The sequence below is a fragment of the Paenibacillus sp. SEL1 genome (assembly GCF_054602535.1).
In genome coordinates this window covers 3240344-3355686 of record NZ_CM137723.1, presented here as the reverse complement: position 1 = coordinate 3355686, position 115343 = coordinate 3240344, and the positions used below count along the sequence as shown (strand labels likewise).

At 47.2% G+C, this 115343-nt stretch carries 107 protein-coding genes, 1 pseudogene and 2 riboswitches (2 of these 110 running past the window's edge); of the genes and pseudogenes, 24 read left to right on the top strand and 84 right to left on the bottom strand.

Annotation, left to right across the window (positions count from 1 at the left end):
* From ACYCSE_RS15230 to ACYCSE_RS15160, 15 genes are all read right to left on the bottom strand, one after another.
* Window positions 1-44, bottom strand: the beginning of a protein-coding gene (locus tag ACYCSE_RS15230; protein ID WP_459698620.1) for an ABC transporter permease. 739 nt of this gene lie to the left of the window's left edge; only the first 44 of its 783 coding nucleotides appear in the window; the start codon lies at window positions 42-44; the stop codon falls past the left edge of the window.
* The gene (locus tag ACYCSE_RS15225; RefSeq protein ID WP_250259088.1) at window positions 37-957 is read right to left on the bottom strand and encodes an ABC transporter ATP-binding protein; all 921 of its coding nucleotides are present in this window, start codon (window positions 955-957) and stop codon (window positions 37-39) included. Before ACYCSE_RS15225 ends, ACYCSE_RS15230 begins: the two co-directional genes overlap by 8 nt.
* A gap of 109 nt (window positions 958-1066) precedes the next feature.
* Window positions 1067-1558: a hypothetical protein gene (locus tag ACYCSE_RS15220; protein WP_061830260.1), complete on the bottom strand. Its 492-nt coding sequence runs from the start codon at window positions 1556-1558 to the stop codon at window positions 1067-1069.
* Between the two features lie 132 nt (window positions 1559-1690).
* A complete protein-coding gene (locus ACYCSE_RS15215; RefSeq protein WP_459698618.1) occupies window positions 1691-2668 on the bottom strand; it encodes an LCP family glycopolymer transferase in 978 nt (325 codons plus the stop codon).
* A 14-nt stretch (window positions 2669-2682) separates the two neighbouring features.
* The gene (locus ACYCSE_RS15210; RefSeq protein ID WP_069292087.1) at window positions 2683-4023 is read right to left on the bottom strand and encodes a UDP-glucose dehydrogenase family protein; all 1341 of its coding nucleotides are present in this window, start codon (window positions 4021-4023) and stop codon (window positions 2683-2685) included.
* Window positions 4024-4073: 50 nt separating this feature from the next.
* Entirely contained in the window at window positions 4074-4883 is an 810-nt protein-coding gene (locus tag ACYCSE_RS15205; protein ID WP_028543099.1) for a WecB/TagA/CpsF family glycosyltransferase, read from the bottom strand.
* The gene (locus ACYCSE_RS15200; protein WP_459698616.1) at window positions 4861-6102 is read right to left on the bottom strand and encodes a glycosyltransferase family 4 protein; all 1242 of its coding nucleotides are present in this window, start codon (window positions 6100-6102) and stop codon (window positions 4861-4863) included. The genes ACYCSE_RS15205 and ACYCSE_RS15200 overlap by 23 nt, the downstream gene beginning before the upstream one ends.
* Window positions 6099-7331, bottom strand: a complete 1233-nt coding sequence (locus ACYCSE_RS15195) for a glycosyltransferase family 4 protein (protein ID WP_446674565.1) — start codon at window positions 7329-7331, stop codon at window positions 6099-6101. The genes ACYCSE_RS15200 and ACYCSE_RS15195 overlap by 4 nt, the downstream gene beginning before the upstream one ends.
* A gap of 750 nt (window positions 7332-8081) precedes the next feature.
* Window positions 8082-9344 (bottom strand): hypothetical protein, encoded by a 1263-nt coding sequence (locus ACYCSE_RS15190; RefSeq protein ID WP_061830266.1) that lies wholly within the window; start codon window positions 9342-9344, stop codon window positions 8082-8084.
* A complete protein-coding gene (locus ACYCSE_RS15185; protein WP_414126339.1) occupies window positions 9331-10674 on the bottom strand; it encodes a flippase in 1344 nt (447 codons plus the stop codon). Before ACYCSE_RS15185 ends, ACYCSE_RS15190 begins: the two co-directional genes overlap by 14 nt.
* 122 nt (window positions 10675-10796) lie before the next feature.
* Window positions 10797-11786, bottom strand: a complete 990-nt coding sequence (gmd, locus tag ACYCSE_RS15180) for a GDP-mannose 4,6-dehydratase (RefSeq protein ID WP_013309172.1) — start codon at window positions 11784-11786, stop codon at window positions 10797-10799.
* Window positions 11787-11808: 22 nt separating this feature from the next.
* Window positions 11809-12747 (bottom strand): GDP-L-fucose synthase, encoded by a 939-nt coding sequence (fcl, locus tag ACYCSE_RS15175; RefSeq protein WP_459698613.1) that lies wholly within the window; start codon window positions 12745-12747, stop codon window positions 11809-11811.
* Between the two features lie 36 nt (window positions 12748-12783).
* Window positions 12784-13482 carry a sugar transferase gene (locus ACYCSE_RS15170; protein WP_039269544.1) on the bottom strand — a complete coding sequence of 233 codons (699 nt, stop codon included), beginning with the start codon at window positions 13480-13482 and terminating at the stop codon, window positions 12784-12786.
* Window positions 13483-13567: 85 nt separating this feature from the next.
* Entirely contained in the window at window positions 13568-14254 is a 687-nt protein-coding gene (locus ACYCSE_RS15165; RefSeq protein WP_061830270.1) for a CpsD/CapB family tyrosine-protein kinase, read from the bottom strand.
* Complete coding sequence (locus ACYCSE_RS15160) at window positions 14235-14984, bottom strand: YveK family protein (RefSeq protein WP_039269541.1); 750 nt, start codon at window positions 14982-14984, stop codon at window positions 14235-14237. Before ACYCSE_RS15160 ends, ACYCSE_RS15165 begins: the two co-directional genes overlap by 20 nt.
* Before the next feature lie 327 nt (window positions 14985-15311).
* Here ACYCSE_RS15160 and ACYCSE_RS15155 point away from each other — a divergent pair, with 327 nt between their 5' ends.
* Entirely contained in the window at window positions 15312-15680 is a 369-nt protein-coding gene (locus ACYCSE_RS15155; RefSeq protein ID WP_250267670.1) for a helix-turn-helix domain-containing protein, read from the top strand.
* A gap of 53 nt (window positions 15681-15733) precedes the next feature.
* Here ACYCSE_RS15155 and ACYCSE_RS15150 read toward each other — a convergent pair whose 3' ends face one another.
* The 25 genes from ACYCSE_RS15150 to thpR form a co-directional block, all read right to left on the bottom strand.
* Window positions 15734-15916, bottom strand: a complete 183-nt coding sequence (locus tag ACYCSE_RS15150) for a hypothetical protein (RefSeq protein WP_322159462.1) — start codon at window positions 15914-15916, stop codon at window positions 15734-15736.
* Between the two features lie 312 nt (window positions 15917-16228).
* On the bottom strand, window positions 16229-18526 hold the full coding sequence (locus ACYCSE_RS15145) for a hypothetical protein (RefSeq protein WP_459698609.1): 2298 nt from the start codon (window positions 18524-18526) through the stop codon (window positions 16229-16231).
* A gap of 48 nt (window positions 18527-18574) precedes the next feature.
* Window positions 18575-20149, bottom strand: coding sequence for a glycosyl hydrolase (locus ACYCSE_RS15140; protein ID WP_459698607.1), 1575 nt, complete (start codon window positions 20147-20149; stop codon window positions 18575-18577).
* A gap of 13 nt (window positions 20150-20162) precedes the next feature.
* Window positions 20163-20243: riboswitch (cyclic di-GMP riboswitch) on the bottom strand.
* Between the two features lie 156 nt (window positions 20244-20399).
* Entirely contained in the window at window positions 20400-21776 is a 1377-nt protein-coding gene (locus ACYCSE_RS15135) for a sugar phosphate nucleotidyltransferase (RefSeq protein WP_013309163.1), read from the bottom strand.
* A gap of 262 nt (window positions 21777-22038) precedes the next feature.
* On the bottom strand, window positions 22039-22176 hold the full coding sequence (locus tag ACYCSE_RS15130; protein WP_250267664.1) for a hypothetical protein: 138 nt from the start codon (window positions 22174-22176) through the stop codon (window positions 22039-22041).
* Window positions 22177-22440: 264 nt separating this feature from the next.
* Entirely contained in the window at window positions 22441-23769 is a 1329-nt protein-coding gene (locus tag ACYCSE_RS15125) for a UDP-glucose dehydrogenase family protein (protein ID WP_061830275.1), read from the bottom strand.
* 5 nt (window positions 23770-23774) lie between these two features.
* Window positions 23775-24875 carry a glycosyltransferase gene (locus tag ACYCSE_RS15120; protein WP_023987424.1) on the bottom strand — a complete coding sequence of 367 codons (1101 nt, stop codon included), beginning with the start codon at window positions 24873-24875 and terminating at the stop codon, window positions 23775-23777.
* 28 nt (window positions 24876-24903) lie between these two features.
* Window positions 24904-26052 carry a glycosyltransferase family 4 protein gene (locus tag ACYCSE_RS15115; protein WP_165176467.1) on the bottom strand — a complete coding sequence of 383 codons (1149 nt, stop codon included), beginning with the start codon at window positions 26050-26052 and terminating at the stop codon, window positions 24904-24906.
* On the bottom strand, window positions 26049-27236 hold the full coding sequence (locus ACYCSE_RS15110; protein WP_069291327.1) for a glycosyltransferase family 4 protein: 1188 nt from the start codon (window positions 27234-27236) through the stop codon (window positions 26049-26051). The genes ACYCSE_RS15115 and ACYCSE_RS15110 overlap by 4 nt, the downstream gene beginning before the upstream one ends.
* The gene (locus ACYCSE_RS15105) at window positions 27223-28062 is read right to left on the bottom strand and encodes a glycosyltransferase family 2 protein (protein WP_023987421.1); all 840 of its coding nucleotides are present in this window, start codon (window positions 28060-28062) and stop codon (window positions 27223-27225) included. Before ACYCSE_RS15105 ends, ACYCSE_RS15110 begins: the two co-directional genes overlap by 14 nt.
* Before the next feature lie 22 nt (window positions 28063-28084).
* Window positions 28085-29464 (bottom strand): lipopolysaccharide biosynthesis protein, encoded by a 1380-nt coding sequence (locus tag ACYCSE_RS15100; RefSeq protein WP_165176469.1) that lies wholly within the window; start codon window positions 29462-29464, stop codon window positions 28085-28087.
* 5 nt (window positions 29465-29469) lie between these two features.
* Window positions 29470-30912 carry an O-antigen ligase family protein gene (locus tag ACYCSE_RS15095; RefSeq protein WP_061830308.1) on the bottom strand — a complete coding sequence of 481 codons (1443 nt, stop codon included), beginning with the start codon at window positions 30910-30912 and terminating at the stop codon, window positions 29470-29472.
* 5 nt (window positions 30913-30917) lie between these two features.
* The gene (locus ACYCSE_RS15090) at window positions 30918-31688 is read right to left on the bottom strand and encodes a WecB/TagA/CpsF family glycosyltransferase (RefSeq protein WP_028543109.1); all 771 of its coding nucleotides are present in this window, start codon (window positions 31686-31688) and stop codon (window positions 30918-30920) included.
* A 4-nt stretch (window positions 31689-31692) separates the two neighbouring features.
* Window positions 31693-33030 carry an O-antigen ligase family protein gene (locus ACYCSE_RS15085; protein WP_254350963.1) on the bottom strand — a complete coding sequence of 446 codons (1338 nt, stop codon included), beginning with the start codon at window positions 33028-33030 and terminating at the stop codon, window positions 31693-31695.
* 10 nt (window positions 33031-33040) lie between these two features.
* On the bottom strand, window positions 33041-33976 hold the full coding sequence (locus ACYCSE_RS15080) for a glycosyltransferase (RefSeq protein WP_459698601.1): 936 nt from the start codon (window positions 33974-33976) through the stop codon (window positions 33041-33043).
* Window positions 33976-34674 carry a sugar transferase gene (locus tag ACYCSE_RS15075; RefSeq protein WP_013309152.1) on the bottom strand — a complete coding sequence of 233 codons (699 nt, stop codon included), beginning with the start codon at window positions 34672-34674 and terminating at the stop codon, window positions 33976-33978. The genes ACYCSE_RS15080 and ACYCSE_RS15075 overlap by 1 nt, the downstream gene beginning before the upstream one ends.
* A gap of 16 nt (window positions 34675-34690) precedes the next feature.
* Window positions 34691-35584 carry a UTP--glucose-1-phosphate uridylyltransferase GalU gene (galU, locus tag ACYCSE_RS15070; protein WP_013309151.1) on the bottom strand — a complete coding sequence of 298 codons (894 nt, stop codon included), beginning with the start codon at window positions 35582-35584 and terminating at the stop codon, window positions 34691-34693.
* Between the two features lie 39 nt (window positions 35585-35623).
* Window positions 35624-36262: a CpsD/CapB family tyrosine-protein kinase gene (locus tag ACYCSE_RS15065; RefSeq protein ID WP_235307594.1), complete on the bottom strand. Its 639-nt coding sequence runs from the start codon at window positions 36260-36262 to the stop codon at window positions 35624-35626.
* A complete protein-coding gene (locus ACYCSE_RS15060; RefSeq protein WP_165144642.1) occupies window positions 36246-36989 on the bottom strand; it encodes a YveK family protein in 744 nt (247 codons plus the stop codon). Before ACYCSE_RS15060 ends, ACYCSE_RS15065 begins: the two co-directional genes overlap by 17 nt.
* 273 nt (window positions 36990-37262) lie before the next feature.
* Window positions 37263-37901, bottom strand: coding sequence for a response regulator (locus ACYCSE_RS15055; protein WP_069291324.1), 639 nt, complete (start codon window positions 37899-37901; stop codon window positions 37263-37265).
* Between the two features lie 116 nt (window positions 37902-38017).
* A complete protein-coding gene (locus tag ACYCSE_RS15050; RefSeq protein WP_061830283.1) occupies window positions 38018-39655 on the bottom strand; it encodes a sensor histidine kinase in 1638 nt (545 codons plus the stop codon).
* 325 nt (window positions 39656-39980) lie between these two features.
* Window positions 39981-44579: a glutamate synthase large subunit gene (gltB, locus tag ACYCSE_RS15045; protein ID WP_459698597.1), complete on the bottom strand. Its 4599-nt coding sequence runs from the start codon at window positions 44577-44579 to the stop codon at window positions 39981-39983.
* 463 nt (window positions 44580-45042) lie between these two features.
* Window positions 45043-45726 carry a metal-dependent hydrolase gene (locus ACYCSE_RS15040; RefSeq protein WP_029516186.1) on the bottom strand — a complete coding sequence of 228 codons (684 nt, stop codon included), beginning with the start codon at window positions 45724-45726 and terminating at the stop codon, window positions 45043-45045.
* A gap of 135 nt (window positions 45727-45861) precedes the next feature.
* Window positions 45862-46674, bottom strand: a complete 813-nt coding sequence (locus ACYCSE_RS15035) for a cell wall hydrolase (RefSeq protein ID WP_061830285.1) — start codon at window positions 46672-46674, stop codon at window positions 45862-45864.
* A 111-nt stretch (window positions 46675-46785) separates the two neighbouring features.
* Window positions 46786-47352: an RNA 2',3'-cyclic phosphodiesterase gene (gene thpR, locus ACYCSE_RS15030; protein ID WP_459698594.1), complete on the bottom strand. Its 567-nt coding sequence runs from the start codon at window positions 47350-47352 to the stop codon at window positions 46786-46788.
* Window positions 47353-47579: 227 nt separating this feature from the next.
* On the opposite strand from thpR, the gene ACYCSE_RS15025 reads away from it, so the two are divergent.
* On the top strand, window positions 47580-48536 hold the full coding sequence (locus tag ACYCSE_RS15025; protein WP_459698592.1) for a D-2-hydroxyacid dehydrogenase: 957 nt from the start codon (window positions 47580-47582) through the stop codon (window positions 48534-48536).
* Between the two features lie 4 nt (window positions 48537-48540).
* On the opposite strand, the gene ACYCSE_RS15020 is transcribed toward ACYCSE_RS15025, so the two are convergent.
* From ACYCSE_RS15020 to ACYCSE_RS14905, 24 genes are all read right to left on the bottom strand, one after another.
* Window positions 48541-49527, bottom strand: coding sequence for a TRM11 family SAM-dependent methyltransferase (locus ACYCSE_RS15020; RefSeq protein WP_459698590.1), 987 nt, complete (start codon window positions 49525-49527; stop codon window positions 48541-48543).
* Window positions 49528-49540: 13 nt separating this feature from the next.
* Complete coding sequence (locus ACYCSE_RS15015) at window positions 49541-50485, bottom strand: MsnO8 family LLM class oxidoreductase (RefSeq protein ID WP_254350992.1); 945 nt, start codon at window positions 50483-50485, stop codon at window positions 49541-49543.
* A gap of 69 nt (window positions 50486-50554) precedes the next feature.
* Window positions 50555-51970 carry a deoxyguanosinetriphosphate triphosphohydrolase family protein gene (locus tag ACYCSE_RS15010; protein ID WP_160790201.1) on the bottom strand — a complete coding sequence of 472 codons (1416 nt, stop codon included), beginning with the start codon at window positions 51968-51970 and terminating at the stop codon, window positions 50555-50557.
* Window positions 51971-52200: 230 nt separating this feature from the next.
* Window positions 52201-53112, bottom strand: a complete 912-nt coding sequence (gene nikC / locus ACYCSE_RS15005) for a nickel transporter permease (RefSeq protein WP_459698587.1) — start codon at window positions 53110-53112, stop codon at window positions 52201-52203.
* Between the two features lie 35 nt (window positions 53113-53147).
* A complete protein-coding gene (locus tag ACYCSE_RS15000; protein ID WP_459698585.1) occupies window positions 53148-54152 on the bottom strand; it encodes an ABC transporter permease in 1005 nt (334 codons plus the stop codon).
* Window positions 54153-54181: 29 nt separating this feature from the next.
* Window positions 54182-55837, bottom strand: coding sequence for an ABC transporter substrate-binding protein (locus ACYCSE_RS14995; RefSeq protein WP_459698583.1), 1656 nt, complete (start codon window positions 55835-55837; stop codon window positions 54182-54184).
* 842 nt (window positions 55838-56679) lie between these two features.
* Complete coding sequence (locus ACYCSE_RS14990) at window positions 56680-57645, bottom strand: glycoside hydrolase family 25 protein (protein WP_459698581.1); 966 nt, start codon at window positions 57643-57645, stop codon at window positions 56680-56682.
* 156 nt (window positions 57646-57801) lie between these two features.
* A complete protein-coding gene (locus ACYCSE_RS14985) occupies window positions 57802-58248 on the bottom strand; it encodes a phage holin family protein (RefSeq protein WP_023987387.1) in 447 nt (148 codons plus the stop codon).
* 78 nt (window positions 58249-58326) lie between these two features.
* Window positions 58327-58599 carry a hypothetical protein gene (locus tag ACYCSE_RS14980; protein ID WP_459698579.1) on the bottom strand — a complete coding sequence of 91 codons (273 nt, stop codon included), beginning with the start codon at window positions 58597-58599 and terminating at the stop codon, window positions 58327-58329.
* A gap of 50 nt (window positions 58600-58649) precedes the next feature.
* Window positions 58650-59261 (bottom strand): hypothetical protein, encoded by a 612-nt coding sequence (locus ACYCSE_RS14975; RefSeq protein WP_459698577.1) that lies wholly within the window; start codon window positions 59259-59261, stop codon window positions 58650-58652.
* 12 nt (window positions 59262-59273) lie between these two features.
* Window positions 59274-61844 (bottom strand): hypothetical protein, encoded by a 2571-nt coding sequence (locus ACYCSE_RS14970; RefSeq protein WP_459698575.1) that lies wholly within the window; start codon window positions 61842-61844, stop codon window positions 59274-59276.
* Window position 61845: 1 nt separating this feature from the next.
* Window positions 61846-62520 (bottom strand): YmfQ family protein, encoded by a 675-nt coding sequence (locus tag ACYCSE_RS14965; protein WP_459698573.1) that lies wholly within the window; start codon window positions 62518-62520, stop codon window positions 61846-61848.
* Window positions 62513-63664: a baseplate J/gp47 family protein gene (locus tag ACYCSE_RS14960; RefSeq protein ID WP_459698571.1), complete on the bottom strand. Its 1152-nt coding sequence runs from the start codon at window positions 63662-63664 to the stop codon at window positions 62513-62515. The genes ACYCSE_RS14965 and ACYCSE_RS14960 overlap by 8 nt, the downstream gene beginning before the upstream one ends.
* Window positions 63664-64128: a DUF2634 domain-containing protein gene (locus tag ACYCSE_RS14955; RefSeq protein WP_459698569.1), complete on the bottom strand. Its 465-nt coding sequence runs from the start codon at window positions 64126-64128 to the stop codon at window positions 63664-63666. Before ACYCSE_RS14955 ends, ACYCSE_RS14960 begins: the two co-directional genes overlap by 1 nt.
* Window positions 64121-64528: a hypothetical protein gene (locus ACYCSE_RS14950; protein WP_459698567.1), complete on the bottom strand. Its 408-nt coding sequence runs from the start codon at window positions 64526-64528 to the stop codon at window positions 64121-64123. Before ACYCSE_RS14950 ends, ACYCSE_RS14955 begins: the two co-directional genes overlap by 8 nt.
* Window positions 64521-65501, bottom strand: coding sequence for an XkdQ/YqbQ family protein (locus ACYCSE_RS14945; RefSeq protein ID WP_459698565.1), 981 nt, complete (start codon window positions 65499-65501; stop codon window positions 64521-64523). The genes ACYCSE_RS14950 and ACYCSE_RS14945 overlap by 8 nt, the downstream gene beginning before the upstream one ends.
* Window positions 65498-66136, bottom strand: a complete 639-nt coding sequence (locus ACYCSE_RS14940; protein ID WP_459702529.1) for a LysM peptidoglycan-binding domain-containing protein — start codon at window positions 66134-66136, stop codon at window positions 65498-65500. Before ACYCSE_RS14940 ends, ACYCSE_RS14945 begins: the two co-directional genes overlap by 4 nt.
* Window positions 66137-66176: 40 nt before the next feature.
* Window positions 66177-68081 carry a hypothetical protein gene (locus ACYCSE_RS14935; RefSeq protein WP_459698563.1) on the bottom strand — a complete coding sequence of 635 codons (1905 nt, stop codon included), beginning with the start codon at window positions 68079-68081 and terminating at the stop codon, window positions 66177-66179.
* Window positions 68082-68262: 181 nt separating this feature from the next.
* Complete coding sequence (locus tag ACYCSE_RS14930) at window positions 68263-68697, bottom strand: phage tail assembly chaperone (protein WP_025678604.1); 435 nt, start codon at window positions 68695-68697, stop codon at window positions 68263-68265.
* Between the two features lie 69 nt (window positions 68698-68766).
* Window positions 68767-69174: a phage tail tube protein gene (locus ACYCSE_RS14925; RefSeq protein ID WP_190298777.1), complete on the bottom strand. Its 408-nt coding sequence runs from the start codon at window positions 69172-69174 to the stop codon at window positions 68767-68769.
* A 121-nt stretch (window positions 69175-69295) separates the two neighbouring features.
* The gene (locus tag ACYCSE_RS14920; protein WP_459698560.1) at window positions 69296-70762 is read right to left on the bottom strand and encodes a phage tail sheath family protein; all 1467 of its coding nucleotides are present in this window, start codon (window positions 70760-70762) and stop codon (window positions 69296-69298) included.
* Window positions 70763-70764: 2 nt separating this feature from the next.
* Window positions 70765-70983 carry a hypothetical protein gene (locus ACYCSE_RS14915; RefSeq protein WP_348621780.1) on the bottom strand — a complete coding sequence of 73 codons (219 nt, stop codon included), beginning with the start codon at window positions 70981-70983 and terminating at the stop codon, window positions 70765-70767.
* A gap of 10 nt (window positions 70984-70993) precedes the next feature.
* Window positions 70994-71962, bottom strand: coding sequence for a hypothetical protein (locus tag ACYCSE_RS14910; protein WP_459698558.1), 969 nt, complete (start codon window positions 71960-71962; stop codon window positions 70994-70996).
* Between the two features lie 362 nt (window positions 71963-72324).
* Entirely contained in the window at window positions 72325-72801 is a 477-nt protein-coding gene (locus tag ACYCSE_RS14905) for an ArpU family phage packaging/lysis transcriptional regulator (protein WP_013309118.1), read from the bottom strand.
* A 332-nt stretch (window positions 72802-73133) separates the two neighbouring features.
* Here ACYCSE_RS14905 and ACYCSE_RS14900 point away from each other — a divergent pair, with 332 nt between their 5' ends.
* From ACYCSE_RS14900 to ACYCSE_RS14885, 4 genes are all read left to right on the top strand, one after another.
* The gene (locus tag ACYCSE_RS14900; RefSeq protein ID WP_061831172.1) at window positions 73134-73607 is read left to right on the top strand and encodes a helix-turn-helix domain-containing protein; all 474 of its coding nucleotides are present in this window, start codon (window positions 73134-73136) and stop codon (window positions 73605-73607) included.
* An 11-nt stretch (window positions 73608-73618) separates the two neighbouring features.
* Entirely contained in the window at window positions 73619-74044 is a 426-nt protein-coding gene (locus tag ACYCSE_RS14895; protein WP_459698555.1) for an ImmA/IrrE family metallo-endopeptidase, read from the top strand.
* Window positions 74045-74238: 194 nt separating this feature from the next.
* Window positions 74239-76140 carry a 5'-nucleotidase C-terminal domain-containing protein gene (locus tag ACYCSE_RS14890; protein ID WP_459698553.1) on the top strand — a complete coding sequence of 634 codons (1902 nt, stop codon included), beginning with the start codon at window positions 74239-74241 and terminating at the stop codon, window positions 76138-76140.
* A gap of 243 nt (window positions 76141-76383) precedes the next feature.
* Window positions 76384-77055, top strand: coding sequence for a 3'-5' exonuclease (locus ACYCSE_RS14885; protein ID WP_061831175.1), 672 nt, complete (start codon window positions 76384-76386; stop codon window positions 77053-77055).
* Window positions 77056-77095: 40 nt separating this feature from the next.
* On the opposite strand, the gene ACYCSE_RS14880 is transcribed toward ACYCSE_RS14885, so the two are convergent.
* The 3 genes from ACYCSE_RS14880 to ACYCSE_RS14870 form a co-directional block, all read right to left on the bottom strand.
* A complete protein-coding gene (locus ACYCSE_RS14880; RefSeq protein WP_061831176.1) occupies window positions 77096-78079 on the bottom strand; it encodes a helix-turn-helix transcriptional regulator in 984 nt (327 codons plus the stop codon).
* A gap of 71 nt (window positions 78080-78150) precedes the next feature.
* Window positions 78151-78918, bottom strand: coding sequence for a hypothetical protein (locus ACYCSE_RS14875; RefSeq protein WP_459698550.1), 768 nt, complete (start codon window positions 78916-78918; stop codon window positions 78151-78153).
* A gap of 223 nt (window positions 78919-79141) precedes the next feature.
* A complete protein-coding gene (locus ACYCSE_RS14870) occupies window positions 79142-79297 on the bottom strand; it encodes a hypothetical protein (RefSeq protein ID WP_459698548.1) in 156 nt (51 codons plus the stop codon).
* Between the two features lie 313 nt (window positions 79298-79610).
* On the opposite strand from ACYCSE_RS14870, the gene ACYCSE_RS14865 reads away from it, so the two are divergent.
* From ACYCSE_RS14865 to queF, 6 genes are all read left to right on the top strand, one after another.
* Entirely contained in the window at window positions 79611-80051 is a 441-nt protein-coding gene (locus ACYCSE_RS14865) for a hypothetical protein (protein ID WP_023987365.1), read from the top strand.
* Between the two features lie 25 nt (window positions 80052-80076).
* Window positions 80077-80781, top strand: coding sequence for an AIM24 family protein (locus ACYCSE_RS14860; protein ID WP_013309110.1), 705 nt, complete (start codon window positions 80077-80079; stop codon window positions 80779-80781).
* 79 nt (window positions 80782-80860) lie between these two features.
* Window positions 80861-80904: riboswitch (PreQ1 riboswitch) on the top strand.
* 134 nt (window positions 80905-81038) lie between these two features.
* Window positions 81039-81722 (top strand): 7-cyano-7-deazaguanine synthase QueC, encoded by a 684-nt coding sequence (gene queC, locus ACYCSE_RS14855; RefSeq protein WP_254326568.1) that lies wholly within the window; start codon window positions 81039-81041, stop codon window positions 81720-81722.
* Entirely contained in the window at window positions 81715-82206 is a 492-nt protein-coding gene (queD, locus tag ACYCSE_RS14850; protein WP_348621770.1) for a 6-carboxytetrahydropterin synthase QueD, read from the top strand. Before queC ends, queD begins: the two co-directional genes overlap by 8 nt.
* Window positions 82199-83062: a 7-carboxy-7-deazaguanine synthase QueE gene (gene queE / locus ACYCSE_RS14845; RefSeq protein ID WP_459698545.1), complete on the top strand. Its 864-nt coding sequence runs from the start codon at window positions 82199-82201 to the stop codon at window positions 83060-83062. The genes queD and queE overlap by 8 nt, the downstream gene beginning before the upstream one ends.
* A gap of 409 nt (window positions 83063-83471) precedes the next feature.
* Window positions 83472-83969 carry a preQ(1) synthase gene (queF, locus tag ACYCSE_RS14840; RefSeq protein WP_013309106.1) on the top strand — a complete coding sequence of 166 codons (498 nt, stop codon included), beginning with the start codon at window positions 83472-83474 and terminating at the stop codon, window positions 83967-83969.
* Between the two features lie 102 nt (window positions 83970-84071).
* On the opposite strand, the gene ACYCSE_RS14835 is transcribed toward queF, so the two are convergent.
* Window positions 84072-85841: an acid phosphatase gene (locus tag ACYCSE_RS14835; RefSeq protein ID WP_459702528.1), complete on the bottom strand. Its 1770-nt coding sequence runs from the start codon at window positions 85839-85841 to the stop codon at window positions 84072-84074.
* A 210-nt stretch (window positions 85842-86051) separates the two neighbouring features.
* Entirely contained in the window at window positions 86052-88043 is a 1992-nt protein-coding gene (locus ACYCSE_RS14830) for a stalk domain-containing protein (protein ID WP_459698542.1), read from the bottom strand.
* Between the two features lie 357 nt (window positions 88044-88400).
* Between ACYCSE_RS14830 and ACYCSE_RS14825 the strand changes: the two genes are divergently transcribed.
* The gene (locus tag ACYCSE_RS14825; RefSeq protein WP_459698540.1) at window positions 88401-89669 is read left to right on the top strand and encodes an MFS transporter; all 1269 of its coding nucleotides are present in this window, start codon (window positions 88401-88403) and stop codon (window positions 89667-89669) included.
* Window positions 89670-89719: 50 nt separating this feature from the next.
* Here the strand turns inward: ACYCSE_RS14825 and ACYCSE_RS14820 are convergent, their stop codons facing one another.
* Window positions 89720-90646 (bottom strand): EcsC family protein, encoded by a 927-nt coding sequence (locus ACYCSE_RS14820; RefSeq protein ID WP_069291293.1) that lies wholly within the window; start codon window positions 90644-90646, stop codon window positions 89720-89722.
* A gap of 133 nt (window positions 90647-90779) precedes the next feature.
* Between ACYCSE_RS14820 and ACYCSE_RS14815 the strand changes: the two genes are divergently transcribed.
* Window positions 90780-91256 (top strand): GNAT family N-acetyltransferase, encoded by a 477-nt coding sequence (locus ACYCSE_RS14815; RefSeq protein WP_081330734.1) that lies wholly within the window; start codon window positions 90780-90782, stop codon window positions 91254-91256.
* 65 nt (window positions 91257-91321) lie between these two features.
* On the opposite strand, the gene ACYCSE_RS14810 is transcribed toward ACYCSE_RS14815, so the two are convergent.
* Window positions 91322-91747, bottom strand: a complete 426-nt coding sequence (locus ACYCSE_RS14810) for an Lrp/AsnC family transcriptional regulator (RefSeq protein WP_025720601.1) — start codon at window positions 91745-91747, stop codon at window positions 91322-91324.
* Window positions 91748-91905: 158 nt separating this feature from the next.
* On the opposite strand from ACYCSE_RS14810, the gene ACYCSE_RS14805 reads away from it, so the two are divergent.
* Window positions 91906-92658 (top strand): MBL fold metallo-hydrolase, encoded by a 753-nt coding sequence (locus ACYCSE_RS14805; protein WP_459698537.1) that lies wholly within the window; start codon window positions 91906-91908, stop codon window positions 92656-92658.
* A gap of 76 nt (window positions 92659-92734) precedes the next feature.
* Window positions 92735-93634: an SDR family oxidoreductase gene (locus ACYCSE_RS14800; RefSeq protein ID WP_250267626.1), complete on the top strand. Its 900-nt coding sequence runs from the start codon at window positions 92735-92737 to the stop codon at window positions 93632-93634.
* Between the two features lie 97 nt (window positions 93635-93731).
* On the opposite strand, the gene mmsB is transcribed toward ACYCSE_RS14800, so the two are convergent.
* The 5 genes from mmsB to ACYCSE_RS14775 form a co-directional block, all read right to left on the bottom strand.
* Complete coding sequence (gene mmsB, locus ACYCSE_RS14795) at window positions 93732-94895, bottom strand: multiple monosaccharide ABC transporter permease (protein WP_023987351.1); 1164 nt, start codon at window positions 94893-94895, stop codon at window positions 93732-93734.
* A complete protein-coding gene (gene mmsA, locus ACYCSE_RS14790; RefSeq protein ID WP_250259152.1) occupies window positions 94879-96429 on the bottom strand; it encodes a multiple monosaccharide ABC transporter ATP-binding protein in 1551 nt (516 codons plus the stop codon). Before mmsA ends, mmsB begins: the two co-directional genes overlap by 17 nt.
* A gap of 32 nt (window positions 96430-96461) precedes the next feature.
* A complete protein-coding gene (chvE, locus tag ACYCSE_RS14785; protein WP_053324803.1) occupies window positions 96462-97547 on the bottom strand; it encodes a multiple monosaccharide ABC transporter substrate-binding protein in 1086 nt (361 codons plus the stop codon).
* A 366-nt stretch (window positions 97548-97913) separates the two neighbouring features.
* The gene (locus tag ACYCSE_RS14780; RefSeq protein WP_459698534.1) at window positions 97914-98246 is read right to left on the bottom strand and encodes a nucleoside triphosphate pyrophosphohydrolase; all 333 of its coding nucleotides are present in this window, start codon (window positions 98244-98246) and stop codon (window positions 97914-97916) included.
* A gap of 77 nt (window positions 98247-98323) precedes the next feature.
* A complete protein-coding gene (locus ACYCSE_RS14775) occupies window positions 98324-98866 on the bottom strand; it encodes a hypothetical protein (protein ID WP_459698532.1) in 543 nt (180 codons plus the stop codon).
* Between the two features lie 453 nt (window positions 98867-99319).
* Here ACYCSE_RS14775 and ACYCSE_RS14770 point away from each other — a divergent pair, with 453 nt between their 5' ends.
* The gene (locus tag ACYCSE_RS14770; RefSeq protein WP_023987345.1) at window positions 99320-99667 is read left to right on the top strand and encodes a helix-turn-helix domain-containing protein; all 348 of its coding nucleotides are present in this window, start codon (window positions 99320-99322) and stop codon (window positions 99665-99667) included.
* 44 nt (window positions 99668-99711) lie between these two features.
* Here the strand turns inward: ACYCSE_RS14770 and hcp are convergent, their stop codons facing one another.
* The 4 genes from hcp to ACYCSE_RS14750 all read right to left on the bottom strand — a co-directional run bounded on the left by hcp (window position 99712) and on the right by ACYCSE_RS14750 (window position 105444).
* A complete protein-coding gene (gene hcp / locus ACYCSE_RS14765; RefSeq protein WP_061831199.1) occupies window positions 99712-101004 on the bottom strand; it encodes a hydroxylamine reductase in 1293 nt (430 codons plus the stop codon).
* Window positions 101005-101149: 145 nt separating this feature from the next.
* Window positions 101150-102451: a response regulator gene (locus tag ACYCSE_RS14760; protein WP_459698529.1), complete on the bottom strand. Its 1302-nt coding sequence runs from the start codon at window positions 102449-102451 to the stop codon at window positions 101150-101152.
* The gene (locus tag ACYCSE_RS14755; RefSeq protein WP_459698527.1) at window positions 102402-104402 is read right to left on the bottom strand and encodes a cache domain-containing sensor histidine kinase; all 2001 of its coding nucleotides are present in this window, start codon (window positions 104400-104402) and stop codon (window positions 102402-102404) included. Before ACYCSE_RS14755 ends, ACYCSE_RS14760 begins: the two co-directional genes overlap by 50 nt.
* A 34-nt stretch (window positions 104403-104436) precedes the next feature.
* On the bottom strand, window positions 104437-105444 hold the full coding sequence (locus ACYCSE_RS14750; RefSeq protein WP_068938491.1) for a substrate-binding domain-containing protein: 1008 nt from the start codon (window positions 105442-105444) through the stop codon (window positions 104437-104439).
* A 218-nt stretch (window positions 105445-105662) separates the two neighbouring features.
* Between ACYCSE_RS14750 and ACYCSE_RS14745 the strand changes: the two genes are divergently transcribed.
* On the top strand, window positions 105663-106889 hold the full coding sequence (locus tag ACYCSE_RS14745; protein WP_459698524.1) for an acyltransferase: 1227 nt from the start codon (window positions 105663-105665) through the stop codon (window positions 106887-106889).
* Between the two features lie 263 nt (window positions 106890-107152).
* On the opposite strand, the gene ACYCSE_RS14740 is transcribed toward ACYCSE_RS14745, so the two are convergent.
* The gene (locus tag ACYCSE_RS14740; protein WP_025723187.1) at window positions 107153-107338 is read right to left on the bottom strand and encodes an aspartyl-phosphate phosphatase Spo0E family protein; all 186 of its coding nucleotides are present in this window, start codon (window positions 107336-107338) and stop codon (window positions 107153-107155) included.
* Between the two features lie 225 nt (window positions 107339-107563).
* Window positions 107564-108961 carry a helix-turn-helix domain-containing protein gene (locus tag ACYCSE_RS14735; protein WP_459698522.1) on the bottom strand — a complete coding sequence of 466 codons (1398 nt, stop codon included), beginning with the start codon at window positions 108959-108961 and terminating at the stop codon, window positions 107564-107566.
* Between the two features lie 198 nt (window positions 108962-109159).
* Here ACYCSE_RS14735 and ACYCSE_RS14730 point away from each other — a divergent pair.
* From ACYCSE_RS14730 to ACYCSE_RS14720, 3 genes and pseudogenes are all read left to right on the top strand, one after another.
* Window positions 109160-109561, top strand: a pseudogene (locus ACYCSE_RS14730) (AbrB/MazE/SpoVT family DNA-binding domain-containing protein).
* Window positions 109562-109823: 262 nt separating this feature from the next.
* Window positions 109824-110282 carry a MarR family winged helix-turn-helix transcriptional regulator gene (locus tag ACYCSE_RS14725; RefSeq protein ID WP_322159423.1) on the top strand — a complete coding sequence of 153 codons (459 nt, stop codon included), beginning with the start codon at window positions 109824-109826 and terminating at the stop codon, window positions 110280-110282.
* 126 nt (window positions 110283-110408) lie between these two features.
* Window positions 110409-111287 carry a 4Fe-4S binding protein gene (locus tag ACYCSE_RS14720; protein ID WP_459702527.1) on the top strand — a complete coding sequence of 293 codons (879 nt, stop codon included), beginning with the start codon at window positions 110409-110411 and terminating at the stop codon, window positions 111285-111287.
* A 56-nt stretch (window positions 111288-111343) separates the two neighbouring features.
* Here ACYCSE_RS14720 and ACYCSE_RS14715 read toward each other — a convergent pair whose 3' ends face one another.
* On the bottom strand, window positions 111344-111856 hold the full coding sequence (locus tag ACYCSE_RS14715) for a hypothetical protein (RefSeq protein WP_459698520.1): 513 nt from the start codon (window positions 111854-111856) through the stop codon (window positions 111344-111346).
* 352 nt (window positions 111857-112208) lie between these two features.
* On the opposite strand from ACYCSE_RS14715, the gene ACYCSE_RS14710 reads away from it, so the two are divergent.
* The 3 genes from ACYCSE_RS14710 (at window position 112209) to ACYCSE_RS14700 (ending at window position 114707) form a co-directional block, all read left to right on the top strand.
* Window positions 112209-113282 (top strand): polysaccharide deacetylase family protein, encoded by a 1074-nt coding sequence (locus ACYCSE_RS14710; RefSeq protein WP_459698518.1) that lies wholly within the window; start codon window positions 112209-112211, stop codon window positions 113280-113282.
* Between the two features lie 177 nt (window positions 113283-113459).
* Window positions 113460-114395 carry a hypothetical protein gene (locus tag ACYCSE_RS14705; RefSeq protein ID WP_459702526.1) on the top strand — a complete coding sequence of 312 codons (936 nt, stop codon included), beginning with the start codon at window positions 113460-113462 and terminating at the stop codon, window positions 114393-114395.
* A gap of 75 nt (window positions 114396-114470) precedes the next feature.
* On the top strand, window positions 114471-114707 hold the full coding sequence (locus ACYCSE_RS14700) for an NHLP leader peptide family RiPP precursor (RefSeq protein WP_013309068.1): 237 nt from the start codon (window positions 114471-114473) through the stop codon (window positions 114705-114707).
* A 99-nt stretch (window positions 114708-114806) separates the two neighbouring features.
* On the opposite strand, the gene ACYCSE_RS14695 is transcribed toward ACYCSE_RS14700, so the two are convergent.
* Window positions 114807-115343 carry the end of an ATP-binding protein gene (locus tag ACYCSE_RS14695; protein WP_440723183.1) on the bottom strand. The gene runs 1353 nt beyond the window's last position, so only the last 537 of its 1890 coding nucleotides appear in the window; its start codon lies off the right edge, out of view — the gene reads right to left on this strand; the stop codon is at window positions 114807-114809.

Below are 115343 nucleotides of genomic sequence, written 5' to 3'. Positions count from 1 at the left end.
ATTTTCAGATTTTCGTTATGTACCAGCTTGAAGAAATCAGCCAATGAACCCGCCTCCCGTCACTTCCAAAAATTGATCTTCCAGCGTACGGGCAACCGGGCGAATCGCATATACTTTAACTCCGTTTGCAGCCAGCAGGCTGTTCATCTCTGCGATCTGTTCCCGCTCCAAGTGAAGCAGCAGTTGATTGCCTTCGACGCGCCCTGCTCCAGCAAGCGCATAAGCTTGCTCGGCATCATTTACCTCAAAAGCAATTTCTGCCGTCTGCACTTCCTCCCCTGTATTCTTCAGCTGCTTGATATCAACCAGCCGTCCGCTCTGAATAATGGCTACACGGTCGCACATCAGCTCCATCTCAGACAACAAATGGCTTGATACGAACACGGTAATTCCTTCCGTACGGGTCAATTGACGCAAATAATCCCGCAGTTCTCGAATACCCTGCGGGTCCAAGCCATTGGTCGGCTCGTCCAGCACGAGCAGCTTCGGTCGATGCAAAATTGCCTGAGCTACCCCAAGTCGCTGCCGCATCCCGAGCGAGTAGGTTTTTACTTTGTCATGAATTCGGTTTCCGAGTCCCACCAAACGAATCGCTTCATCCACGCGCTCTTGGGTCACCCCAGGAGACATTCGCGCAAAATGCTGCAAATTTTGATAGCCTGTCAAAAACTTGTACATCTCCGGGTTCTCAACAATTGCGCCGACATGGGAAACGGCCTTTTCAAAATCGGTATTAATGCTGTCTCCACAAATATGAATATCGCCCTTGCTGATCGAAATCAGGCCAACCATCATACGGATGGTAGTCGTTTTTCCCGCACCATTGGGTCCGAGGAAACCAAATACCTGTCCCGCCGGAACCTCCAGCGTCAGATCATCCACGATCGCTTTTGAGGAAATGATTTTACTCACACCCTCCATACGTATGACGGGAACCTGTCCTGTCGCTTGCTGCATACTATGAAACTCCTTCCATCCGGAGTGAAGCTGTTATCCATTTTACTTTACATTTCCGGTTTTGGAAGTATTGTACCATATTTAACCTTTTAGAAACACCACGCAGCCTCTATTCCTTGTCCTTGTATATCCAAAGCACCCGCCATTTCTCATCTTCCTGTGTCACATAACAAGGCTGTACGATATCAAAATTACCGAATCGGGTCTTGTAATGCTGAGTGACCGTAATACGGTAAACCTTCCCTAACTCCTCTCCATTCGGATCGGTACGAATGTCATATTCAGCCTGCGGCTCCCCCAGTTCAAACGTGAACGTATCCGTCCCCATATCCTGCATAAAAACGTGCGCACGCTGCTGTACATACGTAGATTTCTCGAATTTCTTTTTCATTTGCGAATGAAAAAACTCCCATGATCCTCCGAAATTTCCCGATTGCTCCATAGTGTAGAACTCGTTCAGTGCTTCTACCGCTTGATCGCCCTCGCCTGTAGACATCACCCCACGCAGACCCAACCACAGCAGCCATAACAATCCACATATGATGGCAAAATATAATAGCTTACGGACGAACGCCGAAGCCGCTCTCCTTCTAAACAGCACACACTGCCCCTCCCTCTGTTCGACTATACCGAATTCTCTACAGATGTATGTGGGACAAGCCTTGTTTAGAAGTCTTTAGAAGAAAATTACGGGTGACCTCCCAAATAGGGCACCCGTCTACATAAAGCTTACCTAAGGCGATATGGCCGTGGTAAGCATGTGCTTCTCCAGCACTCCATGGAGACGCTGGCGTTCCTGCTCCTCCACAATGTAATAATATACACCGTTGATTTTACGCCCCTGTCCCTTCAGTTCAACGGTATCCATCTGCTTGAGGGACGGACCGATCCGGGTCAGGAAAGTGGTCATATCGTCAAAGGTAATGTCTGTGCGAATCTGCTCCCCCGCTGCCTCCAGTATCGGCTTTACCCTCAACAGCCCTTCCTTGCTGATGGACTGGGCCAGAATTTGCTTGAGGAGCTCCCGCTGGCGGGCATTTCTTCCGAGATCCCCACGTGGATCATCGAATCGCATACGAGCGTAGGCCAACGCCTCAGCCCCGTTCAAGTTCAAATTACCCTGCGCAAAATGATAGCCCTCATATTGAAAATCAAGTGGATTATGAACCTCCACTCCCCCCATAAGGTCCACCATTTTCGCAAATCCTTCCATGTTCATCTGCACATAGTAATCTATCGGATGGTTCAAAAAGTGCTCAACCGTACGAATCGACATATCCACGCCCCCAAAAGCAAAAGCATGATTGATTTTGTCCTCACGTCCCCTGCCGATCAGCTCTGTTCGCGTATCACGCGGAATGTTGAACATCAACATAGAGCCTTCGGCAGGGTTAACAGACAAGACGATCATCGTATCCGATCGTCCCGGATCGTGAGGCCGCCGATCTACGCCCAGCACCAGCACGGTGAACGGCTTGAACTGGGAGATGGCTGCCGGATTGGGTGTACTTGATCCAATGTCTGTACCTACAGATCGCCCTGCTCCGCCCGTTGCAAAGGTAGAAACCGCCCCAGGCTGCACGATGCTGCGCGGATGATACATCGCATTCGCCGCTGTTTTAAAGGAATGATACACATAAGCGGTGTAGGCAGTAGCCCCTACGAGCAATAACGCCGCAGCCCCCAATGTCACCTTCAGCCATCGTTTCATACGCAGCCTCCCCTTTACGGATTCACTACAGACTGATGACGATCTACATCCAGATTGTTCATCTGTGGCCTGCCGACAGAATAGTATGCAAAGGCGGATTGTCTGATTTGCTCCTCGCTGTACACATTGCGTCCGTCAATCATAATTGGATACTTCATAAGCTCATTCAGTTCACCCAACCCGATATCACCAAATTCTTCCCATTCCGTCAATAGACACAGTGCGTCACATCCCTCTGCCGCTTCTCGTGCGCTATCTGCCCACGTTACTTCCGAGCTGTCCAGCAGTTTGCGGAAGTTAGCCGTCGCGATCGGGTCATATGCACGAATTTGCGCCCCTGCCTCCAGCAGCGACTGCATGATATCCAGCGCCGGGGCATCTCTTACGTCATCTGTATTCGGTTTAAAGGCCAGTCCCCATATACCAATTGTAGCTCCCTCCAGATCACCCAGCGCCTCTTTCAGTTTACGAATCACGTTAAAACGTTGCCCCTGATTCACTTCCACCACAGATTTCAGCAGCTTGAATTCATAGTCCACGTTACCTGCAATTTGGATCAGAGCTTGTGTATCCTTGGGAAAACAGGAACCCCCATAGCCGATACCAGCAGACAAAAAGGAGGAACCGATCCGCTGATCCAGTCCCATACCGTGTGCCACGCGTGTAACGTCTGCGCCCACCTTTTCGCAAATATTTGCAATCTCATTAATAAACGAAATTTTGGTCGCCAAAAAAGCATTCGACGCGTACTTGATCATCTCCGCCGAACGGATATCCGTGGTTACGATATTTGTCGTCAGCGGCTCGTGCAGAGTAGTCAGCACAGCGGACACATGCGGATCGGAAGCTCCGATGATGATTCGATCTGGCTGTAGGGTGTCTATGACTGCTGAGCCTTCGCGTAAAAATTCAGGAACCGAAGCCACACCAAACGGATAATTTGTGCGGCTCGCAATCCAATTTTGAATACGTTCGTTCGTTCCGACAGGCACCGTGCTTTTGGTGACAATTACTTTGTAGCCATTCATGGCGTCTGCCACCTCGCAGGCGGCTTCTTCAATATAGGACAGGTTCGCTTCTCCGCCTGGCAGTGAAGGCGTGCCGACCGCCAAAATAACAATTTCGGCTGCCTCCACCGAAGCAGCCGTATCTGTTGTAAAGCTTAGTCGGCCTTGTTCTACATTATCTTTAATAAGAGCCTTTAATCCCGGTTCATAAATCGGCACCCCACCTGCACGCAGCTGATGAATTTTGTCCTCATTCTGATCTACGCAGACGACGGTATTCCCAAGTGCGGCAAAACAGACCCCCGACACTAGCCCGACATACCCTGCACCAATTACACATAACTTCAAAGCAACTCCCCCTTTTACATGCTGTCTTATTGCATCCGCTTTTACCGACTTCACTTCTCTATATCTCTTCCTGCAAGCCGATTATGATAAAGCGTAAGCCGTTTGTTTTGCCGATAAGATTTTAGAAAACGGTATACATACATCGGATTGTTATAGGCATACCTCTTCCATAATCGCTTCGGTTCGCAGATCAGACGATACAGCCACTCCAGCCCCAGCTTTTGTATCGCTAGTGGCGGTCTACGAACCTTTCCAGTGATATAGTCAAAGGCCGCCCCTACTCCAATCATCACGCCATGAATGCGGTCTTTGTTTCGATGCATCCATATTTCCTGCTTCGGGCAGCCTAAGCTGACGAATATGATATGCGCGCCGGACGCATTGATTTCATCAATGATCCGCTCCTCCTCATCTGGGTGAAGCTCACGAAATGGTGGTGAAAAGCTGCCCGCGATGCGGATTCCAGGGTAATCCTGTTCTACTCTTTCTTTTAAGCTATCCAGCGTATCCGGCGTACTGCCGTAAAAATATATACTTACCTTCGTCTGTGGCGCACGTTCGCACAACTTGAGCATCAGACTGGGACCATCTACCCGATCCTGACGCTCAAATCCGTACAGCTTAAGCGCCCATACCAACGGCATACCATCGGGAGTACACAAATCGGCTTGAGTGAGCGCTTCGTGGAACTCGGAATGATTCCCGGCTGTGACAATGGAATGCGTGTTGCAAATACAAACATAGCCGTCCTTTCGTTCGACTGCCCATTGTTCCAGCATGTGTACCGTCTCCTGAAACGTAAGTGCTGCAATATCTGCATCCGCAATCCTTCCGACTCTATATTGGGGCAGCTGCTTCATAATCACGCTCCTCCATCGCCTCGCTATATATCGCCATCAGCTGCTTCACATTCACTTCTTCCGTATAGCGTGCAGCGTAGTTTTCCAACACCTTCTGTCTCATAGCTGCATAGTTTTCATAAGCTACTGCACAGCGAATCACAGTCTTTATATTTTCCAAATCATCATGTTGAAAATGGAAACCCGTCACCCCGTCCTCCACGACTTCCTCCAGTGCACCCAGCCGGCTGCATAATACCGGAGTTCCAACAGAAAAAGACTCTACAATAGTCATGGGAAATCCTTCATACCAAATGGAAGGCACCATGACATACATGGCCCGGCTCATGCAATCCAGTACCGTGTCTCCATCCTGCTTACCGAGAAACCGAACATCTTCCTGCGGATAAGCAGCGGTCAATTCAGCCTTTTCCGGACCATCCCCAATGATGACCAGTCTCAATCCCCCCCGATCTTCCAACTGTGACCAAGCTTGCAGCAGATTGCGAACCCCTTTTTCAGCTGAAATCCGCCCCACGAACAATAAATAACGATCATTCGGGTCATACTGGGTTTTCACTGTTTTATGATGGACAAAATTTGGCTTTACCGCGATACGATCCAGTGGAATACCGCTTTCGGCAAATTTGTCCCGTGCAAATTCTGTCAGCGCAATATAGCGACTTACCTTGTGCTGCCATGTGCCGATCAGATCGTTGAACTTAATCATCGCCGCTACCGGAATCGTCTGAAGCTGTGAACCTCGATAGCATCCATGACGGATGGAATGCAGCAGCGTGCCGTGCAGACATTTTTCACAAACCTTATTCCCTCGCATAAAGGTTGCCGCCGGACAAATCAGCCTGTAATTATGCAGTGTCTGGACAACCGGAATCCCCAGCCGTTCACAAGCATGATAGACCGAAGGGGATATAACCGGGAAAAAATTATGCACATGTACCACATCTGGCTTCACCTGTAAAAGCAGCTTCTTGATTCTTTTGAATTCCGGCAGGGACCATGCCGCCTCTACCGCCAGCTTTGCCATGTTCGCTAGCCCTCTGCTTTGAATGCTGTCGTTGTGCACATAGTAATGCTCTGTCTCTATTCCTCTGGAACGCAGCATAGCTGATTCTTGCTCGACAACCTTGTCTTCTCCCCCGCTTTGCTGATAAAAATTATGGATGATCAGCACCTTGCTCACAGGAGGGCTCATCTGTCTGCTGACCTGTTGGCTCACGTGGTTGCCCCTCTTTCCTGCGTTGATTGCATAGCGTGGTTCGAGCTCGTAGGTTTGATCCCTTGATGACTTACTATTTCATCCGCAATGCGATCCCACGACATACGCTCGACCGTAAGAAAGGCCTTCTCCGCCATACTTCGTCTCAGCTCAGCATTATCCAGCAAATCGCCTATTCGACCAGACCATTCCTCTTCTGAAAAGCTTCTCAGCATCACTCCGCTCACTCCGTCCTCAAGCAAGGTAACCGAGCCCCCGTTTACCGAAGAGATAATCGGGACGCGAAACAGCATGCTTTCCAGCAGCACCATACCAAAAATATCGTATTGGGTCGGAAACAGCATCACATCCGCCGCTCCGTAAACCTGCCACAGATGACGTTGCTCCACTCTTGAAAAATGTATAATACTGTCCGTTATTCCCAGTTCATGAGCATATGTCCAATAGCGGTCTGTGTCCGTCTTCCGTCCATCCCCGACCATTAACAAAAGGCAGCTAGGATGCTTTTGGAGTACCCTTTTGAACGTAGTCAGCATAAAACGTATATTTCTCCGTTCCTCCAGTACACCAACATACAGTAGCACCGGACGATCTCCGATTCGACGCAGCTCATTCGCGACCTCACGGTTTTCCTCACGTTCTCCGCTTATGTCTTCACTGTTGTTACTGGTGTCACTATCGAATGCTCTCTCTACTTTACTGCGATCCAGTCCGACCCCAATCGTAACCACGTTGTCAAAACCTTTATTCTCCAAATAGCGCTTGGCAAGATCGGATTTGACATAGGTACGGCGTAGAGATTTTGCTACCTTCGGAAGCAGCATAATATCGTACAGTTTGCGGATCAGCGCGTGCGTGTTATCTCGGTATGGGCCGTGATACAACGCCAGCTTATCAGGACATTTGCGAGAAAGCAGATAGGTCATGATCTGGTTGTATTCTGTAGTAATGACCAGACCATAGGCATCCAGAAAAGAATCTTTGAGAACATCTCTGTAGATGCTGTTGCTTAAGAACTTAAACCCGTGGAGCCAGATAATACGCAAGGTGCATCCTTCGTGACGGTAGACCTGTTCCAGATGGGTTTCTTTACGATCGTTGTAGTAAACAATATCGCAATCATAGCCTTTTCGAACGAGTGCTTTGCCCAAACCGACTTCCTGTAAATTGTATGAGTCCCCGTTCACTTTGCTGGCAAAATTGCGGAGATACAATATTTTTTGAATCATCATCAGGGCTCCTGCCATTTCATATTGGGTGAGTTATGGAGCATGGAGGGTTCAGAGAACGCTGCGCGTTCCATTTGATCTTCCGATCGCTGTTGCAGTGGGATTCCTGGATATATAAAACATTCCGAGGTAAGAATCCCACTGCAAAGGCGAACGCTAGCGCTTCTTCAGATTCAAATGGACGGCTCCGCTACTGACCGCCGGGTCCATAAAGTCACCCCATTTCAAAAAAGGAATGCTGGGCATGAAGTGCCCCCCGCTGCGCGGATACGCGAGCACGGATGCATGCAGAGCGTTGACTTCGTCAAACGCTTGTGAACTTGGCACGGTTATGGCACGCTCACAAGCAAGCATGCCTATACTACCGCTAGGCTGACCACAAGATCTTAACGATGACTAGATTGTCGCCTGCTAAAAGATTGCTATCCACCAAACGCTGTCACCTTGACAGAGAACTGTGCTGAGTGTGCCCTATACGGGCATGCATGCCCGGCGTTCGCGGCGATAGGGCGAAGCTATCGCCAGGCGGCTCTTACCTTCCCCACTCTAGGGGCTGGGGGAAATTATTTTTGGCGGCGGTGGGTAGCGGAGGGTAAGGATTTGAATCTGGAGAAGCGTCAGCGTTCGCCTTTGACGTGGGATTCCGCCCTCTGTAGGGCTTTATTCAAACAAAGGAATCCCACGTCAACAGCGATCGGAAGATCAAACCCGTCCCGAAGCGGCCTTCCATCCACAATAGTTGCTCCAGGATCAAACCCGCCCCGAAGCGGCCTTTCCCCTCCAACTTGAATGTTCACGCTGCCTTTCCTCCGTCATCTGCATATTAAAATGATCTGCCCCTTTGAGCTGGGCAGCTGCCATATCTGCCACTAGAGTCACACTCGATTCCATCGGCACAAAGCGGTATTTGTAGGCTGTAAGCCGATGATCCGTTTCGTGAAATAAAATATCCTGAGCGTAATTCCCCCATCGGTCCTTGGGCATCAAATCAATGGTCATGCTGGCATGCGCAGAGGGCAGTAGCATATTAGAGCCGTGGATACCGATTACTAATTGGCTGGCTGCGTATACCTCGCAGACCCGCAGCTCACTTTCTCGGTCGAAGCGTGTGACACGCTCATCAGAAATCCATGCCGGGAAGCTCCCGGTACGCCCAAGTCCAGCAACTGTAAAACGATGATCTGGGAAGCTTTCTTTTAGCCTACGGAACAGCCGTATGATTTTACTGCGTTGATGATAAATTAGCGGTTTTAGCCCACGTTTGAGCTGCGGAAATTTCTGTACCGCTCTTGCGATATGATGGCTGCCGCTCCACAAGCGATCTTCCCTCCATACGAAGGTAATGCGCGGCTCCGACTCACGCCCCTCGTCATAGCGGGAGACACCTGTAAACTGCTCAATATCAAACTGATTGGGATGTGAATATGCCGGGCTGACATACACCTCATCAAAACGCATCAGTTCCTCAATCATCCGATGATGTAGTACAGGATAAAAGTTACGTGCCCTGCTGAATGGCACATCAACCGTCCAAATTTCAGACACATATGCTGGCACCATCCACTCCAGCGACTTTTGCACAATGACGATAATTCCCAGGTCCGGGGATTGCTCGTATTCGCGTTGCACATTGAGCAGCTTGAGCAACGCATGACCATACAAATAATCCATAGTGTTGACGATGATTACACGTGTAGAAGCTTTCATTTTATGCACGGTCATGCCGACTGCTAAGTCATAGGAAGGATTCATCAACGATTGCCGCAAAGGCTCTCCGAGCCATTTTCTCGACTTCGCATCACCGGTCAAAATATAGTCAGGCATTTCTACACGATAAGGTGAATACGTGGCATGACCGACCCTCATGTCCTCGAGATATTCGCGTCCGCACCCCTCACACGCAGTACTGACACATACATGGATTCCCTGCCACAGCACCTCTCCACCACGTACCTTACCTCCACAATGCGGGCACTGTTCCTCATGCCGAACAAACGGTTTAATGGGTATCATGATTGTTCTCTCCAACTTTCGGTACTGTAATTTGAACACGCCAAAAGGTCAGGATGGACTTCATCATCCAACCCAAATTAGATTTAACTTCCTTAAACAGCAAATCTAATAGAAATACAGATATCGTAAAGGACAAGATCGTCGCCACTAACGACCCTCGGACACCAAGCAAAGGGATTAGCGCGTAATTGAAAGCGATATTCGTAACCGCCCCTACCACCGAGGTCAGCAGCGTGTATCTAAACAAATTTTCATTGGTAATAAACAAGCTTTTAGCAACACTGAAGTTAGTGAAAAACAGACGAATCGCAAACAGAGACAACAGCGAACCTGCTTCGGTAAATTCTCTCCCATACAGCACAACCACTACCCATTGGGATAGAAAAAATAAAGGTACCGAGGTCACAAGAAAGCATATAAACATCAGCCGATACACCTTGGACAATGTCTGTCTGTATTCGTCACTTCCTTTCTGCTTGGAACGCGTCACCACCGGAGCATAAGCCGTCGTCAGAACGACCGGAATGAAGCCCAGCACTTCGATGAGTCGGAGTGCAACGGAGTATTGCCCGACCGCAGCGTTCCCCAGCAGTTCACCGATAATGACTTGATCGATCCGTGCCTGTACATATACAGCAGAGGATGACAATATAAGCGGCCAGCTGTGATTCATGATTCGCCGAGCTGTGGTTAAGCGGAACGTCCATCGGTTCACACGTCGTCCTTCCTTATGGAAGAAATACAGCAGCAGCAGGCTTCCCAACAGAAACTCTCCATGAGCACACAACGCCACCAACCATATCGGAACACCGGACAACAAAAGAATGATTTTGAGGGTGGAGCCGAGAACAAAAGCGGTATTCTTGGCAACGACCGTGTATTTGGACAGCATCTGCGCACGAAACCAGTAGTCGATGATATCAAACAATTGAAATATCGAGGCCGTAGCCAGGATCAGATTGATCAACCGCACTGAACTATCTTCCGGTCTGAGCAGTGAAATGAAGGAATAGGACAGTACAATGGCTATCAGAGTACCTACCAATTTCAGCAGAACCGCCGTCCCCAATAGCTCATGCTCATCCTTAGGGTCTTTGACAAGATCGCGTACTAATATAGAATCAAAGCCAAGGGTCGTGAAAATCAGAAACATGCCGAAAAAGGATTCCGCATAATTCCACTTTCCCAGTTCCTCTGGTCCCAACACTCTCGCCATGATGATGCTGACTGCCAGGCCAAACACCATGCGAATCATTTTGTCACCGAACAGCCAGGATGTATTCACTAGCAAACTTCTGCGCGGTTTGGCGCGTTTTTTGACTAATGTCATAGGTTTTACTCCATCTTAAAAAATGACCTTGCGCACAGCCTTATAACCTGCTGTTCTGTCAATGCAGCTGCAATCATGTACAGCGAAGAGCCCCCCGCTCAGGCGGGTGGCCTCTCCATCTCTTACACGACGACAGAAGCTTCAACTGCAGCCTGCCTTTTTACCCGCTCCAAGTCTGTATCTACCATCATATGAATGAGCTGCTCGAAGCCTACTTCCAATCGCCAGCCCAGCTTTTCTTTCGCCTTGGCACAATCGCCGAGCAATAAATCCACCTCTGCCGGACGGACAAATTGAGGATCGATCACGACGTAATCCTCATAATTTAAACCTACATGGGAAAAGGCAATTTGCAGCAGTTCACGTACAGAATGCATTTCTCCCGTGGAAATGACGTAATCATCCGGTTGATCCTGCTGAAGCATCAGCCACATCGCCTTTACATAATCGCCTGCAAAACCCCAGTCTCGCAGTGAATCCAAATTTCCCATGCGCAGCTCCTGCTGCAACCCTAGCTTGATACGAGCTACCGCATCCGACACCTTACGCGTTACAAATTCCAGTCCTCGGCGTGGCGATTCGTGATTGAACAGAATGCCAGAGCAAGCAAACATATCAAAGCTTTCGCGATAGTTCACTGTAATCCAATGGCCGTACACTTTGGCTACACCGTAGGGACTACGTGGGTAAAACGGAGTCGTTTCTGTCTGGGGTGTCTCCAGCACCTTACCGAACATCTCGCTGCTTGACGCCTGATAAAAGCGCGCTTCCGGTTTGGCAATTCGAACCGCCTCCAGCATATTGGTGACAGATAGCGCTGTAATCTGCCCTGTAGCCAACGGCTGCGGCCACGAGGCCGCTACAAAGGATTGAGCAGCCAAGTTGTAGACCTCATCTGGGTCGGACTGACGGACGGCTTCGATCAATGAAGCCAGATCGGTCATATCACCGGAAAGCCAATGGATGTCATTCTGGATATGCGCTACATTTTCAAAGTTCGGTGTGCTGGTTCGTCTGCGCACCCCGTACACCTCATAATCCTTGGACAGCAGCAACTCAGCCAGATAGGACCCGTCTTGTCCGGTAATCCCTGTGATCAGCGCTTTTTTCATTCCAATTCCCCCACCGTTTTTTTTATTGTTCAACCAGATCCAGGCCTTGAAATGCCTGATACACAGACTTTAATCCCTCTTCTAGTGAAATACGCGCCGACCAGCCCAGCCCGGAAATTCGGGATACATCTACCAACTTACGCGGCGTTCCATCAGGAGCGGAGGTGTTAAAGGTAATTTCTCCCTCATAGCCGACTACATTCTTCACTCGTTCAGCCAGCTCACGAATGGAGATATCCTCACCTACGCCGATATTTACAATTTCATTTCCTTCATAATTGTTCATCAGGAACAGACAGGCTTCAGCCAGATCATCAGAATGAAGAAATTCTCGGCGCGGCGTACCAGAGCCCCATACTTCTACAGTCGGAGATTGATTCAGCTTGGCTTCATGAAACTTGCGGATGAGCGCAGGTAGCACATGAGAGGTCTGGAGATCAAAATTGTCGCCCGGACCGTATAAATTCGTCGGCATCACAGAAATAAACCGAGTTCCATACTGACGGTTGTAGGACTGACACATTTTAATCCCGGCAATTTTAGCAATCGCATAGGCCTCATTAGTAGGCTCCAGTTCACCCGTAAGCAGATATTCTTCTCGCAACGGCTGCGGAGCAAATTTAGGATAGATACAGGTAGAGCCGAGGAATAACAGCTTGCCTACATTCGCCCGGTATGCCGCATCAATCACATTCGTTTGTATAAGCAGATTGTCACGGATAAAATCAGCCGGATATTCGTTATTCGCCAAAATCCCACCAACCTTGGCCGCTGCCAGAAATACATAATCCACAGGCTCTGTTTCAAAAAAATGATCTACGGCCTCTTTATTGCGTAGATCCAGTTCACGGCTTGTGCGAGTAATAATATGACGGTAACCCGCATTCTGAAGCGCTCGGACAATAGCGGAACCCACCAGTCCGTTATGCCCTGCTACATATATGTTGGAATGAAGATCCATACTTATCCCCTACCTTCTTCGTGAAAATGAAAGACTTTAATACGCATCCTTGGAGCCTAGCAGCACACGAAATGTTTTCAGCATAATGATCATATCTGTGCGGAAACTGCGTCTGGATATGTACTCCAAATCCAGTTCTACCATCTGGTTAAAGCTTAGATGATTACGACCGCTGATCTGCCATAGACCAGTGCAGCCTGGTGTAACCGTCAGACGCAGCTTATCCCTCACTGTGTAATTATGGACTTCTCTTGGCAACGGGGGTCTGGGTCCTACCAGACTCATCTGCCCACGCAGTACATTGAACAGTTGTGGCAGCTCGTCGATGCTCGTTCTGCGAAGAAAGCGACCCACACGGGTAATTCGGGGATCGTCCCGCATTTTGAACATCGCACCCTCAATTTCATTTTCCACCAGCAGTGCAGACAATCTGGCTTCGGCATCAGACACCATGGAACGAAATTTGATCATGCGAAACGGACGCTCATTTTTCCCAATACGTACTTGATAAAATAATGCACTGCCTTTTGGGTCCTCCAGCTTAATCAGCAAAATGACAAGCAGAAATACCGGGCATAGCACGATGATTCCAATGAAAGACAATATAATATCCATGCTTCGCTTCACGAACGGGTATACGTTCCATCCTTGCCGCCGTTCAAGCCCATGAGCGACCGAATATACATCCACTGACGCGCCCAGCACTTCGGCCTCGTTCGAGCGGGAAGAAGACACGTCTCATCACCTCGCTCCTTATTGATAATTATCATTTATACATTGTTAAAAGAATTTTATATACTCTCATTTTCCTCCTTTTTATTCATGTCAGATTGCGTTCCTCCATACCTCTCTCGGCGCGGGTATTCGAACGCTTCACATTATTAAGTACGACACCCAGAATGCGCGCCTTTACTCTTTCCAAATTCGCTTTTGCTTTCTTGACGACATCCTTTTTGACCTTCCCTGCCTGCACCACCAGAATGACTCCGTCACACATAGCGCTTATAATTAAGCCATCCGGAAAGGACAGCAACGGCGGCGTATCCATTAAGATCACGTCATAATGTTCTTTTAGCTCAACCAGCAGAGCATTCATTCTGCGGGAACTGAGCATCTCGGACGGATTGGGCGGGTTCGGCCCGGCTGTAATTGCATGCAGATGGTCAATCCCGGTTTCCTGAACCACATCCTGCCATGCCTGTTGATTGGCAAGCACCCGTGTCAGCCCTGTATGATTACGCAAACCAAACATATGGTGCAAAGAGGAACGACGCAGATCCATGTCCATAATCAGCACCTTTTTCCCCTCTTGCGCATAGGTTACAGCCAAATTGCTAATCGTGACCGTTCTGCCTTCACCCGCCTGAGCGGACGCCACCATCATAACCTCAATCGGCTCGTCTATAGAAGAAAACTGGATGTTAGTGCGAAGCATGCGGTACTCCTCCGAAACGGAAGACTGAGCATGTAGGGATGTAACGAGCTGATTATTGATTAATCGCGGCATATTGCCCTTCACCTACCTGTTTAGGAGTTGTAGTCGAGCTGTCAGAGCGTTTATCTTCTTTTTTCATTTTCGTAATCAGGGATAAGGTAGGCAGACCGAGTTCTTTTTCAATATCCTCTTCATTCTTAAATGTATCATCCAGTACCTCCAGCAAAAATGCCAAACCGATTCCCAACAATAAAGAGGTGACAAAAGCAATAAATATCTGTATAGCGGGATTACTGTTCACGGGAACTGCTGGATCATTCAGACTGGCTTCGCTTAGGATAGTGACATTGTCCATTTTCATGATAGAGGGAATTTGCCGTTTGAATACTTTGGCTACCGCATTGACGGTTTTCACAGCCTTCGTATACGATAAATCGCGGATTGTTACATCCATGACCTGTGAATCACCTGCGGTGTTCACTCTTAATTTTTGCGCCAAAGCTGACGGAGTGACCTTAAGGTCGGGGAAGCTGGCGACCACCTGATCCATAATCGCCGAGGAGATCATAATTTGCTTATAGGAGTTCGTTAAGGCTATATTCGTTTGAACTACACTGTAATCGACGACACCTGCACGATCCGGTCGTGGCGTCTGGTTGATAATGAGCTTTGCGGTAGCTTCATAAATCTGCGGGGTAAAATATACATTTTTTATGCCCACTACAGTACATACCAGCAGTACGATGCTACCAATCAACCACATTCTTTTACGGATCAAACGGATGTACTCTTTCAACTGCACAAGACCAGTCCTCCCTGATTGACTTGTTTTCGATGCAATAACGCTTGTACTGATCCTCTGCATAACGGGGAAAAGAACGATGCATGACCCTCTAATCTATAGTAAAATGTTGTATAATAGCGCATAGAAGGTCTAGCCAGCGAATAAGCACAAAATGCTCAATAATCGGTGGCCTCTTAGGGTATATAAACGAAGACATAAGTGAAAACTATGAAATAAAGATACGTTATGTAACTTACATAACTAATTTATGATACAAAACGTATCTTGTCAAGCGTAAAATTGCTTTTTTACCTTTCTTAACCTTGCCTTCAGGAGGAAAAACAGATGAATTATGGCACCCGCATCGCTGAATTACGAGAACATAAGGGATTAAAACAAGAGGAACTAGCGCAATCCCTCGGAATTACGCGGGCAGCTCTTTCTCACTATGAAAAAAATAGGCGCAAGCCAGATTTTGAGATCCTGACCAAGCTCGCTGATATTTTCGGGGTAACGATTGACTACTTGGTGGGACGTACGAGCCATCCGGCGGCAATACTGGATTCAGAAGTGAGGGAATTTGTGGACCAGCTTGAACTGTCCGACGAGGATATTCTGCAACGTTTCAACCTGACCATTGACGGACGTACCTTGTCCGAGGAAGAAGCCAAACGTTTTATTGCATTTGTCCGAATGGAACGAATGATGGAATAAAGAAAGCTTCCGATTGCTTCACGTCTCGCTCAAGTAAGACCAGCCGTTGGATTTTACACGCGCTTGTCCTTCCGGTATGTGGTTCCCTCAGCGTCGTTTTCTAGCCATTCTGGCATCGTGAACCCACATTGGAGCAAAATGTCCCGGATGTCCAAGTCGATAGCGGCTTTGTCTACTTTCCGTGCGTTGTTTTGAAAAAGAGGGTTGTTCACCCCTAATTCTGTCTCCTTGTTCATTCAGCACTAACCTCGCTTTATTATTCTTGGTCACCGGAAAGAGATTTCCTACAAAACCATGTATGTATAGTCATGAACAAAACTATTATATATGAATACATACCTGCAATGTTGTCGTCTTATGACGAGAATATAAAAGGATTTTCTTATTTTTTTCTTCATTATACGTAAAGTATTGGCAAATCAGAACGATTTTCCAACAAAAAAGAACCTGTCAGGTCCTATTTTCTCCTGATAGGTTCTTTTTTGTTTTATTTCGAAATGATGTTAGGTATTCGTTAACTCAGGTCCTATATACATTCCGATCTGTTATTAAGCGACCTCGGCTGCCTGGGAAACCTGAGTGCCTCCGGTCGCCCGGACTTTGTAGACATAGTGGCCTCCAGCTTTTACTGTGCGGTCTGTATACGTGTTTCCCGCTACTTGCGAGGCAATCACCTGATAGGCCCCGTCGGTCCCGTCAGCACGCAGCACATCATAGGAAGATACGCCTTCTGCCTGAAGCCAATTAATCTTTACCGCCCCATCCTGAACAGAGGCAGCCTTCACCCCTGTTGGGGCTGAAGCTGCGGTCTGATCTGTACTTTTTAATTCCAAAATATATTGTACCGCTTCACCAGGACCCAGCTTTTCTTCAAAATCAAGGGCAGGAGAAGCCTTGAGCCCTGATATGGAACGCTGTGCCTGACTGTAAGTAGAACCTGCTCCAAAACGTTCACCCGTGTACAAACCGGCTTTCGGCATCGTTACCCGTACACGAACGGTCTGCGGGGTAGCTTCGAAATTCACTAGATTCACCAGCAATTTGTCTGAAGTAGCGCCGCTACCTGCCAGCGGTTTAAGCTTGGACGTATCCACTGCACGAACATACACCATCTTATCCTTGGTATCCTCTGGATTCAGCACTGTATAAGTCAGAGGTTTTCCATGGGTGGCATAGGCTAAGCTCAAGCGTCTCATGATCTTAACGCGGGTGTCCTGTCCTTGCCCGAACGGATAAATTTCTGTGTTGGCCGGGTTATGACTTTGCAGATCGAAGCCTGTTTTAAACAGCGTATAATCCTTATAAAAAGCAGCGTGCTGGATAAACATATCGGCAAACCCGATTTGCGAACGCATAATCCGGTCGAATGCGGCCGCTTGTGGCTGACTAGCCCCGTAATCGGGATTGTCCCGATGTGTATCGTTGGTACCGAACTCCGTGTTCAGCATCTTCTTCGCCAGTCCATTGCTGGAACCGCCGAAGGTTTTCAAATTTTGGACGAAGCTGCCGCCGCCCTCTTCATTATACGATTCACCATAGGCGTGTCCATTGGTCAGGTCGGTAACTTCCTCCAGCTGTTTACGCTGCTCTGGGTCCCGTTCCCATCCATCTGGGTCACCGCATTTTTGCGTACCACTGGTTTGATTTTTGCACGCCTTGGTAGAGTACGTTGGCCAGTAGGCCCAGCCCGGTGCTACGGTTTTGAGATGCGGTGCCAATTGCTTGCCTTCTGTATTCAACCACTTGGCCACAGCCAGGTTTACCGCCTTGGAGCGATTAAATAATCCAGGTTCGTTATCTACTTCATAATATTGAAGATAAGAACCGTATTTTTTTACATAATCGCGCAACTTTTGCTTGGCCGTCTCTGGCAGAGAACCATCTTTTTGCAGCTTAATATCACCTGTATATAAATACAAAGCAGACGATTGCATATTATACTGCTTTAACGTTTGATAGTAATCATCCACGTCTGTACATGCCTTGCCCACATTACTGGCACAGGTGACCCTCATGACGTTGCCACTATAAGCAATGCCCAGCCACTTGAGAACGTATGGTAAATGCTTAACTGCACCCTGATCATAATAAAATTCTTTATTGTTCACATTTGTTCCGGTCAGTATATATTTACCGTGTACCGGTTCGGCCGCAGGTGAAGCTAACGTCTCCAAGCTCAAGTCATCCCAAGTCCACCACACATTTTTATCTTCCGCAGAGGAGCAGTATAGGCAGCGCGCTGTCTTTAGCTTGAGTACGTTAACACCGCTTTGCAATTGCTCTTTGGGTATATATAACTCGTAGTTGTTTTTGAAATTATAAGCACTCCCAGTACCGGATACCCCGGCAATCTGAATAATACCGGACAGCTGATGATTTGAAAATACAGCCATTTGCGGGACTGCTTTGCCCGCATCCAAAATCCGAACACGGAATATCATACCATTGGGAGGTATCTGATTCAGCTTATACTGAAGTGTCAGTTCAGGGTTCGTGGACGCATTCAAACCGGGAGGAATATCTCCACTGCTGAGCAATACCGGAACTGTTGTACTCTCTTCTGCTACCGACAACGCTGACAGTGCTCCTTTAGCAGACGATTGGGTAGTGGCAGCTGCTGTAGAAATATCGATATTATCCCTACCGACCACACCTTTGAATTCCGCTGAAGAGTCATCCCTCTGACCCAGCTTCCATACTGGACTGGCAGCCGCTACTTTATCCGTCTGCAATTCTGCGCTTCTTGAAGGCGTGTATATAAACCAAGCAATCATCGCTATAGCTACGACCGCTAGTAGTCCAGATAAAACGACTGTATACCTATGGGATAACCATTTTTTTATCATATGATCCACCCTCTCTCCTCATATTTTTGGACCGGGAAAGAGTATCAATCAAGGAAGAAACAAAGCGTTTCCGGGAATCACCGCTTTCGCTTCATGCTGACTTTCCCACATTAGACGTGCCATCGCGTCGCCCATTTCATCATAGTATTCTACTTTTAAATCTACCATTTTGCCTGCTTCCAAAGTAATACTGCCTTTACGCTCCGTCCAGCTTTGTTTGAACCAGCTGTCAATCACCAACTTGCCGTCTACCCATACACGAATACCATCATCGGATATCGTTGTGAACGTATAGGTCTCGCTATATTGTGGTTTGATTTTACCCGTCCAGCGAACCGAGAACTGATCGGCATTCACCTTTGGATCAGCTGCATTGGCGCGCCAGTTGTAGTCCAGCTTGCTATCTGTACGGATCAAAGCAGGACTTCCATTCAAATTCATATTGTTAAAATATTCGCCCTGAAGCCCGTTCACATATACCACATCAGGAACGGAAGGAGGGGTCGGAGCCGGGATAGGCTCACTTTGTCCCTCGTCCGGTAAGGTCGGTACATCTGTCCCAGGTTGTTCGATTGCTGCCAGCCCATTCTTCACATCATCCCGTGTCAAACTCTTCGAATCATTCATATAATCCTGTATTTGATTTGTTGTGTTATTCTCGGTCAGCATCTTGCCCCAAGTCATGGAATATACCCATTTAGGCTGAGCCTGCAACACCTCAGAACTAGGCATCTCACCATGCTCCCCAATGGCAATCGGCTTATTCCGTGCCAATCCAAGCAAGCCTTCGTAATGACTTTGCTTAAAATCATTGTTGTAAATGTCTACTGCCAAAATGTCCACTTTGTCATCCCCCGGGTATTTCGGGGTATACGGAACAGTATACGAATTGGGCGCATTCGGACTCCATACCCACAGCAGATTGTTCAATTGATGTGTGTTTGTAAAACGGTCATACATGATATTCCATAGCTGATTGAAATTAGTTTTGTTTCCCCACCAGAACCAGTCACCATTCATTTCGTGGTAAGGTCTCCACAAAACCGGAACCCCTGCATCACGAAGCTGCTTTAACGAAACAGCGACCTTATCCAGATCGGCAATGAGGAGGTTATACTGCGTAGTACCTGGGGTCACGTATTTGTTGAACTCTGTCTGACTTACTTTCGCCTGTACATTGGCCCAAGTCAGTGGCCTACCCGGTAGCGCTTCATGAAAAGTCATCGTCACAATACCACCGGATCTGCTCCAACGGATAGCACTATCGACGACATTTTTACGTTGTGCTGCTTCCGTAGCGTCAGATTGACCAGAGATAGCTCCCATCTCATAGCCGTGTACACCAACATATGCCTGACTGATTTTTTGGACCTTGTTACTTAATTCATCCGGACTTTCCAAATAATCATGCTGACCGGTGACTATTTTTTCCCCTGAGATGTTGAGTAAATAATTGTATAGTTCACGGGCCTGAATAGAAGCGTCCGAATTAACAGGTTGTAATGAAGCAGCATTCGCCACAGACAGAGAATCACCAAAACCGACGGGCAACAATGAAAAAAGCATAACAACGGGGAGTACATGACGTATCAGTCGATACAGAGGAATAAAATTGAATCTCACTTTCGCTCTTCCTTTCGGTAGCCAGGCTGCCATCCTTGTAGAAGGCCCTTTAGCTTTGCGTACCTGCCTTTCGACAGGGCTGCGTTTATCGTTGGAAGGAGTTTGGATTCCTTCTTACCCTAAGTATCGACTTTCTTTTACCAAAATTTAATAGGTCATGTTCATGAATTTACAGGTTTTCGCCCAATTTCGACAGTTTGAGCTATGAATTTTCATGAATTCGTCTTTTTTTTCGTTTTTACGAAAACAATTATGAGATAAATTGGTGACGGGAAATTTCATTCCAATCCATACAAAAGCGGACAATATCCTCTTCAACCAATTCAGAACCAGTCTGCACCTCAATAAAATCCACATCGGTCACAGCCAAAATGCTATGCTTCGTTCCTTCAGGAATGCGAACTACATCACCAGCTTTTACTTTGTGCAGCTTCTCATTCAAAATAATTTCCGCTTCACCGCTAATAATGGTCCAAATTTCACTCCGTTTGAAATGAAGCTGATAGCTGATATTTTTGCCTTTCCGTACGCGGATTCGTTTGGTCAATACCTCGTTACCCTCGTCATACTTGACATAATCCACAACCCGATACTGCCCCCAACGACGTTCTTCATACATTGGACGCTGATCATGAGCCTTGAGCACTTCCTTAATGCGAGGACTTTCAGCCTTATTGGTCACAAGAATACCATCCGGGCTAGCGGCTACAATCAGATCATTCGTTCCAATGATCGCCACAGGAATGTCTAACTCGTTAATAAGACTCGTATTGACGCAATCCTCCGTTACTACACCTCTGCCCACTTGTTGATTAGACATTTCTTCTGTGAGCGTATTCCAGGTGCCCAGATCCTTCCAAAAACCATCATACGGAAGAACTACGATATCCTTTTCCTTCTCGACTACTTCATAGTCAAAGCTGATTTTTTCCAGAGATGCGTATTGCTTTTGCATTTCTTCATAATTCAGCGGCAAACCCTTGGATGCCAAGATATCCAGCAAATAACTTAATTTGAATGCAAAAACCCCGCAGTTCCATAGAGCATTGCGTTCAATCAGACGCTCCGCCTGCTCCCGGTCGGGTTTCTCTTGAAAATGGCTCACTTCGCGGTAGCCAGTGCTACCTTGGGTGGCATCGTTTTTCGGAATAATGTAACCATATTTCTCTGAAGGATAGGAAGGGACAACCCCGATTAAAGCAAGCTTGCCTTCACTCTCCTGGAGTGTATGTTCCAGCTGGGCTACGGAAGCGAAGAAAGCATCCTCAACATAAGGATCTACAGGCAAAATAGCTATAATTTCATCAGGGGAAACACCAGCAATGGAATATAGATAAGTCGCTGTCAGCGCAATCGCAGGAAAGGTGTCTCTGCGTTCCGGCTCAACAATGATGCGCGTATTCGGCCCGACCTGACTCTGGATCATTTCGACCTGTGCTCTCCCTGTCGCAATAAACGAGGATTCTGATAATCCGTTGTCTCCCAATTGTCTCCATACCCGCTGTACCATGGATTCCGAAATCCCCTCTGGGCTCTCCAGTACCTTCAAAAATTGTTTGGAACGGGAATCGTTGGACAAAGGCCATAATCTTTTACCGGAACCACCAGACAAAAGTACGAGCTTCATAACTCTCCACTTCCTCTCTATATTGGTTGGATGATCGGATGGGGCAAAGTTGAGTAGCCCGCTACGGGCTGGATTTGATCTTACGATCGCTGTTGCCGTGGGATTCTTTGGATTGTGTAAGACATTTATATGTAAGAATCCCAAGTCAAAGGCGACCGCTCCGCTTCTCCAGATTCAAATCCATTCCTGCGCTACTCAAAAATGCATCATGCCGATCATACCGTTTATTGCAAAAGGCACGACCGGACATTATTAAGTCCGGTCAGCCTGTAAAAATCTCACGCTTTCGGTGCTTGCACGCTGTGCTTGCAAGCTTCAAGTAATCGAGGTTTCGTAACGCCTTGCCCAGATTGCCTTCGGCAACCGCAATGGCGTACTTGATCGGAAGGAGCGGCTTCAACCGCGCCGCTCCCTCCGATACGCCCTTCCTACTCCCCCCATAAGGTGGGAGTTTAAAAACTGTGACTCCACGGCGAAAAGCAGCGGAACGGGCAGAATTGTTCTGAAGAAGCGTCAGCGTTTGCCTTTATCCCCGGATTTTAACCTTTGAATGTTTTATATAATCCAGAAAATCCGGGGGTAACAGCAATCGGAAGAACAATCTGCACGCGCAGCGCCTTCAGCGCCTCCAACACCGCCACAGTCACTTTTTAATCTGTCACTTTTAAACTTCCACTTTATCCCGATTCCACCCACTCATCCGCGGACGACCCACGGAGTAGTATTCCAGCCCGGAGCCTTGGATCTGTTCCTCAGCGAATACGTTACGACCGTCAATGAGAACCGGCTTGCGCAAAATGGAGGCCAGTTGTACGAGATCGACTTTTTTGAACTCTTCCCAATCGGTCAACAGGCACACAGCGTCGCTACCTTCAGCGGCTTGCTGTGGGGATGAGCACCACATAATATTCGGGTGATCCACGCGCTCCTTGAATTTATCCATCGCAATGGGATCATACAGTTTGACAATAGCGCCTGCCTGAATGAGCGTTTCTACGATTTCCAGTGCTGGAGCTTCGCGGATGTCATCTGTATTTGGCTTGAAGGCGAGGCCCCAAATGCCAATGGACACACCGTTCAGTTGACCCAGCGATTCGCGCAGCTTGGATACAATCATAAAGCGCTGGTCGGTATTCACCTCGACCACCGATTTCAATAACTTAAATTCATAGTCTACATTACCTGCAATTTGGATAAGCGCATTTGTGTCTTTTGGAAAGCAAGAGCCACCATACCCAATCCCTGCTTGTAGGAAAGAGGAGCCAATCCGTTTGTCCATCCCCATACCGTCAGCCACACAGGTTACATCGGCGCCAACCTTTTCGCAAATATTAGCGATTTCGTTAATGAACGAAATTTTAGTTGCCAGAAACGCATTGGACGCGTATTTGATCATTTCAGCACTACGGATATCCGTCACATAGATTTTATCCGTGAACACCTGATGCAGAGTGACCATGGTTTCACGCAATCCTGTATTGTCCAAACCAATAATGATGCGATCCGGATAAAGCGTATCATTGATGGCTGAGCCTTCTCTCAGGAACTCCGGCGCGGAGACGATATCGAAAGACAAACTCGTGTGACGAGCCAACACGTCCTTAATCTTTTCGTTCGTTCCGACAGGTACAGTACTCTTGGTCATAATAATCTTATACCCGTTCATGGCTTTCCCAACATCAGCGGCCGCCTGTTCAATGTATGACAAATTCGCCTCGCCGTTAGCCAGAGAAGGTGTACCTACCGCCAAAATTACGATATCCGAGCGGCGTACCGCATCGGCCAAATCCGAGGTGAACTCCAACCGGCCCGCTTCCAGATTCAACGCGATCAATTCCTCAATACCCGGTTCATAAATCGGAGATTCTGCCCGGTTCAACATGTCGATTTTGTGCTGCTCCAGATCGACACAAATCACCTCATTACCTTTTTGCGCAAAACATACACCCGAGACGAGTCCAACGTATCCAGTACCGATTACAGCCAGCTTCATTCCGTTCATCCTCCTTTTAGAAAGTTCACATAGGCTTGTTCTACATACTTTTTTAATTGATCCTTGAAGTTTTCTTCATCAAATTTGCGGGCATGGGTAATGATATCGTCCACATTCCACGCATGTTGCTCAACCTTTTCGACGGCCTCCAGCACATCCTCTACTTGATGCTTGCGGAAAAATACGCCGTTCACATGAGGAACAATCGTATCCAGCGCTCCCCCACCCTGAAAAGCGATGACAGGCCGTCCGGCCGCATTCGCCTCCAAAGGCGTAATACCGAAGTCCTCTTCACCCGGAAAAACGAGTGCTCGGCATTCTGCCATCAGCTTGTTAACCTCTTCATCCTCAAGCCTGCCGAGGAACTCAATGTTCGGGGCAGCCATACCTTCGAGTCGTTTACGGTCCGGTCCTTCACCCACAATGCGCAGCTTGAGACCGTTACGTTTGAATGCTTCGATCGCGAGATCGATGCGCTTGTAGGACACCAATCGGGATACGATCAGGTAATAGTCACCGATGTTTGTAGCGCGTTTAAAACGGGATGTATTAATAGGTGGGAAAATCACATCCGAATCCCTTTGGTAATAGTGCAAAATTCTTCGTTTAACAACCGAAGAGTTGGCGACAAACTGGTCTACGTTGCGAGAAGTTTTGGCATCCCATGTTTTCAACCGGTTCATGTACAGCTTGAGCATGTTTTTGAGCAGGTTGGATTTGGACTGCCGGGCCATATATGTATCGTAATCCCAGGCAAACCGCATCGGTGTGTGACAATAACAAATGTGAAACGTATGTTTGGGTACCTGGATGCTTTTCATAAATGCACTGCTGGAGCTTAAAACAATGTCGAAATCCCTAAAATCAAAATCACGGATAGCAATGGGATACAGCGGCAGCACTCCTTTGAAGTTGTCCTTCACTCCTGGGACTTTTTGTAGCCAAGTGGCTCTAATATCCGCATCCTTCAAGTTACGCGACAGGCGGTCGTCGCTGAACACCGTTGTGAAGATAGGAGCCTCCGGATACATATCGTGGAATACCTCTACTACCCTTTCCGCTCCGCCCATTTGGATTAAGTAATCGTGTGCTATCGCTATTTTCATCTGAATCATCCTTTAACGCGAATGTCGGTCAGACTCCTGCCAACAAACCCTTATAGTAATGAACTATATCCTTAACTGTGTTCTCGATGACAAAATGCTTCTTGACCCGTTCCATCCCTCTCTCACCCATCTGCTGACGTTCTTGTGGATGCTCCAACATCCAGCGGATGGCTGCTTCCAGCTTAGCCGGATCACCCGGTTCAATAAGCAGCCCGGTTTCATGGGGTACCACCGTTTCCTTGGGTCCACCCTCATTGGAAGCAATCACGGGGAGACCCGCAGCCATGCCTTCAATAATGACCTGACCGAATGGTTCTGGTGTAATAGAGGTATGAATCAGCAAATCACAACGCTGCATCAGGCCTTGAATGTCATCGACGTGTCCCAGCAGATTGACGTTAGCCAACCCGTATTCGCGCATCGTGGACTCTAATCGTTGCTTGTATTCCTCTTCTCCGAACAATGCATCTCCAGCCAGCCAGAATTTCACGCGCTGATCCGGTAAAAAGGAGCGTGCTGCTTCCAGTAAAATATGCTGTCCCTTCCATTCCGCCAATCTGCCGACCAATACGACGTTAAACGAGTCATCACCACGTACATGGGCAGCCGTGTCACGTGCTGTAATTGCTTTGGCAAAAGCGGAATAAACGACAAGCGTCTTTTTGTCCGGGGGTAACTCCAACGCACTCAGCGTGGACTTGGAATTAGCAATCACTCCGTTGGGCAAAAAGCGGGACATCAGCCGAATCCCTTTGGCCACAATCGGCTTCAGATACGGCGGACCGATGTGGTCACGGATATGCCAGATCAAGGGCAGCTTCGCCGATTTGGCGGCTACTGTACCATACAGTGCAGACTTGAGCGAGTTCGTGTGAACGCACACGACCTTTTCCTCACGCAGCAAGGGCGCAAGTTTTCTACCGTAAGCCAGCAAACGAAAAGCTGCTGCAGGCGCACCTAGATTCACGGCATTCCGTCCCCGATTGCGAATCGAATCGTCCAATGGAACGATGCGCACATCAATATCACGCTGCCGAAGCCGATCTGCCAAATCGCCCTCCTCTGCCAAAATAACGAGCGGGTCGATATGTTCCCCGATATTCGTCAGTATGTTGTACAAAGCGACTTCGCCGCCGCTCCATCTTGCCGTATGGTCAATATAAGCTACTCTCATCATTTCGCCGCCGCCTTTCTATCAAGGACCTGTCGGAACACCTCTTCCACCTGCTCCGCTACATGTCCCCATGTATATCTGCTCAGGACATGGTCCCGGCATTCCCTTGCATTCGGTAGAAGTTCACGATGATCCAGCACACGCAGCAACCCTTCAGCAATGGCTTCACTATCCGTTCCCTTGAACAAAAGCTCGGGACGGAATCCTCTTAAAATCTCCTTGTTGCCACCCACAGGAGTCGCCAGCACCGGCAGTCCCGAGGCCATCGCCTCTACTGTGATCAGACCGAAACCTTCCAGTGCCTGTGTGGGTACAACGAACAAATTCGATGCTTGGTGGTACAGTGGAAGCTCCTCATCCGACACATAACCGAGCAGCCTTACATGGTTATGAAGATTGTATTCCGCCACCTTGGAAGCCAATTCCTCCATCAAGGGGCCCTTTCCTCCAATCAGCAACACATGATCAGGATGACGCTCGGTTACTCGTCGCCATGCTTCCAGTAGCTGTAGTAGTCCCATTCGATTAACAAGACGACGAACGGTTAGCACAATCGTCGCATTTTGCGGCAAATTCAGGCGCTTCCGCACCGCTTCTTGATCCTCTGCCGGGTGGAACCTTTCTACATTCGCCGCACCAGGAATAATATGAATTTTGCTGAGTGGAACTTTATAGTGCTCATGCAAAATATCCCGAAAAGTTTCGCTGAGCACTATAAATTTATCCGCCAGTCCGTAGGCCTTCATCTCAATGGATTTGGCCAACGTCGTTTTTAGCAAATGCTTGATGCCCTGTCCTTCAATCTTCATTTCCTCCGTCCACGGTCCGTGAAAGGTGGTAACTACCGGGATTCCTCTTTTTTTCGCCTCCAGCGCCGGTCCGACACCATAGGGAGCAAAATGGGAATACAGTACATCCGTCGGTTGCTTGTCGAACAGCTCTGCTGCATATTTTTGCATTAGCTCTCGACGCTTCCACATGGATTGCTGCTTGCTGCCAATCGAATGAATCCGAATACGGTCGGGCGCCTGCGGCTGCTCGTCACTACAGATTAGAGCATCCAGCGTATTGCGCTCTAACGTAAGCTGCTCACAGATGGATTTGAAATATGTGTTGAGGCCTCCTGGCTGCAAGGACGGCCAGCTCAGCCCCGTTGCCGCAATACGAAATCCGTTATTGTACGACATAGCTGGTTTCTCCTTTCTGCTCGGTATGTCCGTCATCCACGATTTCTATCTTTTTTCTCCGCTTGGTTAGCTCATAATGCTTGAAGCAGACGAGAAACTCATACATCACCCAGAATACTGCTACGGCAAAACCCGCCAATCCCTTGCGGTATAAGCCTTGGACAAAATACTTCTGCACAAAGCGGGCAGGAGGCCGCCACAACAGTCTGGTAATCCGAAAGGATCTTCCTTTGTTAAATGCCGTCTCTGCTTCCAGATCTGTATATTTGTTAAAACGGGTCATATGATCACTGATGCTGCGGAAGCCGTAGTGCCATAACACGCCCTCCAGATTGACAATCTGGGAAGAGGCTACATCCGGCATTTCATGAACAAGACTATTCGTAATGCCATAAATACGCCGATTGTACAAACGAACCAGGTATTCGCCTTTGTTCATCCATTTGCCGAGAAAATCTCCAATCCGGAATACGGAATATGCTTTGGCCGGATCGTGGAGCGTTTCCTTTACTTTCAACAAGTCTCCAAGCAACTCTGCATCCACTACTTCGTCCGTATCAATCAGGAATATCCAATCAAATTCCGCTTTTTCAACACCAAACATGCGCTGCTTGGCATAACCGGGCCACGGGTTAGAAAACACCCGACAGCCCAAGGATTCAGCTACCTGAATCGTATTGTCCTTGCTCCCTCCGTCAATGACGACGATATCGTCCGCAAAGGGCTTGCAGGATTTAATGGCGGCTGTGATTCGAGTGCCATCATCCTGAGCGATAATAACTACGGATATCCGGTTGTCCGCGGGAACGCTAGACATGTGGTTCATTAGCGGGTGCCTCCTTCTTTATCTAACCGTTAACTGGCTTTTTCCGGATGTAGTGCGACATCGTTGATCGGAGCCATTGAAAATCTTGTTTGGAAATAAGCAGTCTTGGAATCTTCATTTTTAGAACGAATTTAACATTACATAAAATGAAAATGAACCGTAGAATCCCCGAAGACAGCATTGCTATCCCTGCACCCGTCAATCCATATCTCGGCACGAGTATGGACAGCAATGGAATGACGAGCGACAATCCGACACCCTGTAGAATGGTAACCAGTTTGGGCTTACCCAACGCCATAAATTGTTGTGCCAGCACCATGGTCCCTCCACTGATAGCAACCTCAAGCACCAAGAACCGGAATACCGTGAGTGCTTGTTTAAACTCTTGACCATATAACAATGTAAATACGAACGGAGCAATCAGCATCAGCATCACCGCAGCCAGAAAGGTTGCCGTTGATGTCACTCGAAATGCCCGAAATGTTATGGCCACCGCCTCTTCCTTATTCAGACCGGAGGCTTTGGGAAACAGCACGACAATGATCGAGGTAGAAAATACATTCACCATCCTGGCCAAGCTGACCGCTACTGCATATAAACCGAGATCAGCGGGTCTGAGCAGACCCGCAATCAAAATCTGATCAATATAAGTGGAAACCTGCCCCATGAGATCATTTCCGTATGAACCCATACCGTAGGTAAAGAGATTTTTAAATTGCGTCCAGCTGTTCTTTACCTTTGGTTTGTACAGCCGAATCATTCGTATCGTGACACCGATATAAATCGGCAAGCCTGGCAGTAAATAGGCCAATGCCGAGGTGTACGGATTCATATTTCCGGTTAAGATCAGAATCGCCAGACCCAGCAGTGTACTCAGCGGTACCAGATACCGAAATAAATTGTACTGCTTATATTCCGAGCGAACTTGAAGCAATGCATTATTGATCTGTGAAATCGCTATGAGCGGACACATCATCATGGAGCACTGCGCGAAAAGTATGACCGATGAAGAAAAAGAGCGCAGCCAATAAGGAATTAGAAATACTCCGACGAGTGTCGCCAAGCCCCCGAACATGGTAGCCAGCAGCAAGGCCAGACCATACAGCTTGCCCGTTTCCTCCGGTTTCCTTTTCGCATTGTAAATCAATGCAGACGGGACACCGAAGCTCATGCAGAAGGCGAGAAATTGGGACCAGTTCACCATCGCTGTCTGTTCCCCGCGTCCAGTAGGACCCAGGAATCGTGCCGTTAGCACACCAGTCAGCATATTCACGACGAGAATCAGCATACTGAATATCATCGTTTTTACTGCTGCAGAGCTGTTATCCTTGCTTTTGGCAAACCGAATCACTGTGGACCATAGTGTCCGGACAGGTGCGGATAATGCTTGTAAGTTTTGCACAGCCTTTACCTTCTTTCCGCGATGACATCTTTTGCCCATAGTCCTATTCCGATCATCATCCAGATCAGATAGCCGCGCATACCGGGGAAACCATTATCTGATATGAGACTGGCTACAGCTCCGGCCCACGTAGCCAACGCCAGTCTGATATAAGGCTGACTGGCATCTCGTTCGGCAATACGGGCGAGAAGGCGCTTAATGATAACGAACAGACCACCGAAGAAAAAGAATGCCCCGAAAATACCGAAGGTGAGGAAAATGGCGATATATCCATTATCCATAATCCCAAGTTCGCCGAGATCGCCGCCGTTATCAAGCTTGGTTCCGATTCCTACACTCCCGATCCCCTGCCCGACCGGATTGCCAGCAATCGCCGGAAGCATCGTATGCAGTAAATCCAAACGTTCATTGTACGAATGATCCTGCTGAATATCCGTCAGCGTCTGCATGCGAGCCACCAAACCTTCTGCCCCTGGAAGTTTTGGAACAATGATGTAGAGAAGAAGGCCAACTATAGCTAGTTGAAACAAGGTTTTCCACTTTCCCTTGGAAGATGAACTGAGAATGTAAGCCAGCAACATGACGAAGGCAATTAGCCAGGCTGAACGTACCAGCGTGATTAAGAGACAAACGACCGTCAGCAGGATTCCGATCCACCCCAAAGTGCCACGCCAACGTTTTTCCATTAGCATGGGTACAAGTGCCATCGCCAGGAAAATAGCGCAGGGACCGGGCGAGTTCATGGAAGAAAATACTCTGATTTGAAGTGGTTCTGGAACACCAATGGAATTCATTTCTACATGATTCATCCAAAATGCATCCCACGGAGGCACCGTCAAGTACTGGATAATGCCGTAAATTGCCACAAGAACAGCAATGTTGGCATATGAATACAGCAGTCGGTCCAGCTCCTTCGCCTTCATGGGCTTAATCGCAAGATAAGGCAACAGGATCAAAGGAACCACATAATTGGCTAAATCATAAGCAAAAACAATACCATTTTTGAATAACCCGACCACACTTCCGTAGGCCAATTCTATGCCGAAAAATACAGCAATTCGGGTCAAGGGTTTTTCCGCCTGATGAATGCCTCGCAACACAGGAATAATCAACATACTGCTTACCAGCAGCGGTGCCACGCTCAACAAGGAAACCGAGTGATACGTTCCCTCCATCCAATCCGCAATGCGGCGGATTTCCGGGCCTACTGCCCACACTGCCAGTGTGTAAGGAATCAGTAGCCGCGATTGCAGGATCGCCAGCAGGAAGGCCGGAAAAACGAGCGCCAGCAATATGGCTCCCTGCTGGCTCATGGTGGGATTCATCTTGGCGCTGACAAATCCGATGGCGAGTGGCAGCATACAAGCCAGCAATCCCATGCCGATCATGCTGATTCCACGCCGATTTCCTAGCCAAACGGAAATCTGCTGATCTGCCAACCGACTCATGTTTCTCACCCCTGACCTCCCTTCATCCGCTTCCGCTTGAACATCTCCTTAAACAGCAGAACGAGAAATTGGGAATCTTCAATCAAATATCTTTTCCACAATCGTTTAGGCTCCTGAGACAACCTCCAGAACCATTCAAATCCCGTCTTCTGCATCAGCTCCGGTGCTCTTTTCACATTTCCAGACAGGAAATCAAAGGTCGCTCCCACCCCAATCGAAATCGGAGCACGGTAAGTCTCATAATATCTGTAGATCCATTTTTCCTGCTTAGGTGCGCCTACACCTACAAAAACGATGTCCGGGCGTGCCTCTTGAAGCAGTTGGATAATGTGCCTATTCTCCTCCTCGTTTTTCTCAAAGCCATAAGAAGGAGAGTAACAGCCCACCACATTCATGTTCGGATAAGATTCCTGGAGATTGAGCATAGCCTTCTCAGGAATACCGTCAGCTGCACCGAGAAAAAATAAACGATAGCCTCGATCCTCAAAAGCCTCTCCCAGCCGAGTGAACAAATCTGACCCGGACACCTTTTGTTTGAGGGGTTTTTTCAGTAACTTGGACGCCCATATGATAGGCATCCCATCGGCCACTACAGCTCCGGCATCCGAATACACCTTGCGGAATTCATCATCCTTGCGAAGCTTGATCACATGATCGACATTACAGGTCAAAATGTAGGAATGACGCTGATGTTCAATAGAAGTATCTATAAATTCGAGTAGATCATTAAAATCGTAATTATCAAAGTTGACATCGAACATGTTCACTCTGCTCATCGTATCACTTCTCTTTGCGAAAATCGGTTTGAGTAGATGTCTGGTATAACGCGTTCAAATACCAGCAAAATGGAATAATCATCTGAACCGTTGACAACGTATTATCTGAAAACGAGTAGATCAGAAAGCCTGCAATTAAGCTTGCAAAATAAGGTTTGATAGACTTGGCAAGCGATTGGTAAATGAGAGCGAACACGATCAGCAATGAAAGTATTAATAGCCCGCAACCGATATATCCCGTGTCAAAATAAAAGCGTATATACTCGTTATGCGGTACAACAAAGCCATTGAATAATGTCCCGTCGTTCGCGACCGTTACCGCGCCAAGACCTCTCCCTGACCAAGGGTAATCATGTACTCTGTTCAAAAAATATTCCCATGCCTCCGAGCGTCCCGACAGGTCAATGCCTGTATCGGTCTCCCGTTCGAAGGAGCGTTTTTTTAAATTGTTCCATTGCAGGGCCACCGCCCCCAGAGCAACCAAAAACGATCCGGCCAGCGGTAGCAAATAATTGACTTTCCCCTTGAGGTACTGACGGGCAATATCAAACAGATACACAGCAAACATTAATAACAATGCCAGAATCGGTCCACGTGTACCGGTGGCGATCAGAATCAGAAAGTTCAGTGCCAACACAGTGTAATAAAAAGCGGCTTGCTTGGGTTTACGCTTGACCTCAATTAGAGAGACAGCAATTCCGAGAAAGGAGAGCATTGCCAGATGCGGCGGTATATTCGCTCCTTGTACTCTGACTGCGCCCGTAAATTCTACATCCGTAAACGAATGCAGCCCTAGAACCTGCAAACCCAGTCCAATGACCACACTAATAATGGGCAACAAACTGATCAGTCGGATATGCTTTTCTGCCACATCCTTTTTCCACTGGATCAGTAAAAAAAAGAAAGGGAGTGATAAACCGACGAACGCCTTGACGGCAATCGAGGTCGTTAACAAAGGCAGCCATGCTGAAAATCCAAATGTGATCCCCAGCATGATCACCAATGCCCAGACCGGATAGCTGAACTTGAGACGTATGCCATACACGAGCATGCACGGCACCAGCAGAGCCAAAATGCCCAATTTGTACAATGACAAAATCTCAATACCGAACACGCCACCCTGATACAGAGAATCGACTGAGACTGCTGTACTTAGCAAAACAGCGTAGCTGATGCGCTCTGGATGATGAATGGAAACAGCCAGCAAGAGCAGTAAACATACCGCCGCAATACTGACCACCGGCTGATAGGTAGCCGCAATTCCTACAGCAAGAGCGCCCAGTAGAAAAATAAAAACATGCTGTATGGTGTTTATTCTAGTAGTCCAAGGATAGTTACTCATGTTCCATCTTTCACCCCGCAGCTGACTCGCTTTTCCGGTTGCGCAGTGTATCCAGCGTCCCACGGATACTTTCAAGCCTGCACCGGTTCAACAGCTTCCTGCCCTCACTACGCGCCAGCAGGGAATCCACAGTGATGTATAACACTTTGGCTGCCGTCTTCGCCATCAGCATCGCGTTGCCGCGCAGACCTACGGCCTGAGCAGCGTTAGACATGCCCTGACAATAGTAGCGGTTCATGATCCATTCTTTCGTTAACCGTGAAGCCGGCACAAAATGTTCCACAGACATGTGTGGATGATACATAATCGTTCCACCATTTTTACGGATTTGCTCGAATACCCACGATTCTTCACCGGATAGAAGGATGTCTCCCTTTCTGCCTAGATGAAGCGGGAACATAACGGCGGCAAAAGCCGTTTTGCGCATCGCCATATTCGCTCCAAATGGATTCAGTCCCGACGGATATTCACGAACGGCTTTGCCCAGATCAATAATCGTGTAAGGCAGTTCAAGCTGGCCTGTCAGCCAACCCGGTCGTTCCGTCTCAAACATAGGGTCAATTTTCCCACCCATAGCCGTCAGCTCAGGATTGTTCCCAAATGCTGACATAATCGTTTGCAACCATGTAACACACGGAATTGCATCATCATCGAGAAAAGCAATGACTTCCGCTCTTGATAACGTAATGCCTGCATTACGAGCAGCAGACAGTCCTTGTTCGCGCTCATAATGATATCGGAGATGGATATTCTGACCATGGGCGACAGTGAACCTTTTGATCGTCGCTGCTGTATGATCAGTGGATCGGTTATCGACCACAATGATCTCAGCCAGCGCAAGGTCTTCCAGTTCCAGCAGGGACATTAACGTTTTCTCCAGCAGGTCCGCCCGGTTATAGGTGCAAATAACGACGGACACTGCGGGACATCGCTTGAATGCATCCATCAGTAAGCATCCTTGGAGAACAGCATTTTAACGCCTGTTTTCATGATGATTTTCAAATCGAGCCACGTATTGCGAACATGAATATACTTCAAATCCATTTGCACCATTTCTTCGAAGCCTACACTGTTACGTGCGCTCACCTGCCAGTAACCCGTACATCCCGGTGTTACAATCAGGCGTTGCTTATCATAATCGGAATATTGCTCGACCTCGCTGGGCAACGGCGGACGCGGACCGACTAAGGTCATGTCGCCGACCAACACGTTCCACAGCTGCGGAATCTCATCAATACTCGTCTTGCGCAGAAAACTGCCAATTTTCGTGATCCGAGGATCGTTTTTAATTTTGAACATGGCGCCGCTCACTTCATTCAGCTCCATCAAGTCCTTTTTCAGTTCCTCAGCATTGGACACCATTGAACGGAATTTATACATATCGAATAACTTCTCATTCTTGCCCACCCGAGTTTGCTTGAAAAACACGCTTCCCTTTGGGTCTTCGAGCTTAATCAAAACGCCTACCACTACAAAAAGCGGAAGCAAGACGATCAAGCCCACGAACGACAGCAGCATATCAAGGAGGCGTTTTGTGACCAGGTAGGACGTTTTATCCTGAATTTGTGTATTTCCGTATGGCATGTAAAACGCTTTACCTGACATGACAGCCTCGCCGTCCTCCGGTAAATTTTCCATGCTCATGCTGACGTACCCCCTCTCAACCTGCCGTGGTTGCTTTCTCGGTCTTTTTCAACCATTCATTCATGGCCTCCATAACCGGATACTTCAAATCATCGCTGGCAAGTGCAAATTCAAGTGTGGTTAGAATATATCCAAGACGTTCACCTACGTCATAACGTGTGCCTTCAAAATCATAGGCGTACACACGCTCACTCTGATTCAGCTTTTGGATCGCATCCGTCAACTGAATTTCGCCGCCAGCTCCTTTTTCTTGAAGATCAAGATATTTGAAAATTTTCGGCGAGAACACGTAGCGCCCCATAATAGCCAAATCGGATGGCGCTGTGCCTGGAGCCGGTTTTTCTATAAAATTATTCACTCGGTACAAGCGTCCGTCCTGCTGATCCGGTTCAATGATGCCGTACCGGTTCGTAAATTCCTGCGGTACCCGCTGCACACCGATAACCGAATTTTGAGTTTCCTCATACTGATCCATCAGCTGGCGCAGGCAAGGCTTTTGACCTGTTACGATATCATCGCCCAGCAGCACACCAAACGGCTCGTCCCCGATAAAGCGTCTTGCGCACCATACCGCGTGTCCAAGACCTTTGGGTTCTTTTTGGCGAATGTAGTGAATTTCCACTCCCGAAGAACGCTGTACTTCCTCCAGAAGCTTCAGCTTACCGTCCTCGAGCAGTTTGGATTCCAGCTCAAATGCGTTGTCAAAGTGGTCCTCAATGGCACGTTTGCCTTTACCCGTAACGATAATAATGTCCTCAATACCAGAAGCAATCGCTTCTTCCACGATATATTGAATCGTAGGCTTATTGATAATCGGAAGCATTTCCTTAGGCATCGCTTTTGTGGCAGGGAGGAAGCGCGTACCTAACCCTGCTGCTGGAATAATGGCCTTTTTCACTCTTTTCGTCATCGCACTCATTCTCCTTGCTTCATCGAATTTTGGTGTTGCTTACTTCACCTGATTCATCACAATTCCAACCAGCGTCGCACTGGCCTGCTCCATGAGTTGCTTTGTTTTACGTAGATCTTCCCGTTTGGTACGACCATGTCTAGCGACGAGAATCACACCATCCGTTAAGCCTGCAATCAGGCGAGCATCCGTATAATTCAGCGCCGGAGCCGAATCGAGTAAAATGATGTCATATTCACGTTTGAGCTCTTCCAATAGCTCAGCCATACGTTCGCTACCGAGCAGATCTGCTGCGTTGTACAGGGTGTCTCCACCGGGAACAACCGATAGCTCCAGGCCACCATGCCTAACGATAGACTTGGAAGAAGTCCCACCGCGCAAATAAGCCGATAGACCTCCGGTATTCTCCATTCCGAATATCTCGTGCAGCGCTGGTTTGTGCAGATTGCAATCCACCAGAGCCACCTTCTTGCCTTCTTGTGCAAAGGAAACTCCGATGTTGGCGAGCAGTGTTGTTTTACCCGCCCCGCTTTCCGGCGAGGTCAACAATAGAACCGTGCCACGGTCCTTTTGCCCAATCACCTGCTGCCGGATGTATGTACGGAGGGATCGAAATGATTCCGAGATATACGATGATGGATTACTTTCTGTAATCAACATGTCATTCAATCGCAGCATATTTACGCTCCCCTACCCGTTCTTTGGAATTTCCGGCTGCTCCATCGACGTCCTTCTTGCGAATGACTGGAATCGATGCAATTACCGGAATACCGATGTCCGCGTCCGCTTCTTTCTCCGAGCGCAGCGTACCGTTAATGCTTTCCAGGAACACAATCGTGCCCAATGCAATCATCAGCGATACGAGAAAACTAATCGCAATATTCATGAGCGGGTTCCCATTAATCGGGTCAGGATTGGCCTGAGGGTCCGCTTCATTTAAAATTTTCACATTATTCAATTCCATCAATCCCGGAACTGTCTGTACGAATTTCTGGGTTACCGCGTTTACAACCGCTGCGGCCTGTGGATAGCTCCCTGCCTCAAACGTCAAACCGATAACCTGACTTTTATCCGAGGATTTAATCTGCAGTTTCTCTGCCAACTTCTGCTGCGTCAAACCGAACTCGGGATGAGTCGCTACAACAGCGTCCATAATTTTAGGTGAAGTGAGAATTTGCTTGTAGCTTTCCACCAAATTAAGACTTGTGTTGACGTCGTTCAGATTGTTGCTCCCCTGCTTGGCGGAAATATGATTAACCAGCAGTTGGCTTGAAGCGGAGTAGACTGGCTTCACGACATTGTCGCTCACAAAGTATGTTGTTACACATGAGAGAATGACAAAAATCGCAATCAGCCACAATCTTCTTTTAATCAGGACTAGATAATCCAAAATGGTTTTCTCCACAAAAATCCTCCCTCCTATACAATTTCTCTTCATATTTAAGTATGACTTTATTGTAACAATTGGCTCTGTGAACGACATGGAACCGAATGGCACTTTCTCCCTCACTACAGGGGGAGGGAAATGTATACTTTCGGATACGGCATGGTATACTTTTGTACCATGCATTGTCGATTATGGAAAAAGAAATCGAAAAAAGCCTCAAAATCACAAAGCTTGGTGATTTTGAGGCTTTTCTTTCCACTCGCACATGTAAGTGCAGCGTAGCTTATAGAGTCAGCGCATCATTGTTGGCTCGTACTTCGCCAGACCGATGGCATTGGCATACAATGCTGCCTGCGTACGATCCGCTAGCCGCAGCTTGGCCAAGATCTGACTGACATGCTTTTTGACTGTGAACTCACTGATAAATAACCGGGATGCAATTTCACGATTGCAAGCTCCTTGTCCCAGCTCGACCAGCACTTCCTTTTCCTTTGGCGTCAGGTCGTCGGTCAGATTGCCCGCATCTTCACGCAGCTTGTTTTCGAGAATAGCCGGATCATAATATTTGCGTCCTTTGTTGACAAGATGAATCGCGTAAATTAGTTCCTCAGGCAATGCTTCCTTAAGCACATAACCGTCCACGGAAGCTTCCTCTGCTTTTAGAAAATCTTCACGTGTTGCGGAAGAAGTCAGCAAAATAAATTTGCTTCTGAAACCGCGTCCGCGCGCTATCTTGATAATATCCAGCCCCGATTCATCAGCTAGTTTCAAATCCAGCAGCACCAGATCCGGATCCGTTTCCTCTATCACCACAAGTGCTTCCTGTTGATTCTGGGCCTCTCCCGCAAACTGAACATTGGGCTGCATGGATATAACCGCAGCGAGTCCTTTCCGTACTAAAGGATGATCATCGACAATGACAATTTTCATGATTCGGCCTCCTGTCTACAGTTCAGGATTTGCATAATCCCTATGTATCCGATTGTTACCGCAGATTTTGTATTGCAGAATGTTCACACATTTTATTCGAGGATTTTGCAAAATCCTCATTCATAAGCATTTACCGGAATGGACAATCGGATCTGTGTACCCTCTCCGATTCGACTTGAAATATCAAATTCGCCTCCCATCGATTGAGCTAAATATTCCATATTCATCATGCCCAGGCCCCCGCCTGCACTGACCGCCTCACCTCCTGCTACCATTCTCGCCGTCTCAAACCCTACTCCGTCGTCATGAATAGACAGTCTAATCACTTGGGGCGTCAATTTTAACTTCACATCAATTCGCTTGGCCAATCCATGACGGATTGCGTTCCCCGCCGCTTCGGAAATGATGCGGAATAAAGCCTTTTGGTACAAATACGGAAGTGAATAATGATCACCATGAATGTCAAAATCAATTTGTACATGGTTCAGCTTGGAGAGTGTATGCAGATGACTTTTCACCGTCCCTAACCAAGTTGAGCCTCCGCTTTTTTTCGAACTTAAACTATGAATCGCCCCTTTCAGCTCTCTAACCGCTTGGTTGGCTGATTGCTGAATTAGATCAATTTGCTCCTCCACCTGCTCTTTTGGCTGATGACACCAGGTTTGCCGGAGAGAATGCGTTGCGTACACAATACCAAAAAGACTTTGAGAAACATTGTCATGCATTTCATTTGCAATCCGGTTCTGCTCATTCGTCACAATCAGCTGATTTTCAATACGCTCCAGCTCATAGCGCTCCAAGAACACAGCGCTCAGCTCAGCCAAGAATATCAGTTGTTGCACGAGCCAGCGTCTTCCTGTCAGACTTTGATCCGGGCCCAGCTTGAGGCCAATCGTCGCTACAAAACGGGTCGTCATCGGTACGGTAATCATGAGGAAATCGCCCCATTCTGGCAGATGTCTGAAAAATGGTTCACGCTCTTCCCTGAATTCCTCCCGATAATTGCCCAGCTCCTCGAATAGCTGCTCCTCCTCCTCTACCGTCCAGCCTGTCTGGCTGCTTTCCGGTGCATCCTCCTCCTGACTATCCAGCCAGAAAAATGCACGGCTCTGCTTGGTTAGCTTGACCGTATAGTCCGAGATGACCTGACCGAGATTTAAAGCCTCATTGTGGCTGGTCGTCTCCATGATGTGGTAAATCGACTTGATATGATCCATCGTCTCATTGGCTTGTTCTTTAGCCACCTTCAGTTCGTCCTTCATGACGCCGATAACCTGCATTGCCATCGTAGTTGCGATCAGTACCAGAAACAAATTGATGTTCTGCAATATAAGATCCCACAAAAAATATTGACCTGGTGTAAAAAAGATATAACAAAATGTAAGCACCAAGCCGATATAAGAAAGGAGGAGTGTCCAACTGTATCTCATAGACAGATGAGCACAAGCCACCAGCATGGGGGTAATCACATACCATTTGAACGGGCTATCCATCCCTCCGGTTGGGAATAACAACAAAATGATCCCTGCTGTTTCAAGCGCAATGCTGCATTTCAATACCATATCATGAAGTCTGTACTTGCGGTAAATCCAAGTAAATGCTGTAACGGATAAAAATAGAAAACCAATCAGTAATAGCTTCTGCCACACGATTAATCTAGATGATTCGAACAGAAAAACAAGTGACGTTAAAGATAGTGATACATAACGGTATAAAAAAATCATTTGGTCTTCTGCTGACTTCCTCAACTTCATCCTGTCACCCTATTCTGTGTTTTGAAGGGACGATGGGCATATTAGGTTGTTTGTGTTTGTGTACTCTAAAAAAATCATAACCAATCCAAAAATAAATAACAAGACATAAACTCTTACGTAAACGGTTACATTCCAAAAAATTTGGTACTTTTTATAACATATTTACCGTTTCAGGAAAACATTTTGGGGGTAATGTCAGAATTTATGACGTTTGTCAAGGAAATAAATCACATTTTTGTAACCTAAAAAAGACTTGCTGGTACCACCGTGATTATAACAGCGGTATTCAGCGAGTCCTTTTTTAGTAAGTTTGGTAGTCTACATTTTAGCCCCCAGCACGCGCCAATTCACGCATATTGGCTTCAAATGCTGCCAACAGAGCTTCATCTCCGCTCAAACCAGTTGCCTCTTCTTTTTGGATCTGTTCAACCATACGCTTGTAATCCTTTGGAATCACTCGTACAAACTGCTGAATCGCAGTCTGCCAATCATCCAAAATACGTTGTCCCGCTTCACTACCCGTGTAAGTGACATGGCGTTGAATCAAGCCGCGCAAATCCGCTGCTTCTGCAGGATCTTCCACACCTTCCAGCAACACCATTTCCAGATTACAACGGCTCAGGAACGTCCCCTCAGGGTCATAGACATAGGCAATACCTCCGGACATTCCGGCTCCAAAATTCCGTCCGGTTCCACCCAATACAGCTACACGTCCGCCCGTCATATATTCGCAACCATGATCACCAACGCCCTCAACTACAATACGTGCGCCGGAGTTCCGAACGGCAAAGCGCTCGCCTGCGATTCCGCTAATGTAAGCTTCACCGCTGGTCGCTCCATACAAGGCTGTATTTCCGATAATAATGTTTTCTTCTGCCTTAAAGGTCGCTTTGTGAGACTTTTTCACAATAATCTTACCGCCAGATAACCCTTTACCGACATAGTCATTGCTATCGCCTTCCACGCTCAGCGTGATGCCTTTCGGAATAAATGCCCCGAAGCTCTGACCTGCCGATCCAATAAAGTTAAAGCGAATCGTATCCTCAGGCAGACCCGCCGCTCCATACTTACGGGTAACCTCGCTGCCCAGAATCGTTCCTACCGCCCGATTCACGTTTGTAATAGGTAAGGTGCCCTCAACAGGCGTTCCGTTCTCCAGCGCTTCCGCAGCCATCGGTACGAGCTGTTGCATGTCGAGTGTTTCTTCCAGACCGTGATTTTGGCGTTGTACGCGGTAACGTACACTACCTTCTTCCAACTCAGGAACATGCAACAGCAAGCTCAGGTCTACGCCCTTCTTCTTCCAGTGCGAATCGGCGTTCACGGTATCCAGACAATCCGTACGTCCAATCATTTCCTGAATCGTACGGAAGCCCAATTCCGCCATAATTTCACGGACATCTTCTGCGATGAAACGCATAAAATTCACCACATGGGCAGGATCGCCCATATAATTTTTGCGTAGCTCTGGATTCTGCGTAGCCACACCAACCGGACATGTATCCATTTGGCATACCCGCATCATAATACAGCCCAACGCTACGAGCGGCGCTGTAGAGAAGCCGTATTCTTCCGCGCCCAACAGGGCAGCTACTACCAAATCGCGGCCAGACAGCATCTTGCCGTCTGTCTCCAATACCACGCGGTCGCGCAGGTTGTTTAGCATCAGCGTCTGATGCGTCTCCGCCAGACCCAGCTCCCAAGGCATACCCGCATGCCGGATGGAGCCTTGCGGGGAAGCGCCTGTACCACCGTCGTAACCGCTGACCAGAATAATGTCAGCACGGCCTTTTGCTACCCCTGTAGCAATCGTGCCTACGCCTACTTCTGACACCAGTTTCACGTTAATGTCAGCACGCGGATTGGCGTTTTTGAGATCATAGATGAGCTCTGCCAAATCCTCGATAGAATAAATATCGTGATGCGGCGGTGGTGAAATCAAACCTACTCCTGGCGTAGAACCACGTACCTCAGCGACCCAAGGGTATACCTTCCGTCCTGGCAGTTGTCCACCTTCGCCCGGCTTAGCGCCTTGCGCCATTTTGATCTGAATTTCGTCAGCATTCACCAAGTAATTCGATGTTACACCGAATCGGCCCGACGCTACCTGCTTAATCGAACTGCGGCGAGAATCGCCATTGGCATCCGGTATGAAACGTGCAGGGTTCTCCCCACCTTCACCCGTATTGCTCTTGCCACCGATCCGATTCATCGCAATCGCCATATCTTCATGCGCTTCCTGACTGATCGAGCCAAAGGACATGGCTCCTGTCTTGAAGCGACGCATAATGGATGCAGCGGATTCCACTTCATCCAGCGGCACAGGCTCACCAGCAGGCTTCAATTGAAGCATGGAGCGAATCGTCAAATACTGTTCAGATTCACCCTGTACCAGCTTGGCGTACTTCTTGTAAAGCTCGTAGTCTCCCGAGCGTACCGACTGCTGGAGCAAATGCACCGTTTGCGGATTAAACAAATGTTCTTCCCCATCGTTACGCCATTGATAGTCGCCGCCCGAATCCAGCACTTTGTCGTTGCCGTCCTTGTCAGTGAAAGCACGGTTATGATGAACCAGCGCTTCCGTAGTCACTTCCTCCAGACCAATACCGCCAATGCGGGAAGGTGTCCAGGTGAAATAACGGTCAACAAAATCCTGCTTCAGACCTACAGCCTCAAAAATTTGTGCTCCACGATACGACTGAATCGTGGAAATACCCATTTTGGACAATATTTTAACGACACCCTTCGTTGCCGCTTTAATATAATTTTTAACTGCCTTTTCGTGCGAGATGCCGCGCAACAAGCCCTGCTGAATCATGACATCCAGCGTTTCAAAAGCCAGATACGGATTAACCGCGCTCACACCGTAGCCAAGCAGCACCGCATAATGGTGAATATCCCTTGGCTCCCCGGACTCCAGCAAAATACTCACACGTGTGCGTGTACCCTGCTTAATCAGATGGTGATGCAGGCTGGAAACAGCTAGCAACGCCGGAATGGCCGCATTTTCCGCATCCACTCCACGGTCGGACAAAATCAGGATGTTATGACCTTTGTCAATGACACGGTCAGCCGCCTCAAACAATCCTTCCAGCGCCTTGCGTAAGCCCTCAGCGCCTTCCTTCGCTTCAAAGAAGATCGGAATTGTCATCGATTTGAAGCCAGGACGGTGTACGTGGCGAATTTTAGCAAACTCCTCATTCGACAACACTGGCGAATCCAAACGAATCTGACGACAGCTTTCCGGTTCTGGATGCAGTAAATTGCGCTCTGGTCCAATCGTAGTTGCGGTTGACGTTACAATCTCTTCACGAATGGCGTCAATCGGCGGGTTCGTGACTTGAGCAAACATTTGTTTAAAGTAATTGTACAAACGTTGCGGACGATCAGACAGCACCGCCAATGGTGCATCGTACCCCATTGAACCAATCGGTTCTGCACCTGTAAGTGCCATCGGCTCCAGAATTTTGCGCAGTTCTTCAAACGTATATCCAAACGCGAGCTGAAGCTGATTTACATTTTCATGTTTAGGCTCCGGCTGTTCTAGTGCTTCCGGCAGCTCATCCAAATCAACCAAGTGCTCATCCAGCCATTGCTGATAAGGTTCCTCGGAAGCAATACGTTCCTTTAACTCTTCGTCAGAAACGATACGGCCTTCTTGAGTATCAACCAGCAGCATACGACCCGGACGGAGACGATCCTTATAGAGCACATTTTCAGGAGCAATATCCAATACGCCCGCCTCTGAAGACAGTGCGATCAGATCGTCCTTGGTCACATAGTAACGTGCAGGACGCAGACCGTTGCGGTCGAGAATCGCCCCGATTTGGATACCATCTGTAAACGCCATCGCAGCAGGTCCGTCCCACGGCTCCATCATGGTGCTGTGATATTCATAAAATGCTCGTTTCTTCGGGTCCATGGTTTCATGCTTGTTCCAAGGTTCCGGCACCATCATCATGGCTACATGAGGAAGGGAACGTCCGCTCAGATACAGAAACTCCAGTGTATTATCAAACATGGCTGTATCTGAGCCATCTGGGTTAATGACTGGTTTTACCTTCTTGATATCTCCGCCAAACGCTTCGCTTTCAAACTGCGCCTGGCGAGCATGCATCCAGTTCACGTTGCCGCGCATAGTATTAATTTCGCCGTTGTGAATCATAAAACGATAAGGATGCGCACGGTCCCAGCTCGGGAACGTATTCGTGCTAAAACGGGAATGGACCAGCGCGATCGCCGATGTTACCCGCTCATCCTGCAAATCCAGATAAAATTTGCCTACCTGCTCGGTTGTGAGCATTCCTTTGTATACAACCTTGCGACATGACAAACTTGGAATATAGAACGACTCACGGTTCTCATCCTCTTGGTTATAGCGAATAGCAAGCTCTGCACGTTTGCGAATGACATACAGTTTCCGTTCGAAGTCCAGCTCTTCCTTCAAATCGCTACTGCGACCGATGAATACCTGACGCACGCCTGGTTTAGCTGCTTTTGCCGATTTACCCAGCATTTCGTCATAAGTTGGAACATCGCGAAAACCCAAACAATTTTGACCTTCGTCCACGATGATATCTCTTAGCTTCTGCTCATGCACTTCACGAACTTTTGGATCATTGGATACAAAAAGCATACCCACGCCATAATGTCCGGCCTTTGGCAATTTAAAGCCCAATCGCTCCGCTTCCTCTTGAAAAAACAGATGAGGGACCTGAATCATAATCCCTGCTCCGTCACCGGAGTTTGGTTCACTTCCCTGACCGCCCCGATGCTCCATATTCACGAGCATGGTCAAAGCCTGACTTACAATATCGTGCGATGGTTTTCCCTTGATGTGGGCAACAAAGCCCATGCCGCAGGCGTCTTTTTCGAATTGGGGATCATATAGTCCCTGTTTGGGTGGTAAACCTGTCTGTCTCATGGAACGCAACCTTTCTGTTATAAAGTCATGCTGGCCTGAAATACAGGCGGCCGAATAGAAGACAGTGGCGACAAGAGGTAACTCAAAGAACAACTACGAGGAATGGGGGACAAAACATGTGACGTATTCAAGGCGGTACGGTCCGCCGAATGCGTATGTTTTTCAATAATTATGCAATGGCTTGACTTGAAAAATACGTCGATTCCACTGATGAATCTAATTAGTTCTATCATTTTATCATTGACCTATCATGTTAGCAATTCAAAGTTTTTATGATTGTGATAATAAATCTTTTACATTACAGCTTCAACGTATCAATGCAAAAATATCTCATTTTTATGTATAAATATTCACTTTTGAAAAACAGCCTTTCCTATTCCTCTAAGGAACAGAAAAGGCTGACAAAGGAGATTTGATGAGTTTATAGACCATCAAGTATATTCCCGTAAATTAGATATCCGTATTAAAATTCGAGACTTTCGCCGGGCTTCAATGCTTTCCCTTCAATGCCTTCTTTGTGCAGACGATCACAGAAGCCGTCTCCGTCCTGCTCAATACCCGGGAACGTATTGTAATGCACCGGTATTACGCGGCTTGCACGCAGCCACTTTGCTGCCAGCAGTGCATCCTCCGGTCCCATCGTATAACCATCTCCGATGGGCAATACCGCAGCATCGATGGAGTTAGTTTCGCCAATGAGACGCATATCGCCAAACAGGCCAGTATCCCCTGCATGGAAAAAGGTTTGGCCTCCCATGGTCAATAAGATCCCCGCCGGCTCTCCCATGTAAATGGTTTGCCCGTCCACTGTCAAAGATGAGCTGTGGAATGCAAGCGTGAATTTCACATGGAAACCGTCAAAGTGGTGACCTCCACCCAGATTCATACCGTGAGCTTTGGCCCCCAAGGACGAACAATATTCGGCCAGTTCCGCGACCGCGATTACTGGACAATCATTGCGCTTGGCAATTTCAACAGCATCTCCAAAATGATCGGCATGACCGTGTGTCAACAACACGGCATCCACCTGAATATCCTCGGCCTGTACGGTTGCTTTAGGATTTCCCGTCAAAAAAGGATCAATAATAATCCGTTTCCCCTCTGCCTCTACCAGTACAACTGAATGTCCATAATATGTGATTTTCATATCATCTACGCCTCCTTTGTCACTTTCATTATTTTGGTTACTTTCCTTTACCCATTATACCTCTTTTGCATACTGGCTTCACCTATACCCTAAAATTCGTTCACAAAGCTGAACCCTATTGTTTAGAAAGGGCTGTTATTTGTAGAAAGTATGATGACCGATAGTTTTCACCTTCGTACGCGAATGATGAACCGTAAGGTCCTGGGCCAACGTAAGCGACAGGAAAAAACAGGTGTTATCAGGCACGGCTTTATGGCCGTTCAAAGCAGCAGTAACCGCACGGATGCTGTCCTGGTTAGGCTGAACACGACGAAGACGCCCGTTCGCGACCGGACTAAATTGCGCTTTTTGATAAATCACTGCCTGAATCGTATCGGGAAATGGGGCTGACCGCAGCCGGTTTAAGACAACGTTGGCAACTGCCACTTTGCCTTCGTACGGTTCGCCTTCTGCTTCTGCCATCACTATTTTTTGCAGCAGGAGCAGTTCTTTAGCGGAGACAGGATAGCTCCAGGTAGACAACGCCTTGTCATCCTGCGTGAGCATTTTTGTCTTCGTAAAGTAGATGGTTGTAGGAGGGGTTAGGATTGCGGACTTGCTATGCTGGACCTCAGGCTTTTTCTTGCCTGTAGCAACGTTATTCCGAGCTTGTTCCACCTGCTTCATCTGGGAAGCGGGTAACGGAGTCGGCATGATTTCTTTCCAGCTTGACTGCCCATGAGCAGCGACAAAGATGGGGCTTGTCCTGTTTGACCCATTATGGGTCCCCATCCTGTCGCCATATGTAGGAGACGAAGAGTTCCCTGACCAGCTCAGAGATTGCATAGGTGTATTTTTATGATTTTTCTGTGTTTGCTGAACCTCAGCGTAGAGGCCTATCCCCAATATACAAACAAGCAGCACACTCAATAGAGGTGCAAACCAACGATGTTCTTTAACGATTTCCATAATGTTCCTCCCGTTAACTATAAGCACATTCCTCAGATATGTAACCTAAAATGCGCTTTTTGAATAACGCTGAAACACTATATCACTAAATTCGCTGATAGATCAAGGCTTTCACCTCATTAATGGGAATGTTTGAATTATTTGGTACATTGGTTTTTGACCCATTCGGGTTGCATATAAAACAAATTCTCTCACTTCCCATGGCTCGCTGCATCGGTCATTTGGCTGCCAAATAGACGGTGGAATAGGCTGTTCTCCTGTGTACGAGCGTGCTAGGGTGATATGAGGTCGATAAGGTCGCTCCTCGGGTTTAAAACCCAGCGGTTCGGTAGCCTGGAGTATGGACTGGTACAGTTGATCCAGTGAATCACGCTGCCCGGTCACTCCCCTCCACAGTACACGCGGAAATTCTTCACGGCCAAAAAAACCTGCTTCTCCAATGCCGAGTGTGAACGGGTCATGCTCAGCTGCAGCTTGAACTAAAACCTGCTCAAGTTTCGGTATAACCGAGGTCTCCACATCACCCAAAAACTGAAGTGTCACGTGGTAATCTCTGAAATCACTCCATTTGCGAAAAGTCAGGTCTTTTAAATCCTGCTCCACCCAATAATGTAGCTTCTTCTTATGCTCATTCGGGAGAGCAATAGCTGTAAAAAGTCTTTGCGATTCATTTTTCATCAACCTATACCTCCTTTCCTAATGGATATTTGTGGATATCTCAAAAAGTAGCTGTTTGGTTTGTCCCTGATCAGGGTAAAGCCATTTGTTGTTATATATTGTGACACTGCGAGCGCTTTTTTACCCTCCTTATGCAATTTTTTCGGCAATCTGTTATTCTTGAAAGGATGGTTCGCCAGAATATATTGGAAACTCCAAGGAATCAAAAATCGAGGAGGCTATGAACTATGGGAAACATTTTAAGCTTACATCAACTTACGGAAGAGCAAAAAAAACAAGTTCGTGCAACGGCTCCGGGCTACGAGTTGATTATTGGCAAAGCTCAGTCATTGGAGTCTAGACAAATCCGGGAGGCCGAGGTTATTCTAGGCTGGTCCAAGCATATTGCCGAAGAGGCATTACATCCAGACAGCAAGCTGAAATGGATACAAACCTGGTCGGCTGGGATTGATAAGCTACCGCTTACCGAATTGGAGAAGCGTAACATTTTACTAACGAATACAAGTGGTGTGCATGCAATTCCAATTACAGAGCAGATCTTTGGCATGCTGCTATCGCATACACGTTATTTACAGCAAGCAGCTCTCTTGCAACGTCAGAAAACATGGCAGCCACCGAAAGGCCAACTGACGGAATTACGTGGTAAAATGCTGTTGATTACAGGCGTTGGCGAAATTGGCCGTGAAACAGCACGGATTGCAGAAGCCTTTGGCATGCGGGTGATCGGAGTCCGCCGTTCTGGCAAGGAAGCTCCCCATGTAGAGCACATGTATACTAACGAACAACTACACGAAGCATTGGGAGCAGCGGATATCGTGGTAAATATATTGCCATTTACCGAGGAAACCCATCACTTCTTTGACGAAAAAGCATTTGCAGCTATGCGTAAGGGTGCCTTCTTCATTAATGTAGGTCGCGGTGGCACCGTTCATACGGATGCGCTTGTACGCTCTTTGGAACAAAAGCATATTGCCTTTGCCGGACTGGATGTATTCGAGGAAGAACCGCTACCTGCTTCACATCCGCTATGGAGTCTGGCCCATGTCTTGATCACACCGCATATTGCAGGCGATACGGACAAATATGCCGAACGGGCGGTGGATATTTTTCTTACTAATTTGAATGCCTATGCCGCTGATCAGGAGCTACCGCTGAATTTGGTTAACTACAAAACTCAGTACTAATACACTACTTACAGATCCAGATTTCCCGACTCATACCTGTCTTATGTATGCGGCATTGCTCCGTAAGGGTCCAGCCTGACTCGGTTAACAATGTTTCCATCGGCTCCGTGCTCACGACCACTGCCCGCGCGGCCAAGCGTCTCAGACTGCGCAGCATCTTCTTTTGTTCATCAGCCGGGAGCACGGAGCACAGGTTATAGGGCATATCCAATATGGCCGCATCGTATGTGCCTTCGAGCATATTCATATCCCCGAGCTTCACTAGATCTTCTTCATATCCAAAATGACGCAAATTCACTCGTGCCCCACGCACCGCCAACGGGTTGATATCACAACCGCGAATATCCTTCCCCATACTCAATGCCTCAATCATTACATTGCCCATACCACAACACGGGTCTAGCAGTTTCAATGAGCCTGACTCTCCCTTTGCGGCTGTTAGATCAGTTGCTGCCAAATTCACAAGTGCCCTAGCTACCAGAACGGGTAGTCCAGTAGAATAATTTTGCGGCTTTTGACGACGCTCCTGCCACGATCTGTCGCTATACTGACACGTGCCCAGTAGCCACCGTTCTCCTATCCGAATAACACCAAGGGTGATATCCGGTGTCTTCATTTGCGCCTGGCCATGAATGCGTGCCCCAATTCGGCGTTCGATCCCGCGCCGCTCGTCATAGTCGGCCTCATGGTCACCTTCTTTAAGGCACAACACCTTGAAAGTCTTTCCTTCCTCAAGTTGTAACATAGAGGCTGCTTCGCATAGCTCTTCCAGTGTTCCCGCATCTGTCATTACATCCAGCCGAAGATGAATAAACGGGCTGGTCCCCGGTTCCAGCCGCCGATGGGACAACAGGATGGAATCCTGCACGGGCGGCTGACCGAACAAGCATTTCAATTCCAAAAGACACAACTCACGCTCTGTTTCATGACACGCATAGGTATATATGTAGCTTGGTTTCATTTCTTCGATATTCGTTTTCTGTTTATTCATGTCATATCTCTTTTCATTTGGAATCAAGGCTAGAATTTACAGCCTCCGCTATTAGACGGTAGGAGTGAAGCCGCTGCTCATAATCGGGAATCGGTGTGACCAACAGAAACTCATCATTATCATATTTAATCTGCAAGCCGCGTAACCGTTCGGCAATATCCGACGGCGTTCCCACTAGCCAGCTGGCTCGCATTGCCGGATCGCCCAATGAAATCTGAGCAGCCCATTGCTGCGCCAGTTCATTCGTCAAGGCACATACTGCTCCTACAGCCACCATGGTACGTGGCTTGTCCATCCGGTTGGATGGCTGAAAGCTGGAGCGGTAAATGCTTAGCATTTCTTCCGTTTGCTGTTCACTCATAAACTGACCGAATACATAGCCTGTTGAATACTGGGCGGCATATTCGGCACTTTTTCGGTTTGTACCTAGCATCCACACTGCTGGCGGCTGTTCAGGCATCGGCCGGGCAAACACAGGCACCTGTTCATATTCATAAGTACCTTCCAGCAAAGCCAATAGAGCTTCCATCGTCTGTGGCAGCTCCGTCACATGTTGAAGAAAATTACCGCTCAGTGCCATCGAAGCATGAGGTCCCCCACCAGGTGCTCTCCCCAAGCCCAATTCGACTCTGCCAGGATATAGAGCGGCCAGTAGATGAAACCATTCCGCGACCTTGACTGGACTATAATGCGGGAGCAAAATAGCACCCGCACCCAGTTTAATGGTCTTCGTCACCGCCCCGATATGCGACAGCAGCACTTCCGGGCTGGAGGAAGCCAGCCCCTCCATATCATGGTGCTCCGAGGTCCAGTAGCGTGTATATCCCCATGCTTCTGCCTGGCTCGCTAGTTCACCAGCTCGTTGAACCGCCTGCTCCGGGCGGTTACCGGGCAGCAACGGCACCATATCGAGCACACCGAGATTCAACCTTTTTATAGATAAAGACCGAGATTGCATAGACACATCCCTCCCTCCTGCTATCCATTACAAACCAGTTCCTTCTACTATATAGGGGAAATTTAAAGGTCAATCCAGATCATAAATGGAACCCACCTTCAGACCGTATAACTCATTATAGATTTTTTCAGCAAAAGCATCGGTCATACCTGCAATATAGTCTATGACCATATGCTCCCATGTCCAGATCGGTTTCGCCTTGGCTTGGTCGCGCTCATAGCGCTGGAGCCAGTCGCTTGGAATAATAGATTTGGACGTTTCCGGGTCCAGAAACGCCAGCCACAGCCGTCTAAGCATCCACTCACTCCGTTTTTGCAGTCGCTGTACACGCAGATCGCGGATCATCGTAACCCAAGCAAAGCTTTTCAACACACTCACAGTGCGCAGCATATCCAAATCTTCGCTTCCATCCCGTACGAAGGTTACCTTTTTCCAATTTCCATCATCAATTACACCCAAGCTGCTGACAAACAGGCTGACCCAGTATGCCTTCACTTCACGGCGAGTACGGGAATAATCGTGTTCACACATCGGCATCTTGCCATTCCACACCTTCAAAAATTCGCTCAGCACAGCCGCTACCTTCTGCTCAATCTGAGCCAGTTGCCAGCCTTGCCAGAAGCTATCCTCCAACGTGGTGATTTTCTCCGTAATCAGACGAATTAAATACGGATCATATAAGAAATGCTCGTGCACCTCAATTTTCCCAGCCTTAATCCCATCCTCCAGATCATGCGCAGAATAAGCGATATCGTCGCACAGGTCCATAAGCTGGGCTTCTAGCGTCTTTTTACCATCAGGGATACCCCAATCCTCGCGGATAGAACGTATGTATTCCCACTCATGCAGGTACAACCCTTTTTTGTTCAGAATCCCCGGGTATGGGTATTTGTTGATCCCCAGTAACACAGCGTCCGACAAATTCAAACCATCCACGTTCTCACGCTTCTCCAAAAACATAATCAGTCGGAAATTGTGCGCGTTCCCTTCAAAATGCTCATAAATTCGTCGCTCACGCGCATAGGCCTCCTGTCCACGCTTGGACTCCGGTGTGAAGCCTCCGGCAGAGGATATCTTTTCTACCTTTGTTTCAATCAGTTGATCCAAAATCCCGTCCAGCACCTCTTCTCCCTTGTGTCCGAACGGTGGATGCCCAAAGTCATGTGCAATGGAAGCACATTCTACCACCTCAGGGTCAATGATCAGTCCTGCGTTATCTGCCTGTTCCAGCTCTACTTCGGGATGGCGGCGCAGCAAGCTTCGTGATGCTTCACGCGCAATTTGCGCTACCTCCAAAGAATGCGTCAGTCGTGTGCGGTAATAATCGCCCGTGCCTGCGCCAAACACCTGTGATTTACCCTGCAACCGCCGGAAAGTCGGTGAATGGATCAAACGGGAGTAGTCCCGTTCATATGCGGCCCGTGAAGCGTCGCTTCGTGTCTGTTCCGCAAATTGCCGATGCTCTCTCTTGTCCTGCCATGTCATAAAGCCCACTCCCTACGTACTCAATTGGAGTGATTATACATTTTTTTCGCGCCTCAGGAAAGCTCACATGACTTTCAGCTGTAAAAGTTACTTTTAGCACCACTGCGCAGTCGGATGGTGCTTTCTACTCCAATACGAAAAATGTCATATAAAAAAGGTGGTCCCCAGCCATTTGCTTCAGGCCAGAGAACACCTCTTTACTCAACTTTATATACCTCATCACTTTTGCTCTACCGCTTCGCCCTCGGGTCCAATACATCCCGCAACCCGTCCCCCATCAGGTTAAAGCCCAATACGGTCAGCATGATAGATATCCCCGGAAAGATAACTGTCCACGGCGCGTTCTGGATATATTGCCGCGAATCGGACAACATTTTACCCCACTCTGGCTCAGGAGGTTGTGCACCCAAGCCCAGAAATCCAAGCGCTGCCGCTTCAATGATGGCCGTTCCGATCCCCAACGTTCCCTGTACAATGATTGGTGTCAGGCTGTTAGGCAAAATATAGCGGAGGATGATTCGTGTATTATTGGCTCCAAGCGCTCTAGCAGAAGTGATATACTCCTCCGTTTTGACACTTAGCACCTTAGAGCGAACTAACCGCCCATACGTTGGCACATTGACAATGGCAATGGCGTACAACGCATTTTCCAATGAAGGCCCTAAAATGGCCACAATAGCAATGGCCAACAAAATCCCCGGAAATGCCAGTAAAATGTCGAATAGCCGCGAAATGGCCATATCTGCCCATTTTCCGTAAAATCCTGCGATTAAACCTAAGGCTGTTCCTACAATCATTGAACCAATAACAGACAAGAAACCGACCCACAACGAGATTCTGGCTCCATACAGCGTGCGAGTCAGTAAATCTCGACCGAGATCATCCGTACCGAACCAATGCTCCGCAGAAGGAGGCTGCAAACGGCTCACCAAGTTTTGCTCTTTATAGTCAAAAGGAGCAATCCACGGCGCGATCAAAGCAATGATGACAAAGAAGATAATAACGCTCAGGCCGACGAACGCCATTTTATTGTGACGGAAAGCCCTCCATGCGTCTCTCCAAGGGCCAGTCACGACAGGCAAATGCGCCAATGTGCTGCGTGTCGTCGGTATGTTGTTGGGTTCCATTGAAAATTGTGACATCGGACAAGCTCCCCCTTGAACAATTGACGACTTGATTACTGATAACGGATACGCCGGTCGAGCACCGCGTACAGCAAATCGACAATCAGATTAATGATGACGAACAGGAACGCTATGATCAGAATTCCGCTTTGGATAACCGGATAGTCACGCGAGCTGATCGCTTCAAAAATGTACCGTCCGATGCCGGGCCAGGCAAAAATGGTTTCCGTCAGTACCGCGCCTCCCAGTAGTGATCCAGTCTGAAGACCGATGACAGTAAGTACGGGGATCGCAGCATTTTTAAGCGCATGTTTGTACACGACTTGAAAAGATGCCAGCCCCTTCGCCCGAGCCGTACGGATATAGTCGGCATCCATAACCTCGAGCATGCTGGAACGAGTAATGCGCGCAATGACCGCCATTGGAATCGTTCCAAGTGCGATACTGGGCAGGATCAAATGCTTGATGACGGTCCATACCTGATCCATACGCCCACCTATGAACGCATCAATCACGGCTAAATGTGTCACAGCTTCCACCGGATCACGGGAATTCATGCGTCCGATGGAAGGAAGCCAATGCAGTTTATTTGCAAAGATCCACTGCTCCATCAAGCCCAGCCAAAAAATCGGCATCGATACTCCGACCAGTGCAATGACCATGCTCACATAGTCAAACCAGGAATTTCGCTTCCAGGCACTCACGATGCCGGCATTCATTCCGACTACAACGGCAAAAAACATGCTTGCTACTGTCAACTCTAGCGTAGCCGCCAGATAAGGGACCATTTCCCGGGCAATCGGCTGCTTGGTGCGAATGGAATCGCCCAAGTCCCCTTGTGCCAGCTCACCTAAATAGGTCCCATATTGCTGTAACCACGGCTTATTCAACCCCAATTGCTCACGTAGCGCCTGCTTGGACTGTTCCGTAGCTTTATCTCCCAGTATGGTTTCCGCCGGATCTCCCGGAATGGCATGAATAATGGAAAAAACGATGAGCGTCATGCCCAGTAATACAGGAATCAATATGGCCAGTCTTTTTATAATATATGAGTTCATATCCTATTCACCGCCTGCTTGCGTTTGGGCTATTCAAAATAAATATTTCCGTACGCTTCAATACCTGCCGGAGAAGGTACAAAACCCTTGAGGTTCGCTTTACCTGCCATCAGCGGTGTGCTGTGAACCAATGGAATCCACGGCGCATCCTGTTTAATAATCACTTGTGCTTGTTTATACATTTCCGCACGCTTGTCCTGATCGACCTCAACCTGCGCCTTCACCAATATTTTATGAAGTTCCTCATTCACATAAAAACTGCGGTTATTACCTGGAATCGTATCCTTGTCCAGCAATGTATAAAGGAAATTATCCGGGTCACCATTGTCCCCGTTCCATCCCAGCATATACAGATCATCCTTTTCCCCCGCCTTAACATCATCCAGATACGTAGCCCATTCCGGGGATTGGATGTTTACTTTGACGCCTATTTTTTCAAAATCGGCTTGAATGGCCTCTGCCACCTTTTTGCCGTCAGGCATATAAGGACGAGATACGGGCATTGCATAGAAGGTTAAAGGCTCGGGAAGCCCGTTAGGAAAGCCCGCTTCCGCCAGCAAAGATTTAGCCTTATCCAGATCATAGGCGTAATCCTGAATACTATCGTTGTACCCCCATAACGTAGGTGGCATCGGATTGACCGCAGGCTTAGCCTGCCCTGCAAACAATGCATCAATAATAGCCTGCTTGTTCACTGCGTGATTCAGTGCCTGCCGCACCTTGGGATTATTGAATGTTTTTTTCTTTAAATTAAAGCCAATGTACGCCACATTAAAGGAGGGACGTTCAATTTTCACCAAATCGCTATTGCCGTCTAACTGCTTTGCATCATCCGGGTTCAAATCCTCCATCAGGTCAATTTCCCCGTTTTGCAGAGCATTAAATCGTGCGGTATTGTCGGGTATGGAGCGAACAATGATCTTAGCCAGCTTCGGCTGCCCCTCTTTCCAATAGTTTGGATTCTTCTCCAGCGTGATGGTATCGTTCCGTTTCCATTCCTTAAATACAAAAGGCCCCGTGCCGACCGGATTACTCTTGAAATCAGCCTTTTTCTCCTGAATAGCCTTGGGACTTGAAATACTAAAGGATGGCATAGCGATATTTTGTAAAAACGGCGCCTGCGGCTTGTTTAGTGTAAACTGGACGCTGTTCGCATCTACCGCTTTAACCTCCTTAATCACCCTACTTCCTTCAGGACCGAACATAGAATCATAATAGTCAAACGAGTCACCTTCAAATTTGTATGGACTTTTCGGATCAGCCCAGCGGTCAAAGTTAAACACAACCGCTTCTGCGTTAAAGTCACTTCCGTCATGGAATTTCACACCCTGACGCAGCTTGAACGTATAGACCAGTCCATCCGGTGATACTTCCCAGCTCTCTGCAAGCCCCGGTTGGATCTCCGTTGTATTTTCCTTATATTCCAGCAGTGTGTCGAACACTTGCATTCCGATTTTTAGCGACTCGCTTTCAGTCACAATGGCAGGATCTAGCGCCACGGAATCTCCGCCGCGTCCATAAATGAGCGTGTCCTGCACGCCCTCTCCTGCTCCGCTTGGTGTTTTCCCTGCCTCTGGCTTTGCTCCTTCACCTGATCCCCCACAACCGGAAAGCGCCAAAACAGCTCCTAGCGCAAGCACCAGCAGAACGGTCCAGATTTTGTGTTTCGCATACTTTTTGCTCATGCAGCAAACCCCTTTCACACCTTATATATTGTTAATTCGTTGATACCGGATGAATGCCAATTCCTTTAGATTGACATGACAAGCTTGTCCTCAAGCTGTGGTCCCAAATTCCGAGTTCATCAAATAGGTGTAGTAGGACAGAAGTGTTCATAATCTAGTGGTGTAAGAGATGCTGTAGGGTAATGGATAGATGTGATGTAATAAATAGAAAGAGGAGTATGTCAGGTCGTGGTGAAAGTGTGATATATACTCACAAACAGTGAATATTATACTCAAACAAAGTTGATTATTGGATACTTTACTATAAAATCTGGAAGCAGACAAGGGGGTTTTTCATACATTACCATATGTTTTTATACATCATGTCAATTAATATTACAAACCAATTTACACAATCATATCAAATAAATACTCCTGCTTGGGGTCTTCAACCTCCAAGCAGGAGTATGATCTTACCTCAAAAATGTATTCAGCACCAAACCTACAGTCACGGCTTGGGCTCCTTTTACGATAGAGAAATGATCTCCAGGCACTTTATGCGTGAACATTTCCCCCTTACAATACAATTCCCATCCTTTATATCCTAATTCCCAGGTATGTTCTGAAATAAACAAACAGACAGGGGCCTTTACAGCTCGATCGGGCTGGTAGACATGCTGCATTTTCACCCAATGATTCACACTTTTAAAGCGTTCGAGTTCAGCTTATGTAAAAATCATGTAGAACATTACTTTACAATAAGTGCAGGCGGCTGCCTTTGAACCGCCTGTCAATTTACGTTTCAGGTGTATGGCTTGGTTCACATGAAAATAATCCCTTCCGGGCATAAGATTTGCAAAAGGTCATTTATTTTTTTTAAACACACCCAGACGGTTCAGTACGACCAGTAAGCGATAAAAATCGTAACTGCTTGGCAGTTTCGCATCCACAATCGGGCTTGCCGGATTAAATGCAACAGCGGCAGCCATCGCTTCCTTCGCCCAGGTCGGTACAGGCATAGCCTGACGCCCCTCCAATTCAGCTACCCGCTGATCCACCTTTTTAATATATGCGCTTTGTTCATTCAACGTCTGCTTGAGCACATCTTTGCTGTTTTCAAGAGCGACAACCTGCTGCTGCAGGGCCTTAAATGCCGCTTTTTCCTCTGCTGTCATTGGCTCATCCCCCTCTTCTCCTGCAAATGCTTGGCGTAGCTCGGCCTCTGTTCCGGCGTATACATTCAGGTCAACCGGCCCTTGAATTCCATCAACCCGTCCACTATCGCTGTATTGCCAAAAGTCCCAGTTCTTCCATGCTGTGGTGTCGCCGGGCACCCGTGTACTATAACGTGCAATCCACAGCTTATAACTATCCAATGGCGCTTTGAAATGGGCGGCAAAAGCATTCCCTGTATATACCATCGGCTTACGGCCGCTTACCCGTTCAAATTCTGTTACAAATGCCAACGCAACCTCATGAATCGCGGCTGAGCTAAGCCCTCCCGGATTATTTTCGTAATCCATTACCGCTGGCAAGTCTAGCGCTTTCGCACCACCCACCTGATCCAGCACCTCGGTGAAATGCCTGGCTTCCGCTTTTGCTGCATTTACAGTGGTTGCATCTACAAAATGGTAAGCTCCCAGCAGAATCCCGGCTGCCTTGATCCCTTTTGCATTCGTGATAAATGTCGGATCGACGTAACGCTGTCCTTGACTCGCTTTAATAAATGCAAACGATTTGCCATCGGCTCGTACACGCTTCCAATCAATTGTTCCCTGATATCGGGACACGTCAATGCCTTCGGCAGCGTTAGGGCTGCGATTCTGCATAAGGCGTTCCCTCCTTATCATTCATAATGTTGTAGCTCACTCTGTCTCTGTTATCCATATGCTTGGACCATCCATACGGTCTGGGCTTTTCCACTTTTACACCGAAAAAAGGGCAAAAAGGTAGTCTGCCTATTTTTAGTGGCCACTGGTGGCACTTTATGAAGCTTTATTTTCTTTGTCGGAAGGGTCGGTTGGCTTTATTTTTTCTCCACTCGACTTGGACTCAAAAATAGCTACTGCATTCCGCAAAATATCCGGCATCGGCACTCCCATTCTGCCCACATTTTCAATAATGGACAACAGCTCGTTCGCTAAATAAAAGAAAACGACGGCATCCCGGAAGTAATGTGCATCCCCGAGAATACCGTCGATTAGATGAGCTACCGTAATGAGCAAAAACACGGTAACCTTGCGAAAAATACCGTAATACCCCTGGCGGCTTTTTAGCTCCCCATTAATCCAGGCCGCTGCCCATCCGGTGAAAAAGTCGATCACGACCATCCACCACAGCAACGTCAACATTGTGGTCCACCCCCCAAAAAAATAACCGATCAAGGTCCCCGTGGAAAGCCCCAGCCAAATCTGATCGATCTTTTCATGCATGTTTGTTCCCCCTTTTGAACCTAGGTGTAAAATGAATGCCCTTGGACTGATCCAAGGGCAAATAAACATTTTTTTGTTTTATTCTCTATACTGTTTTTTACGAAAAATAGAGTTATACCATTTACCCGTTTCTTCCTGTTTATTCAGAGCATTGGTTGATGATGAATTATCTACGTTGCCCGCTACTAGATCAGAACACTTGGATAAAATAATCTTCATTACTTGTTCACGTTGTTCTTCATCTAAAGCGTAGCTTCCCATGATCGTTGCTATATCGCCCTCTCCTCGCTCATAGCGGGTGATGCAAGCATGAGCACAAATACGCAATTGAGCCTCTGTTAAAGCCGTCATAGTTATGACTTCACCTCTTTTATATAAAAATATATAATGGTCAGTACACGTTATTTTCCTGTGCTACCAAGCATGAGCTGGGTCAGTGTTACTTCGAGATCTGCAATACGCTGCTTTAACTGGTCTGTCTCGCTTGGCTGTTGCTCTGCTTTTTGTGTCAGTTCCTTAATTGCTTCCTCACTCAATCCTTCACTCCAGAATGTCGTTGGGTCTCTTCGTTCTGGAACTGTAAAAGCCATAGCAGAATATATAGGTTCATCCCCGCGTTCATTTTCCGGTTTGCTTTGCCATTCATCATGCAGCTTCTGAAACGTTGCCTGAGCCTCCTTGCTAAGTTGCTCGTATGCGTTTTGTGCTTCTAACAGCTTTTGATTATATTCCGCTTCATAGGTCAGCCATCCTTGGATGTCAAAACGAGGATGATATAGACCCGGTGGCACTGGAATTGCTACCGTGTAGCCAGTTAGGATTCTTTCTGAATTGGTTGCATCTATGATACTAGGGCTACTGTCAGTAAGCTGATAAGTGTCTGGCTGCTGATTTGTATCAGATAGCGTAGGTGAAGATGGAGTATAAAAAGGGACGACACCCGAAAAGGCATCGTCCACCAGTTCGTCCTCCAGATAGAGGCCGTTTGTATTTACTTTAGGTACTAATTTCATGGTATGACCTCCTTATTGCTCTGCTATGAATGGCGGGAAAAGAACGCTCACCGTAGTGCTATCTTTTGCCCCTCCACCACCAAAACAAACTCTTCCATCTGGAAAAATATCAAACTGTACAAAAACAGGCCCGCTAGGTCCATAGCCATAAGAAACAGGGCCTTGTATACTGATAGGTCTGTAACCTTGCGGCAGAGTAAACAGTGCTAACCCTCCGTTTGTCAAACCATTCGCGATTAGCCCCCTGATATGGACGAACCCGTTACTGTCCTTCATTATTCCTACGGGTCTACTCGTAGTCCACCCATTAAGCAACGTCGGTGATATCCATGCAGGACTATCTTTGTCAGCCTTCTTGTTCTCTACCACGGACAGCCGCGTATTAGCCTGCTGCACACTTTCCACCAAGTCAGCTAAAAGCGTTTTCTCGTTGGCTGCATAGGAGCCTGTGAACGGTACGACTGGTGACGGCTCCAACATTAGGTACGTAACGCTATAGGACGCCGTCTGGTCGAATCTAGCCATAGACGTATACGCCTGAACGGTTCCGTATTTGATTTTGTCAACTTCGGCGTGAGTAATCGAACCCCAACTATCGTTCTTACCGTTTTTATAAACGGCGACGATCTTACTGGTCTTTTCCCGAAGTTTGCCAAGCCCATCTAGAGCGCCATTAATCCAGTATTGATTACTGGAAATTGCGGGATTAACTCCCTCCCTAACAATCATTCCCATACCTACTTCAACCTGATTATCTCCCTCAACAAAGGCGAGTTGACCCTCGCTTATGATAGGCTCAACTGTAGGCGTTGCGAGTTGATATACAAGTTGGTACGGCGTGTACCCTGCATAAGACTGCTGCGGTGTTGATTGAGTAAAGTTAGGAGCGCCCACACGTTGTACCCAATATTTAGTACCTGTACCCGACCATGTAGCCGTAGTCATGGCTTGAGCATTTGCAGGAGTGATGGTGTTAGCATCATATGCCTTGTATCCATAGAAATAGGCTTTAATGTCATCCTGTGTTGGCGTGTAACCGTCAGCCCACCCACTATCCGCGACAGGGACAGAAACGTAAATAGACCCATCAATGGATGTTTCTGTTGCATCGGCCCCTAATGTAGACCATTGCCCTCCCGTATTAGCTGTATTTAATAGTTTCCCATCATACTTTACAGATTTTTCAGAATAGCTAATCCACGCCGGAAACTGATTTGGGGCAGTATAGACAACTTTGAAACCTGGAAATGATTGACCAGGCGAACTAGCGTTCCAGTTAACAGCACCATCTAATGTAACCCTGTGCCATTTCTTAGACTTGAAGTATTGCCCGTCACGTTCAAACACCGTATCCGCATTCTCACCTGTAACCGGATCGGCGTATAGGTCTGTTTGCAATGCCAGCATGGAATCCTCGCGTGGTCTGAATGGTTTGGCTGTGTTGCCAATGTTAAGCATAGGGTTTTCATGGGTGAATGACCCCGCAGCAGCATAACGTAATCTAACCGAAAGGAATTTTGTTTGCGCAGTTGTTGTAAAGGTTTTAGTGCCTACCGCAATTACGCCCGTCATAACTTCTCCAGTTGGGTCAGAATCGTTATCGTCCCTACGCTCAATATATTGCAACCCGTCTCCTATACTAGAAATTGTATAGGTGGTGTTCGGCAGAACAGGAACAACAACCCTCAACGGCGATATGACATCAGGAACGGTCCGTGTAGCTGTAGCTTTGTAGGGACCTTGTAAAGCGACTATACCCGTGGTGTTAACCGACCATTCGTAAAAGTTAGGTAACAGGTTTTTCCCGTACCGAATCGCATAAGGATTACGTACAGGCATTACACTATCAACATATGGATACTTAGCTGCGGCCTGTGCTGGCGTAAGGCTTGCGGCGTCTGTATAGTCTGCCTCACTGATCTCATAAACGCGTACACAGTCCATATTAAATATATTACCAGCCGCACCCGTACCTGTGATGGTAACAATGTGAAAATATTCCTTAGCCGTAAACCGTACAACAGACGGCGCAAAAACAGAGCCAGAAGTTACCTCGTTACCCACAGCACCAGCAATACCATTTATAGATATAGCCACCTTGCTGGTATTACCACTTTTTACGTCTGCTATTGCGATATATTTTCGTCCAGGTGTGGTCAAAAAACTTGCAGACGCGGTTGCTGGCACACTGCCTAGTGTAATTTTAAATGAACTGCTGCCGTTGGTTTTGTTGTTAGAATCTATTGCAATAGCTACATTCGAGGACCATTCGCTTACTGTCTCGCAGTTCCCCATTCGTCCCAACAAATTCACCAACATACGCCCGCTCAGCTCCGTAAGCGAAAATGGCGCAGCCTTTTCCGCATGAACCATCTGCACCCCAGGTTCGAGAGTTACCGCCTTACGCTCTGTTGCATCCAGACGCTTCTTGATCTCATTTACACCATCATTCACATCACCTGCGAAATCATCTACAGAACGCCAGTTTTGGTCCAAATACTTCTCCAGATCAAAATACGTGGTTTTGGGTGATGTGCGGTCAATTTGATTTAAGCCAAGATTTGGTGTTTTTTCGCTTGCCATGTTATGCGCCACCTCCTAAATATCTATCCTGGGTTGTATGTTCATTTTCATAGAGGGTCATAGACTCAACTTCAGCAATGGTCAGGTAGCGTAATTTGTACTCCACCGCCATATGAGCGGGCTTGATCTCCTCAATGGCTGCTTTAAGATCCTCCACGTTGGGCGGAATCCCGATGGTATCCATAAATTTGACGGTGAATCCCCATTCGGCGGGATGAAAAGTGACATCTACCATGCCTCCGTCATACGCTTCAGCTACATTTTTGACAAGCCGGCCGGAAAAAGTTCCTGCCCCTCGCAGCTTCGATTCCACCACCGCACGCCGTTGGTCCAATGGCTTCGCCAGATCAGTTTCAATACCCAGCTCCATTTCCCAGCGTTCCAGCCCCCACGTGGCGGTACGTACGAAAAACTGTCCCACCGTTGCATCCATCGCAAGATACAAGGCGTCCAATTCGCTTCCTTTAGCATCCATATCGGAACGCATCACACGTGAGGTTTCATAATAGGCAGGCAAATAGGAAAGCAGCTCGCGTCCCCGCTCGCTGCTCATTTGGCCCACTGTATCTCCCGCTATAGTTACCCGATTGACAAAAGTGTCACTACGGTTTGCACGTTTTCCCTGGTCTGGGTTATTCAATAAATCTTCAAAGCTGTTCGTTCCATTGTTACTCACTGACGCTCACCGTCCCCAGCACTGCCACCTGACCTGATCCAATCTCAATATTCTGATTGCTCTGTCCATTGATTTTCAGTTCAGAGAAATCAATAATAATTGGAATGTCGAGCAAAACAGCAGAAATCCGGGTATACCGTACCAACGGATCTTCCTTATAAAAAGCAAGCTGCTTCAAATAGTTCCGCACACCGCTTTCGATCAGCTTTTTGATTTCATCCAATGTGGACGGCTTCTCTTTGGTACGCTGTACCTTGACTGAGATGTTAATTTCCACTTCTGTCGCTGGCATGATCGTCACCACAGGACCCGCTGGTGCCAGCCCTTCTCCTTGCCCATCCTGCGTCGGATCAATATACTTCTGCACTGCGGCAACGATATCCGGGCTGGCTGCTCGTTTGTCCGTATCCAGTACATATAACCCTACGGTTCCAGGTCCTTTCCACAATGGAACAACCTCTACACCGCCCACTCCAGCAATTTCATTCGCCCACTGGGTATACTGCGCCTTGTTGCCGCTTGTGCCTTGGTTCCGCACCTTGGCATAAAAACGCTCCAGCAACAGCTGGTCGCTCTCAACGTCTGTACCGCTTTTTGTTTCCTCCGTATTGATCACAGAGGCCACCCCGCTAACCGGGGTGGCCATCACTTGGATGACACCGGCAGGCACATTGCCGCTACGCCCGGGATTGACCGCCCTAATAGTCGCTTCCCCGGCACCTTGTTCATCCAGCGTGACCGATGCCGTGGTCGCATATTCAATGGAAGCTTCCCCGGATACATCATCTGCCGGGGTCGCCACCAACGTTCCCGCCGGGACAGTCGTTCCCGCTGTGCCCGTGAACGTGACCGTACCTGAGGCAGCAACCGCTTCTCGCCGTGTCACCCCATGCTCTGCTGTCCGCAAATCCAACTCTGGCGAGCGAAAATCTAGGTTGTCGCTGGCTGCGGTGCTGGCAAAGCCACGTCGCAGTAGCTCCTGCGCCCAGATTGCGGCTTCGGATAGCAAAAAAGCCACTGGTGCCTGCGCATCCCAAATAAAAGAGCCCTCGGACTTATCCATGTCCGAAGGCACTTTTTCCAGCATCCGATTTAAAATTTCCTCTTCCGTCTGGTCTACCAAATATTCCGGCAAGTCTGCCATTAGATCACCACACTTTCCACAATTTCCGTTTCATCTCGCACGTTCGTAATCTGGCAGCTAAAATAACACGCCTCACCTTCCCAGCGAAACGTGAATTGATCCACACTAGCCGTACGTGCATCTGCTAGTAACGCCTCCGTGACCATGCGTTTAATTTCACTTTCCTGCACATCGTGCCCATAGCTGCTACCAATCAGCTCCTCCAGCTCGCTCCCATAGTCAGGTGAATAGATCACATGCCGGTAGCGAGGAGTGCGAATCGCTTTTTCACACCACTGTACCCAGGCTTCTTTCTCGCCTGTAGTCACGATTTTACGGCTAGGGCTCATAACAAACTCACCAGCTTCAAAATCAAACCGCCAGCTTCGCCCAAATACTGCGCGGTTATCCTCCAGTACATCCGGATCGGTCATATCCATGTCTGTCCAGATCATATCATCTGTTTCGGGAAATAAATTAGCCACGTCCACTCACCACCTTGCACACAACAACTACATCGTTACCGCTATTCACCCGAACCGCAAGTACACGATCTCCGGGCTTAAGACCTTCGTTCAAACGTAGATTCACATCCTCCAGCTCGTCTTCCCCGATATAAAAGGAAGTTTTCAGCTCTTTGCCTTCCCAATTTTCCGATTCCACTGCGGTTGAGGTGCCTTTATACATATGACGTGGTACAGATAGCAGTCCCGGCAACTCTGCGACCAGATAATCCTGAAGCTCATGTTTAAAATCGTCCAGCTTGAGTCCCGTCGAGGTGATCGTGCCTAGTACCGCGCCTACCCCACTCAGTGCTTGCCGGGTGTGTCCCGCCATAGACGATTGCATTACACTTACAAATGCGCCATAGGGGTCTTTACTCAAGAAAATACCTCCTTTTAACCATATCGAAGGAAGCGAGCTCTAAAGTCATATTTCCCGGGTTTCCCAAATCCCGACTGACCGAAGTAACAATTAACTTTAATCCTTGTAATATCACAGCTTCACCAGCACGTATGGTATTAATATCTGGTAAATTAACTGTAAAAGTTTCCTGGATTCCAGTTAGATGACTTTTAGCAAGCTTACTGGCTCCGCCAGCTGCTTTCACTTGATCATCTTCCACCAGTTTTTGCAAAGTACCTAGCGCTTTAGTATCCCCTTCTGCTACAGCTAGTACCTTAGACGGCACCTCTTGTCCGCTTCCTGCATTTTCATCAGCTGTCATTACTTTGACTTTAGTTACGGCTCCCTCAAGTGTCCGTAACTGCGTAAGATCAATAAATCGATCTAACACGTATGGGGAAGGATTACTACCGATTTTAAATAACTCCAGCCCAGAACTTGTCATACGTAACTGATACAAGTCTCCGCCCAATTTTGCTGTCTCTTTCAAATCAGCAAGCATCATGGAATATAGGGTCTGGGCACGGTAGATACCTTTTCCTAACTGCACCTTCGTATCGGGTATTGAGGCGATCTGAAATTCCCAATCCTTTGAGTATTTCCGCAACCGTTGTGTGGCCGTTTGTCCTTTGGGAAATAAATATTCATCCTCGGATTTATCCAAATAAATCGTCCTGTCATATACCACCAGAGAGAAACGTTTTGTACCGCTGTTTGAGCTCTCTACTTCCCACACAACGGCAGGGTGGAGAAGTGGTACCTTTACATTTTTTCCAAATGGAATTCCACTGACACGAATAGGCATTCCTGGGGTAATCGACGGCATATCCTGAGAAGCAGCTACACGGATGCTGGCCTGATATGCAATTTGGTTTAGAGCATCTTTTAAAGTTATTTTTTCGACCAGAGGGGTAAGATCATATTTATCTTGGAGTATTACCTGGTAGCTCATGGCATCACCAGCTTTTGGCCCACTTTAATCCTATTCGGGTTGTTGCCTATGATCTTTGTATTCATTTGATATATACTTTTCCATTTGGAGCTATCCCCCAACTCCAGCTTGGCAATTTTAGAAAGCGAATCTCCAGTTTTGACTGTGTATGTCTTAGACTTGGTTTTAAGATTCGTGCGTGGAAGCTTACTAGAGTTCACTTTTTTGGGGGAATTCCCTTTTCGCAATACTATTTTGGGCTCTCGCCATGTGCGCAAAGTAATTTCAAAATATATATCTCCTGCCTCTCCCCCACGAAAAGTCGTATTATGGGCAATGATAAAAACAGGAACATTAATGAGCGTATTTGTAATAATAAATTGACAAGGGGTCTCTGCTTTTAACATTGCATTTAATCTGTTCATCGCTTCGTTAGGATCTGGAATATTTCTATAACGACAATAAGATGCATCATATACCTTGGGAAAAAAAGAAGAAAAGGTGATTTCTTTTACCTTTTCTCCTTGTGGAAAATCAAATTCTCCATGTGTAAGCATCGTAACTGTTTCATACCCCTTTTGCCGTGAAATATTCACCTCTTCAGGATTAACTGGGAATTGAAATACACTTTTACCATTAATCAAAAAAAAGTCTATACCCATAGCCCCCCCTCCTTTCTACTGTGATAGATTTACATTAAACTAGTACGGCTTTAGCGTTTTTAAGGGAACTGCTATCCCCTCCTCCCTTTCTATTAATAATCGCCTGCCGGACTTCATTGACGATTCGGTGTCCAACTTGAAGTGCCATCGTGTCGAAATCAATAGAATCTTCTTGAACTGTTACCTGTACTGCTCCCGGAGGCAATGTTACACTGATTTGGTTGTTCGTTTCTGTCTTGAAGTCTTTGAGAAAACCGGAGAAGCTACTCATTTGTTCATCCGTTATTTGCACGAGCTGCGGAGCTGGTTTTCCTCCACTCACCGTAGGAATCTGTGAACCACCTGGCCCCATGCCTTGAATTACCTTGGAGCGGTTTTGGGCATGCTGGATAAAAGATGGTAATGGCAGTCCTGGATCAACCGAAGGAAATCTTGACAGAGCTAATGAAGCCCCAGGTACAGTCGAAGCGGGATTATAAGATTGTGAGGCCTTAATTACAGAAACAGCAGGTTGTGTATTTTCAGGTTTATTTGAGTAACCAAACAAATTAGAGAAGTCACTTTTCAAACTTTCTGTTTGACTAGAAAACCAATTACTGACATCAGATGCTTTATTACTCATCCAATCTGTAGCTTGGGAAGCTTTTTCACCAACCCAATCCTTCGCAACACTTGCTTTCTCGCCAATCCAATCCTTTGCACCAATAGCTTTTTCTCCAACCCAGTCCATTGCAGAAGTAGCTTTTTCTCCGGCCCAATCACTCATTTCAGAGAACTTTTGAGCTAACCATTCACCTGCTAAACTATCTACTATAACACTAGCAATTGCACCAATAAGACCACCAATTACGGTACCTATACCCGGAGCAATCATTGTACCAATAGCTGCACCAGCTGTGGTAAGACTACTTCCTAAAACTGCTGATGTAATAGCAGCCGGACGTTCTTCCGGCGAAGCAGTAGCAATGTCTACAATATCTAATACTATGCTAATTGGGCCAAGCAGCTTCTTGCCCCCCTTTATTGCTCCCTTGCCTATCTTTTTAAGCATATTTCCTGGATTTTCACCAAGTATTTTTTTACCGAAATCAAAGATTTTTCCAAGTGTCCCCTTATTTCCATTCGGTCCTCCTGGAACTCCTGGCTTATGAGGCTTAGAGCCAGGCTTTGGGGTAAAAATACGTTTTATCGTTTCCCACAGCTTAGGAAGTCCTTGTTTCTTTCCAGGATTTTTTTTGTTGTTCTTATTTTTGTTTTTGCTTTTACCATCAGGTCCATCTTGTTCAGCAATACTTTTCTTATTGTTTCCTTTTTTCCCACAGCAACAATCACAGATCACCTTAATTTTTGGAGAAACTCGAATAGGACCTGTTTTTACATTGATCTTAGGCGCATATTTTGGAGCTGCAACTCTAATATTCAATCTTGGTGGTTTTACCTTAATATCATAATTAAAGTTAAAGTCAAATTTAGGATCTTTTATTTCTATATTTGCAGTAACACTGATAGACTTGTTCACAATATTGGAAACATTTAAATTATTTCCCCTGTTGCCGCCCTTAGCTCTCTTCTTATTTGTACCGTCTTGATCAATGCCCGTTTTAGCACGTGCAACAATATAGGCATCCTTAAGACTTTTTAGCTTTCTGATAAGCGCTTCGAGCACTGGAGTCGCCTTATCAATCAGAAAGACTTTTGGCCTAATTCGTAGCCGACTAAGACGAATAGCTAGGCTGTAAATATTACCTAGATGCCTATGCATATACTTGAGTTCCGTATTTAGCTTAATCAAACTCTGATAACGGGTACGACCTAAGCGATCAGAAAGCCTTTGTATCTGCTCAATATAGCGACTTGTCGCTTTAAGTTCCCGGTTTGTAATGATTAAATCCTCTACATCTGTAACAATATTAACTCTATAGTTACTTGAACCTGCCATCTACTCACCTCCTTGCGTATCTATTATTGCTGTATTTGTTTTGACAATGCGTCCAGTTCCTCTTCTGCAAAAGCGATTAACATGGATTTTTCCCCTCTGTTTAAGGACCAAAACTCTCCGGGACGGAGATGATGCCGTATCCACAGATGATACAGCACAGTCGTCATTCCGCCGGAGCGAATCAGTTTTTTAGATCATCAATTTCCACACCGAAGCCGGACAGTTCCAGAACTTTGTCACCTACCGCATCCAGTTCCCCTGCCAGAAGCATACGGCGAACAGCCTGTTCACCACCGGACAATTTAAGCCTGCTAGTAATTCGCGGATCACCCCATCCATTAATTTGCAGACCTTTTACCTCTAGACCAGCCGTAGCTTCAGAGATAAGCAATGCATTAAATGTTTCTGTATCTACTTTTTCATCCACACGGCCTTTAATGGTTTTACGAATTGTGCACCGTTCACGGATACTATCTACTTTGTTGGACGTCAAACCACGAAGTGTGAGAAGCATATCCAGGCGCTGAATACGAACAGTTTCCTCTGGTAATTTATCTGCAGCTTCAAAAAGACTATCCAAAATTTGTTCTTCTGACATATTTTCAGGCAAACTCATATTAAATCCCCCTAATAATTTTTTTGAAAATTAGGCCCGGATTACTCCAGGCCCACCATAACCAATAAATTATTCAGCAACAATCGGATCAAGCAGCTCATAGCCTTCGAAGGTGAAAGTAGTTTCTTCTGGCACTTCTTCCCCTGCAGTCCAGTTAGCCAATTGAATTTTATCCGGCATGCAGCGAATCAAACGAACACGTTCATGTCCAAAAGATTCGGGATCGTCCAGCTTGGAAATAATATCGAATTTCTCAAAACCGCGACGAATCATATCGGAAGTTACTTTGTAACCACTCATCGTTCCAGTACCTTTTTTAGCTCCATTTTTATGGACTTTCCACGTATTACCTACCAAATTCAGTTCTCTCTTATCAATTTCCACACTGGCTTCCAGCTTGTTAATATGTGTCTGCCATACCCCATCAATATATGCCTGACCATACGTACCTAAAATGACTCTTGAAGCATCCAACATTTCTTTTTCCTCCTCAAAATAATCCATAATATAGTTCGGGATTTCATAAAATCCTCGTTGTTAACAAGCTACTTTATTTCTGCTGATCGCCTTGAATTGCTTATACACGTAAAATGCTTATTTATTGCACGTAAAATGTGCCGAACAGCTGCTCCATCACGTCGGTAAGCTTCACGTTCCATTGCAGGAACACTTGATCCGGCTCCGGTTTGATAACTGGCGCATCGCCGTAGTAAGCCGGGTCGAGAATGACATCGTAGCCGTCTGCTTCGATGACGTTGCTCAGCGACAGCTGTGCCAGGTATTCTTTGATTGCACCGATAAGCGCCAGACGACCTTCCACCGTATTGTTGATTTTGCCAATGTAAGTCTCTTCGGCTGCACGCTGCAAGTCAGCATTAATAGCGTCCATGACGCGGATAGAGCGGATTTTCTTCCATGCGTTGTTTTGCCCGGCAGACGGGTTCACCAAGCTGTTAATCCCACGCAGCGCTTTGACCTGACGGCCGTCGAAGAACAAGAGGAAGACACCATTACGGACAGCCTGCTCCTGCTCGGAACGTGTCCAGCGGCGGGTTACATCCTCAAAAGGCGTAACCGCATACGTTGCCGATTGATTCAGACGTTGACCTGCGATCAGTCCGGCTACATAAGCAGCCGTTTGGGCAGAACTGTAGTCCGTACCTGCCAGACGTACGCCTGTACCGACGTTCACGATGCCTTCATGGTTCAGTGCCAGGGAACGTGCAGAGGCCAAGCTGACGGCTGTTTTGGACACATCATCTGCCGCAGAACCGCCAAATACAGCGATTACGCCTTTACCTTCGTTGCGGACACGCTTGATCCAAGCAGCGAAGCTTTGTAGCAATGCCAGATCAGCTGCATAATCCAGGGCCAAAACATTAAATTCCTGTCCTTCAAGTGCCTCCTGCATCGCGATGTAATCTGCATTAACCAGCTTGCTATTGCCGCTGTTGCCGCCAGTGAGGTGTACGCCGCTGACATCCACCGGAATGCCACCGTCGCCGACAACCTCAGCCTTCACCCATACGTTTTCGCTGTTCTCATTCATGGCCTTGGCAATAGAGGCAGCCGTACCGTCACTGCCTTTGTACGTGCCGAGCAGCTTGGTTCCTTCATAAAGGCGCACCTCACGTGCTTGCTCATCACCCAAAGTTGGCTGTACAGTTACAGCAAAACCATTACCGCGGCTACCTGTGTACAAAGCCTTCAGGCGCAGCACATCCGCTGGGGTCTCCCCGCCGCTTTTCAGCGTCACAGATGCTTCTGCAGCTGTATCATCTGCCAAACGGTAGGCTAACAGCTTTTTCGGACCGCCCAGCAAAGCCAGATACAGCGTCGAATACGCGGTCGCACCGTCCAGACTGTCACCCGAAAAGATTTGGCTGATTGCCGTTTCACTGCCGATCTCTACAAACTCACGTACAGGGCCCCAATTCGCCTTAACGGGCACAACGACCGTACCACGCGCCCCACCTTGAATCGCTGAAGCTGCTGCTGCCTGAAAATTCATATACAAACCCGGCAATACCGGTTTATTCGTGTTTTCCCATGTTCCGCCTGCCATAATTAGTCCACCTTCGCTTTCATAAATTGTTCGATTTTAGTGTGTGCTTCTGCTACTGTAAACAGCTTGTCCTGTGTGCCAAAAAAGGCGCCTGCCAACACTTCTTCTTTCACGGAAAACAATTGTTCTGCGTGCTCCTTTAGCTCCTCCAGCGTATAGCGAGGGCCACTTGCTTCCTGCCCGGCATGTACCTGGGCCTTCTCATGGTTTTCCAAGGTCACTCGGACCACCTCATTTCAAAATAGGATGAATTTCCACTCTGCGAATCAACGCCGCTTCCTCAGCTGGGCGCATTCGCCGCTGTACCAGCATTAGCCGAAGCTGACCATCTAAAATGGCATCCGCCTGCACATCGGCTGAAGCTTCAGCTGTAGACATATAACGGCCCTTGTCCTGATCCAGAGGAAGCTGGATTTGAGCGGCAAAACCCTCGATCAGTACGGAAGCTGCGCGGTTTTCCTCGGTGGTGTCCGGGGCGGTAATATGCCCGATGAACCGTTTGCGTAGCTCATACATGGAGGCTCCCGCCATCCTAGTTTCGCAGCCGCTCATCCGCCATAGTACGGCGTGCCGTCCCGGCTGTGCGGGCCAAGCGTCGGCGTATACCGACCACGTTTCGCCCAGTTGCTTCTGCGTCCAGCGGACCAGCGCGGCCAGCCATTCATCCGGCTGTGCAGCACCACTTGCTGGAGCGGCCGAACCGCCTTCCGTTTCAGGCACATACACGCCAAAACGCAGCGTTCTATAGGCCTTCCCCGTAACAGTGTCCAGCTTTTCTGCATCCCGCACGCCCAAATAGTGCGCGGTAAAAGCCGACGTGTCCTCACCTTCGCCTGTCACCGATTCCCGGTGCAGTCCGGCAATCAGGGCATTTGCCCATACATCAGCCTGCGCCAGTCCGGCTTGTCCTGCGTACAGCTTGATGCGAATAACCTGCCGATAGCCGGCCCAGGAAGACTTCCAGATCTCCTCGCCCAGCGCCATAACAGCATACGGCTCCTCTGCCGTCTGCGACGGTGGCTGAACATCGTATACACGCCCTTGCAGCGCTGGAATAATTTCAATGAGCTTTTGCTTAAAGGCTTGTCTCATCCTGCGGCATGCCACCTTTGCGTACCCTGCGTTCGCATGTTGTGGCTGTTCAGACAGGCTTTTTTCCACTTCCGTGTTCTCAGCCGGCGTAACCTCGTACTCATGCATTGCAGCATCCCTTGCTTAGGCAACACGACTCCTCCTTTCTATTCAACGAATTCCCGGGAACCGACAGAGACGATCACCGCATGAAAAAACCGGCCCTAATGGCCGGCTAACGTTTGACTGTGTGTGTCTTCGGTATGTCCTCTTGTCTTGATTCCCGATGATATAATCTTACACCCTAATAACGAATGCGTTGCCGGGGAAATGGACGATAAAAGCAGAGACTAGGGATGAAGTTGGGAGGTTTTTAGAGAACGCGTGTTCCTGTCATAAAAAAAGGCCTTGATCCCTGTTATTACAGGAAATCAAAGCCTTTTAGGAAACGATTTTAAAATAGAAATGAGAACAAGTGGATAATTATTACATTACCCTAATTTTCGATCCGCGCCCTTCTGCAAGCCTGCCAGATTCAAAACGCCTTGGTCCGCCAGCGCAAGCGCCATTTTGTAAAAAGCACGCGTACGAAGCTTCGTATACGTATCCTTGCTGACTGGCGGGTCTAACACATAATTGTAAACCTTGTAATCAAACACATCGTCATCCTTTAAATAACGTTCACGGATGAGCAGCTGTTCGCGTTCATTCAAGCGACTCACTACGGCATCCACCATTTCGCAGTAGGCCAAGCGGGCGGCAGGAGCATCTACATTATATACGGCTGTCCGGGCCGTTGGATCGCTTGTCACATTTGTTGGGCCGTTCGGTCGATCCGTATAGCCAGCAGTAATAAAGCTCTCCCGATCCATAAAAGTAATCGTTTTATAAATTCGGTATTTCTCAAACACACCCTCCAATGCATTCTGCGTTTTGCGACGGTCCAATTCGGGTAAGTTATTTCTCATGTAAAGCAACACTCCTTATCTTATGCCTTTTGACAATGATGTATTTTTAAATGAGGATTTTGCACTTCGAAGCGACTGGAATCGAATTTTGCAAAATCCTGAAATAGAAAAACGCTCGTGTTTACATTTTGTTCCCCTTTTGTTCGTATCTTGAGTATAACATAACATTATTTAGGATAGGTATCCATCGTCAAAAAAAGCAGTATAGCTCCAAAAACAGGATATTCGCTTCATTTTCCTATGCCTTTTGGCATATTACGTGCTTTTACTATTTACCTAATGGTATAATAAAACTAATATCTATGATTCTCTTGCAGAAAGGAGCCCCCATTGTGGAACAGCCAGCATTCGGAACTTACTTAAAGCAGCAGCGTGAGCACAAACAATGGAGCATCAACCAATTGGCAGATGCCGCAGGTATTAGCAATTCACAAATTTCCCGCATTGAAAATGGACTGCGCGGAATTCCCAAACCCTCTACTCTCCGCAAAATAGCGGACGCGCTTAGCGTATCCTATACCGAAATGATGAAGGCCGCCGGATATTGGGGAGACGATGATTCAATGGAGCCAAGTCCACATGAACTTTATCGTTCTACTGTGCCGGAATGGGCAACCTCTAAAGACCGCCGGGATTTTAAAAAAATGCTGGAGGAAGACGACGAATTAATGTTCGATGGCATTCCGCTGGATGAAAAAGATCGTCAACGGATTAAGGACGTGCTGACAGGTCTGTTCTGGGAAGCCAAGCAGATGAACAAACATAAAAAGCCCAAAGAGCCCCGAACGGGCAAAGATCAGGGATAGCAGGTGAGCGTATGAACGAACTCATTCACAGACTTGTCCGAAAATACCGTACCAACTGCCCCTTCGATATTGCGAAAGCCCTGGGTATCCATATCCGATACTGCGATCTAGGCCCCACAACCAAAGGGCTGTATTACCACAAGCTGCGTAGAAGATTTATCGTTATCCACAATGGCCTCACACCCGAATGGGAACGGTTCGTCTGTGCGCATGAATTGGGACATGACCGACTGCATAAAGGCATTAGCCGCTTTTTTATGGAGGAGCATTCCTACTTTTCCCCAGGAAAATTTGAACAGCAGGCCAATCGGTTTGCCGTGCTTTTGCTGAGTGAAGGAAAACCGCCACTAGCTGACGAAACGTTGGATCACTATTTACCCCGTATCGGGCTGCCCAAAGAGACTGCCCTTTTTTTTGATCATAAAACAGAACATTAGTTCTCATTCTGTGAGCTGCTGTTGATTACTTCCTCTATAATATAGGTAACTAGACGATGGATTTAACAACCGATATATCAAAAAATTTTAATGCTTTGATATAAAATAGAAGTTATTTTTACAATCATCTGATAAAATGTGGTCGTAAGCGGTTTCTCTAATTCATTCATTTTATGGGAGGTTGAAGGAACAACATGAACTCATGGAAAAAACTCTCGTCAATCCTGACGACTGTCGCGCTTTTACTTGGGTGTCTCGGTACAGCAGCAGCAGACCCAGCAACCAATGTGGGAACAGCGGGAACGGCAACGGCTCCAGTCAGCGGTAAACACATCACCATCATACATACGAACGATACCCATGCCCACGTGGTCGCGAACGACAAGGAAATGGGATTCGCCAAGCTGGCGGGTATCATTGATCAGTACCGGGCTTCCAATCCCAATACACTGCTGCTAGATGACGGGGATACCGTTCATGGAACGACCTTCGCTACTTTGGTTAACGGTGAGAGCATTGTGAAAGTGATTAACAAGCTGCGCTATGATGCTATGGTTCCGGGTAACCACGAGTTTAATTATGGTTGGAAGCATCTTGTTGAGCTAAGTAAGGAGATTCAGTTCCCTGTGCTCAGCGCCAATATTAAACAAACCGACGGAACACGTTTGTTCGAACCCTATGTTATTAAAGAAGTGGACGGCGTTAAAATCGGTATTATCGGTCTGACTACGCCAGAAACGGCATATAAAACGAATCCCAAAAATGTTGAGGGTATTCAATTCACCGATCCTGCGGCTGAGGCCAAAGCGGCTGTTGATGAAATCCGCAGCAAAGTAGATGTCGTTGTTGTTCTTGGTCACTTGGGGCAAGATGCGTCTAGTAAGGACACCAGCCTCAAGGTTGTTAAGGAAGTGCCTGGCATTGATATTTTCATCGATGGACACAGCCATACCGTACTAGAAAAAGGCTTGGTTAGTGACAATGGTACATTGATCGCTAGCGCAGGTGAATACACCAAGTATTTGGGTGTTGTGGACTTATGGGTCGACGGCGGTAAGGTTACGCAAAAGCAAGCCAAGCTGATTGATTCGACTCAAGCAGTCGATGTTCAGCCCAACGCTGAGATTGCTGCATTGATCGCCTCCATTCAAAAGGACCAGGAACCTATTCTTAAAGAGGTTGTAACGCAAACGAGTGTAGATTTGGAAGGAGCACGCGAAAAGGTACGTGCAAGTGAAACCAATCTCGGTGACTTGCTCACCGATGCTATGCGTGACGTTTCGGGAGCAGACGTGGCTTTAACGAATGGTGGCGGCATCCGGGCTTCCATCAAGACGGGGACGGTAACCAAGGGAGACATCATCACTGTACTGCCCTTCGGCAACCAGATCGTTACCCTGAAAGTGAAGGGCTCTGACATTCAGGCCGCACTGGAAAATGGTACAGCCTCCTATCCAGAGCCAAGCGGAGGTTTCCCACAGGTATCAGGTATCACGTTCAAAATAGACACATCAGCAGCCAAAGGCAGCCGTGTTCATTCCATCCTGATCGGCGGAAAAACACTTGATCCTGAGGCAACATACACACTGGCCACCAATGATTTTACTGCCGTAGGTGGTGACCAATATACGATGTTCGCTAAATATCCACAAGCAGGTATGTTCGGCTCGCTTGATGAGGCGTTAATCCGCTATATGCAAAAGGTCGGCTCCGCTAGCCTGCAAGTACAAGCGGACGGTCGCATTCAAGAAGCCAAGGCTGACGGTAAAACTTCTGTCCCTGCCACACAAGCTGGGCCGTCTGCCTCAACCGCAACACCTGCACCTGTGCAGGAAAAGCCGCAACCCGTTCCTACACCGGCTGCGAAACCAGCACCCGCAAAACCGGCGCCGGCAAAGTCTCAAACAGCCAAGCCACAGCAGACATCAAATTCTGCACAAGTTACAAATAACCATGTATATGTTGTGAAATCCGGGGATACGCTGTATGACATTTCCCGCAAACATGGTACCACCTGGCAACAGCTTCAGCAGTTGAATAAGTTGAAGAATCCTCACCGCATTTATCCGGGACAAAAGTTAGACCTCCCGGCCTAATTCAATAGCTAGCAAAAGCAGCATCCGGAATCCTAGTGGTTTCGGATGCTGCTGTATGTCAGGCGTTTTTAGATATGCGATAGTCCAAGCTCATTTGGACATCGCATATTTTTTTTAAAAGCAAACCTTTTAACCGCTGACAAGTTGTGAACCGAGAGGTATGATGGAGAAGAGTCATTCGGGCAGAGAACATTCGTCCCGATACCCATCGGGATCAGTTATATGTGTGAAAGGAGTCCTGAAATGCAATATATTATTTACGATCTTGAATTTACTGTTAGCCGCAACGCCAGATATTCCTCCGAAATCATTGATATTGGTGCCGTCAAAGTTGTTCAGGGAGACGATGGCCTATACGTTGCGGATACGTTTCACAGTTTTGTAAGACCCTCGAATCGGCCTGTACTCTCTACAGATACCGTTCAGTTCACGGGTATTACTCAACGAGATATTGATGCCGCTCCACTATTTCCTGAAGCTGTGAAGGAATTCATAGCCTGGCTCGGTACGGATTCCCCTTATTATTTATGCGCATGGGGCCCGGATGACCGTCAGAAGCTGGTATCCCATTGTCGTACCCATCATGTAGATCTCGGATGGATTCATAATACAAATGATATACAGAAGCAGATTTCCCGTCTGTTTGGTTCCAATGGAAAGTACCGTCAGTTGAGCCTGTCTCAGGCGCTGGAATTGTGCAACATTGACTTTGACGGTCAACAACACCGGGCACTGGATGATGCCGTGAACACCGCTCAGGTTTTCATGTACCATTTTGATCGTATTACATTAGTTCATAATGCTGCTGACGATGAGGAAAGCCGTGGATCGAAGCTCGTCTACTCCTCACCAGAAGAAGAACAGGAGCAGTACAGTCCTTTTGGCAATCTCGCCAACCTGTTTAAGGACCGTTAAGCGGATAGCTCCCCGGCCCGTTCCGGGGGATCTCCCCCTGTTATTCTTGATTTCCTGCCTTTTTATCGAAATAGAATGTCCCCCAGGTCCGCAGCATTTCTTGCATTCGTTTGCGGTACCGTAAAGGCTCCAGGATCTCGGCCTCAGCTCCATAGGAAGTGAGCCAATCCAAAAATTCACGGTCATGATTGACCGTCACCTCAAACAACAAACTTCCATCCGGCAAATCCCTAAGAAAAGGCTTGATGAACAGCTCCTCTTCTTTGACCCGATATACAGACTCGGCAGAAAAACGTACCACAAACCGGATATTCTGATTTCCTTTGGTCACCGACCAGGTCCCTTTAAAAAACATTTCCATTTCAGTTGTATTTTTTTGAAACGTATACGGCAAAATTCTCATGTTCCGAAATCGACTGATCCGAAAGGTTCTCATCGCGGATTGCTTGTGACAAAAACCAAGCATATAGAATCGCCGATCCTGCGGAACCAAACAATAAGGATCCACCTGAACGAGGGATACATCTTCATTTTGAGGTGAGCTGTATTCCGCTTCAATCGTCTGCTGCGTAAGACTCGCTAAAACAATCAGCCTGAGCAGATAGGGCTGGTTTTCCCGATCAAGTGTCGAGCCGAGCCGGACAATATTTTTCATTTCCTGCGCGAAGCTCGTCTGGTCCATCTTTTTTTTCTGACTAGAGGCCATCACTTTCTCATAAGCACTTTCAAAAGCTGGCGGTAAAAGAGGCTTTACCGTTTCCATAATCTCTCCCAGCTTAGTAAAAGCCTCTGCCTCTTCTTCCGTCCAATTCAAAGGATACAAAGCAAAATTGCTAATAAAAATGTACCCCTTGCCATGCCCCATATTCGTAATCGGTATATGCATAGCGCTTAGCGCCTCCATATCTCGGTATATGGTACGTTCTGATGTTTCACAACGTTCGGCAAGCTCTCTTGCCAATATCCCTGGATTTGCCTGAACAATAGTAATAATCCGCATTAAACGTATCAACCGATCAGTCAAGGAAGTCTCTCCTTTACAAAAAGATAGTAAATTAGACTCACTATATTACACAAATAAACTAGCATAATTGCCTATCTCAAAGTATCATTTTCAGTAAAACGAACATTTTCTAGCGATATCGCCTTATTAAAAAAGACTTTAGAACTATACGCTGTGAATGATACAAAAGTACCACTCCATTTATTACGTATAGCCAGAAGCAACTCGGCTTCCTGCAGGTAGTCCATATCATCGCTTCTTGCTGCACGTATAAGTAATTCATCTGCTTGTCTGGTAAGGATGAACGCCCCTTGCTCATATTCCCCTTTCTCGTACATACGCAATGCCTTTTTTACAATAGGGGACGTCTCATTCAGTTTTATGTATTTTTCCACCTTCGGGTTGGATGGAATGCTCAGCAGACCAAGATGATGCGTAAAATGAATGTAGAGCTGGTCTGTCCGGATCAGCGTTCGCTTTTCCTGCGATGGCTTGCGCCAGCTCCACTCCATCATTCCAATCGCATGTCTTCCGGACGAGTGAGCCGGTATAGAAAACGTCAAAATAGCCTGTCTATATTTTCCCCGCCTTACATCACCACAGTGAACAAACATGCTATCTCCGTTTTCCGAGCGTTTAAAACCGAGCCTTACCCCTTCAGCTTTTAATAAACTTACTCCGTTTTCTGGAATGAACTGGAGTTGAAGGTCACATCCCGCTGCTTTCGGTATTAGATTTCCTTTTCTTTTGCGTATAGCTCCATAGCCCCATTCTATCAGTAGATTTACTTGTTTGGACCCATTCGCAGATATAGACTCTTTGTCCCATGTGTACGTTACATTGAGCATTGACTTCACCACTGGTAAATTCCCCCTAAAAGAACATGTAACTCTAAATTAACAGTGTTATCTGACACTATATTGTCAGGGAACGTATGTTTGATTGTGAAAATTATACATGGGAACCTTTATGAAGGGGGACCTAGTTTGGTAAATAACATTTTAAACCATTCGAATTACATGAATGCGCAAAAATAGCCCGGCGTATGCCGGGCCATATTATAGTCTACTTCTATATTTAAACTTATGAGATTGTAGTTTCTGTTAAAGAAACATTCGTTTTTGTGCAAATATCAGATATAGGAGCAAAAGTAGTGCTATCTACGACGAGATCCTTTGATAACGGCTTTCCATTTACAGTGATTTTTAAAGTTTTATAGTTTTTTTCTCTCTCATTCATCTTGCAAAATCTCCTTTTATATCAATTTTTAATATATTTCAGTTCATTTATTCAACTTAAGCCCCTGATCAGTGCGGATCGTTCTTTACTCGTATGCTGGGAAAAATGCCGGAATGTTGCCGCTTCCTTGATATACCCGTTTTAAGGTACACTTAAACTAATATATCGACTTTTTTTGAGAACATTTTCTTCATATTTGTCGTCCGTTTATTCTAAAATCTGCATCCGAATCGTTATATTATACGTAACCATGTCATATGGGTAATGATCTATATCATCTAACATCTTGGTTTATCAAAAGGGGGAACATCTCTTGGCACGACCAACTTGTCGTTTTGCTTTGTACCGTCGCATTGTCTGCGCTGCTATAGCACTTTTGTTTATTTTTGGGATAACTCGTGTACCCGAAGTACATGCTGCTTATTGGGATGATGTGTACCAAGGCTTCGAGCAATTTTCGCGGTTGCCCGGTGATGTGTATCAGCTCAAGGAAAGCTACCGACAAACACAGGAGGATCTGGAGAAGGCCCGTAACAGCTTAGAAGCCTATCAAGAGCAAAACGCCCAATTACTGGAGCAAAACCGCAAGCTGACTGACACTGTCACAGAATTAAAAAATCTTCAAACCCAACGTGATCAGGCTTCACACCGAAATAAAATGCTCATCATCACAGCTATAATTCTGCTGGCCGGTTATTTTATCGGTATCCGACTGCTGCGTTACGGGATGCGTCGACGTTCGGGAAGATACTAACTGTCTGAAAGGATGAAAGGTCTGAATGGACATACAAGCAGGACAACACCATGATGAAAGCGTCGGTTCGGTCGTAACGCTCGATCTGGCGGAAGGAGAAAAGCTGCACGTTCTGCATCCGCAGCAAATCATCGCATACCGCGGACCCAGCTCAGGCCGTAGTGATAAACTAATGAACATTAAGGGCATGTATCGCAAACACAAACTGATTCAGGCCGATTTCACAGGAGCTTGTCGCCTAATTGCCGCACTTCCACCTGGCTTTAGTCTAAAAATGATTAAGCTTGAAGGAAGCGATGATCTGTTATACGATTTTCGCAACCTGTTCTGGTACAGCTCCGGTATTCAAATGCGTACCAAGCTGCTAAGCATGAAAAACATGTTGTTTAGCCGCGATGTTATAAAAATGAAATTTGACGGTGTGGGTCAAATCGGTCTTTTGACACAGGGATTGGTATGTCAAGAACAGCTTCATCCGACAGAGCCGATCTATGTGGATGCGAGTAGCGTCATTGCCTATCCCGAAAACGCCAAACTGGAGTTGACCGTGTACGGCAACCATCTGGCCAGTCAGCATATGAACTATCATTTTAAAATGACCGGACAGGGTACCGTACTATTCCATGCCGGGGAACATCATCGGCGGCTCCAACAGGATATGAACGACGATGGCGTGATCAAGCGCTTTTTACGGGAAGTCATTCCATTTGGTGGAGTGTTTATCAAATAGCCCTGCCATGCTATAATGACAATGCTAAAGTCGTCTGTCCTCATGGCAGATACTAATGAAGAAAATCCATGCGTCATGCATGGGAGAGGTTCGCGAACTCCCTCTATAAAAAACTAACGATGCTTTGTCCTCCGCAAGAAAAAAGAATTCGCGGGGCAAGGCCTGTTTTTTGTTGAAGTCGGTTCAAGAACTCTCCTTCTTCCAAGTGACAAGACTCCGTGTCTTGCACCATTCCAAGAAGATCGAGAGGTTTTTTTATGTTTGCAAACGAAAAAGCAGTCGTCGTATTCAGCGGCGGCCAAGACAGCACAACCTGTTTATTTTGGGCAAAAAAACATTTTGCTGAAGTAGAAACCGTGACGTTCGATTACGGTCAACGCCACAAGCAGGAAATCGAAGTAGCCGCTGGAATCGCCCGTGAACTAGGTGTTCCGCAAACGGTACTGGATATGAGCCTGCTTAATCAACTAGCCCCTAATGCCCTCACACGCACCGACATTGACATTACACAACAGGAAGGCGAACTGCCTAGCACCTTTGTAGACGGTCGCAACCTTCTGTTCCTGAGCTTCGCGGGAGTTCTCGCCAAGCAAAAAGGAGCGCGCCACTTGATTACAGGCGTTTGTGAGACGGATTTCAGCGGCTATCCCGATTGCCGGGATTCTTTTATCAAATCGCTGAACGTCACACTGAACCTTTCGATGGACTATCCCTTTGTGATTCATACCCCGCTCATGTGGCTGAACAAGGCCGAAACCTGGCATATGGCCGATGAGCTGAAAGCTTTTGAATTTGTAAGAACACGTACACTAACGTGCTATAACGGCGTCATTGGCGACGGCTGTGGCGAATGCCCTGCTTGCAAACTTCGCCGTGCTGGACTCGAGCAATATCTCGCGATGCGCGGAGCTTCCTCCCAAGGAGTTGAAGGTCATGCGTGAGCCAGGTACCTTTCGCATTGTCGACAAGCTCCAGCAGTTCGGGACAGATATTAAGCACTCTCAGCTGCGTTATCACCGCAAACGTGTATTGGTCAGCAAACAATTTACATTCGATGCAGCACATCATTTGCACTGCTACGAAGGCAAATGCAAAAATCTGCACGGTCATACCTACATCGTCGTTTTTGGCATAAGCGGTATACCGGGCGAAACGGGTCTAACGCTGGATTTTGGTGACATCAAAACGATCTGGAAAGAGCGGATTGAACCTTTTCTGGACCATCGTTACTTGAATGAGACGCTTCCTCCAATGAATACAACGGCGGAAAATATGGTCGTCTGGATCTTTGAACAAATGGAGTCAGCCTTGACCTCGGATGCATACTGCAACCGTGTCGAAGGTGGACGTACCGAGTTTGTACGGTTGTTCGAGACACCTACCAGCTACGCCGAGTTCCGACGGGAGTGGATGCTCGATGAGTAATACCATGACTACTCACCAACCCATGATAGCCTCCCACGGGACCCAAATAGCCCCTATTCCCGTACTGGAGGTGTTTGGTCCCACCGTTCAGGGCGAAGGGATGGTCATTGGTCGTAAGACGATGTTTGTTCGTACCGCAGGCTGCGATTACCATTGCTCGTGGTGTGACTCCTCCTTTACCTGGGACGGCAGCTCCAAGGATCAGATCCGTCGTCTGAGTGCCACAGACATTTGGCAGGAGCTGAAGGCCATCGGTGGCGAACGGTTTTCGCATGTGACCCTTTCTGGAGGCAATCCTGCCCTGCTACCGCAGCTTGGGGAGCTAATCACCCTGCTACGCAGCCAAGGCATTGCCACCGCTGTCGAAACACAAGGCTCCCGCTGGCAGGAATGGCTGTACGATATCGATGAGGTAACCCTATCCCCGAAGCCACCCAGCTCGGGTATGACGACCAACTGGGATGTGCTGGATGATATCGTCGCCCGTCTGTCAAACCGGAAGATGACTGGCGAGTCCCGAGCTACGTCCAACGTCCCAACCGCAACAGGCTTGAAGGAACCCGCTAATGAATCTGCGCGGCTCTATACCGGAGCTTGCAGCTTGAAGGTCGTCATCTTCGATGACACCGATCTTGCCTACGCCCGCACCGTTCACGAGCGCTATCCACACGTACCCTTGTTCCTCCAGACGGGTAATCCAGATGTGAACACGGAGAACACCGGACAGATTGCGGAGTCCCTACTCCATCGTTATGAATGGCTTATCGACCGTGTCATGGACGATTCCCGACTAAACGACGTAAGAGTACTCCCACAGCTCCACACCCTCGTATGGGGCAACAAACGCGGCGTATAACACTTATATGTAATATATTCCGTATGAGCTGTATGTGATACACAAGATAGTCGAAGTACACCTTCGACATCCAAGTTACAAAACAAGAGAAACCCTCGTCCGAGGACCGGGTTTCTCACAACGCTCCTTTTATATAGGAGCGAGCATTATTCACTTCTGCCCCAACCTACAGGTAAACGAGCAGGGACTTTATGGTGTTGACGGCGGTCGGCAGCGAAGCGGAGGATTTGAAGCTGGAGAAGCGACAGCGTTCGCCTTTGAAATGGGATTCTAACCTATATCTTTCAAATCATCAGAAAGAATCCCATTTCAACAGCGATCGGAAGCTCAAATCCTTCGCGGAGCGACCTCCCCATCACCATAACTCCCTCTCTCTTTTACCAAACTAAACTTAAGGAGCCTCATCCATATGACCGGAAGAACACCCGAAGAAATGACCGACGTTACCCTGCTTGGCAATCAAGGCACACAATACACGTTTGCCTATGATCCCGCCATTCTCGAAAGCTTTGATAATAAACATCCGTATCGGGATTATTTTGTAAAGTTCAATTGCCCGGAGTTCACCAGCCTGTGCCCGATTACAGGACAGCCTGATTTTGCAACCATCTACATCAGCTACATTCCCGATATTAAAATGGTAGAAAGCAAATCCCTTAAGCTGTACCTGTTCAGCTTCCGTAACCACGGCGATTTCCATGAAGACTGCGTCAATATCATCATGAATGACTTGATTAAGCTGATGGACCCTCGCTACATTGAAGTATGGGGCAAATTCACGCCACGCGGCGGCATCTCTATCGACCCGTACACCAACTACGGCAAGCCAGGAACGAAGTATGAACAGATAGCGGAGCACCGCATGATGAACCATGATATGTACCCGGAAAAGATCGATAACCGTTAAGCTAATACTCCCTATCCTTAAACAATAAAGTGCACCCCTAGAATACATCCCCATGTATTTTAAAGGTGCACTTCAATTGTTATATAGCGAGCTAATTATGTTTTACTTAGTGACTTTCAACTGAGCACTGTCAGCTGTATAGATAACCTTCACTTTATAATTGCTTGGTAAACCTACCGTTTCAATCGAAGAAAATGCTCCATTCCGTTTAGCATAAGTTAAGATCGTAGCACCATTAGCCGGTACATATTTGTTAGAAAAATTCAGACGTAATTTTCCGTTGAGTATAGCTGTTCCTTTTATTTTGAGCACATCATTTTTACTGTGCAGGTTAAGCTCAAGTGTTCCCTTGGCAGATTGTCTGTAATTTCTGCCAATAATCAGCTTTCCAGAAGCATTTTTAAGAAAAGTTCCCCCGTTATTCGTAATTCCGCCACTTCCGAAAGCCGTTTCCGAAGTTCCCTCCAAAGTACCTTGGTCGATCTGTGTACCGCCGGAATACGTATTGTTACCCATTAGCTTCAACGTACCTGTTCCCTTTTTAGTCAGCTTTCCAACACCAGAGATATTATTGCGCCAGCAATCCAATGCATTGAAACCGCCTTTGGAAGCGTCCATATTTACCGTCACATTATTGGTGAAAGCACCGTAGCCATCCGCGGCGGAAAACAGGTTCAATCGTCCCCATCCCTCAGCATCATCAAGTACAGGGTAGCCGGAAGGAATCCCCGTGGTAGCCAAAACCCAACGACGTTGTGTGCTATCCAGGTAAGGCAAGCGTGTCTCCAACAATACCTCAGCTCCCTTAGGCACTATCATAGGCGTCGCGGTTGGATTAACCTGACTGAATCCGTATGTTAATCGTTGATTATAATTTTTTTTGTTTGTGGCATAATTGCTGAACCGATCTGGAGCTGTACCTTTTTGAGACAGCAGTTGTTTACGAGCATCCTGATAAGCGGCTTTCTTCAAACTGCTATTGGCTGGATCAGACAGGATAGCAGCAGCCATCGCTGTTGCCATGACACGTCCTCCCATAACATCAAGCGGGGAATGCATACCAGCAACAACACGGTTATTGCCCAGCTCCGAAGCTCGCGTCAGCAGTTCCTGATAACGCTCCGGCACGGCGTAGGCCATAGCAATAGAACTGAGATACGCAGCATTGGTATGACCGCTAGGAAAGCCGCCATCGCTAGTAGCATCGGCTTTGAGAGCGGGAATAAGGCTCGGAACAACTACTGACTTATCGCTCCAGCGAAACGGGCGAGGATAGCTAAAATAAGACTTAGCCGGGTTCGTCGTAGAGTATTCCCCGCGCAAGGTATTTACCAGATTTACGATGTCGCCTAGATTGGAGCTTGTACTCCCAGCATTCGTTCCCTCATCTTCGTATTTCTTAGTCAGGGCATCTGTCGGAATGTTGTTGATCGTTGTCGTGGCACCTGCATTCTTTCGATATACATCAGTGAGCGAACCTAGACCGTCGATCACACTGTAGCTCTGGTTTCTGCGATCATCCAAATAAGCTGCATCAGCCTCACTGGAAGTGCGACGGGCAGCTATATCAATCACCTTTTGAATATTGGCGTCCAGCACGCTACTGTTTAGCTTGGTACCTGTATCCCAAGTAGCTCCGGGAGTCCAAAGCTTATTAAATTCGGAGAGCAATCCGAGGGTCGGATTAGAGCTTTCCGTCTTATTTGCAGAACTATTATTTTTATAATGATCTACGAAATATCCCCATGACGGTTCTGTTGGAGTTACCGTTGTTGGTAGAGTTGCCGCACTTGCATAACTTCCACCCAGGGAACCTAGAAGTAATGGTAAAGATAGTAGTGCAACTGATAATGGTTTCCTTAGCGATTTCATTCTCAAATCAGATCCTCTCTTCTCTTGTGCTCTTCATACTTTCTCTACGGAGCTATTATCTAAATAACAAGATGTATGACATAAAGAATCATATCTTAAGTTTGTTAAATCAAGAGCTTAGTTGTGTTAAATGAAAAAAAGGCATCCCAAGAGCCGTATATACGACTCTGGAGACACCTCGTTCAAACCGTTATAGAAAAACCAGCTACCCTACAGCCATACTTCTATGACTTTGCCATTCACGAAAGCTACCGCCTTGAAATAAAGACTACGGTTGCCGTATACCCAGGCTTCGACTTGAGTTCCGTTTGAAGCAGCCCCCTTTTCTCTGACTGTTGGGTTTCCCCATGCGAACTGCACCTGCGTCGTATTCATGCCCAAGCTTACCTCATTATTTTTAATCTTGTTCCAGATGGCTTGCGACCATTGGTATTTCTTGTACGGATCGTAAGTCAGAAATTGATCGGAATCAGACAGCATTTGTGGAATGCGTGAAGCTCCGAGGATGGAAAACGTGTCATAAGTTTCGCCATTGGCCCCCTGGAAAATAACTTCGTAAGATTTAACACCATTCGGGTCCGTGCTGACTTCGATATCTTTAACTGTTACCTTGCCAAATCGCTCTCCAGCGCTATAGAAGTTATTGACCCAATAGGTTTTGCCAATTAATTTGGACAGACTGCCCAGATCAATGGCTCTGATAATTTTTGCCGTTTCCGGCGTCTCAATGACCAGCTTGGTAGCGCCCACAGATAATTCTCCTTGCTGGCGGTCACGATTCCATTTGAATCCGCCCAACTTCAGATCGGTCAGTAATGTTCCCGGGAATACAACCTGTCCGTTAACCGTTTGAACCTTGCCCTTCAGTGCAACAGGTTTACCATTCACCATTGCGGTGGAACTCCCTTTTTGGAGTACGATATTGTTTTTACCCAGCTTGATCGTAAAGGTCTGGTTCGCCACGATAACAGATCCACCCAGCGTCTTGAACACAGACTGCACAGGCAAATACACATTGCCGTTCAGTATAGCCGCCCCGGTCAAGGTTTGATCGGACGATACCTTTAGTGTAAAAGAAGAGGGTATTCCTTCGGTCCGCAGAGCTACGGATGTGCTTCCAATGCCCCTTACTTTGAGTGTACCGGAACCATTCTGCTGTAGCTCGGCAACCTGCGGTTTATCCACTTCAATCTCACTAGCTTCGGGATGACGTGTTAGTCGATAACCGTTCGAATACGTCTCTTGTACATTTAATTGAATCGTATCGCCGATGGCAGCCTCTTTAGAGGTCGTCAACAAGGACATACCCGTTAATGTAGGCAAGCTCAGCGCAGTCGTGATTCCGTCCTTATAGCCGACCCAAGAGCCATCCTTTAATTGTGCAAAAAGCTCGTCAGGCGAATCAACCAACCGTGCAACATTAGATAACCCGCTAAGCTGCACAGCTGGATATTTCTTCATTCGGTCATAGCTCCATACAGTCCCGTCATGATGTACAGTAATCAAGACATGTGTGCCTTTTTTCCATAAAATCGAAGCAATATCACTTCCCACTTCGCGCGGTGGTTCATTGGTCAGCATATCCAGCATCGTGACATGGCCATCTTCCTTAAGCACTGCAGCATACGCCGTACTCATTTTGATATCAAGCGCACCATCTACATGACCTATCTTGCGGGGCTTAGATTCTGCGTACCCTGTGGAATACCATACATCACCGGATCGAGTAAGAACCGTAAAGTAGGTACTTACCTTGTCACCGTCTATAGCATCCGATATTCCCTCAACCTGTTCTCTTCCCCAGGAGATCGTCCCATCGGTTTTAATAGCCAAACCCTCACCTGTAATTTCTTTAACTCCTGAGGATTGAGCCGTCACTTTTGGGTCGGAGTTATCATCCCAGATGGCTACCTTCCCGTCCTCAGTCCAGCCATAATAACCTTGGCTCTTGTCTTTACTGCCTGTAATGCCTTTCAAATTCAATTTCTCAATAACCGGGCCATCTATACTCTTTCTCCATAAAGAACCATCATCCAGTATGTAGTTATTCCGGTCGATCACGTCTATAATTTTAGCGTTTTTCCAAGTGTTGTTCGTCGTTACATTTGCTGCTACTGCTGTTTCTCCATTGTTTAACGCAGTTCCCACCACCGCTCCACATATCAAAGATACTGCCAGCAAAATCTTCGTTGCTTTTCTCATCGTGGTTCCCCTTTTCTATCTATATTTCCATATCAATATTTTGCATAACTTCATTCCCAACGCTCAAAAATACATTATATAGACGAACTAGATCACTTCGATCTCTATATTGCTGATTTGAAAAGCTCTCTTGGAACTTATGCAAAATACTCACATATATATCGGTTTTGAGGATGGTAAATGTTTGAATTTGGATATGTCATTTTAGAAATTCTAACTAATTGGAGCAATGAAGAGTATCCAGCAGGATGGGCAAGCAGTAATGAGTAAAGGTGACCTTTATCCCACTTTCAGCCATTTGCTGCAAACGGATCGCTTCCTATATCTTAAAATATACATACATATTCGGAGGTTGCCATGACTAGTAAATCTGCTACAAAAAATGAAACGGGCCGATCGCTCCCCCTCCCGGGTCCACAAGCGAAAGGCACCGTTTTTGCGATACTGATTGCGATCAGTTTCGTCCATCTGTTCAATGACTCGATTCAATCGGTCATTCCAGCGATCTTTCCGATCTTGAAGGAATCTATGAGCCTGAACTACACGCAGATCGGCTGGATTTCATTCGCGATCAATTTTACAGCTTCAATCATGCAGCCTGTGATTGGCTTGTTTTCAGATAAACGGCCTACGCCCGCTATCCTTCCCATCGGCATGGGCTTTACGCTGACTGGCATGCTATTGCTCGCCTATGCTGCCGATTATAAAGCGGTGCTGATCGCAGTCATTTTTGTGGGTCTGGGCTCGGCTGCCTTTCACCCTGAAGGCTCGCGCGTATCCCATATGGCGGCCGGGCCGCGTCGGGGATTGGCACAATCCATTTTTCAAGTTGGCGGCAATGCGGGTCAATCGCTGGCGCCGATGCTCACGAGCTGGATTTTTATCCCGTTAGGACAATTTGGCGCGATTTGGTTCACAGGTATTGCGGCAGCGGGAATTGTGGTGCAATCGTTCATCGCACGCTGGTACGGTAACGTCCTACGTACAGAAGGCATTGCACGCAAAAAAGCGGTGGCACGCCGCATGAAGCCCGAAGTGCGTAACCGCGTTATGTTTGCCATGATTGTCCTCATTCTACTGGTATTCGTCCGTTCATGGTACTCGACCTCGGTCGGAAGCTACTATTCGTTTTACCTGATGGAAGTATATAAAATGCCATTGGCTGATGCACAGCTTTACATTTTCCTGTTCCTCGGGGCTGGAGCGCTGGGCACCTTTTTTGGCGGTCCGCTCGCGGACCGTTTTGGTAAACGCAACATGATTTTTCTGTCCATGGTATTAGCTGCACCACTCGCGCTGGCACTACCTTATGCCAACCAATTCTGGACGGCGATCCTGCTGGCAATTATCGGATTTATTATGCTGTCTAGTTTTTCGGTCACAGTCGTATATGCACAGATGCTTGTGCCCGGCAAAATCGGAACGGTGTCCGGTCTCATTACGGGCCTCGCTTTTGGCCTTGGGGGTGTGGGCGCACTCGTGCTCGGCAACTGGATCGACAAGGTAGGCATCACTCACATCATGTTCCTGTGCGGCTTTTTGCCACTGCTCGGCATCTTAACCTTCCTGCTTCCTACAGATAAAACCCTGAACCGCTGGGCGGAAGAAAATGGAGCCGAAGTGTAACAGGCAAACGTGTGGCGGCCATTTTGGCCGCTGCACACCTTTATACCCACCTAACGTAACTCCTCACTCTCTACTTCTGCCAAACGCATTAAAATCCGACGCTTCCGATACAGCATTTTCCCTGCTTCAGCTACGTCACTAATAGCGCTTCGGTTCGCAATGGAGCCAAACAAAATACCCGCAATCGGGACCATTTGAAGCAGCTTTTTCCATCCAAACTGGTCACGATAAGTGTTAATGACCTCTCTCCATCCCTGCATCTGGGAAAAAACCTGTGCCTGACGTGAAGGATCATCGAACAAAGCCAGCTCCTCTAATACGGCCTTCTTACCCACAATATCAGATGAAGCAAATTGCATACATTTAATAATAAAAATGCGTTCCTGCTTATCATGGGGATTAAAGCCATAACACAAGGCTATTTCCTGAAGCACTTTGAGTGACAAGCCGAGCAAAAGAGGAATATCCGCCGCAATCGTAAACACACCGCCAATTCCCGTTGTTGCTCCCTGGGCGGTAGCAAAGGTAATGCGAGCCGACGTCATATCGTCAGCAGTCCGATCCATGATTGTTAGCGGGAGCTCAGCCGCCTGCTTCAACTCCCACCTAGGTTTGGCACTATGTTCCGGATCAGCGTTTTCCCCGGCACGAGGCAGGTCCTGCGTATCCGACACGGAATCTGCGCCATTTTGCTGAATTACATGTTCATGGGCCGTCTTTTTCAGCCTGTTCAGAACCGTTTCTTCCTTCACCAAATATTTGCCGCCGTTCTGAATGAAACTACCCATCTCATTAAGCAGTTGCTCCAGCTTGTCTTTAATGACTTTGGGCGTCAGCCGATCCAGCAGCATAAAAGGCCATCTACCGATTTTTTCCCAGAAAAAAATGTCCTTCTGTTCCTTTTCCCATTTTTCAATATTCTTCAGCTCATGACGCAATACGTCCTGGCTTTCCCGATATTCTGTAAGCTGTTTCATAACCGTAGACGTCTCCTTTTGACTATGCTAGTTTATGTATGGGTAATACGTAAGTAAGGCGAGTTCAGGTTTCTTTTTTTAGCAAACTAGATGATAAAGAAAGTTAAAAATCCATACAGATCGGAGTGTAATGATGAATAATGTAGGGCTTGTCCCTTACCATTGTGAACATGATGCCATTTTACATACCTTCTACTTGCCTGAGGAGCAGAAGCAGTTTACTGCAATGCCGGATGAAATGCTGACACTGGCCAAGGAAGATCCGCACCGCCATCCTGTCGTGATTACGGCTACTAGAAGACCCGTTGGATTTTTCATTTTATACGATGGGGATGAATTAGCGGACTATACGAATACTTCTGAGGCACTGCTGCTGCGCGCGTTCTCTATTCATTACGCAGATCAGGGACAAGGATTCGCTAAGAAAGGGCTGCTTCTACTACCACAGTTCATCGCCAGACACTTCCCACATATTCGCGAGATTGTACTGGGCGTCAATGCCCGTAATCTATCTGCCCAAAGTCTGTATCGCAAATGCGGCTTTATCGATGAAGGCAACACTAAAATGGGACAACACGGATTGCAGCATATTTTTAAAATGAGCCTATAACGTTGACCTCATAGCCCTCGCCCAAATAAAAAAGCTTTCGGCGTTTGTGCCGAAAGCTTTTATCGTTAAATCTCACCAATGGAAAAACTCAATTTGTAATTACCAAACTTCGTAAGCTCATCCAGCATGGTATTTAACTCTGCCTGTGATGACATGCGCAAGCGCATCCAATAACAGCCTTCCCCACTCACTCGATGGATTTCGACAATATAGGGATGCTCCCGTGCAAAAGCCTGGAAAGCACTGTGAGTTGTTCCTGAATTCAAAAAAACCGTAATAAAGGCATGAATCGTCTGTCCAATTTTCTCAGGGTTCCAGCGCAGCGTATAGCCCTCGATAATGCCCGCATCCTGCATTTTTCGAACACGCGCCCCTACTGCTTGGCCTGTCAAGTGAACAAGCTGGCCGATCTCCTTGTGCGATAAAGAGCTGTCTTCAATTAAATGATGAAGAATGCGCAGATCGGTGTCATCAGGTACGAATAGTTCCATAGTTATTTTTCCTTTCATGATGAAACGATAATGCTGGTTTTCCTTTCAGCAGGCCGTAGCCTGTAGCTCCTTGCGTCAGATATGATTGTAACAGAAACAAAGAACCACCGAAAATACACTCGGTCCAAAAACATTCACTACCAAAGGAGCTTCCATAGATGAAAATCACACTAATCCGCAACGCAACCTTATGGATCGAATACGCTGGAGTAAAATTTCTGATTGATCCGATGTTGAGTGATGCTGGCGCAAATCCGCCGGTTCCCAATACGGAAAATGCCCGCCGTAATCCGCTGGTTCCCTTGCCGCCGCAATGGCAGGCACTCGGACAGCCTGATGTTGTGATCGTCACACATTTGCATCCCGATCATTGGGACCCGGCAGCAGTACGCTGGTTGGACAAACAAATTCCCGTCTTCTGCCAGCCCGGAAATGAAGAGCAAATTACTGCTGACGGTTTTACACAGGTTACTCCGATTTCGGTGGCTGGCTCCGTGGGAGAAATTGAGCTCATCCGTACTACCGGGCATCACGGCACCGGAGAAATCGGTGAACAGATGGGACCCGTATCCGGCTTTGTGTTTCAGGCACCAGGTGAACCTGTCGTCTATTTGGCCGGGGATACGATCTGGTGCAGTGAAGTCGCGGAAGTACTGGATAAATACCGTCCGGAGTGGACAATTGTGAACGCTGGAGGGGCTCGGTTTACGATTGGTGATCCCATCATTATGACTGCCCAAGATGTAACGGCTGTTGCGCAGCATGCCTCTTACACACAAATCGTGGCTGTCCACATGGAAGCAATCAACCATTGTTTACTAACTCGCTCCGAGCTTACGGAACATATCAACCGTGAAGGTTTGAAGGAACGCGTCCATATTCCGGCAGATGGAGCGACGATTTCGGGATAAGGCGATAATCCCGAGTCACCGCTTGCGCCCATTTTGAATATATTGGATTTCAAAACGCCTAAAGAAGGGATTATCAATGAATTGGCAATATCCTTATTATGGTACAGAAACCCAATGTAAAGAAGTTCCGATTGTCTTTCCTCCCCAGCATCAATATAGACAGCCGGGGTTGGAATACCTGATGGTTCCACGCCCTATTTATGATAATCCAAAGTATATCGGCACCGGAAAGCTTCTGGATCGGGTGGCTATTATTAGCGGCGGAGACAGCGGTATTGGTCGTGCGGTTGCTGTGGCTTTTGCCAAAGAAGGGGCCGATGTGGTCATTGCCTATCTCGATGAGCATCGAGATGCTATGGAAACCCGTGATGTCATTCATAAGCTTGGCAGACGTTGTTTGTTAATTCCGGGCGATCTAAGGCTAAAAAGCAACTGCTGTCTGGTTGTTCAAAAAACGATGGAAACCTTCGGTCGGATTGACATTCTGATTAACAACCTGGGTGTTCAGTTTGTGCGCGAATCGTATCTGGATATCAGCGAGCAGCAACTTCGTGATACGTTTGATACGAATATTATTTCCTTCTTCCATATGACTACAGAAGCACTGCCGTATATGCGGGCTGGGGCCAGCATCGTCAATACGGCATCGGTTACAGCCTATGTTGGTCAAAAAAATCTGATCGACTATTCAGCTACCAAAGGAGCCATTGTCAGCTTCACCCGCGCTCTGGCTAATAATCTGGTCGATCAGTGCATCCGCGTGAACGCCATTGCTCCCGGTCCGATCTGGACTCCGCTGAATGCCGCGACACAGTCGCCCGAAGCGATCCGCACCTTTGGCACCAATACGCCGATGAAGCGTGCCGGGCAGCCTTATGAATTGGCCCCCGCCTATGTGCTGCTGGCTTCGGATGATGGTTCCTACATTACAGGGCAAACGCTGCATGTCAATGGCGGACAAATGGTAACGGATTAGTTGCGTTGGCTGACAAGACCTAATAAATAAGACACCTCCGGCACCCACATTTTAAGTGGGACTGGAGGTGTCTTGTTTTACGATATCAAATCTTAGCTTAAGCTGATCTTTTGTTTTTGTTGTAAATATCGAAGGCAACTGCCAGCAGAAGTACTAAGCCCTTGATGCCTTGCTGCCAGTCAATACCCAGACCAATCAGAGACATACCGTTATTCAGTACGCCCATGACCAAACCGCCGATAATGGCTCCAAAAACGGTTCCGATCCCGCCGGATGCCGAAGCACCGCCGATAAAGCAAGCCGCGATGGCATCCAGCTCAAAGTTCGTACCTGCTCTCGGCGTAGCCGCGTTCAGACGTGCAGCAAAGATCAGACCGGAAATGGCGGCCAGCACGCCCATGTTAACGAATACCCAGAACGTTACCTTTTTCGTTTTGACACCGGACAGACCCGCTGCCTTTTCATTTCCACCCAACGCATACACATGACGGCCCATAATCGTGCGGTTCATGACGAAGGAGTATACAACGATCAGTATGAACAGCAGCACGAGAATGTTAGGTATTCCCGCGTAGCTCGCGAGCATAAAGGTGAACAGATTGATAACCGCAGCTACCACAATCAACTTGAGTACAAATAACGTTTGTGACGGAACCTCAAATCCATATTTAAGCTGAGAACGGCGTTCGCGAAGTTCGTTCACGATAAACCATACCGTGAGTGCAATACCGACAATGATGGATACCAGGTTATAACCGGTAGATGAAAAATCCGGCAGGAAGCCTGAACTGATTTTCTGGAAGCCCCCCGGAAATGGAGAGATCGATTGACCTTCCAGCACGATCATGGTCAATCCACGGAAGAGCAGCATCCCCGCCAATGTAACGATAAATGCCGGAATCCGTACATAAGCGACCCAGAACCCTTGCCATGCGCCGATTAACGCCCCGACCAGCAAAGATGCAATCACAGCGATCCATGCTGGAAGCTGCCAGTCGACCATCATTATGGCGGCAACCGCACCGACAAAAGCGGCTATGGAGCCGACGGACAAATCAATATGTCCAGTGATGATGACCAGCACCATCCCGATAGCCAGTACGAGAATATAGCTGTTTTGCAGAATCAGATTGGTAATATTAATCGGCTTCAACAGCAGGCCGCCCGTCAGCACCTCGAACAAAATCATAATGACGACCAGTGCAATCATCATGCCATATTGGCGGATGTTATTTTTAAATAGTTTAGTTATGGTTTCCATGCTTCACGCCTCCTGACTTGGTCATATATCTCATCAATGTTTCCTGCGACGCGTCCTCACGGCTAACCTCTCCAGTGATCCGCCCAGCATTCATGACATAAATCCGGTCACACAAGCCTAGTACCTCTGGTAGCTCGGACGAAATGACCAGCACTCCCTTGCCTTCAGCGGCAAGTCGATGAATAATCGTGTAAATTTCATATTTGGCGCCCACATCAATGCCGCGTGTCGGTTCATCCAGAATCAGAATATCCGGCCCGGCAAAAATCCATTTGCTCAGCACCACCTTCTGCTGATTGCCGCCACTCAGATTACCCGTTTTCTGTAAAATGCTCGGCGCTTTGATGTTCATGCTTTTTTTCATTTCCTCTGCAACAACGACTTCCTCCTGCTCATTGACGACAGCGCCCTTCGTCAGCTTGTTCAAGCCAGTCAGCGAAATATTACGCTTGATATCATCCATTAGAATGAGGCCATACTCCTTGCGATCCTCCGTTACATAGGCAAAGCCGTTGTTGATCGCGTCCGTAACCGTGTTGTTCTGGATCGGCTTGCCGTCTTTAATCAGCTGACCGGAAATGTTGCGTCCGTACGACTTGCCAAAAATGCTCATTGCCAGCTCGGTCCGTCCCGCCCCCATCAGCCCGGCAATACCGACAATTTCACCGCGACGAATGTTCAAATTCACCTGATCCAGCACCTTGCGGTCTGCATGATGCTCGTGATACACCGTCCAATCCTTCACTTCCAAAACGACTTTGCCAATCTCGGCATGACGCTCTGGATAACGGCTGGTCAGATCACGTCCAACCATCCCGCTAATGATCCGATCCTCCGTGACCTCATCCTTTTTCATATCCAGTGTCTCAATCGTCTTCCCATCCCGCAAAATCGTAATTGAATCCGACACCTTTGCGACTTCATTCAGCTTGTGGGAGATGAGAATGCAGGAAATGCCCTGTCTTTTAAATTCCAGCATCAAATTAAGCAGATTCTCACTATCATCCTCATTCAACGCCGCTGTCGGTTCATCGAGAATAAGCAGCTTTACCTTTTTAGAGAGCGCTTTCGCAATTTCGACCAGTTGTTGCTTCCCGACCCCGATGTTCGTAACTAATGTATTGGGATTCTCACTCAAACCGACCTTGGACAGCAGATCGCGTGTACCCACAAAAGTCTCTTTCCAATCAATCACACCGCCACTGGCGCGTTCGTTGCCCAGATAAATATTTTCCGCAATCGAGAGATACGGAATCAGCGCCAGCTCCTGATGGATAATGACAATGCCCAATTCCTCGCTTTGCTTGATATCCTTGAACTCACACGTTTTGCCCTGGAAAACAATATCCCCTTCATAGGTTCCATGCGGATATACACCGCTTAGTACCTTCATCAGCGTCGATTTGCCCGCACCGTTCTCACCGCACAGGGAATGGATTTCGCCTTCCTTGACCTTGAGATTTACATTTTCCAATGCCTTCACGCCGGGAAAGGTTTTGGTAATTCCCTTCATTTCCAAAATGATTCCAGTCATGGGATACGCTCCTTTCGGTTGGATTCTTACCCTTATTTCAGTCCGATTTGCTCTTTGGTGTAATAGTGACTGCCGACAATATCCTTTTCCACATTCGTCCGATCCACCGAGATTGGATCAAGTAAGTAAGCAGGAATGATCTTCTTACCGTTGTTATAGGATTCGGTGTCATTCACTTCCGCTTGTTTTCCCTGTAAAATGCTGTTGGCCATTACGACCGTTTGCTCAGCCAGCTTGCGAGTATCCTTAAATACAGTTTGCGTCTGCTCCCCAGCCACAATGGACTTGATGGAAGCCAGCTCCGCATCCTGCCCTGTAATGATCGGCAGCGGCTTGTTCGCTGATCCATATCCGACCCCTTTCAGGGATGAAATGATACCGATACTGATTCCGTCATAAGGGGATAGTACCGCATCCAGATTGGCCCCCGAATAGTACGCACTCAGCAGGTTATCCATTCGCGACTGGGCCAATGCTCCATCCCACCGCAGTGTAGCGATCTGCGCCATCGTCATCTGCTTGCTGCGCACGACCAGTTTGCCGGAATCCACGTACGGTTTAAGTACAGACATCGCACCATTAAAGAAGAAATAAGCGTTATTGTCATCCGGTGAACCACCGAATAGCTCGATATTGAATGGGCCCTTGCCTTCCTTAAGTCCTAACTTTTTCTCAATATACGCCGCCTGTAGCACGCCCACCTTAAAGTTATCGAAGGTCGCATAATACGTCAGATACGGTGTGTTGCGAATCAGACGGTCGTAAGAAATGACCTGAATGCCTCGGTCGTGTGCCTTCTGAATTACATCCGTCAGCGTGTTTCCGTCGACCGAAGCGATCACCATAACATTGACGCCCTTGGTGATCATATTTTCGATTTGGGAGATTTGGTTTTCCACCACGTCCTCGGCGTACTGTAAATCCGTTTTATAGCCTTGCTCCTGAAACAACCGGACCATATTCTCTCCGTCCCCTACCCAACGCTCGGACGATTTGGTCGGCATGGAAATGCCCACATAGCCTTTTTCCTTGCTACCCGTTCCACTCTCCGCCAAATTACAGGCCGAAAGCATCAGGGCCAAAACCAGAAGCCATACGACAACAGCTCCTTTTTTCATATGAAGTTCCCCTTTCCTCATGTGATGCAGGTCAATTTGAAGGTAAGTGCTGATTAGAGTTGAAACGAGATAACGCTTACATAAGTGAGGCAACGAGTACCTCTCCTTTTTTTATGTGCAAACACATGGTATCATTCCAGCCCGGGAAAGGTCTTTGCTGGTTTTGAACTTTTTTTATAAAATTTTAACCTTTGTGTGGGAGGCTAGTCTAAAACTCTACATCTTTACTGACAGCGCATTAATTATAAGGTACGTCGGTGTTATCAACATTAGTAATACGGGACGCTTAAAAGAGACAAAAAAAGGGTAGCTCCAGTTTATCAAGCCACCTTTTTGAATGTGCATATCATTGAAATATTTTCACAGTTAACTCTTACCTTCATCTACATCAATTAAGAACACCCGCTCCTGGAATCCGCCCCGTGTCTCGGCTTTGTCTGCCCGTAGCTTGTCCAGCTCTGCTGCATTCGCTCCATGTATTTCTGCTAGTGCCCAGATGACTTCCAGCATATCCGCCAGCTCTTCCAGCGCATCCTGATCTTTGTCCGCTTCAAAATATTCCTCGGCTTCTTCACGAAGCTTCGTTCGCAGTTCCCGCTTATATTCCTCTGGGTCCAAAATGCGTGTCCGACATTCCTTGCCTTGAGACATAATGATATGCGGAATCCGATCCCGCACCAATTTGTTGTATGTAGGCATATGAAATAACACCCTTTCTGATGTGGAAGCTTTAACCCGTAATCCAACATCTTCCTTTTCGTCATTATATCATTAGCTCAAAAAGAACCGGGTATTATTGATAAAAGATCTATCGATTCATTGAACGAATTTTCTTTATAAATAGATGGATACCGCATAGACGGATCAGCTACGATCCGTTGTGACAGAGACTCTAGAATAGAGTCCGTTTTATAAAGCAACTTGTCTACTTCCCCCAGCTTCATCGGCTCTTTAGATACATCATCTTCTCCCGAAACAAGATAATGTACCGTACCGATAAACAGCACCATATCTAAACACGGCTCAGCATCCGTGTGAATTAACGGGAACAGGTCGGTCATGGATAAACGAATGTACGATGGAATGATTTGGTTTCGATGAACATAAATAGCCTTAGCCATAGAAAACAGCGCACGATCACAAAGAATGAGGCAGTTTTGAAACTGATGATGGTCGCGCATCATTTGTGCAAGCTTGATCTGGTATTCGGCAAGTTTTTGAAAATCCATCATGCAATTGAATATGTAGGTGTCGCTGTACTTAGGCAGTTTGAAATCGGAAACACTATGTAGTTGGGGACTTAAGGAGTAATGTTTCAAGGGGAATCAACTCCTGAATTAAAATTTCATAAACGAGGATTTTGCAATAATCCCATAAGCAACTTCCTATGAACAAGATATAGATCGAAATGGTTTAGTTCGTCTATATCTTGCACTTCGGAGCGACTGGAATCGAATTTTGCAAAATCCTGAAACAAATGTGAGCAACGTAGCACAATTATGTAACCATCAAGATGTATAATTTTCTAGCTATCGGACAAGCTTCATAATAAATATTACTATATAGTAGTTTTTAATTCAATTTACTTACTAACACTTATTAATTAGATGTAACTCTTTCTCTACACTTCTAACTAGAGGATTTTGCAAAATCCAATAAGCGACTTCCAATAAATAATATATAGGTCGAGATGATCTCGTTCGTCTATATATTACATTTCGGAGCGATTGGAATCGAATTTTGTGAAATTCTTACTATAGAGAGGTGTAATCATGTCAGAACTTTTAGAATTGGTCGGTACGCGTATTCGAGATATTCGAAAGTCTAAAGGGCTTTCCCAAGAAGCTTTAGCCGAAAAAGCAGGATTCAATTCGAGTTATATTGGTTTCATTGAGCGTGCGGAGAGAAATATATCTTTAAAAAATCTGGAGAAAATAGCGAAGGCATTGAACGTGGGCGTCTATCAGTTGCTTACATATGTAAAGGACAATGATGAGCTTACCGAAGAAGATTCGAGTATAAAAACCATTTTGACTCTCCTAAGAACTCGTGAATCCAAAGATACTGAGCTGGCATTAAAGATTCTTACAGACATCTTTATAAGAATCGATGAACGATGAAACAAAAAAAAGGGAACTGCACTTTGCAGTTCCCCACCAATCTCTTACGACAATGCCAACATCGCTTTCATATCTTCCTCTGCTGTTGTAATCAGCTTCAAGCCAAACATCTCCACCAGTACATCCAGTACGCCAGAAGAAATAAACTCAGGCGGCTTCGGTCCAATGCGAATGTCCTGAATGCCGAGGCTGAACAAGCCTAGCAGAATGGCAACCGCTTTTTGCTCAAACCAGGACAGAACAATGCTCACAGGCAGCTCGTTCACCGTACAACCGAAAGCATCCGCTAATGCCAGAGCGATTTTCACAGTAGAACCCGAATTGTTGCATTGCCCCAAATCAATATAACGCGGAATGCCGGTATCTCCAACGGTGCCATAATCCACGTCATTAAAACGGAATTTACCACAGGACGTGGTCAGAATGACCGTATCATTCGGTAAGGATGTAGCTAGCTCGCGGTAATAGTTGCCGCCTTTACCTGGTGCGTCGCAGCCTGCAATGACGAAGAAACGGCGGATATGCCCGTCTTTAACCGCCTGAATAATCTCAGGAGCCAGCCCGATAACCGTCTCATGATGATATCCTGTCGTAAGCACCTGCTCCGAATCTACATCTGCTGCTGGCAGGGCTAATGCACGCTCGATCAATGGTGAAAAGTCGTCGTCCATGATCTTGGCTACTCCCTCCAGCCCGGCTACTTCATAAGAGAAGAAGCGGTCTGCATACGTGCCTTTAATCGGCATAACACAGTTCGTCGTTGCAAGAATTGCGCCTGGGAACTCCTCGAACAGTCTACGCTGATCGTACCAAGCCTTACCGATATTCCCTTTGAGATGTGCATATTTCTTCAATGCCGGATAACCGTGGGCAGGCAGCATTTCTGAGTGGGTATAGATGTTGATACCTTTACCCTCCGTCTGCCGCAACAATTCCTCCAGCGCATACAAATTATGTCCAGTCACGACGATACATTGGCCTTCGATTTTATTCTGACTGACGGTAATCGGCTGCGGAATACCAAAACGATCCGTATGCGCACGATCCAGCACATCCATGATCCGTACAGCCGCATTTCCGACCTTCATCGCCATTTCCAAATGCTCTTGTACATTAAAGTTAGAATTCGTTAAGGTCATATATAACGCTTCGTGCGTGATCCGATCCACCTCAGGATCGCTATATCCCAACTGACGAGCATGTGTCGCATAGGCAGCGATCCCTTTTAATGCAAAAATCATCGTATCCTGCAAGCTCGCTACCGTCTCATCCTTCCCGCACACCCCAACTACTTTACACCCGCCACTCGGCGTCTGTTCACACTGATAACAAAACATATCGTTTTCCTCCAAATATTGATAGATATTTGTTCGTTATCCCCAGCGTAACAAACCCCTGAATGCGTAGGTGTGATTACACACACATTTTTTCTTACAGTTTATTATTAGACAGTGTGGGACTCATCCCCCATTTCAATCCTTCCTACTCCACCGTGTTTTCTTGAATTCCCCCGCCTTTACGGTACTGCACAGGAGACACGCCCATAGTCTTTTTAAAAGCGGTGCTAAAATAGTGCTGACTGTCGTAACCCGTACGTTCTGCTATATCATAGATAGACAACGTCGTGGAATCCAGCAGCTGCACTGCTTTACGGATACGGGCACGCGTGACGAGGGTCACGAAGCTGTCGTTGAGCTCCTTTTTGAGCACGCGGCTGAGATATACGGCGGATACTTGTAGCCGCGAAGCAAGGGCTTCCAGCGTTAATTCCCGATCGGCGTAACCTTCCTGAATGAGCTGCCGGGCCCGACGTACGATGGGAGACAGCTGCGATTCGCCATACACTCGATCTCGACTCACCCGGTACGCGTCAATTGCACCTTCCAGCCCGCCCGCGTTGGATTCCACATGCGTATGAACCGCTATATTCAGGTAGCGCCCAATCGCCTGCTCCACGGAAGCGCCAATCGTCTCGGGTGCCTCCTGCCACAGGCATATGCCGATCAGCCCGTTCGCATCGCGGAACAACACATGCGGTCGGTCCTCCAGCAGTTCGCCAATAATATTTTCAGCGGCAAAAAGAAACAACTGGCGGTCATTCTCGCGCATAATCGTCTGCCGGGCCTCTGCCGCAGGCCACCGTACCACACCGATCTGAGCAGGCGGCCGCGATGGAAGCCGTAAAAACGCCAACTGTTCCATGATGTTTTTTCCCGTGTGTTGCCCTTCCAGCCATTCCAGGCAAAAACGCTGGCGCAGCAGCGGAATATTCCGTTCAATCTGTCCGGCGGCTTGTTCTACATAGGCGGCACGCTTGTGCTCTTCGTCCATTCGCTGACGAAGCCGCAACAGTGCAGCATGAAGCTGATCCGCATTTACCGGCTTCAAAATATAATCCTCTACGCCAAGTCGGACAGCCTCCTGCGCATAAGCAAATTCATCATGCCCGGAAATGATCAGGCAACGGCATTCTGGACGCTCTTCCCGCAGCCGCCGAATCAGTTCAATCCCGTCCATGAACGGCATATTCATATCGACCAGCACGATATCAATGCTAAGCTGACCCACCAGCTCCAGCGCTTCTTCTCCGTCCTCCGCCTCTGCTGCCACCTCCATGCCCAGTGCCGTCCAATCTATGCAATCTCGTATCCCCTCACGAATGATCGGCTCATCATCTGCGATCAATACTTGGTAACGTTTTGCTGTGCCTATGGTCAGTTCTGTTATGGCCTGGTCAATCAGACTCGCCGTTGTCGAGTTGTGTGTGGCCTTTGATTTCGTCATCCTGATCCTCTCCTTTTTCATAAGGCTTCTTCAGTTGCGCCATATCCAGCAGCAACGGATGAGTGATCGTCACGCAGGTACCTGTCCCTTCTTTGCTCTCCAATACAATTCCATATTCCTCGCCAAAAGATAACCGGATACGCGCTTGTACATTCAGCATGCCATAGCTTCTGCCATGAGTACTAACTCCCTTTTGCTTCTGCTTTACTTCCATCGCCTCCAGGGGTATTTCCAGCCATTCACGCAATTCACGCAGACGGTCCGCCGTCATCCCTGCGCCATCGTCACGTACCGTCAGCAGCAGCTTGTCGTCCTCAGCTTTAGCTTCTATCCAAATCGTGCCTGGGCCACGTCTGGCCTTGATGCCGTGATAAATCGCATTTTCCACTACAGGCTGAAGCATTAACTTCAACACGAACAGATCCTTTAGCTCGTCAGGTAGATTCAATTCCCAGCGAAGTCGGTCACGATAGCGGGTTTGCTGGATTTGCATATAGCTAGATATATGCTCCATCTCGGAGCGCAGTGGAATAAAGTCATCCCCCTTGCTCAGCCCGAGACGGAACAATCTCGATAGCGCTCCCACCATATCGGACACGTCGTCTGCTCCATTTTTTCGGGCCATCCAATGAATCGTATCTAGCGTATTGTATAGAAAATGAGGCTTAATATGCTCCTGAAGGCTGCGCAGCTCGGCATCCCGTTTTTGCCGTTCCCTCAGTTCGCTAAGTGACATGAGACGGCGAATTTGCTCCAGCATTCGGTTAAAGCTCCGCCCCAGCATTCCAACTTCATCCCCACGGTCACTCCATTGGCGAACTGTAAGATCCCCTGTCTCTGCCGTTCGCATATAGGACATCAGCCGGAAAATTGGCTGCGCAATGGAACTCGACAATCGCAAGGATGCCGTTAAGCCAAATAGACATACAATGAAAACAAAACAGATGACATAGAACTGAATTTGCCGCACTTCCAGTGTAGATTCGCGTGCCGGGAATACCCCCACTGTTCTCCAGCCCGTGAATTCGGAAGCCCTGAACATGAACAGCAATTCCCTGCCCCCAGCTTCACGGGTAAACATCCCGCTGTCACCTGCCCCGAACCATTGCGGCGGAATGCGCTCAATTAAAGGCATATCCGGCCTGTACACGCTGCGCCCCTCAGCATCTGTCACCATTAAATATCCGCTTTTGCCCAAGGTTACGTCCCTGGCGGCCTGCGACACAGCCCGCAGCTTGAGGTCAATCATAATCGCGCCTAGCACGCGTCCGGTTTCCGGATCTGTAACCGAACGAACGACGGAGACAATTTCACTGTCCTTGTACCGGACATGAGTGGTCACATTACGGTGGCTCGGCTGTCCTAGCACAGTGAATATGCCTGCATGCTGCTCCGCCTGTTGGTACCAGCCTTCTTCCGTCAGGCTACGCGTGCTTCGAGCGTACATTTCGTTGCTGATATAGTCGCCTTTTTCGTTCACGATCAGAATCCCTGCAATTTCAGGATATAACGTGGTATAGCCCTGCAAAAATTGCTTCATTTTATACAGCGTATCCTGCTCCTGTACAGAACTTAATGCCTGTTTGGAAGTGAAGGCCTGATTTTGCACCGAGTTCTGTGCCCGCTCCCCCTGGTTTTCCGGCGTTACGATACTCGCATGACCCGCGTGGCCGTCAGCCGGCGTCTTCCCTTTCCAGAACTCCCCGATATCGGGGTTAAAAGCAATCAGATACGTCATGTTTTGCAAATTTTCCATTTTGGTGTCCAGCGCTTCGTTCACCTTGCCAATCAATTGCATCGTATGATCTTCCACCTGCCGCTCAATAATCCGTTCCACCGTCCAATTGACCAGCAGACCTAATCCCAGCGAAGGCACAATGCCAAACAACAGGAACAGCAGCATGAGCTGATAACGTAAAGGCATATTGCGCAAGCGTAACCGCGGCATCATTTGGCGCACCCCTAATTGGATACGCTCCCAAAATTTATTTCGCATAATAATCATCTACATTCGCCCGGGTGACCACGGAAATCCCAGTATCTACCCGCACGGGCAACGGAGTGTTGTCTCCAGTGGAAGAAGGTGCAGGAATCGTCAAATGATGATGCAGATGGAACAAATATTGAAGCGACCAATAACCCATATTCCATGTTCCCTGGGCAATTGTTGCCGAAATCGTCCCACCACGAATCATATCCAATGTCGCTTTATTCGTATCAAAAGAAATGATTTTCAGCGGATGGCTGTTTTTTTGACTCAGTACCGCTTCACCCACACCTGCCCCTCCCGTTGCATCGGTCACAAAAATGCCCGCCAGTTTCGGATAAGCTTTCATCAGCCTCTGCGACTCATCCCGGGAGACCATCGCGTCTGCGCGGCCATCTGCGACTTCCACCACCTTCATCGCAGGATATTGCCGTTGAATGGTATCGCGAAAGCCACGCGAGCGTTCCTCATGATTTTGCTGTCCAGGGAGCGTCAGAACAGCGACCTGACCTTCTCGTCCCAACAGCTCTGCCATTTTATCCGCAGCGGTCACGCCCGCCTTATAATTATCCGTGCCCAAAAAGGAATACGCCCGGCTCCCCGGCGCTTCGGCATCAAACAATACCACAGGAATGCCCGCATCCAGCGCCTTATTAATCACCGGAATCAGGGAGTGAGGATCAATCGCGGAAATCGCAATCCCTGCGGGTTTACGAGCAATCGCTTGCTCAATAACAGTTGTCTGCTCCTGCGCATCATAACGGGTAGCTCCCCGATACTCCACAGTCACCCCCAGCGCATCCCCGGCATCCTCGAAGCCCTTAAGTCCGCTTTTCCAATACTCCAAACCAGACTGGAACGTAATCATCATATAGGTCTCTCCGATACTGCCTCGCAGCCCTTTATCCTCCCAAGTGCCATTCAACGGGCCAGTTTGTTCATACCTGAACACATAGAGAGCAAAGGCCGCAATCAACAGCATATATACCAGCAGCGTTTTTTTCATCCTTCCTCTCCTCTTCCTGTGTGTATCCTTAAGTTATAAATTCACTTTAATTTATTCTGGTTTTACTTAGATTGTAAACGCAATCATATTAAATTGGAACTACTTCACTCTTCTTACTTTCAGGTGGCGTTAATCCTGCACTAATGTTTCTACGTTACAATACCTACAATTGTGCTAGGGAAAACATGTGCATATCTTGCGGAAAAGGAGTGATATGGATGAGTAAGCCGCGTATCGCGGAGTGGACAGAACTACGGGGCCTTGCCTACCTCGCTGTCGTGCTTCAGCATTGCATTGGCGAATATATTTATCGCAGCGACATCCAACAGCCAGATTCTGTTATGCTCGCGATGCTGTATCATTTGACACGTTTTGGCACACCGACGTTCGTTTTCCTGTCTGCGGCGCTGCTATTTTATAACGGCAACAAACCGATTGGCTATCCTCGCTATATTGGCAGGCGGTTTCGAGATATTTATGTTCCTTTCCTTTGCTGGACTGTTATTTATTGGGTATGTACTCAAAACTGGTCAACGGCGCAGTGGGGAAATATTTATTTTTACAAAGGTATGTTCGAGGAAATGATCATCCCCGTCAGCGGATATCATCTATGGTTTGTAGTGATGATCTTTCAGTTTTATATTTTGTTTCCTTTATTTTCAAAAGTAGCCGGGCAGGTTCAAGCGTTTCTACGTCGTTATAGCACAAAAAGACGCAAACAGCTTGTTTTGGCTATTATGCTGATTGCCGCTACGGCTTATGCTTTGCTGTTACAATGGTCCTACTATGACATGTCTGCATGGAGCACTGGGTTGCCGTCCTTTTGGCAGACTCTGCTGGATTATCGCACCTACAACTTTGTCATGTACTTTTTCTATTTTATGCTGGGCGCAGTATGTGCTTACATGACAGACACGTGGCGTGGACTGGTCAAACAGACGTTGCCGTGGAATGTATTTGTCTTTATTGGTTTGTTCATGCTCATGGGTCACACGATGCTGATCCAGTCGGGCGATACGATCAATCTTAATATTTCCACCTATTTGAAGCCAAGCACCTTTGTGCTCATTGTGTCGCAGCTGCTTTTATTGTACGGACTGCTGCTCCATTTGCAAAAAGATACGCGATCCGAGCCGTTTCGCCGTATGCTGAACTGGATCGGGCGTTATTCTTTTGGAGGATATCTGGCCCATGCACTCGTGCTGGCCTTCATATCCTACTACACCCGCTCGCTTGCACTGGGCGATCATCATTTTACAGCTACGCTCATTACGTTTATCGTCGTGGCAAGTGTTTCTCTGGGCATCAGCTGGCTCTTTGCCCATCTGCCCGGCGGCAACTGGATTGTTGGTTCCAAAGGCAGACAGCGATTGAACTGGCATTCCTTTCGTTTCCAGTTCCTTTCCTCCAAACGCGCTTCCAAAAGCACGCAGGAGCTTGGATAATCTTATGCGTCTGTGTTTCAGCATGGGGTTATGATTCCAATGAACTTTGGCAGGGCTCACTTATTGAGCTCTGCTTTTCTGTGCCTTAGTATGCCGTCCCCTCAAAAAGATGATTAACATTTTATGACATGAATATGTATTTTATTTTAAAATAAGTCATTATATAGAATAATAAACGTTACGCGGGAGAAGTCATAGTTTTGCATAACAAAGAAGGGAGAGGATGGACTGAACATAATATCGTCGTTGTTAATGATCTAGCCCTAAACATAGTGAGGTAGCTTCTTGGTCTGAAACATACGGTTGTACTGATTAATCAGTTCATCCAAAAGCATAGACTGCTCAAGTACACAAGCATGTCCGAAACCATACTCTTCGTAAAGATCATGCAAATGTTGTCTGGCGTGTTCCATCTGTTGAATTAACGTTACCGTTTCATACCTGTTCATCCTGCATACCTCCTAATGAATCTCATTTTAAGGAGGGATGTACAAATACGTCATATCTTTTTTGAGTCGAAAAATTACAAAATAATACAAAAAGAGACCAGCCATAAGCTGGTCAATAGTAATGAATTAGTGTTTGGTCAAGATCCACCAACGTGTCCTTGTGTTTGGATCGTGCCATGGCTTAGATTTCCAGCTTGGACTGGTACTGTGAATACCAGTAAAAAGCTAGTTACCGCCAAGAAGAAAGCCATCCTTTTGATCATTTTTCTCCCACACCTCCTCATAAATAGATTGGAACTGTGTCTGTGTTTCGGGAGCCGCATGTGTTTTGAAGTGAAAAAATAATCCAAAACAATTGGCAATAAGTAGTACATGATTAATTGTAACAGCTTTTTCAAACGCGTTTATTAAACATTTGAAACCATATAGGTATCTGCCTTTATTTAGGCTGTATTTAGCCATTTTGTACCAGAAGCGTACGTACTCTTCCGGTAAAACCTGCTGTGTATACATGTCTGAAGATGACGGTTCTTGATAAGCCTCAATTTGGGATTCAAAACGCTGAAGGATATGGTCTACATCTACATTGTACCGATTAGCAACTTCAAGAACGTTTAGTAGCTCGGCAAAAATCTCATTTTCGGCAGCCATATGTTCTACGTAATCGGGGAGAACACTAATATCCCCGGACATAAGCCTATTGACGTAAGTATTAATTTTTGCCCATTGCTGATATTGTTTCTTCCAATAAAGTGAATCAGGGTCCTTCTCCTTTACCCAACTTAGATCGGCATAACCTCGGATATGTTCTAATGCCTGTTCATGATCTCCTTTTGCATCGCAAGCATTAGCACACAGCAATTCGGAGTAAACTATGTATACAAACAGTGGCCTGCTTAGCTTTTTTCGTGGCTCTGTTCCTTTTCGCTTAGAGTTATGAACCAAATTATATTGGATCTTTCCCATTTGACCCATTTGATTTGCAAATTCATACACCTTGTCCCACATACTTAATGATCTGTACACGTTCGCCAAATCTTTTAATGCATCTAATTGCTCTATCTCGTCTAAACGATCCACAAAAGGGGCAAATTCAATGGCAGCTTGAAGATTTATAGCTCTATCTTGTCCGATATTAATTTGAAACAAGCGATACTGGCAGACCGCCAATCGCTCTGAATGCTGCTGCTTCTCACTTTCAGCCACCTTTTTGTAAAGATAAGCCGCTGTTTCATTGTAACCGTCTTTGTATACATTTTCGGCAACTTCAAAGAGCGATGGCGGATAATTAGGGTTATCCAATAACAGAATTACAACTCGCTGCAAGCAGTCCAGTCGTCCTAGCTCAATACATCGGTATAAGAAAGGGCTAATTTTTTTCCAGTTGAGCGGAGATTCTTCAATACATTCTTCAATATAACGTTCGTAGAAATAATCCGGTGGTAAATTCATTCCCGCAGTAATGCTATCCAGTTGGTGAACAGAAATAGATCGGTTACCGGTCACAATGCTACTAACTGTACCTACATTCAAATCAATCGTGTGACCAAACTTGGTCATCGTTAAGCCTTTTCGTTTCAAATAGGTTTGAATTTCTGCCTGTATCGTAGGTGTGATTTCCATGGATAAACCACCCTTTCAGCATTTTCATAAAATTTCAATTTCAATAAACAATATAGTTTGGAAACTAATAGTATAATTATTGATTTTCCTTCACGATAATACCATCTTTTGGAACAAACATAAATGCTTTTACTTTATTGATTTTTATATTTTTATTAGGAGATCATTGGATGTTGGACAATGGAAGGAGAAGATCACTTGAAAAATACAGGTATGACACGTCCATTGGATACGTTAGGTCGAATTGTTATTCCTAAAGAGATGCGAACCTCTATGGGTATTCAAGCTGGTGAGTCCTTAGAATTTTATTTAGATTGTGAAACAGGTTTATTGAGTATGCGGAAGTATATTGGAGTCTGCTGTCACTTATGCTATTCGATTCAGGATTTAAGCTATTTCAGGGATTCATTTTTATGTAAAAAATGCATAAACGATCTGAAGGGAAATATAGGTGTGAGTCCATTACCTGTTCCTGTCGTAAAGAAATCTGCGTACAAAGAAAAAAGTAACCATCGGTCGTCTTCATAACAATTAGTTGAAAATCTAAGAAAACTCTTGCGCGAGCATCCAACAGCCAAGCAAGGCGAATATGCTGAATGACTCGGCGTATCCCAAGGGCGTATTTCCCAGCTTAAAAAGCTGTTATAGGTATCGCTCGGCTCACATTCTAGCAAAGCTAAATAACCAGTCGCTGGTAGATTTCAAGGCGACTGGTTATTTCAACTTTTCATTAGTAGGAAGGACTACAGGGGATAAATCATGATAGACCGACAGAACTGACTGCTGTGACAAATATCGCTTACAAAACCTACCACTTTTGAGATGGTGTAGATACACGAAACAGTACACGAATGGAGAACTTATGAAAACGACAGGAAAGAATAAGAAATCTTCGCAGAAGCGATCAGCCTCAGTCTGTACCTGCATCAATCTGCGCCGTTCCTCGATGGCTGTTACGGGACTGTATGACCGGTATCTGGCCCCGAGCGGACTCAATATTAGCCAATTCTCGCTGCTCAAGCACTTAACTGCACTGGGCCCCGCAAGTGTAAGTGAATTGGCGCTGGAGATGCGACTCGACCGGACGACGATTGTGCGCAATTTGAAAGCGTTGGAGCATGATGGGTATGTGGAGGATACATCTACTGAGGGCAGTCGCAACCGCTGCCTTACTCTGACGGAGAGGGGAAGAACGGTATACAATGACGCAGCAGGGCTTTGGGAGGAGGCGCAACGTTTTTTGCAGGAGTCATTGGGAATCGGACAGTTGCAGATACTCAACACACTCTTATCCAAGATTGAAAATTTGGATGGATATTAGACGGCTCCTCATCCAGGTGGAGTTGTGTTCAATTCGTGTATATACACGAAAAAGATCGAAATGTTTATTGCGGTATCAAGGGAAGCTTTACTGTGAACAATAACCACGGAGAGGGATGTGGATAGGATGGTTGAATCCGTACCGGATATGAGAGAAAACATCGCAGCCGAGATGAAAACCTATGTGAGCGAAGACAAAGGCAATGTTTGTGAAGAACTGCGGAGTCCTTATTACGAGGAGCCGATTATCCAATTTGCTGCGGCTAATGATCCTTTGTTTGAGGAGTACAAAAGAGTAGTGGGGCCCGATCACGCCACGCCGCAGGAAGCATTTGAACGTTCCTTTGGAACGGAGAGTTTTGATGGAGGCACCGTTATCAGCGTTGTGCTGCCGATCAGCGAGACGATCCGTAAGGCTAATCGTGCGCAAAAAGAAAGAGCCTCAAGGGAATGGGCGCTGCTGCGGACCTTTGGCGATGAATATTTTGTACAGTCTGCAAGGCGGCATTTGGCGGGATACTTAACAGGCCTTGGTTACCGTGCGGTTGCACCGCTGGATACGGATTGGTACAGCATCCATGGCGCCGAGGGGGGGCCGATCTCCAACTGGTCGGAGCGCCACATTGCATATGCTGCGGGTCTCGGCACCTTCAGTATCAATGACGGCTTCATCACCGAAAAAGGAATTGCCATCCGCCTGCTGTCCGTGGTGACCGATCTCAAGGTGCCGCCTGATGCCAGAATATCTTCAGCCACAGGACATACCGGTAACTGCCTGCTGTGCAGCAAGGGCATCTGCGGTGTGTGCATTACCCGCTGCCCTGTGCAGGCCATCAGCAAGGACGGCGGACATGACAAAATCGCCTGCATGAATTTTGTGTACGGACAGGCATCACGGGACTTTGCGGTTCTAAACGGCGGCGAGGCCAAATCGGGTGCTGGCTGCGGACTGTGCCAGACCAAGGTGCCCTGCGAGAGCAGGAATCCGATGCGTACTGCCCGGTGAATATGGAAACCTTGAGGACCGCCATTCTCAAGGTTTTTTAGTGCAAAAAGATACATTTAGTTTTCGTTAGCCGAGGTTGAGGGCGTCCCTGCCTCATGTTTTAATTGAGCTTCACTCGAAGCTCCGGACTTACGATCGAATGTAATCGGGCCTTTACGGTTCACAAGCCGTTTCAGATCCATAGTCATTTCATTCTTCAATTTATCAATGAGCTGATCTTCTTTGATGCCTTTGCTTTTAGCAACCTCGGCCAATGACTTCCCTTGTCCCAGTTCTTTCTCTAACTGTACAGGAGTGATGCCCAGCAACCTAGCTACTTTCTCGTTGAGATGGTGATTCAAGCCGCCAGGCCTTTTACCGTGCCTATGTCTGTGAACATGCCCATGTCCGTGGTCGTCCTGTGGTTCAACATTCCATTGGCGGGCTGCCCCTTGGATAGAGTCGTTGGGAGTGAGAGTTTTCAACGAATTACTCGGTTCCGTCCCGGAAGCTCCTGCTGCACCCGCAGTGCCATACATCATCACTCCTCCATACAGAATAGCAACGGTCAATTTCCATTGTTTTTTCATGTTGCAGACCCTTCTTTCATCCTTTTTAAAATAATATTTTCTTTTCCCGCTATTTTTATTCATATTTTCGCCTGTTAAGTAACCATAAGACGGGAAAAAGAAATTATGAACATTGCTATCACAATTACACCCAACCTTCGATCTACACGCGCTCCTTGGGAACCCTATCCTGTAGAGTGAGTAAGAATGAATAACTATACTTTCTACAATATAACTTGAAATTTTTCAAGTTATATACTAAGGAAAATATGATAAAATCAAATCGTAAACGTTTACAATTGATTTTTGAAAGACATGTTGCATCAAGCTACTACAGAATGCAACTATATTAAAATAGCTAGGAGGTAGACCCATGTTTATAGCTAAAGCAGGAAAATGGACGGCGATTATGGCAATCACCTTGTCTTTATTCACAGGCTCGCTGGTGATCTCGAACAACCAGGCGCTTGCGGCTGATTGCTCGAGCGGTTATGTAGCGTTAACCTTCGACGATGGTCCCAATCCCTCTAACACCAAAGCGCTGCTTAGTGCTCTGAAGCAAAACGGTTTACGCGCGACGCTCTTTAATCTTGGACAAAACGCGCAGAATAATCCTTCGCTTGTACGTGACCAGCAAGCAGCAGGCATGTGGATCGGTAATCATTCATGGTCACATCCGCATATGACACAACTGAGCACATCGCAGATGTCATCGGAAATTACACGCACGCAGCAAACGATACAGTCCATTACGGGCACGGCACCAAAGTTGTTCCGTCCTCCGTATGGCGAGACCAACGCAACCCTCAAATCCATTGAGACCCAAAACGGTCTTACCGAAGTATTGTGGAACGTTGACTCCCAAGACTGGAACGGCGCCTCCACCGCACAGATCGTAGCTGCTGCGGGCAAACTTAAAAACGGCGATGTGATCCTGATGCATGATCAGTACCAGACTACACTCCAAGCTATTCCACAAATTGCACAGAACCTCAAAAACCGTAACCTTTGCTCTGGTATGATCTCACCAAGCAATGGCCGGGCGGTAGCGCCTGATGGCGGAAACGGCGAAACGCCGCCAAACAAAGGCACAAAAGTGGAAGCAGAGAATATGACCAAAGGCGGTCAGTATACTTCAAATATCAGCTCGCCATTCAACGGAGTGGCTTTATACTCCAACAATGATTCAGTGAAATTCACACAGAATTTTACCAGCGGCACCCATCGTTTTTCACTCCGTGGTGCTTCAAATAATTCCAACATGGCCAAAGTTGACTTGAAAATTGGTGGACAAACGAAGGGTACCTTCTACTACGGCGGGAGCAGTCCTGCGGTCTATACTTTAAACAATGTCAGCCATGGAACCGGAAATCAAGAGATTGAGCTTGTTGTAACAGCCGATGATGGGACATGGGATGCTTATATTGACTATTTAGAGATCGACTAATTTTAAAAAAACAAAATCCCGGCGGGATCTTCCCAGCCGGGATTTTTGTCGATATCCTTTTTACAACATTCTCAATGTAAAAATAACAAAATCTTGAAAATTGCAATCTGTTATATAATGGCCGGTAACAACTAGAAATCGCTATAAAAATATTCATAAGAGATGCAGGTGATGGCGATGGAATGGTATTTTGCATACAAAGACGAATTGGAAAAAGTATTTCGTCAAGCAGAGGAACGGACGTCCACGTTTCCAACTCCCTTTCAGCAAGAGGGTTTGGACTTTCTGGCGCGTTTTAATCCGTTGCAGGAAGACAGCACGCGTAATTACATATGCTATTTGCTTCCATTTTGGCTGCAAGAACTCACCGGACTCCCCCCCGAAACATGCCGCAAGCTGTCACTTGGCAACGTGTTTATCATGGCTCACTATTTAATTCAAGATGATGTGATGGACACAGCAGCAGACAACCGTAAAACGCAACTCGCCTTAAGCCAGCTCTTCTATACCGAGTGTATAAGTGTATATCGGGACCTTTTTCCGGCAACCTCTCCTTTTTGGTCATATGCCCGAACGTATGTTGATGAATGGGCCGTTAGTGTGATATCCGAAGGAACAGAGGACTATTTTCAAGGAGAAAGAAATAAGGTCGCACTGAAAGCAAGTCCATTAAAAATGGCCGGAACGGGTGCTTTACTGCTCGCAGGCCGTGCCGATCTGGTCCAGACTATTACAAATATGACGGACTTGGCGCTACTCGTGCTTCAAATGTCGGATGATTGGGCGGATTGGGCAGAAGATTTGGTCGAACATAGCTATAACTGTCTTTTGTCCCATATCAGTGCCGAGCAAAAGACAGCTTACTGTGAAGGATTGGGACCCAAACAGATTCAGGAAGCAATTTATGTACGCGGTGCGCTCGCCAGCTATGTGAACATTGCCGATCAAGCAGTCCAACAGTTAGAGACCCTGAAGCCTTCTATCCACGGCCTACGTAGCTTTGCACATTCTATCGCAGCAGAACTGGGCGAAGTGGCGGCGGAAATTGAAGGCGGACGCTCGCATTTGAGAAGAGGCGGACTTGACTACTGGCTCTCCAAAAATATGAAATAATGCTAGATTTTTCTGAGCCTTTCGTGGTATACTGACTAGGTAAATATAACCAATTGAATGAGAGGGTGATTTTTGATGGCTACTGAAGTTCTTCAAACACAAGTCATTCAAAAAGCTTGGGAGGATGCCAGTTTCAGAGAGAAACTGATGACAGATCCCAAATCTGCAATTCGTGATGTGTTAGGAGTCGTGATCCCCGATCATATCCAAATCAAAACATTAGAGGAAACGCCTGATCAGTTTTTTCTGGTAATTCCTCCAGACCCCTCCGGCGTGCTCGCTGCATCCCAGAAACCTCGCTCGATGTGGTAAATTAGTTGTTCATGCTTATTTAATCTATATTCCTTAATCTCATGTGGGTGGGCTCAGCAAGCTTCCCTCCGTTTTCTCCGAATGCAAAAAAGCCGGATATTATCCGGCTACGGGGAAGCGGATGGTCGCTTCTGTTCCCACCCCTTTTGCACTTGTAAAAGTTATTTTGCCATTCATCGTTTCAATAATCCGAAAAGTCACCATCATCCCCAAACCCGTGCCTTTTGTCTTATTCGAGAAATAAGGCTCACCTAGTCTGGATAAAGTCTGAGCATCCATCCCTTCACCATTATCCCGAATATGAATGACAGCTTCTCCGTTGTCCACATAAGCCCATATATGAATATGACCCTGATCTCGCAGCGCTTCAATGCTGTTTTTGATGATATTGATGAACGCCTGCTTGAACTTGGAGGAATTCCCACGTACTTTGATTTCCTGGGGAATATCCAGTGAAATTTTTCCACCTTGCAAATTAGCCATTGGACTGATGATTCCTTCAATATGTTTGAATTCGTTCAATATGGTCAACGTTTTGGTTTGGTCAAATTCTGGCTTGGCAAAAGTCAGAAAATCAGTAATAATCGCGGAAGCTCGATCCAGCTCCTCCAGAGCGATATGTAGATAGTCTTTATT

Excerpts from the sequence above, each read along its gene's own strand:
- fcl (WP_459698613.1), bottom strand. The coding sequence starts at position 12,747 with ATGGATCTTCATTCCAACATATATGTAGCAGGGCATAACGGACTGGTG.
- gmd (WP_013309172.1), bottom strand. The coding sequence starts at position 11,786 with ATGAAAAAAGCGCTGATCACAGGGATTACCGGACAAGACGGGTCCTAT.
- ACYCSE_RS15000 (WP_459698585.1), bottom strand. The coding sequence starts at position 54,152 with ATGAACTCATATATTATAAAAAGACTGGCCATATTGATTCCTGTATTA.
- ACYCSE_RS14930 (WP_025678604.1), bottom strand. The coding sequence starts at position 68,697 with ATGAGTTTGCCTGAAAATATGTCAGAAGAACAAATTTTGGATAGTCTT.
- hcp (WP_061831199.1), bottom strand. The coding sequence starts at position 101,004 with ATGTTTTGTTATCAGTGTGAACAGACGCCGAGTGGCGGGTGTAAAGTA.
- ACYCSE_RS14970 (WP_459698575.1), bottom strand. The coding sequence starts at position 61,844 with ATGGCAAGCGAAAAAACACCAAATCTTGGCTTAAATCAAATTGACCGC.
- ACYCSE_RS14770 (WP_023987345.1), top strand. The coding sequence starts at position 99,320 with ATGTCAGAACTTTTAGAATTGGTCGGTACGCGTATTCGAGATATTCGA.
- ACYCSE_RS14820 (WP_069291293.1), bottom strand. The coding sequence starts at position 90,646 with ATGAAACAGCTTACAGAATATCGGGAAAGCCAGGACGTATTGCGTCAT.
- ACYCSE_RS14830 (WP_459698542.1), bottom strand. The coding sequence starts at position 88,043 with ATGAGAAAAGCAACGAAGATTTTGCTGGCAGTATCTTTGATATGTGGA.
- ACYCSE_RS14710 (WP_459698518.1), top strand. The coding sequence starts at position 112,209 with ATGTTTATAGCTAAAGCAGGAAAATGGACGGCGATTATGGCAATCACC.
- ACYCSE_RS14975 (WP_459698577.1), bottom strand. The coding sequence starts at position 59,261 with ATGAAATTAGTACCTAAAGTAAATACAAACGGCCTCTATCTGGAGGAC.
- ACYCSE_RS14720 (WP_459702527.1), top strand. The coding sequence starts at position 110,409 with ATGGTTGAATCCGTACCGGATATGAGAGAAAACATCGCAGCCGAGATG.
- ACYCSE_RS15190 (WP_061830266.1), bottom strand. The coding sequence starts at position 9,344 with ATGATACCCATTAAACCGTTTGTTCGGCATGAGGAACAGTGCCCGCAT.
- ACYCSE_RS14905 (WP_013309118.1), bottom strand. The coding sequence starts at position 72,801 with ATGAGAAATAACTTACCCGAATTGGACCGTCGCAAAACGCAGAATGCA.
- ACYCSE_RS14715 (WP_459698520.1), bottom strand. The coding sequence starts at position 111,856 with ATGAAAAAACAATGGAAATTGACCGTTGCTATTCTGTATGGAGGAGTG.
- ACYCSE_RS15155 (WP_250267670.1), top strand. The coding sequence starts at position 15,312 with ATGAATTATGGCACCCGCATCGCTGAATTACGAGAACATAAGGGATTA.
- ACYCSE_RS14960 (WP_459698571.1), bottom strand. The coding sequence starts at position 63,664 with ATGGCAGACTTGCCGGAATATTTGGTAGACCAGACGGAAGAGGAAATT.
- ACYCSE_RS15105 (WP_023987421.1), bottom strand. The coding sequence starts at position 28,062 with ATGAACCACATGTCTAGCGTTCCCGCGGACAACCGGATATCCGTAGTT.
- ACYCSE_RS15090 (WP_028543109.1), bottom strand. The coding sequence starts at position 31,688 with ATGAGCAGAGTGAACATGTTCGATGTCAACTTTGATAATTACGATTTT.
- ACYCSE_RS14980 (WP_459698579.1), bottom strand. The coding sequence starts at position 58,599 with ATGACGGCTTTAACAGAGGCTCAATTGCGTATTTGTGCTCATGCTTGC.
- ACYCSE_RS15225 (WP_250259088.1), bottom strand. The coding sequence starts at position 957 with ATGCAGCAAGCGACAGGACAGGTTCCCGTCATACGTATGGAGGGTGTG.
- ACYCSE_RS15165 (WP_061830270.1), bottom strand. The coding sequence starts at position 14,254 with ATGCCGCGATTAATCAATAATCAGCTCGTTACATCCCTACATGCTCAG.
- queE (WP_459698545.1), top strand. The coding sequence starts at position 82,199 with ATGAGTAATACCATGACTACTCACCAACCCATGATAGCCTCCCACGGG.
- ACYCSE_RS14860 (WP_013309110.1), top strand. The coding sequence starts at position 80,077 with ATGGACATACAAGCAGGACAACACCATGATGAAAGCGTCGGTTCGGTC.
- ACYCSE_RS15085 (WP_254350963.1), bottom strand. The coding sequence starts at position 33,030 with ATGAGTAACTATCCTTGGACTACTAGAATAAACACCATACAGCATGTT.
- ACYCSE_RS15015 (WP_254350992.1), bottom strand. The coding sequence starts at position 50,485 with ATGCAATCTCGGTCTTTATCTATAAAAAGGTTGAATCTCGGTGTGCTC.
- ACYCSE_RS14735 (WP_459698522.1), bottom strand. The coding sequence starts at position 108,961 with ATGGAAATCACACCTACGATACAGGCAGAAATTCAAACCTATTTGAAA.
- nikC (WP_459698587.1), bottom strand. The coding sequence starts at position 53,112 with ATGTCACAATTTTCAATGGAACCCAACAACATACCGACGACACGCAGC.
- gltB (WP_459698597.1), bottom strand. The coding sequence starts at position 44,579 with ATGAGACAGACAGGTTTACCACCCAAACAGGGACTATATGATCCCCAA.
- queD (WP_348621770.1), top strand. The coding sequence starts at position 81,715 with ATGCGTGAGCCAGGTACCTTTCGCATTGTCGACAAGCTCCAGCAGTTC.
- ACYCSE_RS15195 (WP_446674565.1), bottom strand. The coding sequence starts at position 7,331 with ATGATTCAAAAAATATTGTATCTCCGCAATTTTGCCAGCAAAGTGAAC.
- ACYCSE_RS15020 (WP_459698590.1), bottom strand. The coding sequence starts at position 49,527 with ATGAATAAACAGAAAACGAATATCGAAGAAATGAAACCAAGCTACATA.
- ACYCSE_RS14700 (WP_013309068.1), top strand. The coding sequence starts at position 114,471 with ATGGCTACTGAAGTTCTTCAAACACAAGTCATTCAAAAAGCTTGGGAG.
- ACYCSE_RS14815 (WP_081330734.1), top strand. The coding sequence starts at position 90,780 with ATGAATAATGTAGGGCTTGTCCCTTACCATTGTGAACATGATGCCATT.
- queF (WP_013309106.1), top strand. The coding sequence starts at position 83,472 with ATGACCGGAAGAACACCCGAAGAAATGACCGACGTTACCCTGCTTGGC.
- ACYCSE_RS14885 (WP_061831175.1), top strand. The coding sequence starts at position 76,384 with ATGCAATATATTATTTACGATCTTGAATTTACTGTTAGCCGCAACGCC.
- ACYCSE_RS14760 (WP_459698529.1), bottom strand. The coding sequence starts at position 102,451 with ATGACGAAATCAAAGGCCACACACAACTCGACAACGGCGAGTCTGATT.
- ACYCSE_RS15010 (WP_160790201.1), bottom strand. The coding sequence starts at position 51,970 with ATGACATGGCAGGACAAGAGAGAGCATCGGCAATTTGCGGAACAGACA.
- ACYCSE_RS15055 (WP_069291324.1), bottom strand. The coding sequence starts at position 37,901 with ATGAAAATTGTCATTGTCGATGATCATCCTTTAGTACGGAAAGGACTC.
- ACYCSE_RS15095 (WP_061830308.1), bottom strand. The coding sequence starts at position 30,912 with ATGAGTCGGTTGGCAGATCAGCAGATTTCCGTTTGGCTAGGAAATCGG.
- mmsA (WP_250259152.1), bottom strand. The coding sequence starts at position 96,429 with ATGACTGGAATCATTTTGGAAATGAAGGGAATTACCAAAACCTTTCCC.
- ACYCSE_RS15120 (WP_023987424.1), bottom strand. The coding sequence starts at position 24,875 with ATGAAAATAGCGATAGCACACGATTACTTAATCCAAATGGGCGGAGCG.
- ACYCSE_RS14995 (WP_459698583.1), bottom strand. The coding sequence starts at position 55,837 with ATGAGCAAAAAGTATGCGAAACACAAAATCTGGACCGTTCTGCTGGTG.
- queC (WP_254326568.1), top strand. The coding sequence starts at position 81,039 with ATGTTTGCAAACGAAAAAGCAGTCGTCGTATTCAGCGGCGGCCAAGAC.
- ACYCSE_RS14935 (WP_459698563.1), bottom strand. The coding sequence starts at position 68,081 with ATGGCAGGTTCAAGTAACTATAGAGTTAATATTGTTACAGATGTAGAG.
- ACYCSE_RS15080 (WP_459698601.1), bottom strand. The coding sequence starts at position 33,976 with ATGGATGCATTCAAGCGATGTCCCGCAGTGTCCGTCGTTATTTGCACC.
- ACYCSE_RS15215 (WP_459698618.1), bottom strand. The coding sequence starts at position 2,668 with ATGAAACGATGGCTGAAGGTGACATTGGGGGCTGCGGCGTTATTGCTC.
- chvE (WP_053324803.1), bottom strand. The coding sequence starts at position 97,547 with ATGAAAAAAGGAGCTGTTGTCGTATGGCTTCTGGTTTTGGCCCTGATG.
- ACYCSE_RS15050 (WP_061830283.1), bottom strand. The coding sequence starts at position 39,655 with ATGAAGTTGAGGAAGTCAGCAGAAGACCAAATGATTTTTTTATACCGT.
- ACYCSE_RS15125 (WP_061830275.1), bottom strand. The coding sequence starts at position 23,769 with ATGAAGCTGGCTGTAATCGGTACTGGATACGTTGGACTCGTCTCGGGT.
- ACYCSE_RS15145 (WP_459698609.1), bottom strand. The coding sequence starts at position 18,526 with ATGATAAAAAAATGGTTATCCCATAGGTATACAGTCGTTTTATCTGGA.
- ACYCSE_RS14745 (WP_459698524.1), top strand. The coding sequence starts at position 105,663 with ATGAGTAAGCCGCGTATCGCGGAGTGGACAGAACTACGGGGCCTTGCC.
- ACYCSE_RS15205 (WP_028543099.1), bottom strand. The coding sequence starts at position 4,883 with ATGAAGCAGCTGCCCCAATATAGAGTCGGAAGGATTGCGGATGCAGAT.
- ACYCSE_RS14755 (WP_459698527.1), bottom strand. The coding sequence starts at position 104,402 with ATGATGCCGCGGTTACGCTTGCGCAATATGCCTTTACGTTATCAGCTC.
- ACYCSE_RS14990 (WP_459698581.1), bottom strand. The coding sequence starts at position 57,645 with ATGCAGAATCGCAGCCCTAACGCTGCCGAAGGCATTGACGTGTCCCGA.
- ACYCSE_RS14750 (WP_068938491.1), bottom strand. The coding sequence starts at position 105,444 with ATGAAAAAAACGCTGCTGGTATATATGCTGTTGATTGCGGCCTTTGCT.
- ACYCSE_RS14890 (WP_459698553.1), top strand. The coding sequence starts at position 74,239 with ATGAACTCATGGAAAAAACTCTCGTCAATCCTGACGACTGTCGCGCTT.
- ACYCSE_RS14725 (WP_322159423.1), top strand. The coding sequence starts at position 109,824 with ATGAAAACGACAGGAAAGAATAAGAAATCTTCGCAGAAGCGATCAGCC.
- ACYCSE_RS15075 (WP_013309152.1), bottom strand. The coding sequence starts at position 34,674 with ATGAGCATGGAAAATTTACCGGAGGACGGCGAGGCTGTCATGTCAGGT.
- ACYCSE_RS14835 (WP_459702528.1), bottom strand. The coding sequence starts at position 85,841 with ATGAAATCGCTAAGGAAACCATTATCAGTTGCACTACTATCTTTACCA.
- ACYCSE_RS14705 (WP_459702526.1), top strand. The coding sequence starts at position 113,460 with ATGGAATGGTATTTTGCATACAAAGACGAATTGGAAAAAGTATTTCGT.
- ACYCSE_RS14920 (WP_459698560.1), bottom strand. The coding sequence starts at position 70,762 with ATGGCAGGCGGAACATGGGAAAACACGAATAAACCGGTATTGCCGGGT.
- ACYCSE_RS15025 (WP_459698592.1), top strand. The coding sequence starts at position 47,580 with ATGGGAAACATTTTAAGCTTACATCAACTTACGGAAGAGCAAAAAAAA.
- ACYCSE_RS14925 (WP_190298777.1), bottom strand. The coding sequence starts at position 69,174 with ATGTTGGATGCTTCAAGAGTCATTTTAGGTACGTATGGTCAGGCATAT.
- thpR (WP_459698594.1), bottom strand. The coding sequence starts at position 47,352 with ATGAAAAATGAATCGCAAAGACTTTTTACAGCTATTGCTCTCCCGAAT.
- galU (WP_013309151.1), bottom strand. The coding sequence starts at position 35,584 with ATGACGAAAAGAGTGAAAAAGGCCATTATTCCAGCAGCAGGGTTAGGT.
- ACYCSE_RS15150 (WP_322159462.1), bottom strand. The coding sequence starts at position 15,916 with ATGAACAAGGAGACAGAATTAGGGGTGAACAACCCTCTTTTTCAAAAC.
- ACYCSE_RS14805 (WP_459698537.1), top strand. The coding sequence starts at position 91,906 with ATGAAAATCACACTAATCCGCAACGCAACCTTATGGATCGAATACGCT.
- ACYCSE_RS14800 (WP_250267626.1), top strand. The coding sequence starts at position 92,735 with ATGAATTGGCAATATCCTTATTATGGTACAGAAACCCAATGTAAAGAA.
- ACYCSE_RS14810 (WP_025720601.1), bottom strand. The coding sequence starts at position 91,747 with ATGGAACTATTCGTACCTGATGACACCGATCTGCGCATTCTTCATCAT.
- ACYCSE_RS14895 (WP_459698555.1), top strand. The coding sequence starts at position 73,619 with ATGAACGAACTCATTCACAGACTTGTCCGAAAATACCGTACCAACTGC.
- ACYCSE_RS14985 (WP_023987387.1), bottom strand. The coding sequence starts at position 58,248 with ATGCATGAAAAGATCGATCAGATTTGGCTGGGGCTTTCCACGGGGACC.
- ACYCSE_RS14910 (WP_459698558.1), bottom strand. The coding sequence starts at position 71,962 with ATGCATGAGTACGAGGTTACGCCGGCTGAGAACACGGAAGTGGAAAAA.
- ACYCSE_RS15065 (WP_235307594.1), bottom strand. The coding sequence starts at position 36,262 with ATGCTGCGATTGAATGACATGTTGATTACAGAAAGTAATCCATCATCG.
- ACYCSE_RS14780 (WP_459698534.1), bottom strand. The coding sequence starts at position 98,246 with ATGCCTACATACAACAAATTGGTGCGGGATCGGATTCCGCATATCATT.
- ACYCSE_RS15040 (WP_029516186.1), bottom strand. The coding sequence starts at position 45,726 with ATGAAAATCACATATTATGGACATTCAGTTGTACTGGTAGAGGCAGAG.
- ACYCSE_RS15110 (WP_069291327.1), bottom strand. The coding sequence starts at position 27,236 with ATGTCGTACAATAACGGATTTCGTATTGCGGCAACGGGGCTGAGCTGG.
- ACYCSE_RS15115 (WP_165176467.1), bottom strand. The coding sequence starts at position 26,052 with ATGATGAGAGTAGCTTATATTGACCATACGGCAAGATGGAGCGGCGGC.
- ACYCSE_RS14945 (WP_459698565.1), bottom strand. The coding sequence starts at position 65,501 with ATGAGCTACCAGGTAATACTCCAAGATAAATATGATCTTACCCCTCTG.
- ACYCSE_RS15185 (WP_414126339.1), bottom strand. The coding sequence starts at position 10,674 with ATGACATTAGTCAAAAAACGCGCCAAACCGCGCAGAAGTTTGCTAGTG.
- ACYCSE_RS15135 (WP_013309163.1), bottom strand. The coding sequence starts at position 21,776 with ATGAAGCTCGTACTTTTGTCTGGTGGTTCCGGTAAAAGATTATGGCCT.
- ACYCSE_RS14825 (WP_459698540.1), top strand. The coding sequence starts at position 88,401 with ATGACTAGTAAATCTGCTACAAAAAATGAAACGGGCCGATCGCTCCCC.
- mmsB (WP_023987351.1), bottom strand. The coding sequence starts at position 94,895 with ATGGAAACCATAACTAAACTATTTAAAAATAACATCCGCCAATATGGC.
- ACYCSE_RS14740 (WP_025723187.1), bottom strand. The coding sequence starts at position 107,338 with ATGAACAGGTATGAAACGGTAACGTTAATTCAACAGATGGAACACGCC.
- ACYCSE_RS14870 (WP_459698548.1), bottom strand. The coding sequence starts at position 79,297 with ATGAATGAGAGAGAAAAAAACTATAAAACTTTAAAAATCACTGTAAAT.
- ACYCSE_RS15035 (WP_061830285.1), bottom strand. The coding sequence starts at position 46,674 with ATGGAAATCGTTAAAGAACATCGTTGGTTTGCACCTCTATTGAGTGTG.